Raw genomic sequence first — 115,343 nt, forward strand, 5'->3', positions numbered from 1 at the left:
CTGGTTGACCGCTTCATGGTAGGCCGCGTAGACCTTGAACGGGTCGTGACCACCGCGGTTGAGCTTCCAGATGTCTTCATCAGACAGGTCATTGACCATCGCTTCGGTTTCGGGGTACTTACCGAAGAAGTGCTCACGGGTGTACGAACCGCCGTTGGCCTTGTAGTTCTGGTACTCACCGTCGACTGCTTCATCCATGCGTTTTTGCAGGATGCCTTTCTTGTCCTTCTCGAACAGCGGATCCCAGTGACGCCCCCAGACGACCTTGATGACGTTCCAGCACACGAAACGCCTTCGAACTCGTCCATGACGCGGGAGTTGCCGCGTACCGGACCGTCCAAGCGCTGCAGGTTGCAGTTGATGACGAAGATCAGGTTATCGAGGTTTTCACGCCCCGCCAGGGAAATCGCGCCCAGTGACTCCGGCTCATCACACTCGCCGTCGCCCATAAAGCACCAGATCTTGCGGTCGTACATGTCTTTCAGCTCACGGTGATGCAGGTACTTCATCACGTGGCTGATAATGCCTGAATCGGGCCAAGCCCCATCGACACCGTGGGGAACTGCCAGTAATCCGGCATCAGCCAAGGGTGCGGGTAGGAAGACAGACCATCGCCGTCGACTTCGCGACGGAATTTGTCCATCTGCTCTTCAGACAGACGGCCTTCCAGATAAGAACGCGCGTAAATCCCCGGGGCAACGTGGCCCTGAATGTAGATCAGGTCGCCTTCAAAATCACCTTTGGGGGCGCGGAAGAAGTGGTTAAAGCCGACATCGTACAGCGTGGCTGACGACATAAAGCTGGCAATGTGGCCGCCCAGCCCGGGGTTGGCGCGGTTATTACGGATGACCTGAGCAATGGCGTTATAACGGTCAACGACCGAATGCGGCGCTCCATAAACAGATCGCCGGGCATCGGTGCTTCGCGATGCACAGGGATCGTATTCCGGTGCGGGGTTGTCACCGAGAAGGGCACCTTCATCCCGTCCCGGCGCAGGCGATCCGCCAAGCGGGTCATCAGGTAGCGGGCACGATCTTCGCCCTCACGATCCAGTACTGATTCCAGGGATTCTAGCCACTCCGTGGTTTCGAGCGGATCGAGATCTTCTCTTGTCTCCAGACTCATAGAGGTCTCTCCGAATGACGATAAAAGGTAAGCCTCACAGCCTGAAGGGCCGAGCACCACAGGTCAGGCTGAAAGGAAAATACAAGCGCTAAGCGCGTGAGAATTACGCTGACTCGGCCGCACGCATGTGAAGGCGGAAGCGCGCTATCTGGATGATTTGCTCAATAGCGGTTTGACGCTCGGTAGCGGCGTCGTTTTCAAGACGCTTTTCGAACGCATAAAGGATGGCGTGTCGATCAAGCCCTTTAACAGCAATCACAAAGGGGAAGCCGAACGTATCTTGATAGGCCTGATTCAGGCGTTGAAAGCGCTCAAACTCTTCGGTTGAACACTGATCTAGCCCCGCACCTGCCTGCTCACGGGTGGAATCCTGGGTTAGCTCACCCGCCAGCGCTGCTTTCCCGGCAAGGTCTGGGTGAGCGCGGATGACAGCAATTTGCTGATCAATATCAGCACCCTTAAGCACATTGCCCATGCAGTCAGCTAGCACATCTGGGTCATCGTGTTGGTCGGTAAACCCCTGTTTCCAGGCGGTTTCGGCTACCCAGGGTGAATGTTCAAAAACGTCCCCGTAATGCTCAAGAAAGGCGTCTAAGCCAAGGCGGCTGGGGCGAGCTGCTTTTAAAATATGCGGCATTGTATTCTCCTCTTGTATTTGTTTATCAGTTTTATTGTATACAATAAATATTGCTAAATGTACTCTAAGAGGTGCCGTTTCCGCAAAAAAATCGCTATCGCATCCGCGGGAAGCGGGCATAACGGCGTTAGAAAGGCCTTTATAGAAAGGTCTTTATAGCAAGATCTCTATAGGAGGGCCTTTACAGAGGGGCTCTTAGAAAGATGTCTAAAAACAAAATCAAACAACAAAGGGTTTTGCATGTTGAAGAGCAAACGAGCAGTGACAGCGTATCTGGCGATAGGCGTTTCTCTTGGCGCTATCTCGGTAAGTGCCCAAGCGGCGACATGGAGTGATACGTTTGTGGGCTATCGCTATGGAACGCAGTTTACCGAGCCGAATAACCCAGAGAACATAGAGAAGCATATTCTTCAGTTTACCCATGTTAGTGGTTACTCACTGGGCCAAAACTTTTTAAATCTGGACGTGCTTCAGTCCAGCAGCCAAGACCCCGCCAATAACAGTGATTCAGGGGCGACTGAAGCCTATTTAGCATATCGGCATCAACTCCATGGGGGCGGAGTGTTCAATGAGCCCATCGCTTTCGGACCCGTCAAAGACATGGCGCTGACGTTTGGGTTTGACCTAAACACCAAAAATACTGGCTTTGCACCACGTAAACGTCAGCTAGTAGTGGGGCCAACGTTTAAATTTGATGTGCCGAGAGGCTTTGTGGATCTAAGTCTCTTCTATAGCCGTGAATGGAACCACTGCGGCTTGCCACCTTGTGGACTGCCAGAAAATCAGAACAGCATTTCGTTTGATCCCTATTACCAAATTAACTTGGCCTGGGGGCTGCCGTTTGAAGCTGCGGCGTTACCGCTAAAATTCCAAGGGTTCTATAACTACAACAGCGAAAAAGGAGACGATTACTTTGGGGAAGCGACCAAGCCTGAGCAGTTAATGCGCACCTCGTTGATGCTAGACGTCGGGCAAGTTGCCTGGGGCACGGAAAATTCCTTATGGATGGGCGTCGGTTATGAGTATTGGCGCAACAAATTCGGAAACCACAGCCAACCGGGTGTCGATACCGATGCCATGACCTTTAATCTGGAATGGCACTTCTAAAACCAACCACTGCTACTGGCTTAACCGATACCCCTTGGCCCGAAAGTGCCAAGGGGTATTTTTTTATGTCTCAGGTGCACTTTGGCTAAGTGTGCTTGAAGAGGGACGCCATTATTTTTTGTGAAGCAGTGGTTTTTAATCGAGTGATTGTTTGTTGGAATTTTACATTATTATTGGGTGGTGCACAGAGGTGTTAATACTTATTAATATTATAAGTGGTTAATTTTTTACTATATGTCATTTTTTAAATATAGTTATATATATGTATTGTGACAGTTTGGTTGTTATTAACTATTGTTTTCAGTATTGGTATGTCTCTTGGTTTTTGTGTTGGAGAAATATGTTGTATATTGGCTAAGATAGGTTTGGTTGATTTTTTATAGCGTTAAATTTTATTAAAGCATCTGCTGTTGTTAAATGCTTTCTGGGCGTTTGTTAAAATCAGTAAAAATTTATTTTTATTAATAGAGTGTAAGAAAGAATAAGTGATGCATTAGTGTTTCAGTATCTGGAAAAGGAGTTCCTTGATATGTCTGTTAGGGATAGATTAATTATAACTAAAATTAAGATAAAAGTAGTTTTCAAGGCTGCTGATGCTTGGTTTTACGATAGGGATATCTCTGTTAAAAATAATTATCAAAAATTGAGTTTTTGCTGGCCTGTGTCCTTAGGAAGGGCTTGTTTGTGCCTGTTTTTGATGTGTATTGCGAGTAATGCCGTCGCACAGAGTTCAGTGGATCTTGACAACGAGTCCCTGCGCCAATTTCGGCAGGAGCAAGAGAGACTAAGGCAGCAGCGCGAGCAGCTTCAGCCTCAGAGCGATGTACGACTATCTCCCCTGCATGATCCCAAAGTTCCGCTTGTTTTTCCCGCGACAGAGACGCCTTGTTTTGAAATCAGCAGTATCTATCTAAACGTTATTAACAGGGGGAGTCAGGACTGGAATTGGCTATATGACTATGTTAACGACCCTCAAGATAGTCAGCCGGCGCTTAGTCGTTGCTTAGGAGCTCAGGGAGTGAGCGTCATTATGGCTCGCCTGCAGCAAGCGTTGGTTCAGAAGGGCTGGACAACCACACGCATTCTTGCGCCCCCGCAAGATTTGTCGTCTGGAGAGTTGCGCCTAGATATCTTAGAAGGCGTGATTAGTGATATTCGCTTTGCGGAGGAATATGGTCAGCGCGCGACTCTTTTCAACACCATTCCAACCCATGCTGGTCGGGTTCTCAATTTGCGCGATATTGAACAGGGACTTGAAAATTTCAGACGTGTGCCAACAGTTGAAGCTGATATCTCGATTGAGCCTGGTGAAGAACCAGGTCAAAGCGAACTGATAATCCGCCACAAGCAGGCTTTTCCTTTCAGAGTACATGCATCGGTTGATGATTCAGGCAATGAAAGCACAGGAAAATACCAAGGGGCTTTTACACTCAGCTACGATAACCTTTTGACACTAAGCGACCTGTTCTACATTACTCTGCAGTCTGAATTAGGAGGTAAAGATCCTGGAGACCGAGGCAACTCTGGGCATGCTTTACATTACTCCGTCCCCTGGGGGTACAGTCTCCTATCATTCAATAGTTCTAGCACTCGATATCATCAAACTATTGCTGGTGCTTTTCAGGACTATGTTTATTCGGGTACAAGCGATCAATACGATGCACAGCTTTCACGTGTCCTTCAGCGTGACCAGGCAGGTAAAACCACAGGCGTTATACGTGCATTTCACCGGCGCTCAAACAACTACATAGATGATACGGAAATTGAGGTGCAGCGTCGTGCTGTATCTGGGGTGGATATCAGTCTTGGTCATCGTCGTAGCGTTGGTTCGGGGGTGTGGGAAGCAGTCCTCACTCATCGTAGGGGCATCGGTGCATGGGGGGCATTGCCCGCCCCCGAAGAAGCATTCGGTGAAGGCACGTCACGTATGCGAATGTGGTTACTGAATGCCAGTGTGAGTATTCCTTTTGATTTTGTCCATCAGCGTTGGAACTACCACGGTAGCTTTCGTGGACAGTGGCATGAAACCCCTCTAACTCCCCAAGATCGATTTTCTATCGGTGGACGTTATTCCGTGCGCGGCTTTGATGGTGTGAGCATGCTCAGTGGTGACAGTGGCCTTTTATTGCGTAACGAAGTTTCCATGCAGCTTGGTCAAAGCCCCTACAGCGTGTACTCAGGGTTAGATTGGGGACGGGTCAGCGGACCCTCTAATCAAATGCAACTGGGTAACGAAATGGCTGGGGCGGTAGTGGGTCTGCGTACGCGATGGAACACAGGGCCAGTGCAAAGCAATATCGATCTTTTCTTAGGTCAGCCACTTCATAAACCTGAGGGGTTCAGAACCGCCAGTCAGGATTACGGATTTAGTTTTCATATTCAATTTTGATACGAGAAAACAATGAATAAAAAACTCTACCGACTCGTCTTTAATGCCTCGCGCGGTTGTCTTGTCGCGGTATCAGAAAGTGCTCTGCGAAAAAACAAGAGCTCTGGACGGAGGCAGGGCGCCGGTATGGGGAGTTCCGCAATTGTGGTGCTGCGTCTGGCCGCTACTTTCGCCTTGGGGTTAAGTACTTTGAGTAGCGCTTTGGCTCAGGCGCAAATCATGCCTGATCCTGCAGCACCGGGCAACCAACGCCCTACGGTGCTAAGCACCTCTAATGAGGTGCCGTTGGTCAATATTCAAACCCCAAGTGCTGCTGGTGTAAGTCGTAATACATATGAACAATTTGATGTGGGTGCGCCAGGAGCCGTACTCAATAACAGCCGCACTGATGTGCAGACCCAACTTGGGGGGTGGGTGCAGGGAAATCCGTGGCTGGCCAAAGGTGAAGCGCACATCATTCTCAACGAAGTTAACAGCAATAACCCTAGCCAACTCCAAGGGTTTATTGAAATTGGGGGGCAGCGCGCCGAAATTATTATTGCCAATCCTGCCGGTATTGAGGTGGATGGCGCAGGTTTTATAAACGCCAGCCGCGCTACTCTCACGACAGGCAGCCCTTTAATGAACGGGGGAAGTCTTGAAGGTTATCGTGTGCAGCGCGGCACCATTAGTATCGGTGGCAAAGGGCTTGATGCCAGTCTGGTTGACTATACAGGCATCTTAGCGCGGGCCATCGAAGTTAATGCGAATATTCACGCCCAAGAGCTGGACTTGATTACGGGTGAAAATACGGTTGATGCAAACTCCAGCAACATTCAGCAAATTTCTGGCGCAGACAATGCTCCTGCCTTTGCGTTGGATGTAAGTGAGCTGGGCGGCATGTACGCTGGGCAAATTCGCTTGGTAGGAACTGAAGTGGGAGTAGGTGTCCGTCATCACGGGACGATGGCTGCTAGCGCAGGCGATATTCATATCGACACCAACGGTCAACTGAGTTCAACAGGTGCTATCCAAGCAAATCAAGGTGATATTGCTATCCGTACCGCGCAAGACCAAAGCTACAGTGGAAGCGTGCTAGCCGGAGAAAACCTGACGCTGCATAGTGGCGGCAATCACCAGAATGAATACAGTGATAGCAAACTCGGTACCATTAAAAACAGCGGGGTTCTACGTGCTGGCCAAGAAGCTAATTTGCGTGCGGGCGATTTAAATAATAGCGGCCGGGTAGACGCTCAGCGGTTAGATATTGAAGTAGACAACCTCAGCAATAGTGGTGATTTATGGCAAAGCGGTGCACAAAATCTCAATGTTCAAGCTAATCACATTAGCAACGAGCAAGATGGGTTCCTAGGGCGTGCAGTCACCACCCCGGCACAAGACGCTCTTAGCAGCTCACAGCCTTCAGAGCCCTCTGTACAAATACCCGGTAGGGATATAAAAAGTAGCCCTCAAGACCCCGATAGCCAATCACCATCGCAGCCCGATGTGGGCACGGAGCCACCTCCAGCCTCATTAGAATCAGGGGTTGTGAATGTTAGTGGTCGTCTGGAAAATCATGCAGAGGGCACTTTGGCCGCCGAGGGTGACCTTTATGTAAGTGCCGAGCAATCGCTTAGTAATGCTGGTCACGTGCGCGCCAAAAATGTGCAATCCAGCGGTGACTGGTTTGAAAACACCTCTGGTACATTGCAGTCGGATCGGCTCAATGTAAAAGTAAATACAGTAAAACTAACGGGTGGGTCGGTATCGGCTGACACCGTTACGCTCAATAGTATAGAGCATATTCAAGGTTCGGCAGCGCAACTCTATGCCAAGGATGAGCTTCACTTGAATGCTGAGTATTTGAGCAATGCTGGTGAAATTCAATCCGGTGATAAATCCCAAATTTCAGTCGCTACTAGCCTCACTAACACTGGTACGATAGCGGCAGCTGATGACTTGAATATTGAGGCAGCTAGCGTCGATAGCAGCGGCACCCTGGCTGCAGGTTTAAACGAAGATGGCAGCCTAAACGCGTTTGATGCTAATGGTGCTGCACTTCGCATTACCACGTCTAATGACCTGGTCGCCACCGGTACTAATTTGGCTGCAGGCACGCTGACCCTTAACGGTGACAATGTCGATCTGAGTGAGAGCCAGACCAGTGCTTTTGATACGCATATCACTGCCCGTGGTGACATTGACACCTGGCAAGCCAATGTTGTCACCCAGGAAAACTTATTGCTCCGTACTGACGGGGCGCTCGACAATACCAAGGGCCCCCTGGCCAGCCAGCAAGGCGACCTGAGTATCCAGGCACTTAGCCTGAGTAACGCGCAGGGTGAGTTATTGGCTGGTAAGAACCTGTCGATTGCTCTCAACGAAACCCTAAGCAACACTGATGGCACCGTCTACGCTGGCAAAAACGCCACTCTAGACATCACTACGTTGACCAACACCGGCACCATCGCGGCAGCTGATGATTTGACTATTGATGTCGCCAGCATCGATAGCAGCGGCACCCTGGCCGCGGGTCTGAATAGCGACGGCAGTCTCAAACCGTTTGATGCTAACGGTGCTGAGCTGCGCGTCACCGCCACTGGAGAGCTGAGCACCTCCGGCACTAACTTGGTTGCAGGCGCGTTGACTCTTAATGGTGACCATGTTGACCTCAGCGATAGCCAGACCAGCGCTTATCGCGCTGATATTGCGGCGCGTGGTGATCTGGCGACTTGGCAGGCCAGCATTGTTGCTCAAGAGAGTTTATCGCTCCAGTCGGGCGGTGCTCTGGATAACACTGATGGCACCTTGTCCAGTGAGCAAGGTGATCTAAGTGTCCAGGTGTTGAGCCTTAACAACACCGACGGCACCGTCTACGCGGGTGGAAACGTCACCCTAGATACCGGCACACTCACCAACTCTGGCACTATTGCTGCAGCCGATGACGTGACAATTAGTGCTGCCAATGTGCACAGCAGTGGCACTCTAGCAGCTGGCCTGAACCAAGATGGCACCCTGAAGGCATTCACCTTCGGCGGCGAGGTTCTCGACGTAACGACCGCCGGCGATCTAACCGCTACCGGTACCAACCTAGCGTCGGGTAATTTGACGCTGGACGGTGGCAATGTCGATCTGAGTGAGAGCCAGACCAGTGCTTTTGATACGCATATCACTGCCCGTGGTGACATCGACACCTGGAAAGCCAATGTCGTTACCAAGGAAAACTTATCGCTCCAGGCCGGTGGCGGTCTGGATAACACAGAGGGCTCCTTATCTAGCCAGCAAGGCGACCTGAGTATCCAGGCACTTAGCCTGAGTAACGCGCAGGGTGAGTTATTGGCTGGTAAGAACCTGTCGATTGCTCTCAACGAAACCCTAAGCAACACTGATGGCACCGTCTACGCTGGCAAAAACGCCACTTTAGGCACTGGTGCGCTGACCAATACTGGTTCCATCGCCGCCGCTGATAATCTAGCTATCGACGCCGCCAGCATCGATAGCAGCGGCACTCTGGCGGCGGGCCTGAAACGCGATGGCAGTCTCAAGCCGTTTGATGCTAATGGAGCTGTACTGCGCGTTACCACGACTGATGACCTAGTCGCCACCGGCACTAACTTGGCTGCAGGCACGCTTACTCTGGACGGTGAGAGTGTCGATCTGAGTGAGAGCCAGACCAGCGCCTATCGCTCTGGTATTCTGGCGCGTGGTGATCTGGCGAGTGGGAAAGCCAATGTGGTTGCCCAGAACGACCTATCGCTACAGTCTGGCGGTACACTGGATAACACTGAGGGTACTTTGTCCAGTGAAGACGGTGATCTAAGAGTGCAGGCGCTGAGTCTGAACAACGATCAGGGTGAGCTGTTAGCAGGCAACAGTCTTGAGGCCACTCTTAGCGACACGCTTAACAACACCGATGGTAGCGTCTATGCAGGTGGAAGCGTCACCCTAGATATCGGCACACTCGCCAGCTCGGGGACTGTTGCTGCAGCCGATGACGTGACGATTAGTGCTGTCAATGTGCTCAGCAGCGGCACTCTAGCGGCTGGCCTGAACCAAGATGGCACCCTGAAGGCATTCGCCAACGACGGCGGGGTTCTCGACGTAACGCCCGCCGGCGATCTAACCGCTACCGGTACCAACCTAGCGTCGGGGAATTTGACGCTGGATGGTGGCAATGTCGATCTGAGTGAGAGCCAGACCAGCGCTCACAGTTCTGACATTGTCGCCCAGGGAAAACTCGACACCTGGAAAGCCAATGTTGTGACTCAGGAAAACTTAACCCTGCAGGCTGAAGGCGCGATTGATAACACTGAGGGGATCCTGTCCAGTCAGCAAGGCGACCTGAGCGTACAAGCGTTGAGTCTGAACAACGAACAGGGCGAACTGCTAGCAGGTGATGCCCTAGAGGTGGCTCTTAGCGAAGCCCTAAGCAACACCGACGGCACTGTCTACGCCGATGGTAACGCTATTCTCAATACTGGTGCGCTGACGAACACTGGTGCTATCGCGGCGGCCGATAACCTGACTATTGATGCTGCCAGCGTTACTAGCAGCGGCACTCTGGCGGCAGGCCTGAAACGCGATGGAAGTCTCAACACGTTTGACGCGGATGGTGCTTCAGTGCGTGTCACCACCAGCGGTGACCTGAGCGCTACTGGCACTAACTTGGCAGCGGGTTCGCTGACCCTAAAGGGTGGCAATGTCGATCTGAGCGAGAGTCAGACCAGCGCTTTTGATGCTCATGTCACCGCAAAAGGTGATCTGGCGAGCGGGCAAGCCAACATCGTCACTCAAGAGAGCTTATCACTCCAGTCAGGCGGTGCCCTGGATAACACTGAGGGTACCTTGTCCAGTGAACACGGTGATCTAAGTGTGCAGGTGTTGAGCCTCAACAACACTGATGGCACTGTCTATGCGGGTGGCAATACCACCCTCGAAGCAGCGGAGGCCATTGATAACCGCCGAGGCACGCTATACAGCGAACAGGGCGATTTGAGTCTGCAGGCGATCAGCCTGGCTAATACAGAAGGCACTGTCTACGCAGGTGGCAACGCCGCCTTGGATACTGAAGCACTGACCAATACTGGCACCATTGCCGCCGCTGATAATCTAGCTATCGACGCCGCCAGCGTCGATAGCAGCGGCACCTTGGCCGCGGGTCTGAATAGCGATGGCAGCCTCAACACGTTTGACGCGAATGGTGCCGCACTGCGTGTCACCACCAGCGGTGACCTGAGCGCGACCGGCACTAACTTGGCTGCAGGCACGCTTACTCTGGACGGTGAGAATGTCGATCTGAGTGAGAGCCAGACCAGTGCCTTTGATACGCGTATCACCGCCCGTGGTGATATCGACACCTGGCAAGCCAATGTTGTGACTCAGGAAAACTTAACCCTTCAGGCTGAAGGCGCGATTGATAACACGGCAGGGACTTTGTCCAGTCAGCAAGGCGACCTGAGCGTACAAGCGGTGAGTCTGAACAACGACCAGGGCGAGCTGCTGGCAAGTGATGCCTTAGAGGTGGCTCTTAGCGAATCCCTCAACAACACCGACGGCACCGTCTATGCAGGCGGCAATGCCTCCCTCGATGTCGGTGAGCTTACCAACACCGGTACTGTTGCTGCTGCTGATAATGTGACCATTAACGCCACCATCGTTACTAGCAGCGGCACCCTAGCGGCAGGTCTGAATAGCGATGGCAGCCTCAACACGTTTGACGAAAATGGTGCCGCACTGCGTGTCACCACCAGTGGTGATTTGAGTGCTACCGGCACTAACTTGGCTGCAGGTACGCTTACCCTGGACGGTGAGAATGTCGATCTGAGTGAGAGCCAGACCAGTGCCTTTGATACGCGTATCACCGCTCGTGGTGATATCGACACCTGGCAAGCCAATGTTGTGACTCAGAAAAACTTAACCCTGCAGGCTGAAGGGGCGATTGATAACACTGAGGGGACCCTGTCCAGTCAGCAAGGCGACCTGAGCGTACAAGCGGTGAGTCTGAACAACGAACAGGGCGAATTGCTGGCAGGTGATACCCTAGAGGTGGCTCTTAGCGAAGCCCTCAGCAACACCGACGGCACCGTCTATGCAGGCGGCAATGCCTCCCTCGATGTCGGTGGGCTTACCAACACTGGTACTGTTGCCGCTGCTGATAATGTGACCATTAACGCCACCAGCGTTACTAGCAGCGGCACCCTAGCGGCAGGTCTGAGTAGCGATGGCAGCCTCAACACGTTTGACGAAAATGGTGCCGCACTGCGTGTCACCACCAGTGGTGATTTGAGTGCTACCGGCACTAACTTGGCTGCAGGTACGCTTACCCTGGACGGTGAGAATGTCGATCTGAGTAAGAGCCAGACCAGCGCTTACAGTTCTGATGTCAGTGCCCGTGGTGATCTCGACACCTGGCAAGCCAATGTTGTGACTCAGAAAAACTTAACCCTGCAGGCTGAAGGGGCGATTGATAACACTGAGGGGACCCTGTCCAGTCAGCAAGGCGACCTGAGCGTACAAGCGGTGAGTCTGAACAACGAACAGAGCGAACTGCTGGCAGGTGATACCCTAGAGGTGACTCTTAGCGAATCCCTCAACAACACCGACGGCACCGTCTATGCAGGCGGCAATGCCTCCCTCGATGTCGGTGTGCTTACTAATACTGGTACCGTTGCCGCAGCGGATGACCTGACTATTGATGCTGCCAGCGTTACTAGCAGCGGCACTCTAGCGGCGGGCCTGAAACGCGATGGCAGTCTCAACACGTTTGACGAAAATGGTGCCGCACTGCGTGTCACCACCAGTGGTGATTTGAGTGCTACCGGCACTAACTTGGCTGCAGGTACGCTTACTCTGGACGGTGAGAATGTCGATCTGAGTGAGAGCCAGACCAGTGCCTACCGCGCTGATATTACGGCTCGAGGTGATTTGGCGAGCGGGCAAGCCAACATCGTCACTCAAGAGAGCTTATCACTCCAGTCAGGCGGTGCCCTGGATAACACTGAGGGTACCTTGTCCAGTGAACACGGTGATCTAAGTGTGCAGGTGTTTAGCCTCAACAACACTGATGGCACTGTCTATGCGGGTGGCAATACCACCCTCGAAGCAGCGGAGGCCATTGATAACCGCCGAGGCACGCTATACAGCGAACAGGGCGATTTGAGTCTGCAGGCGATCAGCCTGGCTAATACAGAAGGCACTGTCTACGCAGGTGGCAACGCCGCCTTGGATACTGAAGCACTGACCAATACTGGCACCATTGCCGCCGCTGATAATCTAGCTATCGACGCCGCCAGCGTCGATAGCAGCGGCACCTTGGCCGCGGGTCTGAATAGCGATGGCAGCCTCAACACGTTTGACGCGAATGGTGCCGCACTGCGTGTCACCACCAGTGGTGATTTGAGTGCTACCGGCACTAACTTGGCGGCAGGCAGCCTTGCGTTTGACGGCGATAATATTGACCTGAGTAAGAGCCAAACGAGCGCCTACAATGCTGATATTATCGCCCGTGGCGACCAGGCGAGCAGGCAAGCCAATGTGGTTATCCAGGAGAAGCTAACCCTTCAGGCAGAGGGGGGGGTTGATAACACCGGTGGCATCCTATCAAGTCAGCAAGGCGACCTGAGCGTACAAGCGGTGAGTCTGAACAACGAACAGGGCGAATTGCTGGCAGGTGATACCCTAGAGGTGGCTCTTAGCGAAGCCCTCAGCAACACCGACGGCACCGTCTATGCAGGCGGCAATGCCTCCCTCGATGTCGGTGAGCTTACCAATACTGGTACTGTTGCCGCTGCTGGTAATGTGACCATTAACGCCGCCAGCATCGATAGCACGGGCACGTTGGCAGCTGGCTTGAACAGCGAAGACGGCACCTTAAAAGCATTTGCCGAAGACGGTAGCGCCCTTAGCATCATCACTGATGGTGATCTCAGCGCCACTGGTACGAATATTGCATCAGGTAACCTGACCTTAGACGGCGACCATGTCGATCTGAGTAAGAGCCAGACTAGCGCCTACCGGGTTGATATTACGGCTCAAGGTGATTTGACGAGCGGGCAAGCCAATGTCGTCACCCAGGAAAACTTAACGCTGCAAGTTAAGGGGGCGTTCAACAATGCCGAGGGTACCCTTTCTAGCCAGAAAGGCAACCTGAGTGTTCAGGCACTTAGCCTGAGTAACGAGCAGGGTGAGTTATTGGCTGGGAAGAACCTGTCGATTGCTCTCAACGAAACCCTAAGCAACACTGATGGCACCGTCTACGCTGGCAAAAACGTCACTTTAGACACTGATGCACTGACCAATACTGGCACCATTGCCGCCGCTGATAATCTAGCTATCGACGCCGCCAGCGTCGATAGCAGCGGCAACTTGGCCGCGGGTCTGAATAGCGATGGCAGCCTCAACACGTTTGACGAAAATGGTGCCGCACTGCGTGTCACCACCAGTGGTGATTTGAGTGCTACCGGCACTAACTTGGCTGCAGGTACGCTTACTCTGGACGGTGAGAATGTCGATCTGAGTGAGAGCCAGACCAGTGCCTACCGCGCTGATATTACGGCTCGAGGTGATTTGGCGAGCGGGCAAGCCAACATAGTTATCCAGGAAGATTTGTCGCTACAAGCTAGTGGTGCGCTGGATAACACAGCAGGTACCTTGTCTAGCCAAGTGGGCAACCTAAGTGTTCAGGCACTTAGCCTGAGTAACGAGCAGGGTGAGTTATTGGCTGGGAAGAACCTGTCGATTGCTCTCAACGAACCCCTAAGCAACACCGACGGCACCGTCTATGCAGGCGGCAATGCCTCCCTCGATGTCGGTGGGCTTACCAACACTGGTACTGTTGCCGCTGCTGATAATGTGACCATTAACGCCACCAGCGTTACTAGCAGCGGCACCCTAGCGGCAGGTCTGAGTAGCGATGGCAGCCTCAACACGTTTGACGAAAATGGTGCCGCACTGCGTGTCACCACCAGTGGTGATTTGAGTGCTACCGGCACTAACTTGGCTGCAGGTACGCTTACCCTGGACGGTGAGAATGTCGATCTGAGTGAGAGCCAGACCAGTGCCTTTGATACGCGTATCACCGCCCGTGGTGATATCGACACCTGGCAAGCCAATGTTGTGACTCAGAAAAACTTAACCCTGCAGGCTGAAGGGGCGATTGATAACACTGAGGGGACCCTGTCCAGTCAGCAAGGCGACCTGAGCGTACAAGCGGTGAGTCTGAACAACGAACAGAGCGAACTGCTGGCAGGTGATACCCTAGAGGTGACTCTTAGCGAATCCCTAAGCAACACTGATGGCACCGTCTACGCTGGCAAAAACGTCACTTTAGACACTGCTGCGCTGACCAATACTGGCACCATTGCCGCCGCTGATAATCTAGCTATCGACGCCGCCAGCGTCGATAGCAGCGGCACCTTGGCCGCTGGTCTGAATAGCGATGGCAGCCTCAACACGTTTGACGAAAATGGTGCCGCACTGCGTGTCACCACCAGTGGTGATTTGAGTGCTACCGGCACTAACTTGGCTGCAGGTACGCTTACTCTGGACGGTGAGAATGTCGATCTGAGTGAGAGCCAGACCAGTGCCTACCGCGCTGATATTACGGCTCGAGGTGATTTGGCGAGCGGGCAAGCCAACATCGTCACTCAAGAGAGCTTATCACTCCAGTCAGGCGGTGCCCTGGATAACACTGAGGGTACCTTGTCCAGTGAACACGGTGATCTAAGTGTGCAGGTGTTTAGCCTCAACAACACTGATGGCACTGTCTATGCGGGTGGCAATACCACCCTCGAAGCAGCGGAGGCCATTGATAACCGCCGAGGCACGCTATACAGCGAACAGGGCGATTTGAGTCTGCAGGCGATCAGCCTGGCTAATACAGAAGGCACTGTCTACGCAGGTGGCAACGCCGCCTTGGATACTGAAGCACTGACCAATACTGGCACCATTGCCGCCGCTGATAATCTAGCTATCGACGCCGCCAGCGTCGATAGCAGCGGCACCTTGGCCGCGGGTCTGAATAGCGATGGCAGCCTCAACACGTTTGACGCGAATGGTGCCGCACTGCGTGTCACCACCAGTGGTGATTTGAGTGCTACCGGCACTAACTTGGCTGCAGGCACGCTTACTCTGGACGGTGAGAATGTCGATCTGAGTGAGAGCCAGACCAGTGCCTTTGATACGCGTATCACCGCCCGTGGTGATATCGACACCTGGCAAGCCAATGTTGTGACTCAGGAAAACTTAACCCTGCAGGCTGAAGGCGCGATTGATAACACGGCAGGGACTTTGTCCAGTCAAGTGGGCGACCTAAGTGTTCAAGCACTTAGCCTGAGCAACGACCAGGGTGAGTTGTTAGCAGGCAACGCCCTTGATATCACGCTTCACGAATCTCTCACCAACAACGATGGCACTGTCTATGCAGGCGGCAATGCCACCCTCGATACCGCTACGCTGATCAACACGGGCACCGTTGCAGCAGCAGACAACCTAACCATTAACGCTAGCGGCGTTAACAGCAGTGGCACGCTCGCTGCAGGGCTGAATAGCGATGGCAAGCTCAATGAGTTTGCTGAAGACGGCAGTGCCCTTAGCGTCACTACCACTGGTGACTTGGTCGCTACTGGGACCAATCTGGCGGCAGGCAGCCTTGCGTTTGACGGCGATAATATTGACCTGAGTAAGAGCCAAACGAGCGCCTACAATGCTGATATTATCGCCCGTGGCGACCAGGCGAGCAGGCAAGCCAATGTGGTTATCCAGGAGAAGCTAACCCTTCAGGCAGAGGGGGGGCTTGATAACACCGGTGGCATCCTATCAAGTCAGCAAGGCGACCTGACGGTACAGGCGCTCAGCCTAAACAACAATCAGGGTGAGCTGATAGCGGGCAACGCCCTTGATATCACGCTTCACGAATCTCTCACCAACACCGGTGGCACTGTTTACGCGGGTGGCAACGCCACTCTCGACACAGGATCACTGACGAACACTGGCACGATTGCAGCAGCGGATGATCTGACCATTGACGCTGTCAGCGTTGCGAGCACGGGGACGTTGGCCGCGGGCTTAAACGAAGATGGCAGCCTTAACGCGTTTGATGCTGATGGTGCTGCACTGCGTGTTACCACCAGCGGTGACCTGAGCGCTACCGGCACCAACTTAGCTGCGGGATCGCTGACCCTGGAGGGTGGTAATGTCGATCTGAGTAAGAGCCAGACCAGCGCTTACAGTTCTGATGTCAGTGCCCGTGGTGATCTCGACACCTGGCAAGCCAATGTTGTGACTCAGAAAAACTTAACCCTGCAGGCTGAAGGGGCGATTGATAACACTGAGGGGACCCTGTCCAGTCAGCAAGGCGACCTGAGCGTACAAGCGGTGAGTCTGAACAACGAACAGAGCGAACTGCTGGCAGGTGATACCCTAGAGGTGACTCTTAGCGAATCCCTCAACAACACCGACGGCACCGTCTATGCAGGCGGCAATGCCTCCCTCGATGTCGGTGTGCTTACTAATACTGGTACCGTTGCCGCAGCGGATGACCTGACTATTGATGCTGCCAGCGTTACTAGCAGCGGCACTCTAGCGGCGGGCCTGAAACGCGATGGCAGTCTCAACACGTTTGACGAAAATGGTGCCGCACTGCGTGTCACCACCAGCGGTGATTTGAGTGCTACCGGCACTAACTTGGCTGCAGGTACGCTTACTCTGGACGGTGAGAATGTCGATCTGAGTGAGAGCCAGACCAGTGCCTACCGCGCTGATATTACGGCTCGAGGTGATTTGGCGAGCGGGCAAGCCAACATAGTTATCCAGGAAGATTTGTCGCTACAAGCTAGTGGTGCGCTGGATAACACAGCAGGTACCTTGTCTAACCAAGTGGGCAACCTAAGTGTTCAGGCACTTAGCCTGAGTAACGAGCAGGGTGAGTTATTGGCTGGTAAGAACCTGTCGATTGCTCTCAACGAAACCCTAAGCAACACTGATGGCACCGTCTACGCCGGCAAAAACGTCACTTTAGACACTGATGCACTGACCAATACTGGCACCATTGCCGCCGCTGATAATCTAGCTATCGACGCCGCCAGCGTCGATAGCAGCGGCACCTTGGCCGCTGGTCTGAATAGCGATGGCAGCCTCAACACGTTTGACGAAAATGGTGCCGCACTGCGTGTCACCACCAGTGGTGATTTGAGTGCTACCGGCACCAACTTAGCTGCGGGATCGCTGACCCTGGAGGGTGGTAATGTCGATCTGAGTGAGAGCCAGACCAGTGCCTTTGATACGCGTATCACCGCCCGTGGTGATATCGACACCTGGCAGGCCAATGTCGTCACTCAAGAAAACTTAACCCTGCAAGCTGAAGGTGCGATTGATAACACTGAGGGGACCCTGTCCAGTCAGCAAGGCGACCTGAGCGTACAAGCGTTGAGTCTGAACAACGAACAGGGCGAACTGCTGGCAGGTGATGCCCTAGAGCTGGCTCTTAGCGAATCCCTCAGCAACACCGACGGCACCGTCTATGCAGGCGGCAATGCCATCTTCGATACCGGTACGTTGATCAACACGGGCACCGTTGCGGCAGCAGACAACCTAACCATTAACGCTGGCGGCGTTGAGAGTACAGGGACGCTGGCTGCGGGCCTCAACGCAGATGGCACTCTCAAGGGATTCGCCCAAGATGGTAGCGCGCTAAACGTCAGCACCCGTAACGACCTAAGTGCCACCGGCACTAACTTGGCTGCAGGCACGCTTACTCTGGACGGTGAGAATCTCGATCTGAGTGAGAGCCAGACCAGCGCTTACAGTGCTGATGTAATTGTCCGTGGTGATCTCGACACTTGGCAAGCCAATGTTGTCACTCAGGAAAGCCTAACGCTGCAAATCGACGGGGGGCTAGATAACACCGGTGGCATCCTATCAAGCCAGCAGGGCGATCTAAGTGTGAGCACTCTCGGTTTGACTAACGAACAGGGCACCCTGTTGGCGGGCAACAGCTTGGCAGTCTCCGTCATTGACGCCTTGAGCAACACCGATGGCACCATCTATGCAGGCGGCAATGTCACTCTCGACACAGGGTCACTGGCGAACACCGGCACCGTTGCGGCAGCGGGTGATCTAACCATTAACGCTGGCGGCGTTAACAGCAGTGGCACGCTCGCTGCAGGGCTGAATAGCGATGGCAAGCTCAATGAGTTTGCTGAAGACGGCAGTGCCCTTAGCGTCACTGCCACTGGTTACTTGGTCGCTACTGGGACCAATCTGGCGGCAGGCAGCCTTGCGTTTGACGGCGATAATATTGACCTGAGTGAGAGCCAAACGAGCGCCTACAATGCTGATATTACCGCCCGTGGTGATATGGCGAGCAGGCAGGCCAATGTCGTTACCCAGGAGAAGCTAACCCTTCAGGCAGAGGGGGGGCTTGATAACACCGAGAGTACCCTGTCTAGCCAGCAAGGCGACCTGACGGTACAGGCACTCAGCCTGGACAACAATCAGGGTGAGTTGTTAGCAGGCAATGCCCTTGATATCACGCTTCACGAATCTCTCACCAACCCCGATGGCACTGTCTATGCAGGCGGCAATGCCACCCTCGATACTGGGACGCTGGTCAACACGGGCACCGTTGCGGCAGCAGACAACCTAACCATTAACGCTGGTGGCGTTAACAGCAGTGGCACGCTCGCTGCAGGGCTGAATAGCGATGGCAGCCTCAATGAGTTTGCTGAAGACGGCAGTGCCCTTAGCGTCACTGCCGCTGGTGACTTGGTCGCTACCGGGACCAACCTGGCGTCAGGCAGCCTTGCTTTTGACGGCGGTAATATTGACCTGAGTGGGAGCCAAACGAGCGCCTACAATGCTGATATTACCGCCCGTGGTGATATGGCGAGCAGGCAGGCCAATGTCGTTACCCAGGAGAAGCTAACCCTTCAGGCAGAGGGGGGGCTTGATAACACCGAGGGTACTCTGGCTAGCCAGCAAGGCGACCTGACGGTACAGGCGCTCAGCCTGAACAACGAGCAGGGTGAGTTGTTAGCAGGCAACGCCCTTGATATCACGCTTCACGAATCTCTCACCAACACCGATGGCACTGTTTACGCAGGCGGCAATGTCACTCTCGACACAGGGTCACTGGCGAACACCGGCACCGTTGCGGCAGCGGATGATCTAACCATTAACGCTGGCGGCGTTAACAGCAGTGGCACGCTCGCTGCAGGGCTGAATAGCGATGGCAAGCTCAATGAGTTTGCTGAAGACGGCAGTGCCCTTAGCGTCACTGCCACAGATGAGCTAACCGCCACTGGCAACAATCTGGCCGTAGGCAGACTGATGTTAGACGGAGACAATATTGATCTAAGCGATAGCCAGACCAGTGCTTACCGCGCAGCACTTGCCGCCCGAGGTGATCTTGATCCTCAAGCAGCCACCATTGTCACTCGGGATAGCCTATCGCTGAGTAGCGACGGCGCGTTGGATAACACCCAGGGCATGCTATCCAGCCAGGTAGGTGACCTGAGCATACAAGCGCAGAGCCTAACGAGTGGGCAGGGATCCGTGTTAGCGGGCAACGATCTTGAGGTCAGCCTCAACGAGGTCTTCGCTAACACCGACGGCACTTTTTACGCGGGAGGAAATGCCACCCTCTATACCGGCGCGCTCACCAACACCGGCACGATTGCCGCGGCAGGTGGCCTAACCATCGATGCCACCAGCGTCGACAGCGAGGGTGCCCTTGTCGCTGGCTTGAGTAGCAACGGAAGTCTCGCTACGTTTGCTGCTGACGGTGCTGCATTGCGAGTGACTGCCAGCAACGGCCTAAGAGCCACCGGCAACAATTTTGCAGCGGGCAGCTTGACGCTCGAAGGTGATAGCGTTGACCTGAATAATAGCCAGAGTAGCGCTTACGATGCTGATGTTGCGGCGAAAGGTGCGTTAAGCACGGTCAGTGCAAATCTCATTACCCAAAACAATATCCTTATTGATGCGCAGAGCCTGAATAACATGGGCGGTACTGTTTACGCAGGCAAAGACGCTTTCCTTAGGACTGGTGCATTAACCAGCACGGGCACCCTTGCGGCGGCCGATAATCTGACCATTGATGCTACCAGTGTTGACAGCGGGGGCACCCTTGCCGCTGGCCTCAATAAAGATGGCAGCTTGAAGGCATTGGGTGAAGATGGCGGTGCGCTCAGCATTACTGCTACCAGCGATCTAAGGGCCATTGGCAACAATCTGGCGGCGGGTAGCTTGACGGTAGCAGGTGGTCATGTCGATCTACGCAACAGCCAGACCAGTGCTTACAATGCCGACATTAATGCGCAGGGCAATCTTGACACTTGGCAAGCCAATGTTGTCACCCAGGCGGGGTTATCGCTTCAGGCCGAAGATACGCTTAACAATACCGACGGTGTTCTGGCCTCCAGAGCGGGTAATCTGCTGGTGGATGCTGACAGTGTGAGCAACACGGACGGCCTGATGGTGGCGGCCACGGAACTCGATATCAATGCCCGAAAAGACATCAACAATACCCATGGAGAGATACTGGCCCAAGACAATGTGAGTTTGTCTACCGATGCCGATATCCTCAACTCGGGTGGCATTGTGCAGTCCAATGCGCTGGTCAGCCTAATCGCTGACACTGTTGACAATAGCCAGACCAGTGAGAGCACCCAAGGCATTGTCGGCAAGCACGTACAGATCACCGCCAGCAACGTCGACAATGCCGCTGGTCAAGTGTTGGCTGGTCTCGACCTCATCATCACCGCTGATACATCAATTATCAACGATAGCGGCACGCTCAACGCTCAGCGTGCCCTGACGCTACAAGATAGCGCTACCACTCCCGCCGAGCGCAATCTGGAGATCAGCAATAAAGAGGGTGAGATTGTCGCCAATAATGACAACGCCACTGAAGCCGCTTCCATTACGGTAGTTGCCAACACCGTAGATCTAAGCGGAAAGCTAGAAAGTGGCAGCGATATGGCGCTGGACCTGGTAGGAGACCTCAATACCGCCAGTGATCAGCAGGTGATCTCAGAAGGAAGTTTGAGTTTACGTTTGCATGGTGCCCCCGGGGGTAACACCTTTACCAATGCCGGAAAGTGGCAGGGGGGGCGCAGCCTCACTGTGCATGCCGATGAGATTCGCAACCAGCCCAGTGGTGAGCTGCGGAGTCTGGGCACCACCATGCTGGACACCACACAAGCGCATAATGGCAGCGTTATCAACCGAGGCTTGATCGATGGAGCGGATACGCAAATCAACGGCCACGCGTTGGATAACGTAGGTACTGGGCGACTCTATGGTGACCGTATCGCCATAGCCGTTAGTCACCTTGGTAATCGTGAAGAAACGGCGGGAGGACAGACGAAATCCGCCACGATTGCTGCCCGAGAGCGGCTGGATGTTGGCGCCCAGCATATTACCAACCGTGAGGGTGCGCTGATTTTTAGCGGCGGCGATATGGCCATCGGTGGCTCACTCTTCTCTAACTATCAGGCCGTGGCAGACGGCACTGGCAATGCAGCAACACTCAACAACAACAGCGCCACCATTGAAAGCTTAGGAGACATGGCGTTGGCGGCAGACACATTGCGCAATACCAACGAGCACTTTGTAATGGAGGAAGAATACCTTGGCGAAACCAAGGTAACCATGATCCAGCCCCAAGGCTGGGAGAATAAACTGACCATTCACGAAAATGGCTGGGTAGACTTGTTTCCTAATGGCTGGAGTAAGCAATTTGACAACGGGACGAGGCTTACTTGGGAACGGAATGAAAAAACTTGGAAGGAGAAAAATACTACGGGTTCCACTTGGAATCCTTACCTTAATTATGAGGGACGCTACACTTTTTATCATGGGTCTGCTTCTACGACCATTTCAAACTGGACGCAGTACCGTCTTAAGCGTAATGAGTATGTAAGCAAAGTCGTGTCCAGCGCTCCCAGCTTGATCAGGGCGGGAGGAAACCTGACCCTGATAGGGAATGACCTACTCAATGATAAAAGTCGCATTATCGTTGGCCGAACGCTGCAAGGGGATATTGCTAACCTGGAAAACCGAGAGGCAATAGGCGAACGCCGCGTAATTACAGAATGGGATGAGGCAACAGCTATAGTACGCAGGGTCTCAAGTACAAAGGGGACCGACGCAGGTGTTGCTGATTGGCTAGATCGTGCATGGATAGACAAAAAACATATCGGCCCACTCGAAGAAGTCTTCACAGACAACCAGCTTGGCGTTGGCGAGGTAAGGCAAAACACGGCCATCACGGGTAGTGGCACCAGCATTGGTGGCAAAGCTGGCCCTGGAACAGCCAGTGGCACTAGCTCTGGTAGCTCAGATGTCGCAGGCGCGACGCTTGCCAATCAAAGCATCAGCACTACCGCACAGGAGGTTGCTGGTGCCGGTGATAGTGCCAGCGCAGTCAACACTGAGACCACCGAAGTGACTCAGTCAGTGGTAGATGCTGACGTCATCGGCCAAGCCAACAGCCCAGGCAGTGGGACGAATAGTGCCAATGCCGTGAACACCGACTCCCATGGGACCACTGATACATCGTTCAGTGCTCACCAGGGAAGTGTGACCACTAGCGGCAATGCCGTGAACACGGTGTCCCAGGGTGCTACTGACACATCATTCAGTGCCAACAAGAGCGATGTATTTAATAGCGCCGCGGCCATCAATACGCAGACCCATGGTGCTGACGGCGCCTCGGTCAATGTCGCTGGCTCAGACAGCGCCACCAAAAGCACACACGCGGTTAATACGGATACCCAGGGGGCTAACAGCGCATCATTCAGTGCCAACAAGCCAGGCAATGCCACCAACAGTGCCAACGGCGTCAATACGGAAATGCATGTAGCAGATGGCGCATCGTTTGATTTGGACGGCTCCAGCAGTGCCACCAACAGTACCAATGGTGTGAACACAGAGACTCTAGGGGCCGTTGAGGCATCCTTTAATGCCAACCAGGGCAGCGTGACCAGCAGCGCCAATGGCGTTAATACCGACACCCATGGGGTGAACAGTGCCTCGGTTAAGGTGGCTCACTCAGGTAATGCTACTAATACCACCAACAGTGTTAACACAGCGTCCCAGGGTGCCACTGACACATCCTTTAGTGCCAACCAGGGCAGCGCGACCAGCAGCGCCAACGGCGTTAATACCAATACCCGTGGGGCGAACAGTGCCTCGGTTAATGTGGCTCACTCAGGCAATGCTACTAATACCACCAACAGTGTGAACGCACATACTCAGGGCGCTACTCAGGCATCCTTCAGTGCCAGCCAGGGCAGCGCAACCAGCAGCGCCAATGGCGTCAATACTGACACCCCAGGGGCTAACAGCGCCTCGTTGAATACCACTACCCCAAGTAGCACCCAATCCACCGCCGCGTTCTCCACCGATACTTGGCTGCTTGACCATGCCAACCCCAGCCAGGGTGCCCAGGCGACAACAGATTTAGGCACGCAAACAGCCCCACCGTTGTTGTTGCCCACCAGCAGCCTCTTCACCATTGATCCTGGTAGTAACGCGCGTTACCTGGTGGCGACGGACCCCGACTTTACTGATCACCGCCAGTGGCTTTCCAGTGACTATCTACTTTCAGCGTTGGCCTACGATCCGGCTCATGCTCAAAAACGCCTGGGTGACGGCTTTTACGAGCAAAAGCTCATTCGTGACCAAGTCGCTGCGCTCACCGGCTACCGCTTCCTGGGCGATTACCGCACGGATGATGCGCAATACGCGGCGCTGATGAACGCGGGGGCGACCTTTGCGCATGAACACAAGCTGCGCCCCGGCATTGCGTTGTCAGCGTCGCAAACCGCCCAGCTCACCAACGATATCGTCTGGCTAGTCACACAAACCGTACAGCTACCCGATGGCTCTACCACCACCGCCCTGATGCCAAAGGTCTATTTGGCCCCCCGCGAAGGCGATTTGGCCACCAATGGCGAGCTGTTGGGTGGCCATAATGGCACCCTGATCAGCGCCCGTGATATCGACCTGGCCCTGAGTGGCGACCTCAACAACAGCGGCACCATTGCCGGGCGCAACATGGTGGATATCAGCGCCCAGAACCTCAACAACAGCGGCCGCATCCAAGGCGATATCGCGTTAATTGATGCCCGTCAGGACATCAATATCGACGGTGGCAGCATTGCCGCCACGACCGGCATGGCGCTGCAAGCGGGCGGGGATATCAACATCGCCAGTACGCTCCACAGCGCCACCAACGAGGTTGATGGTAATACCTTCAGCCTGCAAGGCATTGACCGGATGGCCGGGCTTTATGTCAACGGCGAGGCGGGCAACCTGCTGGCCAGCGCGGGCGGTGCGATTAACCTCTCCGCTGCCGAACTACACAACATTGGCAGTGGCGTGACTCAGCTCATTGCAGGTAGCGATATCAACCTGGATACATTGGAAGTTGGCCAAAGCCACGCCCTTAACTGGGATGCCAACAACTACCATCACCAGAGCCACAGCGAAGAGATCGGCAGCGTGATCACCGGCGGCGGGGCGGTGAGCCTCACCGCTGGGCAAGACATTAACCTGCGTGCCGCCACCGTAGACGCCCAGGGTGCCCTGGCCCTGAACGCCATTGACGGTGATATCACCCTGGAAGCCGGGCAGCGTACTGATAGCCTGGCCGAAGGCCGCCAAACCCGCAGCAGTGGCCTGTTCTCCAGCCGCACCCGCACCACCCGCACGAGCAGCATCAACACTCAGGCACTAGCCAGCGAGCTAGGCGGCCAGACGGTCACTATGACCAGCGGTCAAGATATCCACCTCAGCGGTGCCAACGTCCTGGCCGACCAGGATCTAGGGATTCATGCTGGGAGCAACCTCACCCTGGATGCCGCCCAACACACCCTCAGCGACAGCCATTTCAGCCGCAGCAAAAAAAGTGGCCTGTTCAGTGGTGGGTTTGGCATTAACATCGGCAGCCAACGGCAGATGACCGATGCCACCAATCCTGCCACTTTCGTTGCCCCCGCCACCGTGGGCAGCATTGGCGGCAACGTCACCTTGAGCGCTGGCGACACCTACACCCAGATCGGTTCTGACGTGCTGGCCCCCAGCGGCGATATCCTGATTGGTGCCAACACGGTCAACATCCTCGAAGGCCGAGAGACCCGTAGCAGCCAGACCGAACAGCGTTTCAAACAAAGCGGCCTGAGCCTCTCCCTCAGCGGCCCCGTGATAGACACCGCACAACGCCTCGAGGGCCAGTTCCAAGCGGCTGGCGACACCCAGAGCCCGCGTATGCAAGCCCTGGCGGCCGCCAACAGCGCCCTCGCGGTGACGGATATTCAGCAACAGTTGCAAGGCGGGCAGGGCACGGATCTCAGCCTCAACATCAGCCTGGGCTCCAGCCAAAGCCGCAGTGACAGCACGGTTGAAAGTAACACCGCCCGCGGCTCCACCCTGGCAGCCGGTGGCGACCTCGTCATTCACGCGCTCGGCCAGGGAGATGGCGAAGGCACCCTCACCGTACAAGGCAGCCAACTAGAGGCTGGTGATCAGCTACTGCTCAATGCTACCCAGGATATCAACCTGCTGGCCAGCGCCGATGCCGTCTCCCAGCGCGACCGCCACAACAGCAGCAGTGGCAGGATTGGGCTGGGGGTCGGCACGAATGGCATTGCCCTCAACCTGGACGCCAGCCGTGCCAAGGGCCACGGCAACGGTGACAGCACCTTCTTCAACAACACCCAGCTCAGCGCCGGTAATCAGGTCATCCTCAACAGCGGCGGTGACACCGCCCTCAAAAGTGCCGTGGTCAGCGCCCCGCAAATCAGCACCCACATCGGCGGCGATCTGACCATTGAAAGCCTGCAAGACACCGCCACCCACAACGAACGCCACCAAAGCAGCGGCGGAAGTCTCAGCGTACCGCTGATCGGCGTAGGGCAGCCCACCGCCAGCCTCAACGCCAGCCGCACCAAGCTCAACAGCGACTTCCAAAGCGTCAATGAGCAAAGCGGCCTGCGCGCTGGCGACGGCGGCTTCCAGGTCAACGTCGGCGGCACCACCAATCTTACCGGCGGTGCTATCACCAGCACCCAAACCGCGATAGATGAAGACCGCAACCGCTTCACCACCGCCGGGCAAAGCGCCAGTGAGGCAATAGAAAGTGGCGCGCTCACCGTTAGCGATATCGCCAACAACGCCACCTATGAGGCCGAAAGCACCAGCGTTGGCCTCAGCAGTGGTGGAAATGATAGCGGCGAAAGCAGCACCGGCCTCTCCGGCATCGGCACCGGCCGCGACGATGGCAGTGCCAGCAGCACCACCGAATCCGCCATCAGCGGCCTGGCAGGTAATCAGGACGCCCGCACCGGCGATGCAGACACCGGCATTGCGCCGATCTTCGATGCAGAAAGCGTCAGAAAAGACGTGCAGGCCCAAGCCACGATTACCCAAGAGTTTGGGTCGCGGGCGAGCCAAGAAGGGGGGATTACGCCAGCCAGCAGGAAGCCCAGTTATGGCGTGAGGCACAAAACGCCAATGATCCTGAAACACGTGCTGCATTGCTGAAAGAAGCGGCACGTTGGGCGGAAGGCGGCGCTTACCGCACCTCGGGCCATACGCTGCTCGGCCTGGCCGGTGGCGGTGTGGACGGAGCGACGGGGGCACTGACCAGTTCAGTGCTTATGGCAGAAGTGGAACGTCTCACGGATGAGCTGAATCTACCGGACGAGGCGCGCCAAGGGCTTGAATCGCTCACTGCCACCCTGGCCGGTGCGGCGACAGGCGGCGCCCAAGGTGGTGCAATGGCGTTCAATCTTGATGTCAATAATCGCCAGTTGCATAGCTTCGAGCAATCCTTGGCGGAACAGCTGGCCGAAGGCAGCGAGTACACGCCAGAACAGATCGCCGATGCCCTCAGAGCCATGTACAACGACGAGTTGGAGGAAAGCCCAGGTTCCAACATCATCGTCGACTTACAGGATGTGACCGCCGTTGATGACACCTATTTTGACTATGGCGGGGACTGGATGGCAACCCCCGGAGAGGACGGCACGACGCGCTATCTGATCCAGCAAATACCGAAGAACACGCCACCTGAGCTGATCAGCTACATCATCGAGCAGACGGGTGGGGAAGGCTCGCCCTATCGGGCGCTTGTCTATCAGCTACCACCAGAAGAGGCAGCCCCTGGTCAGCCGCGAGACCGTCTGACGGGTCGACCGCTGGATGAAGAAGGCCGTTACACGGTCAGCTATGTGGTGGATGGCAAGATTTACCACGTACCGCATTTTTCATGTGGAGATGCAGAATGCGTCAGACGGAACGCTAACATTGACCATAGCGACCCTGCCGCACAGGAATGGGAAAGGGCTGTAGATGCCAAGGCGTTGGATGATGCCAGCAAGGCTATGACAGCTGGGGTAGTAATGACGCCGGTTGGTGCTTTAGGGCAAGGGCTTGCTATCTCGGGGAGTGTGGCAGGGTTGTTATCTGGCTACTTAAAAGACGAATTTGTTACATCAGCAACGAAGGAGGTGGCGAGTGCAGGGTTCGAAAGATACGCAATAGCTCGAGGTGTACCTGCCCCATTGGCTGCAAGAATTACTGCGGCGTTGGATTTGGCGGGAGTATGGGGTGAGGTGTCGGACAATGCAACTAACATTATCGATTGATATAAGTGCCTTTAAACTGGGGGAAGGCTTATGAGTTCAAAGGGCACATGGTTAGAGGTGATAAAAAAATATCGCGTCTATATACTTTGGTTTATGGCTTTCCTTTCTTTTTTAAACGCTGCTTTACGTTTTTGGGGAGAGTGGGAGTATTTTGTTGGTGTATTGGTTGGGCAGCTTTTTTTTGGGCAGGCGGCACAATCTTATTTTTACGATAAATATATTTCGTTTGGTGGCGGTGGGGTGAGAGTGGAGGATGGGAGTATGCCAAGATTGATAGCGTTTGTTTTGGCACTGACGGGTTATTTTGCGTTATTCCTGTTCAATGGATACCCATGGGGGTAGGTTGCCAACGACGCGATTTTCACCGACCTCGCCAACTACGATGCACACTAAGCACCGGCAAAGGCCTCTCCGGCATCGGCCGGCGACGCCAGTAGCATCACGGTTGCCGCCATCAGCGGCCTGGCGGGCAATCAAGACGCCCGCACCGGCGATGCAGACACCGGCATTGCGCCGATCTTCGATGCAGAAAGCGTCAGAAAAGACGTGCAGGCCCAAGCCACGATTACCCAGGAATTTGGGTCGCGGGCGAGCAAGTTAGTCGGCGACACTGCCCAAGCCAAGCTCGAGGAAGCGCAACTCAAACGCCTGCAAGCCGACGCAGCTCAGGCCGCGGGCGACACAGAGCGCGCCAACCAACTCAACGCCCAGGCCGATCAGCTACAAAGCGACTGGGGCGACAACGGCACCAAACGCCTGGCCGCCCACACCGCCATCGGCGCACTGACAGGTGGTACGCAAGGTGCCACGGGGGCCGCCGTGGGTACCCTCAGCGCCCCGGCCATCGCGAGTGCCCTGAAAAACGCCGGCCTCGACGACACCCTCACCGACGGCCTCACGGCACTGGCCAGCACCGCTGCCGGTGCAGCCACGGGTGGCACCCAAGGCGGCGCGGCGGCGTTTAATGAGGTGGTGAATAATTATCTGAGTCATCAGGAATCGCAGCGGTTGCAAGAGATTGATCAACTGCTCGAGGACGATGAGCAAGCGCTATCAGAGACTCAGCGCCAAGCCCTGGAGGAAGAACGGTTAGCGATTCGTCAGTTGGACCGCTCGCGAGATGACGCACTGGAAACCGCTTGTGGCCAAGGTGGTAGCGCGGCTGCGTGTAGCTACGAACGCTCATTGCTAGAGGCCGCCTTCAGTAGTTGGCAACCCGGTGATGTTGACCGAGAGACCTATTCTGACTACCAGCACACCGCCACCTTGTGGGGAGAACACCAGCAACAACGCATGGAGCATATTGGCGCTGAAGCGCTGACGGATATGGTGGTCGATTCAGCCACCGCCCCGTTGATCCTCGGCCAGTTAGCCGGTCAAGCCGCGTTGGGAGACGAAGAATCCCGAGCGATCCTGCGCGAGATGGGCAACGAGATCAAAGCGTTTGCGGCCAACCCCGCAGAACACATCAGCGAGAACAACCGAGAGCAACTCGCCCACGCCGATGCCCTAGAGCAAGCCGGGCAACGAGACGAAGCCGACAGGCTGCGCATGCGCGTCGCACTGGAAAACCAGACGATGATTATGGGCGCAGGCGGCCTAGCGGCGAGTTTGCCGAAGGTGGCGAGTAGTATTGCGAGCAGGCCTGGGAGAGTGGGGCTGGATGGGAGTGGTGTGACGCAAGATGTGCCCAACCACGGAGTAAGACCCGGTGCAACAGATGCAGAGGCGAGCGGCGCTTCATATTATGATCAATATAGAAAGGCTGATGGCAGTGGCTGGGATTGGCCTGAAAATATGGGCTTTTCTGAAAAGCCAACTGAATCAACTTTACCTGTCGGAACCCGCATTGATCGATATGGCTCGCCTAATGGTGCATTTATGTCACCGGAGGGAACTCCAATTGATCATAGGGCTATGGCACCTGGAAGCTTGGCAGAGCCGCATCATATATATGAGGTTCAAAAGCCCTTACCTGTTATACAGGGTGAAATTGCACCGGCCTTCGGTCAGCCCGGCGGAGGAACGCAGATGTTGCCCAACCTTCCTGACAGGGTGAATGTACAGTGGCTGATAAACGAGGGCTATTTGAGGAAGGGGAACTAGTATGACTAGCCAAATCAATGATATTAAAAATAAAGTTTTCACATTGGGTCAGAGAATTAATGCTCCCAATTCACTTGTTGTGATCTCGAATATTTCTCCTCAAAATGGCAAGCCGCATGTTGAGATAACTAATGGTGAATATCGATACGTGACGGAAGAGCGGGGAGTGGTTTTTGATGAAAAAAGAACTGCATGTTTGGATGAGTTGTTTTATTGGATATTTAGAGATGTGACAGCTCAAATGGCTCAAGATTACGAGTGTGAAAACAGGAAGAATGATCAAGATTTTCGGCGCATTATGTTTGACAAGCAACTTGAACTTCTAGGGGGATTGTCAGCTAAATGGCGGCTTTGGAGAAAACAAGAAATAGAAGAAACCTTAGCTAGAAACCCATTTGTTGATATATCTGCAGATTATCCTTCTAAAGGTTGATTTTGAAGTCCTGCGCCACAGCGAAGAGATCGGCAGCGTGATCACTGGCGGCGGGGCGATTAACCTCACCGCCGGGCAGGCTATCAACCTGCGCGCCGCCACCGTTGACGCTCAAAGCGCGTTGGCCCTGAACGCCATTGGCGGCGATATCCCCCTGGAAGCCGGGCAGCGTACCGAGAGCCTGGCCGAAGGGCATAGCTCAAGCGGCGGTGGCCTGTTCTCCAGCAAAACCAAGGTCACCCGCACCCACAATGCCAGCACTCAGGCACTGGCCAGCGAGCTGGGCGGCCAGACGGTCAGCCTTATCAGTGGGGAAGACATCCGCGTCAGTGGTGCCAACATCGTCGCCGACCAGGATCTGGGTATGCATGCCGGGGGCAACCTCACCCTCGATGCCGAACAGAACACCCTGAGCAACAGCCATTTCAGCCGCAGCAAAAAAAGTGGCCTGTTCAGCGGTGGATTTGGCATTAACCTCGGTAGCCAGCGGCAGATGACCGATGCCACCAATCCCGCCCCCTTCGTTGCCCCCACCACCGTGGGCAGCATCGGCGGCAACGTCACCCTCACGGCGGGTGACACCTACACCCAGATCGGTTCTGACGTGCTGGCCCCCAGCGGCGATATCCTGATCGGGGCCAACACGGTCAACATCCTCGAAGGCCGTGAGACCAGTAACAGCCGAACCGAACAGCGCTTCAAACAGAGCGGGCTGAGCCTCTCCCTCAGCAACCCCGTGATGGACAGCGCCCAAGGCATCAAGGGCCAGATTGACGCGGCTGGCAATACCGATAGCCCGCGGATGCAAGCCCTGGCAGCGGCCAACACCGCCCTGGCAGTGAAGGATATTCAGCAGCAGATAACAAACGGCAACGCCACCGACCTCAGCCTCAACATCAGCCTGGGCTCCAGCCAAAGCCGCAGCAACAGTGAAGCGAGCAGCAACACTGCCCGCGGCTCGACGATCACCGCCGGTGGCGACCTCGCCATTCACGCCCTCGGCCAAGGAGACGGCCAAGGCAACATCACCGTACAAGGCAGCCAGCTGGACGCGGGCCAACAGCTCCAGCTCAACGCCGTTCAGGATATCCACCTGCTGGCCAGCGCCGATGCCGTCTCCCAGCGCGACAGCCACAACAGCAGCAGTGGCAGGATTGGGCTGGGCATCGGCACGAATGGCATTGCCCTCAACCTGGACGCCAGCCGTGCCAAGGGCCACGGCAACGGTGACAGCACCTTCTTCAACAACACCCAGGTTAGCGCAGGCAATCAGGTCATTCTCAGCAGTGGCGGCGACACCGCCCTCAAAGGGGCCGTGGTCAGCGCCCCGCAAATCGCCACCAACATCGGCGGCGACCTGACCATTGAAAGCCTGCAGGACACTGCCGTCCACGATGAACGCCACTCAAGCAGCGGCTTCGGTGCCAGCATCCCGCTGACCGGCGGTACGCCCTCGCTCGATCTTGACCTCAGCCGCACCAAGCTCAACAGCGACTTCCAAAGCGTCAATGAGCAAAGCGGCCTGCGCGCTGGCGACGGCGGCTTCCAGGTCAACGTGGGCGGTACCACCAATCTTACGGGCGGGGCTATCACCAGCACCCAAACCGCGATAGATGAAGACCGCAACCGCTTCACCACCGCCGGGCAAACCGCCAGCGAGGCACTCGAAAGTGGTGCGCTCACCGTTAGCGATATCGCCAACAACGCCACCTATGACGCGGAAAGTATCAGTGTTAGCTTAAGCAGTGGTGGAAATGATAGCGGCGAAAGTAGCACCGGTCTCTCCGGCATCGGCACCGGCCGCGACGATGGCAGTGCCAGCAGGACCACCGAATCCGCCATCAGCGGCCTGGCAGGTAATCAGGACGCCCGCACCGGCGATGCAGACACCGGCATTGCGCCGATCTTCGATGCAGAAAGCGTCAGAAAAGACGTGCAGGCCCAAGCCACGATTACCCAGGAATTTGGGTCGCGGGCGAGCAAGTTAGTCGGCGACACTGCCCAAGCCAAGCTCGAGGAAGCGCAACTCAAACGCCTGCAAGCCGACGCAGCTCAGGCCGCGGGTGACACAGAACGCGCCAACCAACTCAACGCCCAGGCCGATCAGCTACAAAGCGACTGGGGTGACAACGGCACCAAACGCCTGGCCGCCCACACCGCCATCGGCGCACTGACCGGCGGAACGCAAGGTGCCACGGGGGCCGCCGTGGGTACCCTCAGCGCCCCGGCCATCGCGAGTGCCCTGAAAAACGCCGGCCTCGACGACACCCTCACCGACGGCCTCACGGCACTGGCCAGCACCGCTGCCGGTGCAGCCACGGGTGGCACCCAAGGCGGCGCGGCGGCGTTTAATGAGGTGGTGAATAATTATCTGCGGCATGATCAAGTCGATGCGTATATCGATGAGCTTGAAGGCTGTGTAGCACGTGGTGATTGTGACGAAGTTCAAGAAAAATTCCGGGCACTCAGTATCGCCCAGCAAGATGAACTGATTGCGCTATGTGCTACTGATGCAGAGGCTTGTACGGCAAACTATCAGAGCCTAGTCGAGGATGGGGAACAGTTCCGTGATGCACTGGATGGCTTTAGCGGCCGAGATATTCCCTGGCAGTTAGGATTAGATGCTGGGCCGCTCCTTAGCCAATATATGGAAGCTGAAGCCATTGTCTCGCAGGAAGGCTTTGCGCAGTACCTTCAGGAACGGCATGGGCTGGATGTTGAGCAGGCATCAGTTTTGTCTGCTGTGGCGGCGGGAGCGTTACCGTTAGGCAGTAAGCGCCTCCAGTTGAATCAGCCCAAAAATCCTTCTTACCAACCTGTTCGAAATGAATCGACAAACATTGGTGGACGTGAATACTCTGGTCATGCTCTTGATCGTATGCAGGATCGAGGTATCCTCCCGTCAGTAGTGGAAAATACGATCCGGAATGGGCAGTCCTACCCCAGCAGAGGAGGAACCACAGTTTTTCATAGCTCTGAGAATAATATAAGTGTTGTAATTAATCGTCAGGGTGATGTTGTGACAACTAGGTATGGTCGATGATATGAGTAGAAAGTACATTGAAGCTAATTCTGAAACTGCTCTGAATAGCATCTTTAACTTTGCTGATTTTGTCGCAGAGACAGAGTTTTTTGCCGATAAGGTGGATGTGAAATTACAAGAACAGTACGACCGCGCTTGGTTTGAGATGGAGTTGGTAAATTCATTGGCTTTGGCAGAGTGGGAGCAAAATGGCAGACCTAAGGAGTGGGGTGTGGTCTGGAAGGAAAAATATAAAAATGATGCTAGAGAAACACTTTGCGAGTTTTTAGCAGTGGTGAAAAAAATGACTTGATTAAGAGAAAAACTTATGGGAATAGGGCCCAGGTCAGCGCAGGCAGCCAAGTCATCCTCACCAGCGGTGGCGACACCACCCTGCAAGGTGCCGTGGTCAGCGCCCCGCAAATCACCACCAACATCGGCGGCGACCTGACCATTGAAAGCCTGCAAGACACCGCCACTCACAGCGAACGCCACCAAAGCAGTGGCGGAAGTCTCAGCGTACCGCTGATCGGCGTAGGGCAGCCCCCCGCCAGCCTCAACGCCAGCCGCACCAAGCTCAATAGCGACTTCCAAAGCGTCAATGAGCAAAGCGGCCTGCGCGCCGGCGACGGCGGCTTCCAGGTCAATGTCGGCGGTAACGGGCGGGGCTATCACCAGCACCCAAACCGCGATAGATGAAGACCGCAACCGCTTCACCACCGCCGGGCAAACCGCCAGTGAGGCAATAGAAAGTGGTGCGCTCACCGTTAGCGATATCGCCAACAACGCCACGTTTGATGCTGAAAGCACCAGCGTTGGCCTCAGAAGTGGCGAAGGTAGCACCGGTCTCTCCGGCATCGGCACCGGCCGCGACGACGGCGACGCCAGCAGCACCACGGTTGCCGCCATCAGCGGCCTGGCAGGTAATCAGGACGCCCGCACCGGCGACGCAGACACCGGCATTGCCCCGATCTTCGATGCAGAAAGCGTCAGAAAAGACGTTGAGGCTCAAACCACGATTACCCAAGAGTTTGGGTCGCGGTCGAGCCAAGAATGGGGGGATTACGCCAGCCAGCAGGAAGCCCAGTTATGGCGTGAGGCACAAAACGCCAATGATCCTGAAACACGTGCTGCATTGCTGAAAGAAGCGGCACGTTGGGCGGAAGGTGGCGCTTACCGCACCTCGGGCCATACGTTGCTCGGCCTGGCCGGTGGCGGTGTGGACGGAGCGACGGGAGCACTGACCAGTTCAGTGCTCATGGCAGAAGTGGAACGTCTCACGGATGAGCTGAATCTACCGGACGAGGCGCGCCAAGGGCTTGAATCGCTCACTGCCACCCTGGCCGGTGCGGCGACAGGCGGCGCCCAAGGTGGTGCAATGGCGTTCAATCTTGATGTCAATAATCGCCAGTTGCATAGCTTCGAGCAATCCTTGGCGGAACAGCTGGCCGAAGGCAGCGAGTACACGCCAGAACAGATCGCCGATGCCCTCAGAGCCATGTACAACGACGAGTTGGAGGAAAGCCCAGGTTCCAACATCATCGTCGACTTACAGGATGTGACCGCCGTTGATGACACCTATTTTGACTATGGCGGTGACTGCGACGTCACCCCATCTTCAGTAGCACCCGGGTTTAGAGTCTGACGTTACTTTATCGTGTTTTAAAACCAGTTGCTCGGCATAGGCGGAAGGCGTTAATCCTCCCAGTCCTTTCTTCGGTCTTTCCTCGTTGTATTCCCGTCGCCACGCCTCGATGATGACTCTCGCGTGATGCAGGCTGGTGAACCAGTGCTCATTTAGACATTCGTCTCTAAAACGCCCGTTGAACGATTCGATGTAGGCGTTTTGATTGGGCTTTCCAGGTTCGATTAAAAACAGGGCAACACCACGTTGATGAGCCCACGTCAGCATGGCGCGTCCGCAGAACTCCTTCCCATTATCCGTACGAAGGGCACTTGGAAGGCCACGTTGTAGCACTAGATGATCCAGAATCCGTGTTAACGACAGCCCGTCAATGGCACGGTCAGGCACGATAGCCACGGCTTCATGGGTGGCGTCATCGACAATAGTGAGGTTCTTGATCACTCTCCCTTCCGCCGTGCGGTCAAACACAAAATCCATTGACCAGACCTGATTGGCAGCGCCAGGGCGGCCCAGGGGCTTGCGTTCAGACAGGGGAATCTTCTTACGCTTGCGTCGCTTTACCTGCAACCGAGCCGCCGCGTAGAGGCGTTCGACGCGCTTGTGATTGACCTGTTCACCGGCTTGACGCAGCTTCAGGTAGATCATGCCCGCGCCGTAACGACGATGTCGGTGTGCCAAGGCAACAATGCGTTCACGTAATGTCTCATTGCGGTCAGGAGCCGGTTGGTAGCGCAATGCACTGGCACTCATACGCATGACACGGAGCGCTCGGCGCTCACTCAGGCCACGTGACACCATAAAACGCACCACGTCTCGACGTGCCGGGGCGCTCACCACTTTTTTCTCAGCGCCTCGCGAGTGACCTCCATCTCCAATAGCGACTCCGCGAGCAGCTTTTTCAGGCGTCCATTTTCGGCTTCAAGCTCTTTCAGTCGCTTGGCATCGGGGACGCTCATGCCGCCAAACTTGCTGCGCCAAAGGTAATAACTTGCTTCCGAGAAACCGTGCCGACGACATAGCTCCTTGATGGGGAGTCCCGCCTCCGCTTCGCCCAAGAAGCCAATGATCTGTTCTTCGCTGAAACGCTTCTTCATGTCCAATCTCCTTAGCATAGGATCGGACTCTAAAGTGTAGCGCTACTCAATCTGGGGGTGACGTCGACTGGATGGCAACCCCCGGAGAGGACGGCACGACGCGCTATCTGATCCAGCAAATACCGAAGAACACGCCACCTGAGCTGATCAGCTACATCATCGAGCAGACGGGTGGGGAAGGCTCGCCCTATCGGGCGCTTGTCTATCAGCTACCACCAGAAGAGGCAGCCCCTGGTCAGCCGCGAGACCGTCTGACGGGTCGACCGCTGGATGAAGAAGGCCGTTACACGGTCAGCTATGTGGTGGATGGCAAGATTTACCACGTACCGCATTTTTCATGTGGAGATGCAGAATGCGTCAGACGGAACGCTAACATTGACCATAGCGACCCTGCAGCGCAGGCATGGGAGAGGGCCGTGGATGCCAAGGCGTTGGGTGATTTAGGTACGGTGGCTACTGTCGGGGTGGTAATGAACCCTGCTGGAGCTGTAGGTGCTGGGGTTGCGACAATGGGTATGGGGGCAAGTTTGTTATCAGGGTACTTAAAAGGAGAAATTACTGATGCAGTTTCGAAAGAAGCTTTGATGTTTGGTTTTGAAGCGTATGCAAAGGCTGGGGGGGTATCAAAGGTGGAGGCCAGCAGGTTGAATGCAACCTTTGATTTGATTGGGGTTTGGAATACGGTTTTAAATAATGGAAAAGACATGCTGGGGCTGGAAGATGAGTAACCCAGACAGTAACTCAGCATGGGGTCAGTGGCGTAATCGCTACCGCTTATATATTTCAATTACCTTGGCTATAGTGGCTATGATAAATGCTGTCATTAAGTTTTGGGGGGTTGGGGGGAGTGGGAGCTTTTCTCTGGCGTTTGTATTGGGCATGGATTGTTTTGGCAGTTAATCGTGGCGTTTTTATACGATAAAAATATGAATGTTGGAGGAGGTGGTGCTGATTTATCGGATGGGCCTGTGGCAAGAGGAATAGTAATCACCTTTGCTATTATTGGTTACGGCGTTATGTTTCTGTTTAATGGATATCCATGGCAGTAGACTGTCAGTGGTACCGTATTGCGTTGTCAGCATCGCAAACCGCCCAGCTCACCAACGATATCGTCTGGCTAGTCACACAAACCGTACAGCTCCCCGATGGCTCTACCACCGATGTCACCCCCTGAGTGGTGTGTTAAGGGGTAGCGCCGCCACGCTGGCTCAAGCGACATTTGTACCGGTTGGGCACAGAGGTCAAACTGGATCGGCTTGACAGCCTGATGGAGGATAAAGACATGTTGGCAGAGAACTTAGAAAACTTGGTCAAGAAAGAACGCTTGGAAGGGCGTCAAGAAGGTCGGCAAGAAGGGCGCTTAGCTGAAGCACGTGAAACTATGCGGTTGCTTACCTTACAGTTTGGTGAGGTGCCTGACTGGGTAAAAGCGCAACTTGTGAAAGCCGATCATGACCAGTTGAAAGGCTGAATGCGTGATGTGCTGTTCGCCAATCGCCTGGACGATATGTTCAAGCCTAGCATTCTTCAGCCGGCAAGCCATCGACCGGGTAGTAGGTCTGTGCGTCGAACTGAAAAACGAGGCGATGTTGCTGACGTAACTGGTACCCCTTGGCCCGAAAGTGCCAAGGGGGATTTTTTTATGTCTCAGGTGCACTTTGGCTAAGTGTGCTTGAAGAGAGGTCACTGTTTTAAGTGAAATAGTGGTGGTAAATAACTAGGATAATATCGTCAGCCGCCGTTATTCATCATGTGGCGTTTATATCGATGTAAGTCACAGGGAGTGTGAACATATTCTATGAAAGCTTTCTCTATTATCTTGTTACGCATTTTAGCGCTGTATATTGCGCTTAATCCGCTACTTGCCCTAGCGCCGATGCTGTTTGGCCCAGGCTCGACAGAATCCTATGACGAGTGGTTAGCCACCCTGATAGCAATGATGGTTATGCCTCTTATTGTCGGCGCTGTACTTTGGCTAGTGGCAGAACCGCTGGCTAATAAAATTCATCCAGCTAATAACGCTGACTCTCAGTTATCACTGCACGAACTAGGCCTAGTCCGTGCAGGTAGTTTTCTGATAGGTGTTTATCTCACTTTGCAACATATTGGCGCAGCGATTAGTCAGTGGATCTGGTCAGGTAGTATTGCCTATGGTTCTCTCGTCGTCATTGTACTTGGTGTGGGCTTGATAGTGGGAGTCAAACTTATCGGTGAACTATATAAGAAGATAAAGTATGCGGGCAGTGGTTTTTGAGTGCTAATAAAAGCACTCAAAAGCACAGCTAAGCATGCCACGAACAAACGGATTAAGATTATTGCTTATGAACACTGGTTCTGCACTACGATCCTCTTCTACTAAAACCATTGCTTGGGGTACGGTTGCCCTGAAATAAACCGGTGAAACACGTATCCGAATCCCACAATCAGAAGGGCTCCAGACGCTACGGGAGTGATCAAAAAATGCCAGTGCTCTCCCGCTAGCATAATCAGTAGGGGATTAGCACCTGCAGGCGGGTGGATGGTGTGGGTAAGCATCATAGCGACTATCGATAAACCGACTGCTAAGCCCAGTGTCCATTCATACACACCAAAGAAATGAGCCACCATCAGTCCTAACGCCGCTGTTATTAAGTGACCCGCAATCACGTTGCGTGGTTGGGCTAATGGGCTGGCGGGTAATCCAAACAGTATCACCATGGTGGCGCCAAAGGGGGCCATTAGCCATAACGCGTCACTGTGTGAACTTAGAAAGCTGAGCGCTGTTATGCACCCGGTCGCTCCAATGCCAGCGAGCAGGGCTGCTTTCTGTTGAACAGGTAAATACTGGGAAATTTTCATGGATGCACCCTAGGGCTAAAAATTGAAACAAAGGAGACCGATCTGTCTACCTGGGTATGGTAGACAGATCGGTCTCTGCGCGTCAATATGTTGCACTAAAATGAAAGAGAGGTTTTGCCGTGGAAAGAAGAGAGCAGTTAGTCTCGGTCGCCTTTGGCCTATTTTATCGCTATGGGGTGCATGCCATTGGTATCAACCGGATCATTGCTGAATCTGGTGTGGCAAAAAAAACGCTATATCATCATTTCTCCAGTAAAGAAGCCCTTATCGCTGCAACGGTTGACTATCGTGACCGACAATTTTCTTCCTGGATTAAAGGGCGCACGCAGGGCGCACCTGATGGACAAAGCGCAATTTTTGCTTTGTTCGATGCGTTAGATGATTGGTTTAATGAGAGAGAGAAGCTAGTTTATCCTTTTCATGGTTGTTATTTCATCAATGTCAGTGCTGAATTCAGTGACTTAAGTCATCCCGTGCATCAACAGTGCGCTAGCCATAAAAGAGCCATGCTTGGCTTGATAAGCGGGTATATTTCACAAATATTCGTTGATGAAAAAACGGTGACTACGTTGTCGGAAGCGGTAGCTACTTTAAAAGAAGGGGCGACTGTTCAGGCCCACGTGATGGGGGATTTAAAAGCTGCCGTAAAAGCCAAAGCAATCGCTAAGGAGTTGCTGAGGACAAGATTGGAGTCTTAATGTTTTCGTTTTTTCAGGGCAGTGAGTGAATAGCTTACTCGTAAACACCCTTGTGGTTTCCGACTCGAAGTACAAAACAATTAGCTTGTCATATTTTCAATCTTGCAGCTCATGCGATAGTAGCTTTGCCTTGGGTTTTAAACGCTCTATTTCTAGGAGGTCTTGTGGCACTTCGCGCAATTTTGCTAGATCACGATGGGACGATCGTCAGTTCTGAACACATCCATTTTCAAATGTGGGTACACATTCTGAGCCAATATGGCTTTGAATTGTCCGAGCTGCAGTACAAAACCTACTATGCAGGCCTGCCAACGCGTGCCAATGCCCTGGATATGGTGCAGAGGTTTGGGATTGATGCGTCCCCTGATCAACTTATAGAAGCGAAGAACGCCGCGACGCAGGACTACCTTGCTAACCAAGCATTCCCGCTAATGCCTGGCGTACGAGAGGCTATTGTTTACTTCCACAGTAAAGGTTTGAAGCTGGCAGTGGTGACAGGCGCTAGTGCAAATGGTGTTCAAAAAACGCTGCAGGCCAATGGGTTTGAAGATAAGTTCTCTACGATTGTTTCTAGCGATGATGTCCGAGACAGCAAGCCCGCACCTGAATGCTATCTTCTGGCTCTTCAACGGCTTGGCGTTGCTGCGGATGAATGTCTCGCCATTGAAGATACACAACATGGTCTTGAAGCCGCCTTTCGAGCTGGCATAAGCTGCTTGGCACTACCCACGGAAATGTCTAAACAGCAAAACTTTCATTCAGCGACAGCGGTTCTTAATGGCATGGCTGAAGCCGTTGAGTATATTCGCCATGCCTATGGCGTAGAGAGCGATTCTGCTCCTGTTTAAATCGAACGCCTAAGGGTAAAGAGGGCTTTAGGCTTTCTAACCAGAGCTGGCTAGCCATTCGTTAAAGCGCTGTTTGTAAGGAGAGCATAAATGCATTTTCAGGCCATTCCGATTATACGAATTTTTGATGAATCTAAAGCCAAGGCGTTCTATCTTGAGTTTTTGGGGATGTCGCTTGATTGGGAGCATCGCTTCGAAGCAGACTTTCCTGTCTATATGCAGGTATCCCGAGGTGATCTGGTTTTTCATCTCAGTGAACACTCTGGGGATTGCTCCCCTGGCGCTAAAACGTTTGTGAATACTGATGATCTTGAAGGCTTGTACCGCGAGATTTTAGCCCGTGGTTAGAAGTTTAGCCGACCGGAAATAACCACAGCTCCGTGGGGCGATAGGGTGTTTGAAGTGGTAGATCCGTTTTCCAACAGAATATTGTTCAATGAGCCTACAGCAGCTTAGCTCTCGTCGGCATCACAAGAGCAACTGTAATGGGGGGCTAACGGTAAGGGAGTTTGCAATGAAAGGCACATGTCTTTGCGGTTCCATCGAAGTGACTGCGCCTAACCACGAGCAGGTCAGTGTTTGTCATTGCTCTCTATGTCGGCGTTGGTCGGGTGGGCCTATGTTCGCTGTGCATTGCGGTGGTTCGGTGGAATTCTCTGGTGCTGAGCCTGCCGCTTACCGTTCGTCTGATTGGGCGGAGCGGGGCTTCTGCGCAACCTGCGGGACGCATCTGTTCTATCACCTGCTACCCAGCAATGAGTATATTCTTCCGGCAGGCCTGTTCCAGGATCAGGCGTTCCAGCTTATCAGCGAAATATTCATTGATGAGAAGCCCGGTTATTACGAGTTTAATAACCAAACAGAAAAAATGACCGGACAGCAGGTCTTTGAGCAATTCACGCCGGATTAATTTAGGCGGCTAGGGGCTTCTGATTGCCTCCAGCCAGTGTCGATACTGGCATCAAAGATCAAACCAAAAACGCCTTGGCTGAAAAGCCAAGGCGTTTTTTATCTAACGTTTACCCAACCCTCCGCTTAACGCTTCTTCCTGGCTGGCTTTTTATCAGCACTGGCTGGCGCGCTTTCCTTTGCGCTATCGCCACTGGGAAAGTGGGCGCGTACCAGTTCCAACAAACCTTGGGTAGAGGTATCGAAGTCCGCGGCATTAGTGTCGATACGCTCGCTGATTTCACCGGCAATGCGTTTGCCAAGCTGCACACCCCACTGATCAAACGAGTTGATGTTCCAGATAACGCCTTGCACAAACACCTTGTGCTCGTAGAGGGCAATTAGCGCGCCGAGGTTTTTCGGCGTTAGCTCGTCCAGCAGTAGCGTGCTGGAAGGGCGGTTACCGGGGCAGCTGTAGGGGTCGTGCTGGCTAAGTTCTTTGCTGTCCCCTTGGCTGCCTTCCATAAAGGCGTTGGCTTGGGCGAGCATATTGGTAAGCAAGGCGAAGTGGTGGTCTTCCACGCCGGGCTCGGGTTTTAGCGAGGCAATAAAATCAATCGGCACATAGCGGGTGCCCTGGTGTAGTAGCTGGAAGAAAGCGTGCTGACCGTTGGAGCCTGTTTGCCCCCAAACAATCGGGCCGGTTTTGTAGTTAACCGGGTGGCCAAAAATATCGACTGATTTGCCGTTAGACTCCATATCCAACTGCTGCAGAAACGAAGGTAGTTGGTTGAGGGCTTGATCGTAGGGCACGATGGCCTGGGTTTCGGCGCCAATAAAGTTGATGTACCAGATACCAATCAGCGCCATCAGTACTGGCATATTCTGCGCGAAGGGCGCTTCTATAAAGTGGCGATCCATCTCATGAGCGCCTTCCAGCAGCTCGATAAACCCTTCAAAACCAACCGAAAGCGCAATCGGCAGGCCGATTGATGACCACATGGAGTAGCGGCCGCCTACCCAGGCCCAAAACTCGAACACGTTCTCTTCACGAATGCCGAACTCCATCGCCGCTTTGCGGTTAGTGGAAGCGGCAATAAAGTGGGCGCCTACGTCGGCATCTTCACCGGCATTTTCCACGAACCAGCGCCGTGCGGTTTTTGCGTTAAGCAGGGTTTCCTGGGTAGAGAAGGTTTTGGTGGAAACGATAAACAGCGTGGTCGCCGGGTCTAGCCGTGAAAGCACCTTCTGAATATGGGTGCCATCGACGTTGGAGACGAAGTGGAAGTGCAGTTCCGGGTGGCGGTATTTGAGTAGCGCGCGTACGGCCATGTTGGGGCCAAGGTCTGAGCCACCAATGCCAATATTGACCACGTCTTTGATGCGTTGGCCGTTATAGCCTTTCCACTCACCGCTTCTAACCGCTTCTGAGAACTGCTTGATTTGTTCCCGGGTGCGATTGATTTCCGGCATCACATCGTTGCCGTCTACATGTACCGGTTCATCGCTTAAATTGCGCAGTGCGGTATGCAGTACCGGGCGATTTTCGGTGACGTTGATAATGTCGCCAGAGAACATCTGCGCACGACGCTGAACCAAGGCAGAGTGGTCAGCCAATTCCAACAGTTTGGCGAGTACCTCATCAGAGACGTGATGCTTGGAGTAATCCAGGAACAGGCCGCCCACCCGTAGGCTCATTTTTTCAAAGCGCTGCGGGTCATTGGTGAAGTAATCACGAATGCGGTCGTTGGCGGTTTTGTCACGCAGGCGTTCAAGTGCCTGCCAGGTAACGCTGCGGGTGAGTTGAAACATAGAAGGCGGTCCTGTTGTTTTAGATCATTATTAAGTGACGAACACTGTGTTCTGGCTCGTGCCTTGTTCTATTTATGAGACTATTTGTGTAAAAATACTACATAAAACCCCAGTTTAAGCAAATAATAAGCGATTAATAGCTTAAAAATAAGTAATAAACCGTTGCTATTGGGTGCTGAAGGACATGTGTGGAGAAAAAAACGCTGAGCAGGCAGAAACCTACCCAGCGTTTGTGATTGATGGTTAAGCATTTACCCCGCGCTGATGTTTGCGAGTTTAGCTTGCAACGGCAACTTGAGCGGCGCCGCGTTTAATAAAGGCATAGCCTAAGCCGGTTACCAGCGAGCCGATGATAATCGCGCCAAGGTAGAGTAGTGCAGGGGTAATGGCGTTGGGAATCAGCAGAACAAAGATACCACCGTGAGGTGCCATTAGTTTCGCGCCTACCAGCATGGAAAGCGCGCCGGTAATCGCACCGCCCACTATGCACGCTGGGATAACCCGCAACGGGTCTTTCGCCGCAAAGGGAATGGCCCCTTCACTGATAAAGCACATGCCCAGTACAAATGATGCCTTGCCTGCTTCGCGCTCTGGTGCAGAGAACTTATTGCGTGCAACGAAACTGGCAATGCCCATGCCAATTGCTGGCACCATGCCTGCCGCCATGATCGCTGCCATTGGGCCGTAGGTTTCCGAAGCTAACAGGCCCACGCCAAAGGTATAAGCTGCTTTATTGACGGGGCCGCCCAAATCGAAGCACATCATTGCGCCCAATAGAATGCCCAGCAGTACCGCGTTAGTAGAGCCCATAGAGGCCAGGAAGCTGGTCAGCGCATTCAGCAATGCAGCGACAGGTTCGCCAATCACATAGATCATCGTCAGGCCGGTGACCAGACTGGCCACCAGCGGGATAATCAGAATAGGCTTGAGCGATTCAACGCTGGAGGGCAGCTTAACGTAGCGGGTAACCGCGAGGGCTACGTAGCCTGCCAGAAAGCCTGCCAAAATACCGCCAATAAACCCGGAGCCAATGTTGGCCGCCAACATCCCGCCAATCATGCCTGGGGCGATGCCGGGGCGGTCAGCGATGGAGTAGGCAATGTAGCCTGCCAGCACAGGAATCATTAGCGCGAAGGCGGTACCACCGCCAATTTGCATAAGCGCAGCGGCCAGTGTGCCTTCCTGTTCAAAGGCTTCAATACCGAAGACAAACGAGAGCGCAATCAGCAAGCCACCCGCTACCACCATAGGCAGCATGAACGACACGCCAGTGAGTAGGTGCTTATAAACGCCTTTCTCTTTAACGCTCTTATTGGCGTTGCCCGAACCGCTGCTGGCGTTTTCTACGCTAGCATCAACAAGGGCGGCTTCCAGAGTGGGACGTGGCTTTTTTAGTGCATTGCCGGTTGAGGTGCGGTAAATACGCTTGCCTGCAAACCGCGCTGGGTCAACGTCGATATCGCAGGCCAGTACGACCACGTCGGCGTCGGCGATCTCTTGTTCGGTTAAATGATCCTGAGCGCCCACTGAGCCTTGGGTTTCCACGCGAATGGCATGCCCCATGGCTTTGCCTGCTTCGGCTAGCGCTTCAGCGGCCATAAAGGTATGGGCAACGCCGGTGGGGCAAGCGGTAACAGCGACAATCTTCTTGCCACCCGTGTTGCTCGCCGGAGTAGCAGCAGCTGTAGGGGTTGCAGGAGCAGTGTAAATCGGTGCTTCACGCTTGGCTTGAGCTAAAAAGGCGCTGGGGTCGGGCAGGGCGCTGGCAATCGGGGCCTGGAAAAGTCGTTTGCCTTCAAAACGCTCCGGGGCGGGAACGTGATCGGCGGCCACCACAATTAAATCGGCATTAGCAATTTGCTCGGCGGTGGCAGCCTGCAGCGGCGCAATCTCGCCGTGCATTTCCACATGAGCGCTCCAGCCCATCCGTGTGGCCGCTTGTTCAAGGCGCTTGGCGGCCAAAAAGGTGGTCGCCATGCCGCTGGGGCAGGCGGTAATCAGAATCAGGTTCATCGCGTGGCTCCCTCGGTGATGGTGTCGTCAAGACGCCGTACCAAAGTCTGTTGTTGGAGTAAGTCAAAGTCGTCGGCGGGGGGGGGGCCCACGCCGACGTGGCGAACCGCTTCGGCAGAGAGTGCCGTTGCGAAGCGAAGGGTGTCTTGTGGGGCGAAGTCGCTGAGCAGCCCATGAAGCATGCCAGCCAAAAAGGTATCGCCCGCACAAACGGTATTGGTGGCGTTGACGCTAGGTGGGGTAGATTGCCAAGTGCCCTGTGAACTAACCCATAAAACGCCCTCTGAACCTGCGGAAATCAGCGCTTGCTCGATGCCGCTGGCGTGCAGGCGTTTAGCGGCGGCTTGGCGTTGCGCATCAGTTTCAAGATTGCCACCAGCCCAGTCAGCGAGTTCCGTTTCGTTAGGTTTTACAGCCGCAGGCTGAGCGGCAATGGCGGGTAGCAGTGCCGGGCCACTGGTGTCTATCCAAAGTGGTACGCCATAGCTTTTTAGGGTGGTCAGTAGTTCAGCAAACAGCGGCTGATCAATACCCGGTGGAAGGCTACCGGCAACGACGACCGCCTGGGGCGGAGCGAGGCGCTGAAACAAATCGTCTAGGGTAGTTTGTAAAGCATTTAAGTGGGCAGCCTCAATCGGCATGCCGGGGCCGTTAATATCAGTGACGCGGCCACTCTGTTCCGCCAGCTTGGCGTTAATGCGCGTGCTGCCGGGTACTCGTACAAAGGCATCTTCCACGCCGTAGTGGGGGAATGCCAAGCTGAACGGCGCGTCGTTATCCTGGCCGAGAAAGCCGCTAACAATCACTTGATGGCCTAAACTGGCCAGCACTCGTGCTACGTTAACGCCTTTGCCCGCGGCTTCTAACTGGGCGCTGTGGGGGCGGTTCACATGACCGAGTGTCAGCGTTTCAAGGTTGAACGCTAAATCCAGCGCGGGGTTGAGTGTAATGCACACTACCTGGGCCATTAGCGGGCCTCCAGGGCGTCACGCACCTCATCGCTGGTGGCTTTACTCAGTGCTAATTGGGCAGTGGCTTTTGCATCGGCAAGATCAAATTCACGCAGGCGCGCTTTGACTAGCGGAATTTGTCGCGCACTGACGGAAAGCTCATCAACGCCTAACCCTACCAGTACTGGCACGGCCATGGCGTCCGAGGCTAGCTCGCCGCATACGCCGACCCACTTGCCGTGGGCATGAGCGGCATCGACGGTCATTTGAATCAAACGCAGCACGGCGGGGTGCAAGCCATCGGCTTGGGCAGAAAGCTCTGGGTGGCCGCGGTCGATGGCCAGGGTGTACTGAGTTAAATCGTTAGTGCCGACGGAGAAGAAGTCCACCTCGGCCGCCAGCGTAGGTGCTAGCAGTGCGCTGGAGGGCACTTCGATCATCACGCCCAGTTGCACATCAGTGGCGCGCTGCTGTGGTGGGATTTCGCTAAGCAGGCGGTCATAGATGACTTTGGCGGCGCGGAATTCAGCGACATCCTTAACCATCGGCAGCATGATGCGTAGCGGACGGCCGACAGCTGCCATCAGCAGCGCGCGGATTTGTGTTTCCAGCACTTCCGGCTGGGTCAGCGCTAAGCGAATGCCGCGTAGGCCCAGGAAGGGGTTGTCTTCCTGGGGAACAGGCCAGTAGGGCAGCGGCTTGTCGCCACCTACATCCAGAGTACGCGCGACCAGTGGGCGGCCTTCCAAGGCGTCGGTGGCTTCGCGGTACTCGGCAATTTGGGTGGCTAGGTCCGGTGCGCTTGAGTAGGCCATAAACAGGAACTCGGTGCGCAGCAGGCCAACGCCTTCGGCACCCCGTTCTACTGCATCGGCGGCGTGGGCGGTGTTCCCCAGATTGGCTGCCACTTCTACCCGATGCCCATCGCGGGTTTGGGCTTGCTCAAAACGTAGCTCCCAGGCATCGGCTTCGCGCTGCTGCTGGTCGAGAAGCTGTTGTTCCGCGCGCTGCAGGCGCTCTTCGGAAGGCTGGGAGGTAACCCGCCCACGTTCACCATCCAGAATCATCATACTGCCGTTATGCAACGCCATGACGGCTTCACCGGCGCCGACAACAGCGGGAATGCCCAGCGCACGAGCCAGAATGGCACTGTGAGCGGTAGCACCGCCACGCACGGTTAAAAGTCCGCGTACGCGTGAGGTATCCAAGCGGGCAACGTCGGAAGGGCCGATGTCATCCATCACCAGAATGTATGGGTGGTCAGGTGGCTCGGGCAGTTGAACATCGCACAATACGCCCAGCACGCGGCGGCCTACGTCGCGCAGGTCGGCGGCGCGCTCGGCCAGCAGGCGGTCGGCGAGCATTTCCTGAGCGTGGGCGGCGGTTTCAATGGCATTCCACCAACCGGCTTCTGCTGAACGACCTTCACGAATCGCATCAATGGCAGCGTGGTGCAACTCGGGGTCGTCTAGCATCTCTTCGTGCATTGAGAGAATGTCGGCCACTTCACCGCCAGGGGCGTTGTGCACCAGTGCCTGTAATTGAGCGGCGCCTTCTTTGAGTGCCACTTTCAGGCGACTAATTTCTTGTTCGGGGTCGCTGGCGTGTTCAGCATAGTCGAACTGCATTGGACGAATCACAAACACCGGTGCAATGGCTAAGCCCGGCGAGGCGGCAACGCCGGTGTGGGGCGCATCGGCGACTAACGGCTCAACGGCCTTGCTCGTGTTAGTAACCGACTTGGCATCAAAGCCGCCGTCGAACTGCGTTACTTTCTCGCCCAAGCCTTCTTCGACCGCAGCGGAAACGGCGTCCAGTGCAGCCCTTGCCTGCTCACCTTCGGCAGAAAGAATCAGCCACTGGCCACGCCGTGCTCCCAAGCCAATCACTTTGGTGAGGCTGGCGGCAGAAACCGTGGAGGCACTGCCTTCTTCAAGGCGTACGTTAATCGGCATTGATTGCGCGCGGGCGACTTGTACCAGCTGTTTCGCTGGACGAGCGTGCAGGCCGTGGGGGTTCAAGACGCGCACGCGCCGAGTCTGAGTGCTGGCGGTTTCACCCGCCAACGTGGCCAGCAGCTGTGCGCTGCTTTTGCCCACCAAGCTATCACTTTCGCCGTTCTCCAACACGGCTAATAGCTGTTCCAGCAGTGGACGGTGGGCATCGCCGCTGGCCGCTAAACAGAACAGTGCATGGACTGGGTGACCGCCATGCTCAAGTTTAGGATCGGCTGGCGTGGCAACGCCTAGAGCGGGTTGTGTCACCCCTTGGACGTGGCTTGCCAACCAAAATCCTTTGCCCAGCCATTGGGGGGAAGCACTGGCGATGGCACTAATAAAAGCGTTATCAACACAGCCACTTTGGCGAAGCCGTGCGGCAGCGGCCAGGGCGAGTTCTTGAGGGTCACGAGCGGGGAAATTAATGCATAGCGTATCGGCATCCAGGCGCGGTTCAAGCGCAGGCTTAGACAGCAAGCGCGATACCTCGACAGCTGAGCTAGCGTTGGCGAGCTGGTTGGCGACGCCATCACGGTCCAGCACATGGGTCAGCTGGCGCAGAATATCCAGGTGCTCGTCATTTTGCGCCGCAATAGTTACCAGAACATAGACCGTCTGGCCGTCATGCCACTGAACGCCTTTGGGGAACTGCAGCACTCGTACGCCGGTGCTTTTTACATGCTGGCGACTTTCCGGTGTACCGTGTGGAATAGCAATCGCGTTACCAAGGTATGTTGACGACTGCGCTTCACGAGCATGGAGGCCATCACGGTACTCGGCCTCAACTAAGCCCGCATCCGTTAGCGCCTTAGCGGCGATGTCGAGTGCAGCTTGCCAGTCGTCCGCATGGCGGTCGAGCAAGATGTCATCTGGGCCGAGTGTTAACATAAGGTTCTCCTGTAAACGCTGTCAGGCAACGGTAATATCTGCAATGAGCGGCGTGATCGTGCTTAAACGTTAGTCTTAGGGCGTTAAGCTTAGCTGGATGAATCGAGTCATCTATGATTAGTTGTATGCTGAATCGATTCACTTAAAGACACAAGGGTTGTCTTTCTAGACTTTAGTCGGGGTGGGGCGAAACGGCTGATAAACTACACCGGCAACCAGAGGGAGAATTGCATGACACTTGCCGACATTGCCCGGCTTGCGGGCGTATCGCGCACCACGGCGAGCTATGTAATTAATGGCCAGGCCGAGCAGCGGCGCATTAGCAATGCCACCATCGAGAAAGTCATGGCGGTGGTGCGTCAGTATCGCTACCACATTGATCCGCAGGCAGCGGCGCTGCGTCGTGGGGCAAGTCGGCTGATTGGTTTGATCGTGCCCGATCTTGAAAATATCAGCTATGCACGGCTGGCTAAACGCTTAGAGCGTGGCGCGCGGGAGAGAGGCTATCAACTGTTGGTGGTTAGCTCAGATGACTGCGTCGATAGCGAGCGCACCTTGGCATTGGCGCTGCGCGCGCAACGCTGTGAGGTGCTTATTACCGCCAGTTGCTTAGCCGAAGATGACGCCTTCTATTCTGAGTTGGTAGATGAGGGCTGGTGTGTTGTGGGAATGGACCGCGGGCTTGCTCCGAAACGTTTTGCCAGTGTCGTCAGCAACGATCAGGACGCGGCTTATGCGCTAACGCGATCGGTCATTACTGATAGTACGCGGCGAGTGGCGTGGCTGGGGGCGATGCCAAGTTTGTCGATCAGCCGCGAGCGGCGGACGGGCTTTCAGACGGCCCTGCAAAGCAGCCCTATTGAGCCAATTTTGCTTAGCGGCACGCACTATGAGCGTAGCGAAGGCGCTCGTCTTGCTGCCCAATTGCTGGATGAAGAGGGTGGAGCTGATGCGCTGGTTACTGCGTCTTATGTACTGATGGAAGGGGTCTTTGATGTGTTTCTGGAACGCGGCGGGCTACCGGAAGAGATGCGGTTAGCCACCTTTGGCGACCACCGCTTGTTGGATTTTCTGCCGCAACCGGTAAATTCAGCCCTGCAGGATTATGATCGCATTGCTGAACTCACCCTAAACTGCGCCCTGAATGCCATGAGCGGTGACTATCAGTGCGGGCAGCAGGTCGTGGCGCGCCACCTGCGTACCCGGTAAAACCATATGGTCGGGCGGCCTTAGACCGTGCGGGCCTGAGCCCAGGCTTCTGCATCCGGAATAGACATATCGTAGCGTTCACTAAGGTAGGGCGAAGACAGTAAAAAGTCGGCGCTCGCCGCATTGCACGCCACCGGCACGTTCCATAATGCGGCTAAGCGCAGCAGCGCTTTGACGTCAGGATCGTGGGGCTGAGGGGCAAACGGATCCCAGAAGAAAATCAGCACGTCCAACTGCTGCTCAGCAATACGCGCGCCAATTTGCTGATCGCCACCTAGTGGCCCGCTCATCAATCCTTCAACTTCCAGCCCTAAGGCGCTCTTCAGCTTGCTAGAGGTTGTGCCCGTGCCAATTAGGGTGTGCTGGCTGAGCGTTTCCTGCCAGCGCGTTGCCCACTCCAGCATTTCGGTTTTTTTGCCGTCGTGAGCAATCAGTGCAATGCGCTTACGCGGTTGCAGCGTACGAACGGCTTGGCGGGGTGGGCGTGCGTCGGTCATGGCATGGCTCTCCAGGTCACAGTCACATTTCAGGTTTCTGCCAGTTTTACGATTCTTCAACGGCAAGCACTTTCATGGTATTGGTACCGCCATGGGCATTCATGTGGTCGCCGCGGGTAAGAATGACATGATCACCAGGGCGTGCCAATCCATGAGCTTGCAGTAGTTTGACGGCCTCTTGATTGAGCTCTTTAGGGTCCATATGGGTTGTGTCGAAGGGGATCGACACGACGCCGCGATAAAGCGCCATGCGCCGTTGGGCAATCGGGCTGTGTGCAAGGCCAACAATCGGCAGGCCAGAGCGAATGCGTGAAGCAATTAACGGCGTATAACCTGTCGAGGTCATACAGGCTATGGCGCGTACCCCCGTCAGGTGGTTAGCGGCATACATGGCAGAGAGGGCAATGGTTTCATCAATGCGCTCGAAGCCTTCGTGAATACGGTGGCCTGATGACTGAGCAATACGTTCGCGCTCAGCGCCTAGGCATACCCGATCCATCGCTTGAATAGTTTCTACTGGATAGTCGCCTGCGGCGGTTTCCGCAGAAAGCATGACGGCGTCGGTGGCATCAAGCACTGCGTTAGCCACGTCGAAGACTTCCGCGCGGGTGGGCAGTGGCGACTCAATCATCGACTCCATCATTTGTGTGGCGGTAATAACCGCGCGGTTAAGCGTGCGAGCATGCTTGATGATGCGTTTTTGAGTGCCGATCAGTGCAGCATCGCCAATTTCTACGCCTAAGTCGCCTCGGGCGACCATCACGGCTTCAGAGGCCTCGATAATGCCATCCAGTGTCTCATCATCGGCAACCGCTTCGGCGCGCTCAAGCTTGGCAACCAGACCTATTTCCTTGCCTGCTTCGCCAAGCAGTTCGCGAGCTTCCTGCATATCGGCAGCGCTACGCGGGAACGAGACCGCCAGATAGTCCACGCCGATATCGATCGCGGTTTTTAGATCTTCTTTATCTTTTTCAGTAAGCGCTGTGGCAGACAGCCCGCCGCCTTGCTTGTTGATGCCCTTATTATTGGAAAGCTTGCCACCTACGTGAACGCGGGTGTGCACTTCTTGTCCACTAATTGAGATGACATCCAGCACGACACGCCCGTCATCCAGCAGTAGCCGGTCACCCGGCGCAACATCTTCAATCAGCGACTTGTAATCACAGCCGACGCGCTCGGCGGTGCCGCTGTTGGCATCTAACGCCATGTCGAGCACAAAGGCTTGGCCAATATCCAGATGAATGGCACCTTCGGCAAAGCGTGAAATACGAATTTTCGGCCCTTGCAAATCGCCTAGTGCGGCAACACTGCGGTTAAGTCGCTGGGCGATCTCTCGTACTTCCTTTAAGCGGCGGCGATGGTCGTCTGCCGCACCATGGGAGAAATTTAGCCGCACGACATCAACGCCCGCTTTTAGCATAGCTTCCAGCACACCAGGACGGTCGCTTGCTGGACCAAGCGTCGCAACAATCTTTGTGCGGCGAAGGGGGGTGGGAGATGTTGAGCGAGTCATAAAAGTTACTCCTATTGACCGTCTTGGCGGTGATTAATTATTGGACTACGATAGCGTTTATATAGTAATTTTACTACATATTGGAGCGTTATTAGCCTTTAAGGGCGGTTGAAACAGGTATAAATTGACCTAAAGGTGAATAAATACGTATTTTTAGTAATTTTTTTACTGGATACGCCATCTACTACCACTGCTTGATTGAGGTGCCATCATGACAATAAGAGTTGCCATTAACGGATTTGGACGGATTGGCCGCAATGTACTGCGTGCGCTGTACGAAAATAGCTACCGAGATCGCGTCCAAGTCGTTGCGATTAACGATCTGGGCGATCCTTCCCTTAATTCGCACCTGCTACGCCACGATACGGTTCACGGCCATTTCCCGTTTGCGGTTGAACACGATGCCGAAAGTATCAGTGTAGATGGCGATCGCATTGCAATTTCTTCTGAGCGTGATCCCAGTCAACTTCCTTGGGCATCCATGAACATTGACCTCGTCATGGAGTGTACAGGCCTGTTTACCAAGCGTGAGGCTGCTGCCAAGCATATTGAGGCGGGTGCTAAGCGTGTGTTGATCTCTGCGCCCAGCCCTGATGCTGACGCCACCATCGTATATGGTGTCAATGACGACATTCTGACAGCCGAGCACACGGTGGTTTCCAATGCGTCGTGCACGACTAACTGCCTGGCGCCGGTCGCCAAAGCGTTAAACGATGCCGTAGGCATTGAAAATGGTTTGATGACTACGGTTCATGCTTACACCAACGATCAGAACCTATCGGATGTTTATCACTCCGACCCTTACCGCGCGCGTAGTGCGACGCACTCGATGATTCCGACCAAAACAGGCGCGGCAGCGGCCGTTGGTTTGGTATTGCCGGAGCTGGCGGGTAAGTTCGATGGTTTGGCAGTGCGTGTACCGGTAATCAACGTTTCCTTGGTAGATTTAACGTTTACGGCAAGCCGCGATACCACCAAAGAAGAGATCAACGCGATTGTTGAGAAAGCGGCGGCGAACTCGACTGTGCTAGCGGTTAACGCACAGCCGCTGGTGTCTACTGATTTTAACCACGATGCGCACTCATCTACCTTTGATGCCAATCACACTCGGGTGAATGGCCGTCTGGTGAAAATTATGGCGTGGTACGACAATGAGTGGGGCTTCTCTAACCGGATGCTAGATACCGCCATTGCCATGCAGAAAACGGTCAAATAATACCTGGCCGACTTTTATGGGCAAGTGTCACCCAGCAGCAACTCTGTTTTGAGTAGCTGCTGGGTTTTTGGTATCCGACCTAGAATCATTTTTGCCGCCACGCGGCCTTTACCCGCACTGTCCTGGCGCACGGTCGTTAAACGCGGTGCTCTATATTGCCCTTCAGCAATGCCATCAAAGCCTGTAATTCTTAGCTCCCCAGGTACGTGAATGCCGCGCTGTTCGGCTAGCGTAAGCGCGGTAAGCGCAATACGGTCTGACATACACAGCAACAGATCCGGGCGCTGCTTGGCAGGCAAGTCAAGGATTTCTGTGATTACCGGTGAGCACACATCAAACACGTTCTCTTCGATATTCCACAGTGGTATCTGTTCAGCATCAAAGCCATGTTCGGTGAGTGCGGCATGAAATCCGGCCAGGCGCGCACGGCTGATGGTGCTACTGTCCGGAAGTAGGGTGTGCGCTTTGGTGACTCGGCCGTTGCAATGCTCTTTTGTCAGGCGAAGATTGATCACCGCAGGCCGCTGTGGCCGCGTTTTTAATGCGTGTTGGGCAAGGTGGTAGCTCGCGTCTTGGTCATCGATATAAACAGTCGGGCTGCCGTCAATGTCGAAATCCACAGACACCAGTGGCCGCTGCGAAGGCAGCTCGCTTAGAAGCTTGTTATTAGGCATCAGGCCGTAAACGATAAAGCCATCGGCAATGTTTGCGGACCCTGGCGGCTGTGAGGCATGGCCGCGCCCGGGGAGTAGCAGCATGGTATGGCCATGGGCATCGAGTACTTCAGCGACACCTGATAAAAATTCACTGGCGACAGCATCATTGAGGCTGTAAGTCAGGCTTTCGGCAAGAATAACCGCAACAATGCTGGAGCGCCCAGTGCGCAGACTCCGGGCCTTGGCATCTGGGCCGTTATACCCCAGTCGTTTTGCCTCACTTAAAATACGATCGCGCAGAAGTGGCGAAAGCTGGTCAGGGCGGTTGAAGGCATTTGATATTGTCGCGGTGGAAACGCCGAGTTCTGTGGCAAGATCCTTGAGAGTCATTCTACGATGGGCTGTCACGGGCTTCCTATCCTGTTTAATTATTTGAGTGTTATTTTACATCGCAGGCTAATGAATTGAATCTGGCGCACAAAAATACGGCCTTGACGTTGTTTCCACTACCTTTGCATAAAGAGGTAGCAGCATCAAAGGCCGTTGTTCGCTCAGCAACAGCGCAGTCGATAGTGTTCGTTAAGCCGCAGAGCGTGTCTCTGAAAGCATCAATGCTGCTCCGTTTTCATCAAATAGGTGCACATGCTCAATGTCAGGCACCAGGGATACTTTCTGGCCTGCTTTCCACTGGCTAGGGGCTTCGCTGCGGTGAATAAGCAGTGTATCGCCCTCTTTTGGTTCTAGGTAGACATAGACCTCATTACCCAGATACTCGACATTGAAAATTTCAAAGCAGTTATCGCCACTGGGTGCCTCTAAACGTAGGTGCTCTGGGCGTATGCCTAACGTAAGCGAGCTGCCCGTGGGATAGGCATCTGCGGCTTGGGGGAGCGCGACTTCTCCTAAGCCTTTCGCAGTCACCCGGCAGCCATCTTTTGAACCGCTGGCAAGCTCAGCGGGCATAAAATTCATCGTAGGTGAACCGATAAAACCTGCGACAAACTTGGTGGCTGGGCGTTGATAAAGCTCATGTGGACTGCCAACTTGCTCGATATGGCCGCCTTTAAGCACAACGATTTTATCTGCCAGGGTCATTGCTTCGACTTGGTCGTGGGTCACATAAATCATCGTAGAGCCTAGGCGATTGTGCAGCCTGGCGATCTCGTTGCGCATTTGTACTCGCAGCGACGCATCCAGGTTAGAAAGCGGCTCATCAAAAAGCAGAATGCGAGGTTCCCGAGCCATCGCGCGGCCCATTGCAACACGTTGGCGCTGACCGCCCGACAGTGCTTTCGGCTTGCGGTGTAATAGATCCTCAAGCTGCAAAATTTTAGCGGTACTCATTACCCGTTCATGAACCGTCTCTTTGTCCGTTTTGGCAAGCTTCAAACCAAAAGCCATGTTGTCATAAACGGTCATGTGCGGGTAAAGAGCATACGACTGGAACACCATGCCCACACCACGCTCACGTGGGGGAAGGTCATTAACTAACGTATCACCAATGTTTAAGTCACCGTCGGTGATTGACTCAAGACCTGCGATAAGGCGCAGCAGTGTGGATTTGCCACAGCCGGATGGGCCAACAAAGACGACAAATTCACCATCGCCAATGGTCAGGTCAACGTCTTTAATAATGTGATCGCGACCAAATACTTTGTTGATCTTTTCAAGCGTAACACTTGCCATGGTTAGCTCCTTGTCGGCCTCAATGCAGCATTCCTCGTATCGGGCCGACTATCGTTATTGAATGTTGTTATTAGTGTGACTAAGCAACGCGCATAAAGGCGGCTTGATAAGCGGGTAGCGTCAGCACATTGTTTTTACGTGCCGCATTGAAACCGTGTCCTTCCAGGTCACTGATGACGTCTGCGGGGAGCGCTGTTTGCTGCTCATTGCCCGTCAGGTTAAAGACACACAGCACTTTCTCCTGGTCATTTTGACGAATAAAGCCCAACAGCTCCTCACCGACGTCAATGAGCTGTAAATCACCGTCAAACAGCGCTGAATGAGCGTGACGGAAGGCGAGCATCCGACGCACACCGTTAAGCGTTGAGTCCGGGTCTGTTTGCTGTCGGCTAACCGCCAATGGCAGGTGGCGTTTTTCTACGGGTAGCCATGGTTCAATGACCGAGAAACCTGCCTGGGTGCCATCTGTCCATGGCATTGGCGTGCGGCACCCGTCTCGGCCTTTAAACTCTGGCCAGAGCACTTTTCCGTAAGGGTCTTGAATGCGCTCGAAGGGCACGTCAGCTTCCGGAAGCCCTAACTCTTCCCCTTGATAAAGGCAGACGCTGCCGCGTAGGGAAAACAGCATGGCGAGCATCACTTTAGGATAAGCAATGGGATCTTCTTCAGTGCCCCAGCGCGATGCGCTGCGTTCAACATCATGGTTAGACGTTGCCCAGCAGGGCCAGGCGTCGCCCGCTAAGCGCTGAAAGCGCTCAATAACATGACGAATATAGCTAGCGGACCGTGGCTTATTGAGCAAGTCAAAGGTGTAAGCCATATGCAGTTTGTCACCGCCTGCGGTGTACTCAGCCATTCGCTCAAGTGGGTTGTCATCGCCGATTTCACCCACGGTCGTAGTGCCGGGATACTCATCCATCAACGCGCGTAAGTCTTTCAAGAAATCTACGTTTTCAGGGCGACTAATATCGTAGACATGGCGCTGCCACGTGTATGGGTTAGCCTCTGGAGCGCCTAGAGTCTTAGATTCGCCTTTTGGCACTGGTGGATTGTCGCGCAGTTCGGCGTCGTGGAAATAGAAGTTGACCGTATCCAAACGGAAACCATCAACGCCAAGGTCTAGCCAGAAGCGCATGTTGTCCAGCTGTGCCTGACGGGCTTCCGGATTATGGAAGTTGACATCTGGTTGGCTGGTCAAAAAGTTGTGCAGATAATACTGCTGGCGGCGTGAATCAAAGGTCCAGGCAGGGCCGCCAAAAATAGATAGCCAGTTATTAGGTGGCGTGCCATCGGGCTTTGGGTCCGCCCACACAAACCAATCGGCTTTGGGGTTGGTGCGATTCTGGCGGCTCTCTTTAAACCAAGCGTGCTGTTCAGAGGTATGGCTGATGACTTGGTCAATCATTACTTTCAGGCCTAGCGAATGGGCCTTGTCGAGCAGCGCCTTGAAATCATCCAGGGTGCCGAACATCGGATCAACGTCGCGGTAATCGCTGACGTCATAACCGAAATCGAGCATGGGTGAGGTAAAAAAGGGCGAAAGCCAGACACCGTCAACGTTCAAAGAGGCCACGTAGTCGAGCTTTTCGGTAATACCTTTCAAATCACCAATGCCATCACCACGGCTGTCTAAAAAGCTGCGCGGGTAAATTTGATAGATAACACCGCCGCGCCACCAGGTCAGATTGTCTTGCATGAATAAATCCTTAATAAAACGTAAATAACACCCACGCTTAGCCTTTAACTGCACCTGCAGTTAAGCCTGAAACAATGCGACGTTGGAAAATGATGACCAGGATAACCAGTGGCACGGTGACGACGACCGACGCGGCCATAATTGGCCCCCAGGGCAGCTCGTAGGCGCTACCACCTGACAGCAGTGCAATGGCAACAGGCACGGTGCGTTGGGCATCAGTGAGTGTGAAGGTTAAGGCGAACAGGAACTCATTCCACGCAGCAATAAAGGCAAGCAGGCCAGTCGTGGCCATGGCAGGCCACATAAGCGGTAGGAAGACTTTGGTAATCGTAATCCAGGGCGTAGCGCCATCCATGATGGCGGCTTCTTCCAACTCCATGGGCAGTTCTTTCATGAAGGTGGTAAGTACCCACACTGTGAAGGGCAGCGTGAAAATGGTGTAGCTCAGAATGAGGCCCGCGGGATTGTTGTAGAGATTTAGTGCGCGAATCACTTCAAACAAGCCTGAGAGCACCGCGACTTGAGGAAACATGGAAACCCCAAGAATGACCAGCATGACGGTCGAGCGACCACGAAAGCGAACCCGGCCCAGCGCGTAGGAGGCGGTGATACCCAATAGAAGCGCGATGAAAACAACGCTAAATGCTACGACTACCGAGTTAAAAATCGCACGTATAAAGCTCGACTGGCTAAAAATCTGCGCATAGTTATCCAGGTTCCAATTTGAGGGCCAAAGCTCAACCTGGAATAAGTCACTAGAAGGTTTGAGTGAGGTAATGACCGCGTAATAAAACGGGAAAACGGCATATACCATAATCAGCGCAATTAAGGCCCAAAAGCCGACGCGCTTGGCAATTTTGGCTAACTGACGTTGGTTCATCAGTCACCTCCTAGTTGTATTTTGTTACGGCCTAAATAAAGGTAAGCAACGGTGGCAAGTGCAATGATTAAGAACAGCAGCGTAGAGGCGGCACTGCCGTAACCAACATCCTGGAACTCAACCAATTGCTGACGTGCATAGACTGACATCGACATTGTGCTGGTCGAGTTAGAGGTCAGTACGTAGATCACGTCGAACACCCGCAGCGCATCCAGCAGGCGGAAAATAACCGCCACCATCAAAGCGGGCGTAATTAGCGGCAGGGTCACCTTGAAGAACACGCGCACGGGGTGAATACCGTCTACTTCTGCGGCTTCGTAACAATCTTTTGGCAGCATTTGTAGGGCGGCTAGCACCAATAGAGCGACAAACGGAATCGTTTTCCAGACATCGACCATGATGACTGCCCACATGGAGTAAGTAGCGCTGGCGGTCCAGGCAATAGGATTGTCGATTATCCCAACCGTCATTAGCAGGTGGTTGATGATGCCGAACTGATCGTTGAGCATCCACGCCCACATTTGGGCGGAAACGATGGTGGGGATTGCCCACGGAATTAGCACCGCTGCGCGAACAATCGTCCGACCCTTAAACTCCGCATTTAGAATCAGCGCCACAATGACACCGAAAATGACTTCTAAAGAGACAGATACCACCGAAAAGTAAACGGTGTTCCAAACAGATTGCCACCAGACTGGGTCGGCAAGAACTCCGAACCAACGGCCATTTTCGTAGACCAGATAGTTTTCAAATCCGATTAGATTGGCTGCCCCTAGATCAGACAGTGAGGCATCAGTAAAACTTAAGAAAAAAGTACGCATTAACGGCCAGCCAGCAACCAGCGTTAATGCAATGAGCATGGGGGCCAGGAACAGCCAAGCCGCTTTGACCCGCTGACGGCGTACTTTAGTGCCGCGATGCCGACGCGCTGGCGCTGCGGCTGAGCGCGCCTCCAGGGGCGCGCTGTTGTTAGAAGAGGTCGACATAGGTGTCTCCGCGGTTACCAGTTGCGACGCTTCAGGCGGAGTAGATCGCCTTCGAGGTCAGCGACGGCTTCGGCGCCAGTTTTAGTGCCTGAAAGCACATCATGTGAGGTGCTGAAGAAGGCGTTACTGACACGGCCATAGGCATCACCGGTAGGTGCTGACGGACGGGCGACTGCGTTAGTGAAGGTGTCGTAAAGAGTGCCGAAGAAGGGCACGGCTTCAAGTACCTCTTCATCTTGGTAAAGCGCATCGATGGTGGGGTTATAGGAAGATTGGATGGCACGACGCTTTTGCTCTTCTTCGCCGGCTAAGAAAGCGACCAGATCAGCGGCAAGCTCGGGATGTTCGCTGTAGCGGGATACCGCTAAGTTCCAACCGCCTAAACCGGCTGCACTTTGGCCGTCCTCTCCACCTGCTGGTAATTGGGTGACGCCGACGTTGCCACGTACATCACTATCCTCACTTTGAGCCAGTGACCATGCGTATGGCCAGTTACGCATAAACACGGCATTCCCACCCTGGAAGACGCCACGGGCTTCTTCTTCGGTGTAGTTCAGCACGCCCTCTGGAGAGATATCGCCAATCCATGAAGCTGCTAAATCTAGCGCTTCAGCAGCTTTCTCGTTATTAATGGTTACTTCGCCATTCTGATCTACCACGGTACCGCCACCGAAGCTTGAAACCCACTCCAGTGCATTGACGGTAAGTCCTTCATAAGCACGACCCTGGAAGACAAAACCCTGCATACGATTATTGCCTTCCGCACGCTCGGCATTTTTGATATCACGCGCGATGTCGGTCAGTTCTTGCCACGTAGTAGGTACGTCATGGCCATGTTTTTCCAGCAAGTCTTCGCGGTAATACAGAACACCTGCGTCGGTAAACCAGGGCATCGCAACTAGGCGGCCATCGATAGTGTTGTTCGTGACAATGGTGTCGAAGTGGCCTGCCGCGGCGTCTTCACCAAGCACTTCGCTTAGATCGAGCAGGTGATTAGCCAGTAGGCCAGGCCAGACAACATCGATCTGCATAACATCAATGTCGCTAGAATTGGCGGACAAAATTTGTTGGTAGAGTGACAAGCGTTCAGTAGATGAGTTTGGCGTTGAAACCACATCGACACTGTGCCCAGTCTTCTCTTCCCAGGCGCTTACACCTTCTTGGCAAAGGGTAAGCTCCGCACCAACAGCTCCACAAGAAATGGTTAACTCAGCCGCTTGAGCAGAGCCTGTGGCGCTAGCGATACTAGCTAAAGCAATGGCAGAAGTGAGTAATGTCTTTTTCATAGGGCGTTCCTCGGCATTTATTGTTGTGGGTGATGAGTGTTCAAAGCGCTCGTAGCGCCTACTTAAACGATTAAGTAAGGTGCCAGTTAGCCGTCTCCTCGTGACAAGTTCAATAGCGACTTTTGTCTAATGCCGCTGTATTACTTTCTCCTAACCTAAGGATCAGTTTAGACATTGGTCGATAATTTGTTATTTCTTGTTGGTTTACTAGCTCTTAATCGATTAAGTTCTGTCTTCCGTTATTTTACGGAGTGAAACGTAGTTGCTTTGCAACATAGTTTTCTCTATCTGGCTTGGCTGTACAGCGTTTAGCGCCATTTTTTGGCACCCACGCTCAGCACCACTTAGTGGGAGTGAATGCTATCAGCGCAGTAAGGCATCAGATGGGGGCTTTGGAAAATCTCAAAAATAAAAGATTTAAAGCCAAGTTTTTAAAGCGATTTTTAAAACGGTTTTTAAAGCACAGCTTTTAAGAATATGACTTTTAAAGATACAGCTTTTAAAAACAAGGGTTTAATAAATTAGGGTTTAAAACAATGCACAAAATGACATTCAAAACACCTCTCGCCATTGCCATCGCCGCTGCCAGTTTTGGGCTGTGTGGTACTGCTAACGCCAACACAACACTAGAAGAGCGGTTTGCGCAATTAGAAGCACGTATTGCGGCTGCCGAGCAGCGTGCCGAGGCCGCAGAGCGCCGTGCTGAGTTAGCGGAGCAGGGACATGCCACGCCCTCGTCAAGTGCACCTGCCACCGTTACTGACGCTGACATTGAAGAACGCCTTGCCCGTGTAGAGCGTCAATCCAATGGTGAAGAAGGGTTCTCTTTTAATGTCTATGCTCGTTCTGGCCTGCTAATTGGCGAAGACGGTAAAAGCGCGCCAGGAGGCCCTTACTTGACACCCGCAGGTGGAAATGGCGGCGCCGTTGGTCGTTTGGGCAACGAACCGGATACTTATTCCGAAGCCATTCTTAACTACCGCATGCAGTTTGATAACGGTGCAAAAGCCCGTTACACCACCATGCTGGCCGCCGGTACTAATTCCAGCAATGATTGGGTAGGTGATGATACCAACCTGAACGTACGCCAGGTATATGCTGAGTTTAGCGACTTGCCAAGCTTTACCGGTGCGTTTGAAAACGCCTCTATCTGGGCCGGTAAGCGTTTTGACCGTGATAACTTTGATATCCATTGGCTCGATAGCGATGTCGTATTCCTGGCCGGTACCGGTGGCGGTATTTACGACATGCAGCTAGCCGATAACTGGAAGAGTAACCTTTCAGTATATGGCCGCAGCTTTAGCGACTACCCGATCGTCAACCGTGAGAATCCCGGTTTAGATGGAGAAAATAGCGATACAGATAACCTTGTATTGACCTCCAATAATTACTTTGGCAATTGGCAGGTCATGGTTAACGGTATGTCTGCTGCGGATAACGATGAACGTGATATCGGCGTTGGCCAAACCGCGGCCGACAGCGGTTGGCACACCATGGTGGCTTACCATGGCGACAGCTTCTTCGGTATGGGCGAAGGTAACTTCAAGGCCGCAGTACTGCACGGCCAGGGCTTAGGAGCCGAAGTAAAAGGATTGGGTAGCAACGGCGACCTGACGGATGATGCGACCTCAACGCGCCTAGCGTTATATGGCACGACCTACATTGCACCGAAGTGGCGTATTGCACCGTCTATACTGGCTGAAACCAGTGAAGATCGTTTCGCCAATGGCGATAGCTATGACTGGGCAACGCTAAACGTGCGGCTAGCGAATGAAATTAATCAGAATTTCGAAATGCAGTACGAAGCTAGCTACCAGTGGATGGATTTAGATCCACAAGGTTACAGTGACCGTAACGCGGTTGATGGTGACTATATGAAGTTCACTATCGCACCGACTTTCAAGCCCGAAGTAGGTGGTTTCTGGAAGCGTCCTGAGATCCGTCTGTTCACTACTTACAGCGATTGGGACGATAGCCTTAATAGCTACGGTGCAAGCTCTCTAGGTAGCGATGGATTTACTGGCGGTGAGTTTACCTTTGGCGTACAAACCGAGGTATGGTTCTAAGCGCAAGCCGCTGCTCTCTAGCGAAAACTGTTTCGCCAATGCTGATTGCCCGCGCCGTGTCGCGGGCTTTTTGTTATTAAAAAGCACTGATATCGGGAGGCGCTGATGTCGTTACTCCAAGAAAAGCTAAAGGCACCGCCGTTGCCGCTGAGTGTGGTGGCCCGGCCACGCCTTAATGACCATTTCGCCTTAAACGAGCGTACCCGCCTGCTAGTGCTGGCAGCGCCCTCGGGTTATGGCAAAACGACACTGCTGGCCGAGCGGTTGCCCGCGCTGGAGCAGGAGGCCGCTTGGCTACGATTGGATCAGCGTGACAACCAGCCGGTACGGGTTTTAACCTACTGGCGGGCAGCGTTGAATACACTGCTCGATGAAACCGGTGTGCTCTCACCGATGGCAGACAATGCTGACTGTGTAGAGCAGCTTGAGTGCTGGCTGGGTGAGTTGCCCGAGCAGCGTTCGCCGTGCCGTTTCGTTGTAGATGAGTTTGAACACCTGAGCCATCCCGACATTTTGGCTGGCATCGCTCATTGGCTCCGTCATCAGCCGCCCTGGCTGACCTTGACGCTAGCGAGCCGCTCGCGCCCCGCGCTTGGCTTGGCGAGCCTGCGGTTGAGAGGGGAGCTTGAAGAGATAGACCTTCACGACTTGGCCTTTGATAGCGAAGAAGCACACACTCTGTGTGCTGAACAGCTAAGTTTTCCGCCCACTCGAGTAAGCCTTGAACGTGCTTTGCGTAGAAGCGGTGGTTGGATCGTGGCGCTTAACTGGCTGGTTGAGCGAACCACTACGCGTGCGGGTTTCGACGCGCTGGTAGAGCGCTTAAGCGGTGCGCACCCTGATTTTGTCGCTTGGTTTGATGAACTGCTCGCCGCCGCACTTCCCCCTGAAGAGCGCGAGCTGATGCTTCAGTTGGGAGTGTTAGAACGCTTTTCACCTGAGTTAATGGCGCGCCTTTTGGAAGGGGAGCGACTAACTCAGCGTTTGGAAGCGTTTGAGCAAGCTGGGCTCTTTATTGAGCGACCAGACCCGCATACCCAGTGGTTTCGCTTTCAACGGCTGTTTGGCGAGTATCTTCGCCACCGCCGACACGAGCTTAATTTATCCACTCAGCGAAGGTTGCATCAGCGGGCAAGCCAGGCGTGGTTAGCACTAAATGATCCGGTGATGGCGTTACGGCAAGCAATCTTAGCCGAGGAGCAAGAGGACGTTGCCAGTTTGTTGACCGCCCAGGGGCCTGCGCTATTAGCCAGCGGAGCTTATGCGTTATTAGCGCAAGGTTTTGCGCTGTTAGGTGAGCCGCGGATCTCAACAAGCCCTGAGCATACGTTGCTCTATGGCTGGGTATCCCACGGGCAATTTCAGTTCGATGTGACGGCGCGAGTGATCGGATGGATAGAAGCGCAGTTAGGTGCGCGCGAGTGGCAGGCTTTGAATGCTGAGTTTGCAACGCTGCGTGCCCAGTTGGCGATTAACCACGGTAATGCCGAACGCGCTGCGCCACTCGCTGAGCAGGCACTAGCGGTGCCTGCTCGCTACTTAGCGTCAACACCATTGACGGCGACGGCCATTCTAAGCGAATCGCGCTTCGTACAAGGCTATTTAGAGGAGTCGCTGCAGCGGGTGCGAGAAGTGGAGCGCCAAGCTCGTCAGCGCAACGATCATCAGCTGCTGCTGTGGTCATACTGTCATCAGTCTGAAAACCTGGTGGCTCAGGGACGCTTGCAGGCCGCCTACGATATTCAAGAGCGTGCCTTTGCTCATCTAGAACGCGCCGAACTTGAACATTTGCCGGTCGCGGAGTTTTTGTACCGCATTCGTAGCCAAGTGCTGTGGGAGTGGCATCGCTTAGACGAAGCCGAGCAGGCTGCGTTGAAAGGTATTGCGGTGTTAGACAATCAAGGCGAGCGCTGGACGCTTCAGTGCCATATTCAGCTCGCTAAAGTCGCCCAGAGCCGGGGCGACCAAGCCCAGTGTGCCGACCATATTAGAAGGTTGCGTAAAATTCTCGCAGAAGGTGACTATCACATTGATTGGGTAGCGAATGCCCATGCAACGCTGTTGGCGTGGTGGCAATCGACGCACGATATGGATGCGGTTGAGCGTTGGCGCCAAGAAGCGCCAGAACCCCTTACCGAGCATGCCACCAATCACTTTTCCCAGTGCAACGTGCGTAACCATGCCCGTGCATTAACACTATTGGGACGCTACGAAGAGGCCCGCGAACTGCTGGATGCCCTTGAAGCCCACACCCGGCGGCTGGGACTAGTGACTGACGCGAACCGCAATCAACTTTGCTTAGCTGCGGTGGCTTGGCATCAGGGACAAACTGCTCAGGCAAGCAGCCATATGCAGCAGGCGCTCAGTTTGGCTTCCCGCACCGCGTTGGTAGGCAGCTTTTTACGCTTAGGCAAGCCGCTGGGGGAGCTGTTGTCGACCCTGTTGGCAAGTAACACTTTAGCTTCCCTTGAGCAGGCTCGCGCGGAGCGGCTGCTAACCTTGGCAGGCCGCCAAAAAGACTTTGGCAGTGCCCGGCGTTTGATGCTGGATGAGACGGTGATTGCCGACATTGTGGCACGGCCCGATGTGCCTGAACTGATACGTACATCGCCACTGACCCGCCGAGAGTGGCAAATTCTGGGGTTGATTCATGCTGGGCTCTCTAATGAGCAGATCGCCGAACAGCTGTCGGTGGCGCCCACCACGATCAAAACTCATATCCGTAGTCTTTATCAAAAACAGAATATTCGACGGCGCGACGAAGCCATTGCGCTGGCGGGGCAATTGCTGGCGCATATTCAAGGGGAATAACTAACTCGGGGAGCTACTCCTAACGCCTACGCCCATCGCTACCTCTAGGGGAGGATTTTATCTAGCGATCAACGCTGCATCATGCCAATCAACAGGCAACGACAAGGACAATATAATGATGCAGGCATCTTCTACCCCTCACTACGTTGGCAGCCAAGGCGCCGACTGGTGGCGTGGGGCCGTGATCTACCAAATTTATCCGCGCAGCTTTCTAGACAGCCGTGGCGATGGTATTGGTGACTTAAAAGGAGTGATCGACAAGCTTGATTACATCGCCTCGTTAAACGTCGATGCCATATGGCTGTCGCCGTTTTTCACCTCTCCCATGAAAGACTTCGGCTACGATATCAGCAACTATCGCGCCGTCGATCCGATGTTTGGCACCTTGGAAGATTTTGATCGACTGGTAGAAGCCGCTCATGCGCGAGGGTTGAAGGTAACCATCGACCAGGTGATGTCGCATACCTCTGACCAGCACGCTTGGTTTGAAGAGAGCCGACAAAGCCGTGATAACCCCAAAGCGGACTGGTACGTCTGGGCCGATCCCAAGCCTGATGGTGCGCCGCCGACTAATTGGCAGTCGGTGTTTGGCGGCAGCGCTTGGCAGTGGGATACGCGCCGTTGCCAGTATTATCTGCATAACTTCCTGGCCAGTCAGCCGGATCTCAATTTCCGCACTCCCGCCGTGGTGGACGCCATGTTGGAAGAAGTACGCTTTTGGCTGGAGCGGGGCGTAGACGGTTTCCGTCTTGATGCGGTGAACTTCTGCACTCACGGTGAACTTAACGATAATCCCCCGCGCGAAGAAGTCATTGAAAGCTTTTTAGGCGTTCGCCCAGACAATCCCTATGGCTAACAGTTACACCAGTACGATAAAACTCAGCCGGAAAACGTGGTGTTTTTAGAGCGCCTGCGCAGCTTGCTGGAAGAGTATCCTGGCTCGACGAGCGTTGGTGAAGTTGGTGATGACGACGCCCTGGGCGTGATGGCTGAATACTCCCAAGGCGGTAATCGCCTGCACATGTGTTACTCCTTTAATCTGTTGACCGATAAAGCCGACCCTGGTTATTTGCATGAAACGCTCACCGAAATGGAGGCTAGAATTGGCGATGGCTGGCCCTGTTGGGCGCTGGGAAATCACGATGTTACTCGCCTTGCCACCCGCTGGCAGGCCGAAGGGCAGCTGGATAAGCTGCGGCTTTATATGGTGTTCCTGCTTACCCAGCGTGGCAGCGTGTGTCTCTATCAAGGTGAAGAATTGGGCTTGCCAGAGGCCGAACTGACGTTTGAACAGTTGGTAGACCCTGCAGGCATTACCTTCTGGCCTGCCTATAAAGGCCGCGACGGCTGGCGAACGCCACATCCTTGGCAAGCCGACGTGCGACACGCTGGCTTTAGCGATGTTGCGCCCTGGCTGCCAGTGCCCGATTCTCACGCCAGCCTCGCCGTTGACCAGCAAGATAACGATGCCGGTTCGTTGCTCAATGCTTATCGCGAGTTTTTGGCGTTCCGCCGTACCCTGCCTGCGCTAGTAAAAGGCAATGTGCGCTATCACTGCGTGCGTGACGATGTACTCTGTTTAGAGCGCACTTATCAACAAACACGCTTGCTGATTGCGCTGAACTTTAGCAATCAAACTGTCACTCGCTCAGCCCCAGAAAATGCGGAGTCGCTCAACGCCGCCCCAGCATGGCTAAACGGTGAGTGGCAGGGTGGCCAGTTAATGCTACCACCTTACGGCGTGGCGATTGCCCATTGCTCACAAACCGAGGAGGACGCACCATGGGACGTTTAACGCTTAGCGGCATCGGTAAGTCCTTTGACGGCGTTGAAATCTCTCGGGATATCGATCTCACCATTGAAGATGGCGAGTTTGTGGTCTTCGTTGGCCCCTCTGGCTGCGGAAAATCCACCTTGCTGCGAATGATTGCCGGCCTGGAAGACATCACCGAAGGCGATATGCAGCTTGATGGTCAGCGGATCAATGAGATCCCGCCCCAAGAGCGGGATATCGGTATGGTGTTCCAATCCTATGCACTTTACCCGCACATGAGCGTGGCGGAAAATATGGCCTTTGGCTTAAAGCTGGCGCGTACTGATAAAGCCGAGATTCGTCACCGTGTACAGCATGCCGCTGAAATGCTGCACTTAACTGAGCTGCTTGAACGCAAACCTAAAGATCTTTCCGGTGGCCAGCGTCAGAGGGTGGCTATTGGCCGAACCTTGGTAAAAGAGCCAGCGGTGTTTCTGTTCGATGAGCCGCTCTCTAATCTGGATGCCGCGCTGCGGGTGGATATGCGGGTGCAGATTGCGGCACTGCATAAGCGCTTGAATGCCACCATGATCTACGTGACCCACGACCAAGTGGAAGCGATGACTCTGGCTGACCGTATTGTGCTGCTTTCACGTGGCCGTATCGCCCAGGTCGGCGCGCCGCTCTCGCTCTACCACTTCCCTAAAACCCTTGAAGTAGCTGAGTTCATCGGCTCGCCGCGGATTAATACTTTCACCGTCACGGTGGTAGACCCAGGCGAGCGTCAAACAGTAGTGCGTCTGCATAGCGGTGACGCGCTGACAGTGGCGGTCAATGGCAAGCACCTTCAGCCAGGGGATAGCGCAACGCTTGGGCTACGGGCGGAAGATTTTGTCGCAGCCGAGGAGGCAGAAGCCACGCTGAGTGCGACCTTAATGGTGGCGGAAAAGTTGGGTTACGAAACGCTGGCGCATTGGCAGGTAGCAGGTATCGACGCTCCGCTAACTCAGCGTTTAGATGGTTTGACTCACCTAGAAGAGGGCCAAACGGCGAGGCTGGGGCTAGCGGGTCAGCACTGCCACCTATTTGATCAGCGCGGCAATGCTTGCCCCCGGCAGGTTGAAGTAGACGGCGTTAGCCAATAATTAATAAGCTGATTTATATGGAAATAAAGCGCATCAAATTTTTTTGGGGCGCTTTTTTTTAATTTTTTTAAATAAGAGTGCATCCAAAACGTCTCCTCGTGTGTATCCCCTATACAGCCACACTTTGCAGTGGTTGATACAAAACCCAAGGAGACTGAAATGACCATCCAACCTCTTACGCGTGCAGCACTCGCCGCTACTTTGATTGCATCCTTCAGTCACGTTGCGCTGGCCGATATGGCGCCTGCCGACGTTCAAGTGCCAGACGGCAATACTATCGCTCTGGAAACCGTCGGCGTTGGCGCAATTACCTACATGTGTGAAGCCAAAGACGACGGGGCTATGGGCTGGGTATTTAAAGGCCCGCATGCGGCGCTTAATGATAGCGAAGGCATGCAGGTTGGCAGCTATTATGGCCCGCCCGCTACCTGGGAAGCACTGGATGGCTCTAAAATAACCGGCACTCAGCTGGCAACTGCCGCGAATGGTGATGGCAATATTCCGTTGCAGCTCGTTGAAGCGAATCCTGCTGAAGGTGAGGGAGCGATGACTGGCGTTAGCTATATCCAACGCCTGAATACTCAAGGTGGTGTCGCACCGGATGTGGCCTGCGATGACGCCCACGACGGTGCCACCGCAGTTGTAACCTATCAAGCAGACTATATTTTCTGGACAGCTAACTAAGTTCTCTAATTGCTTAGTTGTTAGTAACACCTTTGTTAAGCAAAACTTTTCTCAAGAAACATATCTAAGTAAGGCTAGAGGCTCGTCTCGCGAGTCTCTAGCCGCTATGCTAGCCAAAAGAGCGACAATGACCGTATCGGCGATATATTGGTGGATAATATCGGCGCGTCACCAGGGAGCTAGCATGTGTCTGATATAGGCGTATCTACGATAGCCAACGACTTCGATTATGCCGATGCACTCGCCCGCTGCGCACGCGGTGAGCAAACGGCGCTAAAGCAGCTTTATCGTCAAGAGGGTGCCCGACTGCTTGGCGTTGTCATGCGTATCGTGAAAGACCGCGGTATGGCTGAAGACATTGTTCACGATGCTTGTCTGAACATCTGGCAACGTGCCGATAGTTTCGACCCTGAGCGGGGCTCTGCCCGCACCTGGATATTCAGTATTGCCCGCCACTTAGCATTAAATGCTATTCGCCAGCGCGGCCGAGAAATCAGGGTGGATATCAACGACCCAGGCGAGCTAGCCGATGATGACACCTACCAACAGTCATTATCGACGACGGCGGAGGCCTTTGACTGGCAGACTGGCCAGCAGATGGATGAGTGCTTGCAGCAGTTGGAAACCGAGCGTCGAAACTGTGTGTTACATGCTTACGTGGATGGGTTAAGTCATGCCGAAATTTCTGCACACACTGGCGCGCCGCTAGGCACTGTCAAAGCCTGGATTAAGCGAAGCTTGCTTCGCCTGCGGGAGTGTATGTCATGACACGTTCAAACGAAAACGATGACCTTCATACGCTTGCAGGGGAGTACGTGTTGGGGGTGTTACCCATCGCTGAGCGAGAAGCCTTTGAAGCACGTTTAGCCAATGATTCCAAATTACAAGCCATCGTGGCTGCCTGGGAAGAGCAGTTTTTCCCCTACACCGCGATCGTTGATCCTGTTACCCCATCAGATTATTTATGGCCGCGCATAGAGCGCAGCATGCAAACTGCATCGAAAAGACCGGCGCGCGTTCCCAGGTCGGTACCAACGTCTCGACGCTTGGTGCATAGCCTGCCATTTTGGCGCGCCGCCACCGGCCTTGGTTTGGCTGCTGCGGTGACGATGGGGGTGATGTTGACCAATGTCACTAGCGCACCAACAACGCCGGAATATATGGTGGTGCTGTTAGCGCCGCAAACTCAATCAGCAGGGTGGGTCGTGCAGGCCGCCAACCGCCAGGAAATTCAACTGATCCCGTTGGGCACTTTTGAAGTGCCCGAAGGAAAAGCACTGGAGTTCTGGACCAAGGCGGATGACTGGCAAGCGCCGGTTTCACTTGGCCTAGTAGAGCCAGGGCAACCGCTGCGTTTGCGTTTAGACCAGTTACCGCCGCTTGAAGATAACCAACTCTTTGAACTCACGCTAGAAGATGACACCGGTTCGCCCACCGGTTTACCGACGGGCCCCATTGAGTTTATTGGCCGCGCGGTGGAGATTTAACGCATAGCGTTATTAACGACGGTAACGATATCAAAGGCTAGTTCCGAGTGGCTTAAAAGAACGTTAAACCGACTTGGAATAGCCGCTCCACGTCACGAATGCGCCGCTTGTCGATCACAAACAGAATGACGTGGTCGCCGCTTTCGACCATCACATCCCCATGACCAATGATGACCTCTTTTCCCCGCACAATGGCACCGATGGTGGTGCCTTCAGGCAGGTTGATCTCTGCAATGGTGCGTCCCACGACCTTGGAAGACTGCTTGTCGCCGTGGGCGATAGCCTCAATGGCTTTTGCAGCGCCACGGCGTAGCGAGTGTACATTGACGATATCGCCCCGGCGGACGTGAGTAAGCAGGCTACCGATGGTCGCTTGCTGGGGTGAAATGGCGATATCGATTTCGCCCCCCTGAACCAAGTCCACGTAGGCAGCGTTGTTAATCAGCGTTAGTACTTTCTTGGCTCCCAGGCGTTTGGCCAGCAGCGACGACATAATATTCACCTCGTCGTCGTTGGTCAGAGCACAAAAGATATCGCAGTCTTCAATGTTCTCTTCTTCCAGCAGCCGCTTACTGGTGGCGCTGCCGTGGAGCACTACTGTGCGGTCAAGCCGCTCGGAAAGCGCGGTACAGCGCTCTAAACTGTGCTCGATAATTTTAACTTGATGGCTGTGCTCGAGGTGCTCGGCCAAGCGTTCACCGATATTGCCACCACCGGCAATGACCACCCGGCGAAAATCCCGTTCAACGCGGCGTAGCTCGCTCATTACCGCGCGGATATCGCGCCGTGCCGCCAGGAAAAACACCTCGTCATCAGCTTCAATCACCGTATCGCCACGGGGAATAATCGGCCGGTTGCGGCGGGAAATCGCCGCCACGCGTGTTTCCACATTGGGCATGTGCTTGGCTAAAAAGGCTAAATCCTGTCCAACCAGTGGGCCACCGTAAAATGCTTTTACCGCCACCAGCTGTACCACGCCACCGGCAAACTCCAACACCTGCAGTGCGCCGGGATGCTCAATCAGGCGACGCACATGATCTGTGACCACCTGTTCGGGGCTAATCAATACATCAATCGGAATTGCTTCGTTGGCAAATAAGCCTTTACGGGTGAGGTAGGCGGTTGAGCGTACGCGGGCAATTTTGGTAGGGGTACGAAACAGCGTATGCGCCACTTGACAGGCGATCATATTGACTTCGTCGGTATTGGTTACCGCAATCAACATATCGGCGTCTTCGCAGCCCGCCTGACGTAGCACAATGGGATACGAAGCGGCGCCCGTCACGGTGCGAATATCCAGTTTGGTGTGCAGTTCGCGCAGTTTCGCACCATCGGTATCGACAACGGTGATGTCATTTTCTTCGCGGGCAAGGTGCTCTGCCAGGGTGGCACCGACTTGGCCGGCACCCAAAATAATAATCTTCATCGGTGATTAGATCACTCTGGCGACATGTCACCAAAGATAGTCACCTATCTATAGGGAAGCTGTCGAGTGAAGCAGTGGTAGGAAACGCTATTAATGAGCCAAAAGCTCATTTTTTTACACCTTTTTGACGGCTAACGCCTTAAACGCCATCGATTTTTTACGCAGGCAATCTCTAAGCTCAAGGTGCCAATCAAAGGAGGCACATCGATGAATATTGCACTGTTGATAATCGCGACCGGCACTGCGGCGTACTTGTTTTACGCGCTAGTTTGCCCCGAGCGTTTTTAGGAGATTGCCATGAACGACATGATCGCCATTTATGCCATCGTGGCATTACTTGGTGTGCCACTAGGGATATACATTGCCCGCGCGCTAAGTACTCAGCCCAGTCGAATCGACACGCTATTCAGAGTGATAGAGACGCCTATTTATCGATTAGCAGGCGTTAACAGTCAAAGCGTGATGACGTGGCAAGTCTATGCACTCGCCATTCTGAAGCTGCATGTAGGCTTGATACTACTGGCATGGTTGGTGTTTATGTGTCAGGGCTTGCTGCCCCTGAACCCTGATGGCATACCCGGCATGAAGTGGGATACAGCGCTCCATACGGCGGTATCGTTTGCCACCAATACCAACCAGCAGCACTACTCAGGCCAGGCGCAGCTTTCCCACCTAAGCCAAACCTTTGCCATTGTAACGCTGCAGTTTTTAACCCCTGCCACGGGGCTTGCCGTACTGGTCGCCATAGCACGTACCTTACTAGTGGCTCCGCCAGCAGGAACGTTAAAAGGAGTTGGCAATTATTATCATGACCTGACCCGCACGGTAGTGCGCGTCATGTTGCCGCTGGCAGCAGTGGTGGCGTTGTTGCTGACGTCCCAAGGAGTGCCTTCTAGCTACCAAGCGGCGCATCAGGTGGAAATGCTGGATTCGCAAGTGGAAGAGGTGCAGTCGATACCCTTAGGGCCGGTTGCGTCCATGGTCGCGATCAAGCAGCTGGGAACCAATGGTGGTGGCTGGGATGGGCCAAATTCTAGCGTTCCGCTTGAAAACCCAACGCCGTTGGCCAATGTGATTGAAACTGCTTCCTTGACGATCATTCCCTTCGCATTACTGATTGCCATTGCACTTATTAGTGGCCGACGCCGATTAATGATGGGTATTGGTGCTGTGATGCTGACGTTTTCGCTGATTTCCACCTCTGTGGTGGTTTCTTCGGAACGGATGCCGAATGCTGCTCTTGTCGAGCTTTCTCAACCCGGCGCTAATCTGGAAGGCAAAGAACTGCGTTTTGGCACCGATCTTTCCGCTTTGTGGGGCAGTTGGACGACACAAACATCGAACGGCTCAGTTAACGCCATGCACGACAGCTTCAATCCCATGGGCGGCATGATGGTGTTGATGGATATGTTTGTGAACGTCACCTTTGGCGGCGTAGGTGTTGGGCTTATCGGTTTCTTTCTCTATCTGATGTTGGCGGCTTTTGTTGGCTCATTGATGGTCGGTCGAGCGCCAGAACTGTTTGGTAAGCCGCTAGAAACCCGTGAAATGCGCTGGATCTCGCTAGCAATCCTGGCGCAGCCGTTAGTCATTCTTGGTCTTTCTGCACTTACCGTAGCGATGCCTAACGCTGCTGGAACCTCAAACCCTGGTTTCCACGGCCTATCCCAAGTGCTTTACGAATTTACCTCTGCATTTGCCAATAACGGCTCTGGTTTTGAAGGGCTTGGCGATGATACGCCCTGGTGGAATCTCGCCTGTGTTATTGCACTGATGGTCGGCCGATTCCTGCCCATGCTGGTGCCATTAGCGGTGGCCGGATGGTTGGCAGCGAAGCGCACTGCACCCGCAGGACGCGGCACCTTGCCGATGGATAGCCCGGCATTTATGGGATTGACCGCCGGTGTAATTGTGATTGTTAACCTGCTGGGCTTCTTACCGGCGTTAGTGCTTGGCCCGATTGCTGAAGCCGTGACGCAAGGCTTCTAGGAGAAACGAGATGTCACATACTGAGCTTGCTAAACAGCCGCGTCGTCCGCTACCCGTTGGCCAGGTCGTCGCTGGGGCTGTGAAAGGACTTGCGCCTCAACAACTTGCGCGAAACCCGGTGATGGCCGTGGTCGCCATTGGTACCGTCGTGTGCTTTGGGCTGACGCCCATGGCTTTTGCCCAGGGAGAAAACGGCGGCTTTGCATTGGCCATAGCGTTGTTGTTGCTGGCCACCGTTCTGTTCGCCACGGGTGCCGAGTCGCTGGCAGAGTCACGTGGTAAAGCCCACGCTGGGGCGCTGCGTAAAACCAAGGGAGAGCTGAAGGCGGTTAAGCTGAACGCTGATGGTACGACTAGCAATGTAACGGCCGACTCCCTCCGCAAAGGCGATCGTGTGAAGGTTGTGGCGGGGCAGCTGATTCCCGCCGATGGCGATATCGTTGAAGGAGCTGCCTCGATCAATGAGTCGGCTGTCACCGGTGAATCTGCGCCCGTACTGCGTGAAGCGGGCACTGATAACAGCGGTGTCAGTGCCGGGACCAAAGTACTGTCGGATCATCTGATTATTGAAGTCAGCGCTAACCCTGGCGAATCGTTGTTAGATCGCATGATTGCCTTGGTAGAAGGCGCCAACCGTCAGAAGACACCTTCCGAGCTGGCGCTATCGGTACTCTTGGCCATGCTAACGCTGGTGTTTTTGATCGTGGTCGTCACGTTGGTACCCATGGCGGCTTTCGTGGGCGTTGAAACCTCCACGGTTATGCTTGTGGCATTGCTGGTCTGTTTAATTCCCACCACTATTGGCGGCCTCTTGCCTGCTATCGGTATTGCGGGTATGGAGCGCGCTATGCGGGCTAACTTGGTGGCTAAATCAGGTAAAGCCGTCGAGATTGCTGGCAGCATCGACACCTTGCTACTGGACAAAACCGGCACGATAACGCTTGGCGATCGCCGTGCGACGGAGTTTGCTCCTTGCCAACAGGTTCCGCGCCAGCGAGTCCGTGACGTGGCGTTTTTAACGTCACTGGAAGACCCTACGCCGGAAGGGCGCTCAATTGTTGAGCTAGCCACTGAACAAGGCGTCGATGTCCAGCTTAGTAAAGAAGCCGATGGTGCAACTTTTGAAGCGTTCAGTGCTGAAACACGTCTGTCAGGCGTTGACCTGACCAGTGGTAAAAAGCTGCGCAAGGGGGCACCGAATGCTATCGCTGAATGGGTAAAAGCCCAGGGCGGTGACATACCCAGCGATTACGAGCAGGTCATTGCACGTATCTCACGGGATGGCGCAACCCCCATTGCGGTGGCAGAAGGCAAACAGATTTTGGGCGTGGTGGCGCTGTCTGATGTGATTAAAAGCGGTATCGCGGAGAAGTTTGCTGAACTGCGTGCCATGGGTATCAAAACCGTAATGATCACGGGTGACAACCCGATTACGGCGTCGGCTATTGCCGCGACGGCAGGCGTGGACGACTACATTGCTGAAGCCACGCCAGAGCGCAAGCTAGCGTTGATTCGCGAAGAGCAGGCCAGTGGTCGCTTGGTTGCCATGGTGGGTGACGGTACTAACGATGCTCCCGCTCTTGCTCAAGCTGATCTAGGGTTGGCAATGAACTCAGGCACCCAGGCAGCCCGTGAAGCGGCCAATATGGTGGATCTGGACTCTGACCCCGGCAAGCTGATTAGTGCGGTGGAAATTGGCAAGCAGTTGCTGGTTACCCGTGGCGCGCTGACGACTTTCTCGCTGGCGAATGATGTGGCTAAATACTTTGTTATTTTGCCAGCGCTGTTTGCCGCCAGCTTCCCTGCGCTTGGCGTGCTCGACGTTATGAATTTGCACTCGCCGACCACGGCGGTGCTAGCAGCGGTGCTATTCAACGCGTTAATCATTCCGGCATTGATTCCCTTTGCCTTGCGCGGTGTGTCTGTGAAGGCGGCATCGGCGACGGAGTTGTTGCGTCGAAATCTGCTGATTTATGGCCTGGGTGGGCTGCTACTGCCATTCCCCGCCATCAAGCTTCTCGACATGCTGATTGCGTTATTTATCTAGGAGAAACGTGATGAATGTAGATATGAAACGCCAGATCGCTGCGAATGACGATGTGCTGCAGGCAAAGGCTTCCTGGGGCAATGCACTTCGCTTTATGGTGGTAATGGCAGTTCTGCTGGGGCTGATTTACCCGTTGGTTACCACAACACTGGGCGGCTGGTTATTCCCCGAGCAGGCGCAAGGTAGTTTAGTTCGAGACGTCTCAGGTCGGGTGGTCGGGTCAAGCCTGGTGTCCCAAACGTTTGTCAGCGATGAGTATTTTATTGGCCGCCCATCAGCGGCGGGCAATGACGCAGGTGATGTCTCAGGATCTAACTTGGCGCCGAGCAACGTATCGCTGCGCGAGCGTGCCCAGGCAGATGCAAATGCCATTGCTCAACGTGAAAACGTAAGTGTCGATCAAATTCCAGTTGATCTGATTACCGCGTCTGGGTCAGGTATCGACCCGCATATCTCACTAGAGGCGGCTGAGCTACAGGTTGCCAGAGTAGCGCAAGCACGCGGCATCGACGAAGCTACTGTGACGGCGCTAATTGATCAAGCACTTGAAAACACAGGCTGGCTGGGCTCACCGGTGGTGAATGTGTTGCGGCTGAATGTCAGTTTGGATGATCGTTTTCCAGTATCATCAACCACCGCAGCGCCATTAACCCCAGCACCCGTCACCCCGACGGCTTCAGACACCATGGAGTAAACCAATGTATTCAGCGGATCAGCGACCCGATCCCAATACATTGCTAAAAGCCGCGCGCCGAGAGGCGCGCGGCTGTTTGCGTGTATTTCTGGGAGCCGCGCCCGGTGTCGGTAAAACATACACCATGCTTCGCACCGCCCGTGAACGGGCAGAGGAAGGTGACGATATTGTAATTGGCGTGGTGGAGTCACACGGACGCGCTGATACCGAAGCCTTGTGTGATGGGGTGGCACGGCTTCCGTTAGCGCCTTTAAAGCACCATGGCCGAACCTTCTATGAATTTGATATTGACGCGGCCCTGGCGCGGCGCCCCACTATTTTGCTGGTGGACGAACTTGCCCACCGTAATATCCCCGGCAGTCGGCACCCGCGTCGTTACCAGGATATTGAAGAGCTGCTAGATGCAGGTATTGACGTGTGGACAACCGTTAACGTCCAGCATCTCGAAAGTTTGAATGATGATGTCGCGCGGATTACTGGGATTCGCATGCGTGAAACGGTGCCCGATGCGCTGTTAGAGCGCGCCCGAGATGTATCGCTTGTTGACTTAACGCCTGACGAGCTCCTTGAGCGCTTAAGGCGCGGCAAAGTCTATATACCCGAGCAAGCCCGTGCCGCCATGGAAGGCTACTTTAATGAATCCAATCTCAACGCGCTGCGTGAGCTGGCGATTCAAACTATGGCCGAGCGCGTAGATGCCGATGTGAAGGTGGCAATGGATGCTGGCGGCAGGGCAGGCCCCTGGCCGGTGAGACCGCATCTGTTGGTGGTCATTAATGGAAGTGAAGACGACGTATCGCTGGTTCGCGCGGCTCATCGGATGGCAGAGCGGCGCTTAGCGGTATGGCGAGCGGTTTATGTTGATAAAGGAATTGTTTCTCCACAGCAGCAACTGGCCGTTGAACAAGTCTTCAGCCTGGTCGCTCGGCTGGGTGGCGATTCAATACGTTTACAGGGGCATAGCCAGCTAAGTGAGATTCTCAACTATGCACGTTCAATTAATGCGACCACTATTGTGGTGGGTCGCGAAGCGAAGCGTCGCTGGTGGAAATGGTCACGGCCATTGGCCCAACGCTTGATGGCGCATGCCGAGGCATTCGATATTGTTGTAGTGGCTAAAGGGGCTTTGAAACAACGCGCCAATCAATGGCAACATGGTTGGAAGCTGCATCCTCCCCAGTTACTGGCCGCTAGCTTGGCGGTTATGGCATCCCTAGGGGTGGCTGTCATGCTGGAGCCCTGGCTTGAGCTAGCTAACTTATCATTAGTGTTTTTAGTGGCCGTACTGTTCAGTGCGGTATGGGCGGGTACCGCGATGGCAATGTTCAGCGCCATCGCGAGCTTTTTAGCATTTAACTTCTTCTTTCCCGAGCCGCGTCTCACCTTTGCCATGGTGGAGCGTGGGCAGTTGCTAACGGCAGGATTTTTCTTGCTCGTTGCCGTGGTGGTTGGGCAGCTTGCAGGCAGGGGACGTCGGCGTTTAATTGCACTGCGTGCTAGCCGCGATCAGACTCAGCTTTTGTTGCGTTATGCCGAACAGCTATCAACCGCGACAGACAGCGCCAGTGCAGCAAAAATTGGCGTTGATACATTGGTGCAGTGCTTTGCGGTGCCCACGGTATTTATTGAAAGCGCCGAAAGCGCGAATGAAGTGCGGGTTGTTCATGCGCTGCCGGATTCGGTGCGCTTAGACATGGCCGCTAAGCAAGCTGCGGTGTGGAGTTGGCAGCATCAAAAGCCCAGTGGTCAAGGCACAGACACCCTGAGTCAACAGGCTTGGCGCTTAATACCCCTGGCAGTGCAGGGAGAAAAAGTAGGGATGCTGGCGCTTAAACTATCGGAAAGCCAAAAGGCGCTCACCTACGAACGAGAGTCGTTAATGGATACGCTGGTGCGTCAGCTTAGTATGGCGCTAGAGCGCACTCGGCTAGTGGCAGAGCTGAACACAACCCGTGTCTCCGAGGAGAACGAACGTCTGCGTTCTGCGTTACTCTCATCGGTGTCTCATGATCTACGTACACCACTTTCCTCTATTATTGGCTCAGCCAGTTCGCTGATCGAGCTCAAACCGCAGCTAAGCGATAGCGACCAGCGTGAGCTGCTTGATGGCATCCTGTCTGAAAGCGAGCGCCTTAATCGATACATACAAAACTTGTTGGATATGACCCGACTAGGGCACGGCACGTTAAAAATTGAGCGAGACTGGGTAGCGTTTGACGACGTTATTAACTCAGCGCTCAAGCGCTTGGGTCAGTCACTTAAGCATGTCGTTGTCCGCAAGTCTTGGCCTCCTTCGTTACCGCTACTTTATGTCCACCCTGCGCTGGTAGAACAAGCGTTGGTGAATGTCTTGGATAACGCCCAACGTTTTTCACCACCAGGCGGAGAATTGAGCATAAAGGCGCACCTTAACGAAGGTGATCCCGCAACGCTGGTGATTACTGTTGAAGATCAAGGCCCGGGCATTTCTCCAGAGTTGCGCGAGCAGGTATTCGATATGTTTTACAGTGGTGGCGACGGTGATAGAAGTGCCCACGGCAGCGGCCTTGGTTTAGCCATATGTCGTGGCATGATTGGTGCCCATGGCGGCACTATTATGGCTGAAACCGGCGAAAGAGGACGAGGTACCGCGATTATTATAACGCTGCCACTGTTAGGTGCAGATATCAGGAGGGGTGATGAAGAGTGAAGGCAGCGGTCGCATTCTAATTGTTGATGATGAGCAGCAGATTCGACGTTTTCTGCGTATCAGTTTAGCTTCTCAGGGCTACGGAGTATTGGAAGCAGAGAATGGCGAGCAAGCGTTAGCCATGGTGTATACCCAAGCCCCTGACGTCGTGCTGCTCGATTTAGGCTTGCCTGATATGGACGGCCACGAAGTACTGCAGGGGATACGTGAACACAGTACCGTGCCGGTCATTGTGGTATCTGTTCGTGATCGGGAAGAAGAGAAAGTCTTTTCGTTGGATAACGGTGCCAACGATTACGTTACTAAGCCCTTTGGCATTCAAGAGTTACTAGCGCGTATAAGGGCGGTATTGCGCTTGGCCCAGAAAGCTAGGGGAGAGCAAACATCAAGCTACTATGTCAGTCAGGGGTTAGTGATTGATCTGGAACTAAGGCGTGTCACACTACAACAAGAAGATGTGCATTTAACGCGAAAAGAGTTCGCTGTGTTAGCGCGCCTGTGCCGCTACGCCGGGCGAGTCGTTACACAGACTCAGTTGTTAAAAGAAATTTGGGGGCCAACGCATGTTGATGATACGCACTATCTGCGCATCGTGATCAGCCGGTTAAGGCAGAAACTGGGGGATGACCCACAAACCCCCACCCTGCTTCAAACAGAAGCAGGCGTCGGGTATCGATTATTGGTAGAAGCCGCACTGCGCCCTGGAACGTAGCGCCGCTCTAACAAGGTTAGCGTCGCCAGAACATCGGCGTGAGCAGTACCACGACCGTTAAAATTTCCAGGCGACCCATTAACATACCGATGCACAATAGCCATTTAGCGGCATCGGGTAGTGTTGCAAAGTTACCTGCCGGATCAATGGTATCACCGAGACCAGGCCCTACATTCGCTACCGCAGTGGCCGCTCCGGAAAGGGCAGTGACTAAGTCCAAACCTAATGCTGAAAGGCCCAATGCAAGCACTGCAATCGTAATAAAGAAGAAGAAAGAGAAGGCCACTACGCTGCGGGAAATATCGCTGGTCACTGGCTGGTGATTATAGCGCGTTGTGAAAACACCATTGGCGTGAATCAGATAGCGCAACTGATTACGCAACATCAGCATAGCGATTTGGAACCGGAAAATTTTCATCCCACCGCTGGTAGAGCCGCTACAGCCACCCATAAACGTAAGATAGAAAAACGCTGCAATGGGTAATGAACCCCATAGGGTATAGTCGTCGGATGCATAGCCCGTAGTGGTCACGACTGAAATGACGTTAAACGTGACATGAGTGAGCGAGACAAACCAGTCATCGCCTTGGTAAAAACGCCACGCGCTGAGAATCAAGATCGCTGTTAGCAGCAGTTTTAACAAACCACGGACCTGTTGGTCTTTCCACAGTGCGCTGCGAGAAGTGCGAATAAAGCGAATATACAAGACAAAGGGAAGTGCTCCACTGAGCATGAAAAAGCTACCCATCCATAGCAGCCACGGCTGCTCAGCGTAGGCACCAAACGAGGCGTCAGAGTTAGCAAAGCCACCGGTCGCCAGTGATGTCATTCCGTGAACCACTGCATCTAGTGGCAGCATTCCACCGACCCAGTAGCTCAGCATGGCCAGTAGTGTCAGCCCCACATAGATACTTAGCGTCGCTTTAGCAATGCCGCCCGTGCGGGGCATTACTTTATCGGACCAATCCGATGATTCGGTGTGGAATAGCCGCATGCCGCCTACTTTAAGAAACGGAAGAATGGCGATGCCCATGACGATAATGCCGATCCCGCCCATCCACTGCATTAAGCCTCGCCACAGCTTTAGGCCGTCGGATAAATCTTCGATCCCAGATAATATGGTTGACCCGGTGGTGGTAATCGCGGAGACCGACTCAAAGACTGCATTAGTGACGCTGAGTTGGGGCGCACCTAAAATAAGCGGAAGGCTGGCAAAACAGCTAATGCTGGTCCAACTGCCCGCCGTCAATATAAACATTTGCCAGGGCTTCAGCTCCAGTGATACTCGGCGGGTTAGCAACCAAGTAATAAGCGTGGCACTGAGAATAATGAGAAGCGACATTCCGAACGCAGGAGCGTCAGGATCTTTTTCAATAACGAGAACAATCCAAGGCAGTGCCATAAACATGGCAAGCACTAACCATAATACTGCCATGATTTTAAAGATTTGTGCCCAATTGCGGTAAGCGTCTCGATAGTAAATTCCGCTGGGAAAGATGGTCATAGATCCGCTCTTAAATTGCCCTAATGTTTATCGCGATATAACACCATGGCAACCACAAAAAGTCCGTAAAATTTCCCTAAAAAAACACCCAAGTAGTGAAGGAAGTAATGAAAAAAAACCGGCCCTATCAATAGGGCCGGTAAGGAGCAAGTTGCTCAAGCGAGGAATTAGTGTGCCAATTAGGACTAACCTTTGACGCCCCCTGCGGTTAACCCGCCAATAATCCAGCGTTGGCAGATCAAGAACGCAACGGTAATGGGCAGGCCGGAAAGCACGGCGGCGGCGGCAAAGTTGCCCCAGCGTTGGTTGTGGTCGGCAAGGTATTGTTGGGCACCTACCGCTAGAGTGAGTTTGTGCTCATCCACCAGCAGTACTGAGGCCATGGGGTATTCCATGATACTCATCACAAAAGCCAGAATGAAAACCACCATCAAAATGGGAATCGACAGCGGCAGCAGAATGTAGCGGAACGCCTGCCAGGTGCTGGCGCCGTCGACCATAGCCGCTTCTTCCAGCGAGCCATCAATCGACTCAAAGTAGCCTTTAATGGTCCAGATATGCAGCGCGACCGCGCCCAGTGATGCCACGATCAGCGCGCCGTGGGTGTTGATGCCTAACCAGCCAACAAACTGCCCCAGTCGATCAAACAGGGCGTAGAGCGCCACGAGTGACAGTACGGCTGGGAACATCTGGAAAATCAGCATGCCTTTCAAAAGCGGTTCTTTGCCTTTAAAGCGCATGCGTGCGAAGGCGTAAGCGCTCGTCGTCGCTAACATTAGAATCAGCACCGAAGAAACTACCGCCACTTTTATCGAGTTCCAAAGCCACAACAGCACGGGAAAGGGCGGTTGAACAATGCTGCCATCCGGGCGTTCCCAGGGAATTCCCAGTGCTAGTGACCAGTGTTCCAACGAGAAATTCTTGGGAATTAAGCTGCCAGAGGCAAAGTTACCCTCGCGAAATGAGATTGAAATCACCAACAACAGCGGGAAGACAATCAGCGAAACAAAGCAGATCAGTGCAAGGTGTGCGCCCAAGCGGCGCGCGCCCACAGAACGGGGTTGAACCATGGCCATGAGTAACCTCCTAAACCTTAACCTTGGAAAGGCGCAAATTAAGCAACGACATACCCGCAACCAAGAGGAAAATGAGCGTTGCGATGGCGGCTGCCAGCCCAAAGTTCTGTCCGGCATCCTGGAAGGCAATGCGGTAGGGGTAGCTGACCAATAGATCGGTGGTGCCTGCTGGGGTGCTGGCGCCCAAAATGTCAGGGTTGCCGCCGGTTAATAGCGCAATTAGCACAAAGTTATTGAAGTTAAATGCAAAGGCGGCAATTAACAGTGGTGTTAGCGGTTTAATGATCAGCGGCAGGGGAATCTTGAACAGGTTAGTAATTGGGCCGCCACCATCTACCGCTGAGGCTTCGTAAAGATCTTGAGGAATTGCCTGGATTAGCCCCATGCACAGCAGCAACATATAGGGGTAGCCCAACCACGTATTGACAATCAGTAGCATGGAACGCGCTAGCCACGGGTCGGTAAACCACTCCGGCCGAACACCAAACAGCGTGTCCAGAATCATGTTTACTTCACCGAAGTGTTGGTTAAACATGCCTTTAAAAATCAGGATGGAGATAAAGGCGGGCACGGCGTAGGGCAGAATTAACAGCGTGCGATAAACGGCTTTGCCCTTAAGTTGGTCCCACTGCAGCAATGACGCCAACACAAAGCCAACGGCCAGGGTAAAGACCACCGTCAGTGATGCAAACACAAAGGTCCACACAAAAATTTGCATGAACGGGCCGCGAATGTCTGGATCGGTGAATATCTTCGTATAGTTGGTAAACCCTACATTGACTGGCCATCCCGGCGTGATTCTTTCGCCGTTATCAGCGACAAAAAATCCGATAGCGGGGTCGGGTGTAATAATGCGGTCATCGCGGCGATCATAAAGCGAGCCGTCTTCACGAGCTTCATAGCGATCTACCATAGGGGCAAACTGGCGTAACCCTGCCATACGCAGCTCCGCGCCATCCGGTGTCAGCAGCCTAAGCCCTTGCAGAGAATCACGTGCCTGGATGATAGCGCGCATTCCCAGTGGTTCTTGGGCAGGCGAAGCGTCTACTGCCTGAATACCTATTTGGCGGGTTTCATGGTTGGCGAAGTTGAGCGGTGAAGAAACGAAACGCTGGGTCGTGTCTGCCTCACTGTTTTCCAGGTATAAGCGGATAAGCTCACCTTCCTGGTACAGCGTTAGGTCAAACGCGTTGCCTTCCTGTTGATAGGTTTGGCTCATTAGCTGGCCACGAACGCGCTCTTCCGATAGCAGGTTGCTTGAGCTGTAATTACTAAAGCTAATGCCGATGGTGTAAAGCAGCGGGAAAATAACAAACACGCCAAGTCCCGCCACGGCAGGAAAAATATAGCGGTGGCTCATTAACGTACGTTTAGTAAACACCACCCCCAGCGAGGCACCCAGCAATAAAAAGAGTAAGGCAAACATCCACTGGCCGTTAAGGTGGAATGCCAGTACTAGCCATAACAGCACGATTACCAAGGTGGCAATAACGCAGCGAAGTGCCCAGCGGGAGTAACGTTCGGTGAGATGGCGAGAGCGGTGGCGGGGAAGGCCACGAGAGGCGTTAGTGGTATACATAGTGACATCCTGAAAGCTGCCCGGTGGCATTGGCTAACGGGCAGAAGGGCAGAAAAAGCTTACTGGCGCATACGCCGCGCAGCCGCATCCAGCGCTTCTTTGGGCGATTGGCGGCCACTGCCGATGTTTTGCAGTGCGGGCTCCATGGCTGCCCAGAAAGCACCCATTTCAGGAATGTTCGGCATGGGCATACCGACTTCCGCATTTTCAAGCGTCGCGGCAATGTTGGGGTTATCAGCAAGTTTAGCCTGATAATCGATATGGGCTACCGCCCCCAGTGAGCCGTCGCTGTTAAATGTGTGCATGCCCTCTTCGCTAAGCAGATAGTTTTCTAAAAACTCTACGGCGAGAAAATCATTGGGTGTGGCGGAGTTAATCATTGCCGTCATCACACCAAACATGGGTTTAGCACGCTCATCACCCACTTTCGGTAGCAGCGCGACGCCGTAGTCAATTCCGCTACGCTCTAGGTTTGGCCAGGCCCATGGGCCGCTAATCATGGTAGCTACTTCGCCCTGGTTAAAGCGGGTATCCATCAAGTTGTAATCAGTGCCGCGGGGTAGCACATCACTTTCGATTAGCTCAACCAACAGTTCTGCCCCTTGTAGGGCACCTTGGTTGTTAACGCCTATATCGCTGACGTCATAGCCGCTGTCGGTCTGCTTGAAAGGGTAGCCGCCGTTGGCCGCTAGCAAGGCCCAGCCGTAATACGGCTCGCTGTAATCAAATAAGATGGCCTTTTTGCCGACTTGAGAGAGCGTTTCGTCAAGCTCCATCAGCTCGGCAAAACTTTCTGGCGGTGTTTCTATCAGGGTTTTGTTGTAAATGAGGCCCAGTGACTCTACCGATATCGGGTAGCCGTAGGTTTCACCATTCCACAGCGCAGCTTCCCAGGTGAAGTCGTAAAACGCCTCACGGAAGCTGTCACTTGGGGCGACTTGTTTCAATAAACCACTTTGTGCCCACTCACCCATGCGGTCGTGAGCCCAAATGACGATGTCCGGCCCCTGGCCACTCCCCGCCGCTTGCTGAAAGCGGTCAGTAAGGTTATCGGGGAAGACCACCTCAACTTCGATTCCTGTGTCTTCAAGAAACTGCTCGGCAACCACGCGAATGCCTTCCTGGCCTTTATTATCACCCATCCAGATAGTGAGGCGATCATCCTCAAACGCAAAGGCGGGCAGGGTGACACTGGCAGGCAGCGTGGCGGCTAGCAGTGGCATCATGATTGGACGATACGTTGCCATAATGTGAATACCTCATTGTTGTTGTCATAGAGTGCTGCGAGCGTTTTGATGAGCAGCGCTTTAGTCAGTGCCAGCGTCGCCAATTCCAGGCAATGTCACCTCATCCTCAGAGGGCGTAGCGATGGCGTATCCAAGGGGCGTAGAGTGGAATAAAAGGTAACAATAAAGAGCTATAACGGTTGGTGCCGGGATCGGTGCTACGCAGAGACGGCACTTTGCAGAGAAAGAAGTAAATGACAGTAAAAGGCGTAAATGGGGAGGCAACGCTATTTTTTTGTAGTAAAATTACATGAAATGTTGCGTATAATGCCCCGTATCAGATAGATTTTAGGTAATCTAACTACATTAGATCATCTAATTATAAATAGGAGCTGAGATGAGCCAGTCACATTCCCCGCTGGGCGATAAGAATCACGCTATTGATTTAGCGCTGTTTGGGGCGCTTGGCGATCTTGCGATGCGCAAGCTGTTTCCTGCGCTTTATCACCTTGACCGTGAGGGCTTAATGCCCAAAAGCACGCGGATTATGGGGCTGGCGCGTCAAGCGCATGACACCGCGGCATTTCGCCAGTTAGTCAGCGGCGCACTGCAAAAGCGGCTGAAAAAAGATGAGCAGGATAAAGAGAGCCTTGAGCGTTTTCTAAACCGGCTTGACTATTTGCAGCTGGATTTCAAAAAAGCCGAGGGGTTTGAGCAGGTACGTGAATGGCGCGAAGGCTCCGATCAACCTATGGTCGTCTATCTATCTGTTGCCGCAATGATCTACGGCGATATTTGCCGCAACCTTGAGGCGAGTGGCAGCCTGGATGAGCAAACGCGGGTCATTGTTGAGAAGCCCATTGGCTACGATTTGGTGTCATCAGAAGAAGTTAACGACGCTATTGGGGCCGTTTTTCCTGAGTCGCGTATTTACCGTATTGACCACTATTTAGGTAAAGAAACGGTACAGAACCTGATTGCGCTGCGCTTTGCTAACCCGCTTTTTGGGACGCAATGGAACCAGAACCACATTTCTCACGTAGAAATTACCGTTGCAGAAAAGGTCGGTATTGAAGGGCGCTGGGGCTACTTCGATGATGCCGGACAGCTTCGCGATATGGTGCAAAACCACCTGCTCCAGCTATTGTGTTTGATTGCCATGGACCCGCCTTCCAATCTGGATGCTGACGCCATTCGTGATGAGAAAGTAAAAGTGTTGAAAGCGCTTAAGCCTTTTAGCGGTGAGGCGCTGGGGCGCGACGTGGTGCGCGGCCAATATACAGCGGGCACCAACGACGGCCAGCCAGTACCTGGCTATCTGGAAGAAGAAGGGGCGAATACTGAAAGCCAGACCGAAACCTTTGTGGCAATGAAAACCGAGGTTTCTAACTGGCGCTGGGCGGGGGTGCCGTTTTACCTGCGTACCGGTAAGCGCATGCCTGAAAAGCTATCCCAAATCGTGATCCACTTCCGCCAGCAGCCACACTATATTTTTGACCCTGACCAGCGGGGGATTGCGTCTAACAAGCTGATCATTCGCCTGCAGCCGGATGAAGGTATCGCGCTTCAGGTGCTCACCAAAGACAGCGGTTTGGATAAAGGTATGCGTCTGCGGCCTGGCCCGCTGCACCTGGATTTTAATAGCGCGTTCCCCAAATCGCGTATCCCCGATGCCTACGAGCGCCTGCTGCTGGAAGTCATGAAAGGACAACAGTATTTGTTCGTACGTCGTGATGAAGTCGAGCACGCCTGGCGCTGGTGCGATCAGCTCATCGACGGTTGGAAAGCACGCGAAACACCGCCGCGCCGTTACCCGGCAGGCTCTTGGGGGCCGGTTGCCTCCATCGCCATGATTACCCAAGATGGCCGCAGTTGGTACGAGGATTATTGATATGAGCGAAGCACGTCAAGCGCTAGCGGAGCAGTTAGCAGAAGCGGTCTTTCAGGCATTAGCTGAAGACTTAAGCCGCCAGGATCGCGCGTTATTAGTCGTATCGGGGGGTTCTACACCAGTGCCATTTTTTAAATCCCTGGCAGCCAAACCGCTACCTTGGGAGCGCATTGACATTACCCTGGCCGACGAGCGCTGGGTGGATGAACAAAGTAGCGATAGCAATGCCAAGTTGGTGCGAGAAAATCTGCTTCAAGGGGCTGCCGCAAAGGCTAACTTTGTACCGCTAACCTCAGATGACTCAACGCCGGAAGAGGGTGTTGAAGAGGTTGCTAAACGCACGGCATCTCTGCCTTGGCCCGCCAGCGTTGTGATTTTGGGAATGGGAGGCGATGGCCATACGGCATCGCTATTCCCCGACAGCCTGGAGCTTGGCTTAGCACTTTCCACCGATGAGCCGCTTGTCGCGGTACGCACGCCTAGTCAGCCGCAGCCGCGTATTACTTTCTCGGCAGATCGCCTGCATCAGGCGCATCGACATATTTTACATATTACTGGCGATGATAAGCGCAGCGTATTGGCAAACGCCATGAATGGTGATGATGTCCGTAAGCTGCCGATTCGCGCGTTTTTATCTTGCCCGTTAGCGATCTATTGGGCGCCGTAACGCCTGGGCTTTCGCCAATAAAACGTTTGCCAGTAAAAATTGCTTGGAGACTCACTGATGACAATCGATAAACAGCTACCCTCAACGCGCACCGCCGAGCTTGATAGCATTTGCTTAAAAGCTGAGGTCATTCCGGTGATTACCATTGACCGTCTTGAAGATGCGGTACCGTTGGGCCGCGCCTTGGTGGAAGGTGGCTTAAGCGTGCTTGAAATTACCTTGCGTACTGACTGCGCGCTGGAAGCAATTAAACGCATGAAAGAAGCGCTGCCGGGAGCCAGCATCGGTGTAGGTACCGTGTTAACGCCCGCGCAATACCGCCAAGCTGAACAGGTAGGTGCGGATTTTGTAGTGACACCGGGCGCGACAGAGGCCCTTTATCGCTATGGCGTAGAGAGCCCTGTGCCGATGCTGCCCGGCGTATCAACGATCTCTGAATTGATGACCGGCTGGCAGTACGGCTATCGCCGCTTCAAGTTTTTCCCGGCTGAGTCCAGCGGTGGTGCCAAAGCCATTAAAGCCTTTGGCGCGCCGATTCCCGAAGCACGCTTTTGCCCAACCGGCGGTATCACGGTTGATAACGCTGAAACCTACCTTTCACTACCCAATGTTATGTGTGTAGGTGGTTCTTGGCTAACGCCGAAAGCCATGGTTGAAGCAGAAGATTGGGACGGCATTCGCGAGCTGGCCCGTCAGGCCGCTGAGCGTTTTCACCACTAAAGAATACGATGTAAATCGACACGAGCACTCTCGTTACTTGCCTCACTGATATCGGGTCGTGTGGGTAAGTCATTTGCCCGAGCATATTGCCATGCTCGGGCTTTTTTGTGCGCTCCATCTAACGGCGTAAGGCAGAGAAGAAAAAAGCGTGTTAGCCTCAACTTAATCGATTAAGTAAGGGTTTTTAACATTGAATCTCGTCAAATTTACTCCTCTCAGGCCAACGCTGCATTTTACGCCGCCTACCGGCTGGATGAATGATCCCAACGGGCTCGTGTATTTCGAAGGAGAGTATCATCTCTTTTATCAATACCATCCCCATGACACGGTATGGGGGCCAATGCACTGGGGTCATGCAGTGAGCACCGATCTCTGCCATTGGGAACACTTGCCTATTGCGCTGGCGCCAGATGCCCAAGGCGCGTGTTTTTCAGGTAGTGCCATCGTGGATGAGCATGATGTGACGGGGCTGTTTGACGGCCAGCCGGGGCTGCTGGCGTTTTATACCTGTCACCGAGTGCTTTCCGATGACCCTGAAAATTATGAGCAGTCACAGTGTTTGGCTTATAGCCGCGACAAGGGGCGCACTTGGCATCAATACGCCAATAACCCATTGCTGCCCGCACCAGGGTTTAAAGATTTTCGCGACCCAAAAGTGTTCTGGCATGCCGCTACCCAGCGTTGGGTAATGGCGCTGGCTTGTGGTCAGGGAATTCATTTTTACACCTCGGAAAACCTATTGCACTGGCAATTTGCCAGTGCGTTTGGCGAGGGCCATGGGGCGCATACTCAACACCCCTGGGAATGCCCCGATTTGTTCGAACTACCTGTGGATGGCGCTGAAAATTGCCAGGCGACTAGCCGTTGGGTATTAATCGTAGGCATTGGTGCTACGCCAGATAATGCTTTTGGCTCGTTCACACAATATTTTGTGGGCGAGTTTGACGGGCAGCGTTTTACTAACGACCACTCGCCAGATGACGTCATGATGATGGACGAAGGGCGTGATTTTTACGCCGTGCAGAGCTGGTCGAATATTCCGGGGCGCCGTTTAGCCGTGGCTTGGCTGAATAATTGGCAGTATGCCAATCATGCGCCTGAAGCTGGCTGGCGGGGAATGATGAGCCTGCCCAGAGAGTTAACCCTGCGTGCGACATCGAGCGGCATTCAGCTTTGCCAGCGTATCGCCAGCGAGTGCCATGAGGCGCTGACAGCCGTACCGCATACTATCTCGCCACAGGCAATGCTGGGTGTTGGGCAATATAGCGTTTTAACCTCTTTGCCATCGGTAAGCCGTGGTTTGCTTGAACTGACCTTAACGGCTGGGAGCCGAGTAGCGTTGTCGCTCCAGCAGGGAGATCATCAACAACTTACTCTTGAAGCGGGAGAGGAGGACGTTGCACTTCGCTACACGCGTAATGGGGTGAACGGACAAGCAGCTTTCGATGACCATTTCGCCTGTGACCATGCAGCGGGCAGCGTTGATGGTTTAACGATCACGGTAGAGTGGTGGTGTGATCATGGCTCGCTGGAGATCCTGGTTAACGGCGATACGCAACAGCGAGCGATTACTCAGGTTAGCTATACAGGCCTAACGACAGGCTCGATTGATGTGCGCGTCTTGGAAGGCAGCGCTGAGTTGCTTGGCGGCAGTGTGGTATCGAGTAAAGGTGCGGTAGCGCATTAGTGGGATTTAGCGTGTACGTAGGATGCGTGATTAAGGGCGTGCTGTTGCACGCCCTTTTCACTACAGGCGTTACGTATTTCTTAGCGCTTCAATATCGCTATGGGTCGGCAGTGCGGCGTAGGCACCTGGGCGTGTCACTGCGTGAGCGCCACAGCGGCAGGCAATATCTACTGCGCGGATTAGAAAGGCACTGTCTTGGTGCCAGTTATCATCAATGCCGTGCCGTGAAAGCTCAGCGAGTAGGCCGCCAATAAACGCATCACCGCCAGCAGTGGTATCGACAGCGGCCACCGGAGGGGGTGTGATGGTGTGGTCAAGGCCAACGCCTTTCAACGCCACGTTGTTAGGGCCGTCGGTGATTAAAATCACTTTTACCCCGGCGGCTAGTCGCTGAGATAGCCACGCTTCCTGTGAATGGTCGCCACGAAGATAATCAAGCTCATCTAGTGAGACTTTAACGAGATCGGCGTTATCCAATAGCTCAGTTACCAGCCAGAGGTCGGCTGACCCTTCGGTCCACAGGTTGTGGCGGAGGTTGGCATCCACGCTGACTAAACAGCCTGCGCGCTTCGCCATAGCGGCAATCGCTAAGGTGGTGTCGGCAATCTCGGGGTCAGTCAAACTGTTGCTGCACAAGTGAACAATCGCCGGTTGTTCAAACACGCCGTGTGGCAGATGCTCTAGGCGATAAAGCAGGTCGGCTGCCGGTGGGCGATAAAAATCAAATGTGCGCTCGCCGCTACTGTCTCTGGAGACAAACGCCAGCGCAGTGCGTGCTTCTTTAGTCAGCACCACGCCCTGAGTATCCACGCCATGGCTTTTCAGCTCACGAATCAGGAAGTGGCCAAACGTATCGTCACCCACCATGCCTAAAAACTGGCTGGGTACGTTAAGTCGGGCACAGGCAACCGCAACGTTAGCAGGCGCGCCACCCGCGTAAGGCGTGAAGGTTTCTTGGCCAGTGTCATCGCCTAAGCGGCTGGACAGCATATCAACCAAGGCTTCACCGAAAGCAATCACCGGCGTCATAAGTCATTCCTTATCATTATATTATTAATGTTGATGAAGGGGTTACGCGACGCAGTAGCCTCGCGCGGCCTCTAAAAGCTCGTACCATGTCTCTCTTGAAAGCGTCTCTGGCCCGTCGAGCATGTCAGCAATACGCTCAGGCTTTACACTGCCTACTACGGGAATCGGCCGGCTAGGCAATGACCGCAACCAAGCCAGCGCTAACGCATTAGGGGTGTAGTTTTGCTCTTGGGCTACGCGGTTAAGAACGTTGCCGACATCGCCTTGCATTAGTGTGCCGCCCGCTAGCGGTGACCAGGCCATTGGCGCATGGCCGTCGGCGCAAAGATCATCAAAGCTGCCATCAAACAGGGGGGCGTTATGGCTAATGGAAAGCTCGATTTGGTTGGCTCGTAAAGGGTGATGCATGGCGTTTTGCAGTCTACGCCACTGACTTGGCAAGTGGTTAGAAATGCCCGCAGCGCCAATTTTGCCTGCATTGATAGCGTCATCAAGAGTACGGCCAGTCGCTTCTGCGTTCATTAATAAGTCAGGGCGATGAATTAAAAAGTGATCTAGTCGTTCGACGCCAAGGCGGTTAAGTGCATTGTCAATGGCGCGGCTTAGATAATCCGGGCTGGCGTTGTAGTGTTTCACCTTGCCAGAGCCGTGGGCTGGGTTATCGTTGGCAATGCTGGCTTTGGTCACAACGTGAAGCCGCTTGGCCAGGTTAGGGCGGGTGCGCAGCGCTTGGCCAAACAGTGTCTCACACGCACCGTTCCCGTAAATGTCGGCATGGTCGAACCAGTGCAACCCCTGCTCGATGCGGGCTTCGATCCAGTCGGCAAGGTGATTCGCTTGGTGCATCTCAGGTGCTTCATGCAGGCGCATCATGCCGAGAACAAAGGGCACATCGAAAGTGTGAGCAGGCATGGATATTCCTAATAAGTTAAAAGACTTCTTCGTTATGCAGCGCTTCGGCGGCTCCGAGCAGCCCTGTCCACGGGTGAGTAACAATCCACACGGGAATATCGGCGTTATAAGCGCCCATCCGGCCTTTGTTCACAAAGCTATCGCGTAGCTCGGTTTTGGTTAGCCACTCCAGCAGGCGCGGTAAAATTCCGCCGCATAGATAAACGCCGCCCCTGGCTCCCATTGTTAGGGTCGCGTCGCCGCATACATCGCCGAGGATTTTTAAAAAGCGCAACAAGGTGGCGGTGGCGGTAGGGTCACCCTGGTTGGCGGCTTGGGTAACCTCTGCTGGCGTCGTGTAGCTAGGCGCTTGCTCGTTCAGCGCACAATGGGCTTGATACAGCTCCAGTAGGCCCTGGCCGCATAAAATGCGTTCCACGCTGACTCGTTGGTAATGTTGTAGAAACACATCCAGCAGTGCACGCTCGGTGCTGTCAGTGGGGGCAAACGTGACGTGACCGCCTTCAGTGGGGAGAGGTATCCAAGCATGCTGGCCGGGGAAAACGCCAGCAACACCCAAGCCTGTACCGGGGCCTATCACTAGGCGGGTAGAGTGAGACTGAGCCACACCCGCTTGCACTTCTACCAAATTGTCGGTGTCCACATGGGGGACGCCTAGCGCCTGGGCGGTAAAGTCGTTAATCACTTTGAATAGCGACAGATTCAGCGTTTGCTGAACATCGCTTTTCATAAAATCCCAGTGATTATTGGTCATCTTGACTCGCTCGGCGTGAACCGGGCAGGCAAACGCCAGACAGGCTTCCACCGGTGCATTTTCCCCGGTGGCTCCCACGCGCTCCAGGTAGTCCTGAATCGCGTCGATAACACCAGGGTAGTCAGCACAGGGAAGATTAATAATATCGTGGGGCGTCACCTCACCTGGCGTGACGAGCGCCAGGCGTGCATTGGTACCACCAATATCACCAATTAATGCCGGTCGCATCAGGCATCCTCTTGAAGAATCTGGTCCTGTTGGCGGGCAAGGTCGTCGGCTTCAAAGCCGCCCAACGAGCCTGCGCCTTCTTCACCACGCATGGCTAAGTGGCGGAAGCCGCTAAACAGTTCGCGGCCCAGGCCTACGTGATAGTGGTCCAGATTAGCCACCACGCGTTCGCGATCTGCCCAGGTAGCCGCCTCTACTTTGGCTTCCAGCGTACCGGCGTTGGCGTCCAGGCGCACAATGTCGCCGTCGCGCAGTTTCGATAGCGGGCCGCCGTCCAGTGCTTCTGGACTAATATGGATCGCAGCAGGCACTTTACCCGACGCGCCGGACATACGCCCATCGGTCACCAGTGCCACTTTGAAACCACGGTCCTGCAGTACGCCCAGGAACGGCGTCAGTTTGTGAAGTTCCGGCATGCCATTGGCTTTTGGCCCCTGGAAGCGCACCACAACGATGACATCGCGATCTAAGTCGCCAGACTCAAACGCAGCCTTCATTTCGTTCTGGTCGGCGAAGATTTTCACCGGTGCTTCTACTACACGATGTTCGTCGGCAACGGCGGATACTTTGATCACGCCGCGTCCCAGGTTGCCTTTCATTACCGTTAGGCCGCCAGTCGCTGCGAAGGGGGTAGCGACTGGGCGTAAAACGTTTTCATCTAAGCTGCTTTCTGGACCTTCGCGCCAAACCACTTTGCCATTTTCCAGGAAGGGCTCTTGTGTGTAGGCCGTCAGGTCGGTGCCGAACACCGTCGGGATATCGCCGTGCAGTAAGCCAGCACCCAGCAGTTCGCGGAACAGGTAACTCATGCCGCCTGCCGCCTGGAAGTGGTTAATGTCTGCTTGGCCGTTAGGGTATACCTGCATCAGGCTGGGCGTTACGGCGGAGAGATCTGTGAAGTCGTCCCAGTTCAGCGTAATACCCGACGCAGCGGCCATGGCAATCAAATGCATCGTATGGTTGGTTGAACCGCCAGATGCCAATAAACCTACCACCGCGTTGACGATGGCGCGTTCATCGATCTGCTTATAGAAAGGGCGGTAGTCGCCGCCAGGTTCAGTGTTGCGAATAGCCTGTTCGGTCGCGTAGCGGGTCAAGGCTTCGCGCATTTCCGTGCCTGGGTTCACAAACGAGGTGCCGGGCAGGTGAAGACCCATCACTTCCATCATCAGCTGGTTTGAGTTGGCTGTGCCGTAGAAGGTGCAGGTGCCAGGGCTGTGATAGGAGTCAGACTCCGCTTGCAGCAGCTCTTCGCGGCCCACTTTGCCTTCTGCGTATAGCTGACGGATGCGCGCTTTCTCTTTGTTCGGTAGGCCGCTGGGCATTGGGCCGGCGGGTACGAACATGGCAGGCAGGTGACCAAAGCGTGCCGCTGCGATAAACAGACCAGGGATAATCTTGTCGCACACGCCCAGATAAAGGGCAGCATCAAACATGTTGTGTGAAAGCCCAACCGCAGCAGCCATCGCAATCACGTCGCGGGAAAACAGCGACAGTTCCATGCCCGGTTGCCCTTGGGTAACCCCATCACACATGGCAGGAACACCACCGGCAAACTGGGCGGTTGAGCCCATGGCGCTAGCAGCGGCTTTGATGGTTTCCGGAAAGGTTTCAAACGGCTGGTGGGCCGACAGCATATCGTTGTAAGAAGAAATGATCCCCAAGTTGGCGCTGTTCATTAGCTTCAGGGAGTCTTTCTCTTGGGGGCTACACGCGGCAAAGCCGTGGGCCAGGTTACCGCAGGATAGCTCTGCACGGTGCACACCACGCTTATGCTGGTCCGCCATGCGTTGCTCATAGAGAGCACGCCGCTCAGCAGAGCGCTCACGAATGCGTTGGGTAACCTCAGCAACGGTAGGATTTAAAGTAGCGGGTGTTGAGCTCGGCATAGAGACCTCTGCATGGTAGAGACGGTGAGTCAAGTTTGTAGTTATTTTACATCTTTTTGAGTCGATATAAGAGACTTTACGGCAATAAAAACCATATTTGTAGTTTTATTACCCCTGGTTAATAGCAACTATCGTCGTAAATGATGATGCTTTTATGAACATTACAGCTAACAGGGCAATCCATCCCCGGAAGGGGTTGTTGCGTGTTGAAGCAGCTTAAAGCGCAAGTATAGCAGCCGCGCTTTTGCTACCATCTGGCGCAAAATGAATTCGATTGCTGCCCTGGAGCTGCTATGCATCCCATCGTTAACCAAGTCACGCCACTTGATAGCCACACTGGCGCATTAACGCTTCGCTATATTGATACGCTCACTAAGCCGCCGGGCAGCCTCGGCCAGTTAGAGGCATTGGCCGTTACGCTTAGTGAGATCACTGGTGAATGTCAGCCAAGCATCACGCCACCGGCGATCATTGTCTTTGCTGCTGATCACGGGGTTGCTGAAGAGGGCGTTTCGGCCTTTCCACAAGAAGTGACGGCGCAAATGGTGGCTAACTTTGCCCATGGCGGGGCGGCGATCAACGTCTTTGCCAGACAAATTGGTGCCCAGGTTGAGGTTGTGGATGTTGGTGTTGCGTCACCGCTGGCAATGCCTGGCGTGATTGATGCCAAAGTGCGCGCGGGCACCGCCAATATGGTGCTTGAAGATGCCATGAGCCGTGACGAAGCGCTGGCTGCGTTACAGGTAGGCTGCGAAGCGGTTGAGGGAGCCGTTCAGGCGGGCGCGAAATGCATTATTGTTGGTGAAATGGGCATTGCTAATACCACGTCAAGCAGCGCCATGCTGGCGGCACTGACAGGTAAACCAGTGGCCCAGTTAGTGGGCGCTGGCACCGGTATTAGTAGCGACCAGCAGGCTCATAAAGTAGCGGTGATCGAGCGGGCGCTAAGCGCACGCCAAGCTAATGCCGAAGACCCCATGGAGGTGTTAAGCAAGCTAGGCGGGTTAGAGATCCCCGCCATGACAGGTGCTTATTTAGCCACGGCGGCCAATCGCTTGCCGGCCATTGTGGATGGCTTTATTGCTACGGTTGCTGCCCTGACGGCCTGCCGTTTATGTCCGGCGGTGCGCGGTTATTTGATTTTTGGACATCGTTCTGAAGAGCCTGGCCATACCACGGCCCTTGAGGCGCTTGATGCGTCGCCGCTGCTAGCCCTGGGAATGCGCCTGGGAGAAGGCAGTGGCGCGGCGTTGGCATTTCCTTTATTGCGAGCCGCCGCCGCGATGCTCAGTGAAATGGCCACCTTTGCTGATGCGGGCATTAGTGATAATGCTGCCCCATGAGCGAGATTGATACGCTTTCATTTAGCCAGCCGCTAATGTGGTCGCAAAGCGAACACTGCTTGGTGGTGTCTGCTGCTGAGCCACTGTATACCCTGAGTAGCGCGCTTGTGGGGGGCGGGTTTGGTCATCGCCAACACTTCGCAAATTTCCACGTCGATAAAGACTACGACGGCCATCACCCAAAAGACGACCTGCTACGTTGGCTGGCAAATCAGCGGCTACCGCTATCCGCTGTTGCGATGATGACTGCAGTGCGTCTGCACAGCGTTTGTGCCGTCAGCGTACCGTTGGCTGAAACACCCAATGGCGTGCTCGCGGTGGTTACGGCAGGCGTTGGCAACGCGGTGGATATTAGCGTTTCAAGCGATTCAGACCCTCGTTTAGAGCTGCGAAGCACACCAAAGGTGGGCACTATTAATACGTTTCTTTTTTTAGATGCTTATTTAACTGAGGGTGCGCTGGTTAATGCCTCTCTCTCGGCAACGGAAGCGAAAGTTCAGGCGCTGAGAAAAGTAGGCGTTATCGACCCATTCAGCGGAACGCCCGCCACCGGCACATCAACCGATAGCCTGTCTATCGCCGCTACGCAGCGTGGCGATCCAACACCTTATGCAGGCTCTGGCACTGCTATTGGGCGGGCGATTGGCCAAGCAGTTTATCAGGCGACGTTGGGGTCGCTGACGAAATCGCAGCAGGCTTCACCATGCTAGGGTTAGCGTCTGTCGTTTTAGTAGCGATTGCGATTGTCATTGATTTAGTCGTTGGCGACCCCCGCTCGCTACCGCACCCCGTGGTAATAATAGGACGTGCCATCAGCGCACTTGAGCAGCGCTGGAACCAGGGAAGTGATAAGCGCCGTCGGCTCCTGGGCTTTTTACTCACTGCAACCATTGTGCTGGGCACGTTTAGCCTTGCTTGGCTGAGTTTGGTGGTACTGACTTGGGTGCATCCTTGGCTTGGGCTAGCTGCCGAGCTATGGCTGCTGGCGACAACGCTGGCCATAAAAGGCTTGGCTGAAGCGGGGCGCGCCATTGCCGTGCCGCTGGCTAACGGTGATTTTGCATCGGCGCGAAATGCACTTGCCATGGTGGTGGGGCGTGATACCGAGCAACTGGATGAAGCGGAAATTACCCGCGGTGCGGTGGAAACCATTGCAGAAAATACGGTGGACGGCATCACCTCGCCGCTTTTCTTCGCTCTTATCGGCGGTGCGCCGCTGGCGCTGGCTTATAAAGCAATCAACACGCTGGACTCCATGGTGGGCTACCAAAACAAACGTTACAGCGACTTCGGTTATGCCTCGGCGAAGCTCGATGATATGGCTAACTGGCTGCCCGCAAGGCTGACCGCGCTCTGTTTGTGGGCTGCCGGGGTGCTGATCAGCTGGCACTCGTCGGCGCTATATTGGCGTCGAGCCATTACGGCTACCTGCCGCGAAGCGCCCCGTCCCCCAAGCCCTAAGGCGGGGTGGCAAGAAGCCATGGTCGCGAATCTGTTGGGTGTGCAACTGGGCGGCACCAATGTTTATCAGGGCGCGGTTTCCCATCGAGCAACCCTTGGCTCCCCGCTGGAAACACTGACGTTTTCGCATATCAACGTCACGATTAAATTGATGCACGGTGCTTGGCTGCTGTTTTTCTTGTTAATGGCCGTGTTGATGAGTGTATTAGCGGGCGTATTAATGGGGTCGGCAGGCGCGAGGGGCGTATGGTTATGAGTCGTCAAACCACTGTTTACGAGGCGGCTGATTGGCCAAGCCATGGTGGCCAGGCTGCGTCGCTGCTGAAGCGTTTTGGATTACCTGCCGACCATATGGTTGACGATGTGAGCGCTAACCTTAACCCGCTTGGGCCGCCCGAGTGGGTAGCAAGCTGGCTGGTAGCGCGGTTTGGTGGGCTTAGCCGCTACCCCTCGCCAGACTACGCTGCAGCCCGGCAGGCCATTGCGGCGCACAACGGTGTTCAGCCAGCACAAGTACTGCTGACCAATGGTGGGGCGGAAGCCATTTTTCTTGCCGCGGCGCTGCATGCCGGTGGCCGAGCCTTATTACTGGCTCCCAGCTTTGGTGAATACGCCAGAGCCTGTTCTGCCCACCGCCTTGAAACAACCGAGCACGTGTTGCCCGCGCCGCATTTTGCTTGTGAGGTGGCTGACCTGCTAGAGAAAGCGGCAAGCGCCGACGTGGTGTTTCTGTGCCGCCCGAATAACCCGACTGGCACGCTGATACCCATTGACGCAGTAGAGACGCTACTAGCGCATACGCAGACAACCGGTACCCAGGTGGTGGTTGATGAAGCGTTTATCGACCTATCGATAGACGTTGAGTTGTTGACGCCGCTGCTTAAGCGTTACTGTCATTTAGTGCTGCTACGCTCAATGACTAAGTTTTATACCTTGCCTGGATTGCGCCTAGGCTACGTGCTGGCTTCGGAAAACATAGTAGCCACCATGAGCCACCACCAGCCGCCCTGGAGTGTGAACCACCTTGCCGCCGAACTGGTGGCGCCGCTGTTAGCGGATAGTGAATTTTCACGGCTCCCCCAGCAGTGGTTGGCCAGTGAGCAGCCACGTATGGGCAAGGCGTTGCAAACGCTAGGGCTTGAGGTGGTGCCTAGTCATAGCTGCTTTTTTCTTGTGCGGCCTGGTGTTTTACAGCGTGAACACGGCGTGACCAGCGCAGACCTTTTTGAACGCATGCTTTATAAAGGACTATTGGCGAGACATACCCATAGTTTTAAGGGGCTTGAGGGCAGTTGGTTACGCTTGGCACTGCGTGATGAGTCGGCAAATAACCGATTGCTAAAGGTGTTGCATGATTGTCTTTGTTAGTGGGGGGGCTCGCTCTGGAAAAAGCCAAGTAGCGGAGCAGCGTGTGCTCAGTGCGGCGGGTGACGCCAACTGCTATTACATTGCCACCGCCCGTGTTTACGACGCAGAAATGGCCGACCGAGTATCTCGCCATCAGGCACGCCGGGAAGGCCAATGGGTAACGCTAGAGACGCCACTTGCGATTGACCAAGCCATTGCCCAAGTACCCGATCACCACGCGGTGCTGCTCGATTGTTTAACTCTCTGGGCAGGACAAGTGCTGTTTGGCGCTGAGCCAAATGAAGAATTCAGTGATGAGCAAGGCCTGGCGCTGCTGGCTCGCTGCCTACGTGATGCACAAGCACGGGGGCTGACATTAGTAATTGTGTCGAACGATCTCAACGAAGAGCTGATTCCTGATCAGCCGGCTACTTGGCGCTACGTTGAGTTTATCCAGTGCCTGCACCGTTGGTTAGCGGCGGAAGCTGACTCAGTGCTTGAAGTCATTGCGGGCTGTGCCATGGAGTGGAAACGATGAAAGATGCGCTGTTCGGCCTGATGCTCGCGCTACAATTTCTAACCCGAATTCCGATTCCTGTTGCCTGCCCATGGACACCTGCCACCCGTCGGTGGGCAATCCGCGCCTATCCGTTGGTAGGTTTATTAATTGGCAGCGTGCTGGCGTTAAGCGCGCTGCTATTAAGTTTTATAGCGTCGCCTGTTCCCATCACTGCGTTGTTACTACTTAGTTTATGGGTAGCGCTTTCTGGTGGTTTGCATCTCGATGGTGTAATGGACCTTGCCGACGCGTTAGGTAGTAACCAACCCCTTGAGAGGCGTTGGGAAATCATGAAGGACGCTCAGATAGGCAGTTTCGGTATCCTGGCATTGCTGTTTTTGCTGGCTTGGAAGGGCGTTTTGCTGTGGGCACTGTTGGCTTATCAAGCACCGCTGTGGTGGCTGGTGGCGGTGCCTGCATTAGGCCGGTTTGCTGGGGTCGCGCTACTGATTTTTACCCCCTGCGCTCACTCGAAAGGTCTCGCATGGAGCTGGCAGCAGTCGCTTAGCCCCCGTGATGCTGGCTATGCTTTGCTACCGTTGGTGCTGCTTGGCGCGGCGTCCCCTGCATTGTTTGCCTGGGGGGTAGCCATCGTCGTGTGGGTGGTAATCGCCAGAAGGTTACTGCTGTGTCTATTTAACGGCATCAATGGCGATATGGTTGGTGCCACCATTGAAGGAGGAGAGCTTTGGCTACTGGTCTTAATGTGGAGCTGGTGGCAGTTCGCCACGGTATCACCGCCTGGAATTTAGAGCGCCGTTACCAAGGGCAGCGCGATATTCCGCTGCTGTTTCCTGATGCGGAAGAGGGGTTGCTGGCACTGCGTGACGCACTGGCAGAAGAGCGCTTTGACGCTATTTATTCAAGCGATTTAAACCGCTGTCAGCAAACCCTCGGATGGTCGCAGGCGGCAAAGCCGGGTGTGCCGCTCTATCTAGAGCCACGGCTACGGGAGCTAGATTTTGGTGACTATGAAGGTAAAGTTTATGATGAGTTAAAAGACTTGCCCCATTATCGCGCTTGGATTGACAGTGTGGGTGAGCTGCAAATTCCAGGCGGCGAATCTTCCGGCCAGCTACGTGATCGATTAAATGCTTGGCTTGAACAGGTGGCCGCCCATGCGCGTGAACATCATTATCAGAAAGTGCTGGTCGTAACTCACGGCGGGGTAATCCGTGAGTTACGGCGTCGTTTCGAAACCATTGGTTTTTGGGAAGGCATCGTTCACCAAGCGCAGGGGCGGCGTTGGCAACTGACGTATCAAGAACGTGAAGATGGCAAAGGAGAGTGGCAATGCAGCTGTTCATCGGCGGTGCCTGTGCAGGTAAGCGCGACGCTGTAAAAGCACGCTTTCCCAGTGCTGTTTGGTGGCGGCTCTCCCCAGGGCAGCGTTTACACGAAGCGACCCACATCATGCAGCCCAATGTGCCTCTTGTGCTTCACGGTGTATTTGAGTGGTTAGCGGCAGTGCATAGCTCGGATAGGGGCAGCGATGCGTGGCGGGCCCAATGGCGGAAAGATCTGGCCAGCCTGGAGACTGCAGCACAAACCCATGGCGTAACGCTGGTCATCATCATGAACGAGTTAGGGCGGGGTATCGTACCCATGGCCCGAGACCAGCGTCGCCTGCGCGATTTAAGCGGCTGGTTTAGCCAAGATACCGCCGCCCAATCCGAGCAGGTCTGGCATGTACGGCATGGGTTAGTGCAGGCGGTTAAGTAGTGGGCTAGGCTTGGCTCCTCCAACGCTGCCAGCCAATCATCAGCAGATGCACTGGCAGGTAAACTATGACGGGCCAGAGCAGCGTGAGTAGCAACAGATAGAGCAACGGGTCGAGGCTATCCTGGGGGTGGCCGAAGGGGCCATGGACCCAATTGATATTGCGCTCGGCTTCGGTTAGCAGATAGGTCAATGGCACCACAACCCAAGTTAGCAGGGTCTGCAACATCAGGGCGCGGCGGGCATAGCCAAGCTTGGTGATACCGATACCCGCCACCAGCGGAAGCACCACGTGGTAGAGCGACATAGCTCGTGCCATGGGAGGATGCTCTGGGTCAAACATATACTCGGTGCCGCCGATAGGATGTATGCCAGTGAGTGCCGCCGTGGCGACGTCCAGGCTCCATAAACTGCCGACCAGTGCCACTGCTAGCCATTGCATCGACATCAGAGTGCGCTGCTCTGTCCACAGTGCCACCAGCAGCAGAAAACTCGCCACGTTACACAGCCAAAAGAAGTTCTGCGCTCCCAGCAGCACTACGTAGCTTGGTGCCCAGACCAGGATCCACAGTGTAAAAGCCAGCTTTAACCAGCGGGGTACACCGGCTGCCGAGGACTCGATCATGACCGTCTCCTGTTCCGTGCAGTGCCTTTACTCTAGCAGCTCATCATGAATTGACCTCCACACGGCAAGTTGCTAGTTTACGCGCACTCTCAGGTGCTGGTGGCCATTATCGCCATCAGTTAAACGGGAAGTTGGTGAACACTTACGTGAATCCAACGCTGCCCCCGCAACGGTGATCGAGATAAGAACGGCTAAAGACGCCACTGTGCTAATGCATGGGAAGGTGGTCGTTCGGAAAGGCATGGTTTCTGTTACCCGCCTTTCGCTCGTCAGCCCGGAGACCGGCCTAAGAGGAATGGTTCTAAAGGACCACAACATACCGAGACGCGGAGGGCGTGCTCAGGGTGATATAGGTAGCTGCTTGGTTACCAATCTCCCTTAAGTTCCCTTTGCCCGGTCAAAAAAACACGCTGTGCGGGTGAGCACAGTGAGCAAGGGACCTCCTCATGCCTTACCGTTTTCATTCCACCGCCACGCTGGCGGCGTTTGCGATGGCTGCACTGCCTATGGCCGTTCAAGCCCAATCGAACGCACAGCCTGCTGCGAATATGTTAAACCCCGTTGTTGTTACCGCCGCACTTGCTCCGCGTACTGCCAACGAAAGCCTGTCCTCGGTGACTGTGCTGGATGAGGCAACGTTACGCCGCCAAGATCCGGTAAGTATTACCGACTTGTTGCGCGGCCAGCCTGGGGTGGATGTTTCCACGAACGGCAGCTTTGGCAAAAACAGCAGCGTTTTTATTCGTGGTAGTGGTAGCGGCCAAAATGTACTGTTGATTGACGGGATTCGTCTTCGCTCTGCCACCAGTGGTGGGGCAGCCTGGCAGCATTTGGAACCGCGCATGTTTGATCGTGCCGAAATTGTGCGTGGTCCGCGTGGCAGCCTATACGGTGCCGACGCGATTGGCGGCGTTATTCAGCTGTTTACCCCTCAAGGTGAAGAAGACGGCCCGCAGCCGCGTGTTTCCGTTGGTGGTGGATCATTTAATACCCAGCGCTTAAGTGCGAGTATTAGCGGTAAAGAAGGCGGCACCCGCTATAGCTTTGCAGGTGGTCACTTCACCACTGAGGGTCAGCCGGTTCGACGCGACGGAGACGATAAGGGCTATGACAACACCACGGCTTTAGCACGGGTGTCTCACACCTTTGAAAGCGGTGCAGAAGCGGGCGTGTTGGCGCTTCGTGCCCGTGGTCACAACGAATACGATGGCGGTGAAAACGATTTCGTTCAGCAGGTGGCGGGTGTCTACGGTGAGCTGCCGATAACCGATAACTGGCGCAGCCGTTTAACACTCAGCGAATCTCGTGATGAAAGCGATAACATCGATAACTTTGGTGACTCAGTGTTTAACACCAAGGTGAGGACTGCGCGCTGGGAAAATACCTTTACGGCGGGCGTCCACGAGCTGATTGCGGGCGGTGAATACAGCGAAGACCGAGTCAATAGCACCACGGCGTACGATGAAACCAGCCGTAGCAACGCGGCGGTATTTACCCAAGCCTTACTCGATTTTGCACCGTTTACTCTGCAAGCCAGCTTGCGCTTTGATGACAATGAAGCTTACGGCGAAGAAGTCACTGGCAGCGTAGGCGTGGGCTATGATCTAGACGGTCATCACACCTTGCGTGCCAACTACGGTACAGCCTTTAACGCACCCACTTACAACCAGCTCTATTTCCCAGGCTTTGGTAATCCCGACCTGGAGTCTGAAACGTCGGACAGCATTGAGGTAGGCGTGCGCGGTCAGTATGCCCATTGGTTCTGGGATGCGGCGCTTTATCAAACCGATATCGATAACTTGATTACTGGCCAGGGATTGCTGTCTAACGTACCCGAAACCCGTATTCGTGGGGCTGAGCTGGCTGCTGGCGTTGAACTTGACGATTGGACGTTAGCCGCAGCGCTGACCTACACCGACCCTGAAAACCGCCTAACAGGTAAGCGCCTGCAAAACCGCGCCTCACAAAGCCTGCGCTTAGACGTAGACCGTGAGCTTGGCGACTGGTCGGTGGGTGGGTCCTGGATTGCTCAAAACCACCGTTACCGTGATGCACAGAATCAAGACCGTCTAAGCGGTTACGGGCTGGTTAACCTGCGTGCAGGTTGGCAGTTTGCCCCGTTGTGGAGCGCTCGAGTAACGTTGGAAAACGCGTTGGATCAAGATTACATTACAACGCGCTCTTTTGATGGTGCCGACTATATTAACGCAGGCCGTGCAGGATTTTTAAGCGTTCACTATGGCCAATAAAAAAGCGAATCAGAGATTTTTTAAACATTGCGGGGCCACTGGCCCCGCAATGTTATCAAGTCGATTCATACTAAGCTTATCAATGCTCAGTGGTGTGATTTCCAGCTCCGTATTGGCAGATGACCACAGCCGCTGCGCGGTAGATGATCGTGACCGTGAGGTGTGTCTGCACACTGCTGCTCGACGGATTGCCACGCTCTCACCTGGGGCGACTGAGCTGACCTACGCTGCGGGCGCAGGAGAACAAGTGGTCGCCGTGGTGAGCTACAGTGACTATCCACCAGAGGCCAAAGACGTTGCGTCCGTTGGCAGTCACACGCGCATTGATTTAGAGACGTTAGTGGGGCTGGCGCCTGATTTAGTGATCGGCTGGGTAACCGGAAATCCTGCCGAGCAAATGGAAACCCTTGAAGCGCTGGGGATGCCGGTGTTCTATATTGAGCCGCGAACGGTTGACGACGTCGCTCATACCATCGAACGGCTGGCGCGATTAGCGGGAACGGAGCCTGCAGGCCAGCAGGTGGCTGATGATTTTAGAGAGGGCATGGCTGACCTGGCAGCTCGCTATCATAATCGTGACCCCGTGCGCACTTTCTACCAAGTGTGGGATCAACCACTGATGAGTGTGAATGATGAGCACCTCATCGGCCAAGTGGTGCAACTTTGCAGTGGTGAAAACGTGTTTGGCGATCAGCCGCGCTTGGTGCCAAGGTTGGATGACGAAGCCGTGCTGGTGGCCAATCCTGAAGCCATCATCGCCGGTGGTATGGGGGAAGAGAACCGCCACTGGCTGACCCACTGGGAGCAATACCCTCATCTTTCCGCCGTGGCGGATGATAGCCTCTATTTTGTGCCCCCATCGCTTATTCAACGGCCCACGCCACGCCTGTTAGAGGGTGCTCGGTTGCTGTGTGAAAAACTAGAGCAAACCCGCCAAAAGCGCACGGCAGCACAAGCGATGAGCAGGAGCTCTTAATGACAGCGCGCCTGTGGCAATCCCTTAGCCTGCTGGCGCTCATTGCTATTGCCGCCATGCTGTTCTCTCTGGCAGTGGGCAGTGCTCAGCTTTCCGCCGCACAGCTTTGGGCGGTGGTACAAGGGCAAGGCGATGCGCTGGCGCGGACCATGGTGATTGATTTACGCCTTCCCCGTGCGCTCTCAGCTTTTGCTGTTGGCGGTTTGTTGGCGGTAGCTGGCGCTCTGATGCAAGTGCTGCTGCGTAATCCTCTTGCAGACCCTTATGTACTTGGGCTTTCAGGTGGTGCTTCTATCGGTGCATTGGCGGCCATGCTGGCAGGCGTGGGCGGCGTGTTTATATCAGGCTCGGCGTTTTTAGGCGCGCTGCTCTCCACGTTTCTGGTGTTTGGCCTCGCTCATGGTAGCGGCGGCTGGACGCCCTCACGCCTGTTGCTTACGGGCGTAGTCGTGGCGGCAGGCTGGGGCGCAGTGATTACCCTGATGTTGGCATTAAGCCCTGCTGACCGGCTGCCGGGTATGCTGTATTGGCTGATGGGAGATCTCTCCTACGCGCGTACTCCCTGGCCGCCGCTGCTGCTGTTATTACTCACCTGTATTGTCTTGATTCCCTTGGGCCGTAGCTTAAATGTGCTGGCCAGAGGCCCACAGCAAGCGGCGGCATTGGGCGTTGACGTGCGACCGCTGGAGTGGGGGGTTTACATCGCGGCCAGCCTGTTAACCGCCGCAGCCGTTACCACAGCGGGCAGCATTGGCTTTGTCGGCTTTGTGGTGCCGCACATGCTGCGCCTGTTGCTGGGCAACGATCAGAGGTTGATATTGCCGGCCTGCGCCCTGGCTGGGGGTACCCTGTTGGTGCTGGCCGATACGCTGGCCCGTACGATAATTGCCCCGGAACAGTTGCCAGTGGGGGTGATTACCGCGCTGTTGGGTGTACCTACGTTCCTCTTTCTGCTTTACCGGAGCCGCTGATGAGCCGCCTGGTTACGCAAGACCTCATCATCAACGTGCCAGAAAGACGCGATGGCACGGCGATGAATATTGCCATCGAACCTGGGCAGATATGGGGCGTGCTTGGCCCCAACGGTGCAGGTAAAACCACGCTGCTGCATACCCTGGCAGGGCTATATGCGCCGCGTGCTGGGCAAGTGTTACTAGGGGAGCAACCCCTTGAAACGCTGTGTAGGCGGCAAATTGCACAAATGCTGGGAATGGTATTCCAGGAGCGCCTTGACGGCTTTCCCGCGACCGTGTTGGAAACCGCGCTGATTGGCCGCCATCCCTATCTTTCTTTATGGCAGATGGAAGGCGCAGACGACTATGCTCGGGCCGAGGCAGCGCTTGAGCAGTTGGACGTTGCGCACCTGCGCCACCGGCTTTTCAGTACGCTTTCGGGCGGCGAGCGCCAGCGAGTGGCGATGGCCACGGTACTGACTCAGGCACCCAGCATCTGGCTGGCCGACGAACCCACCAATCATCTTGATCTACACCACCAAAGTGCGGTGATGGCGTTGATGGCTCAGCAAGCTGCCCAGGGCAGTGCGGTGATGATGTGCCTACACGATTTAAATCTAGCCGCCCGCTGGTGTGACCACATTCTGTTGCTGTACCCAAGCGGTGAGGCCTGCTGGGGTCCGCGAGACACCATGCTAGTGCCCAGTGCGTTGGAAAGCCTTTACCGGCAGCGGCTGACGGTGGTTGAGGTTGAAGGCGCACCGGTGTTTGTGCCAATAAAGGAGTGATGTCGAGGTTGATTTATCTTAATCTTGATTAGGTATGTGGATCCGCAGTAAATTAGCGTTAAGCTCGCTAGTTGAGGGGCAGGGGGGCTTTGAAGTCAGTATCCATGAACAACCTTGCTCTCATCGACACATTAACCTGGCGGATGCAGACTCTGAGTGCAACACACTCATTGGATGGTTGATGGGCTTTCATGGTACTTGGCCATCAGCTCGCTCATCACTTCTATCGGACATTTAAATCCAAAGCGTTTTCGAGGTCGCATATTCAGCTCAAAGGCAATGGCGTCCAGCTCTTCCTGGCTATGTACTGAAAGGTCCGTTCCTTTCGGTAAATATTGACGGATAAGGCCATTGATATTCTCATTGGCCCCACGTTGCCAGGGGCTATGGGGATCGCAAAAGTAAATCGCAACGCCGGTTTCTTGAGTGATTTTTGCATGTTGTGCCATTTCACGCCCCTGATCATAGGTCATGCTTTTTCGAGCGGTGGTCGGCATTCGATTCAGAGCAGCACTAAAGCCTGCTACGGCGGAGGTGGCGGTGGCGTCGTCCATTTTTGCGAGGATCAGATAGCCACTACTAAGCTCTACCAAGGTGCCTACCGCGGACGCGTTATTCTTACCTTTGATCAGATCGCCTTCCCAGTGGCCGGGCATTTCACGCTTACTGACCTCGGGCGGACGTAAGTGAATGCTGACCATGTCAGGGATCTGGCCACGTCGATCCACTTCGCCACGGCGAGGCTTGCGTGTGGTTTTACCTTGTCGCAAGCAGTGAATCAGTTCCTTGCGAAGGTGGCCAACAGGCAAGGCATAAATGGCCGTGTAGATGGTCTCTCGGCAGACGTAGGCATCGCGCAAATCAGGTAGTTTCATCGTCTTGAGCTTGCCGCTAATTTGTTCGGGAGACAAGCGTCGCCGCAACATATGCACGATGAGATCAAACCGCTCGGTGCCTGGCAAAAGCTTACGCGCAGGACGACAGACCTCTCGACGCTTTTCTCGCTGACGTTGGGCGTACCGGGCGCAGTAACCGTTCTGGGCCATTTGGTTACGGCGTATTTCACGAGAGATGGTTGAAGGAGCTCGCCCCAGGAGCTGGGCAATATGCCGAAGGCTCATCCCTTGGGCTTGACCCACTTGGATGCTGGCACGTTCTTCAATACTGAGTTCGAGGTAAGACATGGGACAACACCTTAGCGAAATGCTCAGGTGTTGCACTCAGTTTCTGCGGCCAAGCCTTATTTACTTAGCTAGCAGGTGTCTGTATGCCCATCGTAACTATCCAACAGTCGCCACGTTCTGTTGAAATGAAGCGTGAACTGGCCAATAAGATTACGGAAGCGTTTGTTCAAGCCTATGAGGTACCGCCTGAAGCGGTGCAGATTTTCTTTTCTGAAACTAACCATGAGAATTGGGCAAAAGGTGGTGAGCTAGCCATTGACCGGAAGTAATAGTCAGAACTGTGGCTTCTGGCTGTGCTTCTTATTGATTTTAGCTAAACAGCATTGCGAAAACGCATGACCTGCTTGCCATCGACAGGGTCATCGATCACATGGGCATGCACACCAAAGGTCTGTTGTAGCCTGTTGGCAGTGAGCACGTCGTGGGGTGGGCCACTATCGATTAGGCGGCCGCTATCCATAACGCCGATGCGGTCGCACTCCATGGCTTGGTTAAGATCGTGCAGGGAAATAATCACGGTGATTGGCAGTTGCCTGACCAGCTCAAGAATCGAAAGCTGGTGGCGAATATCCAGGTGGTTGGTGGGTTCATCCAGTAGCAGGATATTAGGATGTTGAGCTAATGCCCTGGCAATATGCACGCGCTGGCGCTCACCGCCAGAAAGTGTATGCCAAAGCCTGTCTGCCATATGCGCCATATCGACATCTATCAGCGCTTTAGCCACGATGGCATCATCTTCAACTGACCAGGCGCGTAATGCGGAAAGGAAAGGTGTGCGGCCCAGCGCGACCACTTGGCGTACGGTAATTCTATCGGTGGTATCAGCCTGTTGCTCAACTAAGGCAATAGATTGAGCGATAGTCCGTTGTTTGAGGGCGTGTAAAGGCTGGCTATCAATCCGCACTTGGCCTGTCTTAGGTTTGTTCAAACCGGCCAGCAGACGCAGCAGGGACGTTTTCCCCGAGCCATTGGGGCCCACCAGACCAAAGGTCTGACCGGGCTCGACGGTGAGATTGACGTCAATGACCAGTGGCGTGCCATGTACCGCCCAAGTGAGTTGTTCTGCGGATAATTGCATTAATGCCTCTTGCCACGGACAAGAATAAGCGCAAAAGCGGGCGCGCCGATCAGAGATGTAATCACCCCGATGGGAAGCACCTGACCAGATACTAGAGTGCGCGAAAGAATATCTGAACCGATTAAAAATACCGCGCCAGCAAGCGCCGTGGCGGGTACCAACCGCGTGTGTTGGCTGCCGACAATAAAGCGCATCGCATGGGGGATGACCAAGCCAACAAAGCCAATCGCTCCTACGATGGAAACCATTACCGCAGTGACCAGCGCCATCGCGATAATCAACATGCCTCGTACCGGGCGCACTGCAATGCCCATAGACGCGGCGCTATCGGCTCCGAAGGTAAACGCATCAAGGGAACGGCGGTGCCATAGGCAAACCAGTAGCCCGAACAGCGCGGCAGGCACCGCTAGGGTAGCATCAGCCCAGCGCACCCCAGAGAGATTGCCCATCAGCCAAAACATAATGCCCCGTGCCTGTTCAGCACTTGCCGATTTGGTAATGATAAAAGCAGTCAGTGCATTAAACAGCTGTGAGCCAGCAATCCCCGCCAGAATAATCGCTCCTGCTGCCTGAACACCACGTCCACCACCGACACCGCTGTTGGCCGCATGGGCGAGCATTACGACGATGCCAAAGGCGAGTAGAGCACCAGCGAAGGCACCCAACGATAACGACAGCATGCCAGCGCCTAACCCAGCAACCGCCACTGCAACCGCACCCGTAGAAGCTCCAGCAGAAATGCCCATTAAATAGGGGTCAGCCAGAGGGTTACGCAGCAGGGCCTGCAATACCACTCCCGCCAGCGCCATGCTGGTACCGCAACAGGCGGCGACAACGGCACGGCTGAGGCGGTAGTTCCAGATAATACCCTCGTCGATTCTGTCAACCGGGTAATCGGCGCCAAGCAGTTGATTGGCAAGCACTTTGAGAATCGTATCAACGGGAATTGGTGTCTCGCCGATAGCGGTGCCCGCGATGAGCGCGGCCACCAGTACAAGAGGCGTCACCCAAAGCCAGCGCAACCCGAAGCGCCTAGTTGTTGGCCGTGATAGCGCTATGCTCATTCGTTAAAAGCCATATCAGTTGAAAGACATCGTCGATAGCGCCTCGGCTAATGACTCAAGGCCGTAAATACTGCGCATGGTGGCACTCATCGCATGGGCATCCATCTCTACGATGCGGTTATTTCTAACCGCCGTCATTTCGCTAGTGACGGGGTCACTGTGCAGAAACTCACGTTTTGCTTCGATGTCGTCAGCAGGAAAACGACGACGATCCATGGAGGCGATAACAATCACATCAGGGTCAGCCTTGGCGATGCTTTCCCAGCCAACGGTGGGCCACTCTTCATCAGACTCAATGACATTGCGAATGCCCAGTTTTTCCATCATATAGCCCGGTGCGCCAAGTTGGCCGGCAACGAAAGGGCTAACCCCGAGATCCGTTGATGAAAACCAAAATGCTGCCGAGAGGTCTTCTGGTAAATCAAGGCGACTTGCTAGGTTAATAGCGTGCTCTTCACGGGCGTTAAGATCGGCCACCAGGGCTTCACCAGCGTCTTGAACGTCATAAATTTTCGCCAGTTCAGTGATTCCTTTATAAATCGACTCCGTCGAGAAGGCGGCAGTGCGAGTACCATCGCCACCGGTAGAGTTATCCTTGGTGTCGCAATCGGCGGGCATGATGTAAGTGGCGATGCCTAGTTCATGGAACTGATTCCGGCTGGCCACGCTACCGGTGGGGCCCACGTGCCACTCGTACTGTACCGCAACTAAGTCAGGGCGCTTATTGACCACGGCTTCAAAGCTTGGGTCATCGTTGGCGATTCGCTCGATCTGTTCGTTGACCTCAGCAAATTGTGGTAAGACCGGATTAAACCAAACCGAGGTGCCATCCACTCGGTCAGCGAGACCAAGGGAGTAGAGGATCTCCGTGGCCGACTGGCCGATAGTCACCGTTCGCTGCGGGGCTGACGGCACACTTATTTCTGTGCCGCAATTGGATAGTGTGACAGGGTAAATGGTGTCATTGGCCATCGCGTATGAGGCAGGTAGCAGCGATGCGGCTATCAGTGAGTAACATACATGCTTCATTTCGGGTTCCTACAGAAGATGATTTTTAGATCATTTGTTATGTTATAACATTGTTTTTGCCTGAGCGAAAAACACTAGCATGTCTCAGCTGTTTGCAGACAAAATATCTAAAAATCGTTGCCGTGCGGCAGGCGGTAGGTTACCGGGTAGGTTGCTCTCAGAAGCAGAGGGATCACACATCTGGGTTCGCATGACCAATCCCATGGTGTCGCTTGGTGAGCACTGAATGCCCCAGATGCTTTCTTCATGTCCTGTTACCTCAATCATGTACACTCCCGTGCATGATGAGCGGCGTGCTCGACCAGATAAAATAGCTGGCCGAGCCGTCGCGCTCGATTAATTAACATGGTCGGCAGGTCTCCTGACTGACGGGTCATGGCTAGCTCGCCTTCCCAGACAATGCGTCCAGTGGCTCATTGAGCATCGCTCGCCGCCTACAGTTGCGGGGGCAGTTCCGTTTCGCGGGCAAGCCGCGGCGGATTCTCTATTAAGTTCCGAGGGGAACACCGACGTGGCTATTCTAGGTGGCGGGTGAAGGGCGAACAACAGAAAGCATGATCTTTCGGCTATCTTCATCTATTGACTTTGATAATTAATCCAATGCGGTTCTGATCATGTGCTAGTGAGGGCTGCCTCATAGAGGCGCTGGCCGCTAAGCTGGCTTCGACGCTGTTCCTTCCTCTATACTGCAACACTTTATTTCATCGTTTCCTTATGAATGGTTTTATCATTACTTGTCAGTTTTTCATGAATCAAGTTCAAGTTCCGAGCATGCTCTGCACGGGAGGTGCGGGTGAGTGAGTTTCCCTTCGTAGGTGTTGTCGGCCAGGAGGCGCTGAAAACCGCCTTGCTGCTGAATGCGATTAATCCGCGCATTGGTGGTGTGCTGATCAGCGGCCCACGGGGTAGTGCGAAATCCACTCTGGCGCGGGCGCTGGCGGCGGTTTTGCCAAAAGATACCAATGGCAAAAAGCCACCCTTTGTCACCTTACCTCTCGGCGCCAGCGAAGACCGGCTAGTGGGAAGTCTAGATTTGCAAAAGGTGCTAGCCGAGCGTGAAGCCTCCTTTCATGAAGGGCTACTCGCTAAAGCCCATGGCGGGGTGATGTATGTGGACGAAGTCAATCTGCTGCCGGATATGCTGGTTGACCTGCTGCTGGATGTGGCCGCTAGCGGGGTCAATATCGTTGAGCGCGATGGCATCAGTCACTCCCACCCGGCGCGCTTTAGCTTGATTGGCACCATGAACCCAGACGAGGGCGAGCTGCGCCCGCAGCTGCTTGACCGTTTTGGCCTCTGCATCGAACAGGCTGACCGTGTCAGCGTTAAACAGCGTATTGCTATTGTTCAGCAGCGCGAAGCCTTTGACCGCGACCCTGAGGCTTACATAAAACAGTTTGCGGTAGAGCAGGCAGCGCTGACTCAGCAGATTCACCATGCCCAGCAGGCACTAGCGTCAGTGACCAGCGATAGCTGGGTTTACGAGACGATTGCGACGCGCTGCGAAGCCGCCGGCGTTGAAGGCCTGCGGGCCGATGTTACCTGGCACCGAGCAGCCCAGGCTCATGCAGCCTGGCGGGGGGCGAACAGCGTCAGCCAAGAAGATATCGATACGGTAGCGCCCTGGGTACTTGCCCATCGCTGTACGCTTTCAGACCCTAAACCGCCTTCCCGTGAGCATCCTCCCAGTGGTGGGGATGGTAGTGGTGGTGAAGAAAGTAGCGGGAAGAGTGGTGAGGAAAGTGGTGAGGAAAGTGGTGAGGAAAGTGGTGAGGCAACCGGCACAGAGGACAGATCAGGCGGACAAGGCTCTTCACGACACGGCTCTTCAGGACAAGGCTCTTCAGGACAGTGGGGCGCTATGCCGCCCATGGCACAGGCGTCTATTCACCAGCCAGCGGTTAACCTGCCTGAGAGCGATATCTTTTCCCCGCGTGCGCAACGTGCCGATACAGCGGCTAGCATAGGCAAAGGAAGTGTCTCCGGTCGAGGGCGTTCTCAGGCGGAAACCTCGCAGCTAGACGGGTTCGCGACGCTAATCGCCAATCGTGGCCAGTGGCCTTGGCGGCAGTTAAAAATGCGCAAATCTCGCGCAGGGCAGGCGATAGCCCATCTGGTGCTACTGGATACCTCTGGTTCCACCTTGGGGCAGCGTTTGTTAGGCCAAGCCAAAGGGCTGGTTGAGTCACTGGTCACCCAAGCCTACGCTGCGCGGGAGCAGGTCGCAGTGCTGGGGTTTGGTAATGGTGGCGTGGTGTCGATACTCTCACGTCGCCGTGCTCCCAAAAACGCGCGGGGCACGCTTGACAGTGCCAAGGGCGGCGGGGGCACCCCGCTGCGGGAAGCGATTATTGAAGCCAAACGGCTAATTCAACAGTGGCAACGCCGCGAGCCTGGCTTACAAGTACGTACTTATTTGATTACCGATGGCCGCACACGGGAATCTGTTGACGACCTCGCCCCGCTAGGTGACTGCCTGCTAATCGATACCGAGCAATCGAGAGTTAAACGCGGGCAGGGCGCACGCATCGCTCAGCAACTGGGCGCCCGTTATTGGCCAGCCTCGTTTGGCAAACCATCTTTGGCACATTCTGTTTTTGCACCTTCTGTTTTTGCACATCAACCTGGGGAAAGCCCATGAGTGACGCTAGCCATTTAAACCGCATGCAGCGCAAAAAAGACGTGGTCGATGAGCGTATTAGCCGCGCCACTGAAGAGCGTGGCGTGCTGATTCTGCTTAAAGGCAACGGCAAGGGCAAAAGCAGCTCGGCCTTTGGCACCATGGCGCGTTCACTAGGGCACGGTCAGCAGTGCGCGGTCATTCAGTTTATTAAAGGCCGCCGTGAAACTGGCGAATACCTGTTCTTTCGCAATCATCCCAAGCTTGATTGGCACATCATGGGCCACGGCTTTACCTGGGAAACCCAGAACCGCGAGCGAGACATCGAAGCCGCAGAGGCCGCCTGGGCAGTCGCCAAAGGACTGCTGGAGAACCCCGCTTATCATATGATCGTGCTGGACGAGATGAGCTATATGTTCAAGTACGGTTATCTCGACCCCGAGCCAGTGGTGGAAGCGCTCAAACGTCGCCCGACGCACCAGAACGTCATCATTACTGGGCGCACTATGGCCACGCCGCTGCAGGAAATCGCCGATACCATTAGCGTTGTTCAAGATGAGCGCCACGCTTTCCGCGGCGGCGTCAAAGCTCAGGCGGGGATCGAATACTAATGAGCATGCCAACCGCTAGCTGCCCCGCGCTATTTATCGCTGCTCCGGCTTCCGGCCAGGGCAAAACCACCGTCACGGCGGGCCTAGCGCGGCTGCTGCGCAATCAGGGCAAGGTGGTGCGGGTGTTCAAGACCGGCCCGGACTACCTGGATCCGCAGATACTCGCCCAGGCCTCCGGCCAGCCGGTGGATCAGTTGGATCTATGGATGGCAGGTGAAGCTTACTGCCGCCAGCGTTTTTATGACGCCGCCTGTGAAGCGGATTTGATTTTGGTCGAAGGTGCCATGGGGCTGTTTGACGGCGAGCCTTCTAGCGCCGATCTGGCG

Annotated in this window: 85 protein-coding genes, 3 pseudogenes and 2 riboswitches (2 of these 90 only partly in view); of the genes and pseudogenes, 54 read left to right on the plus strand and 34 right to left on the minus strand. The window is 54.5% G+C overall.

Annotation, left to right across the window (positions count from 1 at the left end; translation table 11 throughout):
- The 5 genes and pseudogenes from REH51_RS15985 to uraD form a co-directional block, all read right to left on the minus strand.
- A protein-coding gene (locus tag REH51_RS15985) for a hypothetical protein (RefSeq protein WP_498937775.1) crosses the window boundary here: on the minus strand, positions 1-285 show its 5' portion. The gene continues 381 nt to the left of window position 1, outside the view; the window shows 285 of its 666 coding nt (coding positions 1-285); it begins with the start codon at positions 283-285; the stop codon falls past the left edge of the window.
- A 95-nt stretch (positions 286-380) separates the two neighbouring features.
- Positions 381-509, minus strand: a pseudogene (locus REH51_RS15990) (hypothetical protein); the annotation flags it as partial.
- Positions 509-796 (minus strand): hypothetical protein, encoded by a 288-nt coding sequence (locus REH51_RS15995; protein WP_498936308.1) that lies wholly within the window; start codon positions 794-796, stop codon positions 509-511. The gene REH51_RS15995 and the pseudogene REH51_RS15990, both read right to left, overlap by 1 nt.
- On the minus strand, positions 718-1,125 hold the full coding sequence (locus REH51_RS16000; protein WP_498936310.1) for a pyruvate dehydrogenase E1 component-related protein: 408 nt from the start codon (positions 1,123-1,125) through the stop codon (positions 718-720). Before REH51_RS16000 ends, REH51_RS15995 begins: the two co-directional genes overlap by 79 nt.
- 103 nt (positions 1,126-1,228) lie before the next feature.
- Positions 1,229-1,762: a 2-oxo-4-hydroxy-4-carboxy-5-ureidoimidazoline decarboxylase gene (gene uraD, locus REH51_RS16005; RefSeq protein WP_009725052.1), complete on the minus strand. Its 534-nt coding sequence runs from the start codon at positions 1,760-1,762 to the stop codon at positions 1,229-1,231.
- Positions 1,763-2,002: 240 nt separating this feature from the next.
- Here uraD and REH51_RS16010 point away from each other — a divergent pair, with 240 nt between their 5' ends.
- The 11 genes from REH51_RS16010 to REH51_RS16060 all read left to right on the plus strand — a co-directional run bounded on the left by REH51_RS16010 (position 2,003) and on the right by REH51_RS16060 (position 35,095).
- A complete protein-coding gene (locus REH51_RS16010; protein ID WP_039869991.1) occupies positions 2,003-2,869 on the plus strand; it encodes a hypothetical protein in 867 nt (288 codons plus the stop codon).
- Positions 2,870-3,398: 529 nt separating this feature from the next.
- A complete protein-coding gene (locus REH51_RS16015) occupies positions 3,399-5,258 on the plus strand; it encodes a ShlB/FhaC/HecB family hemolysin secretion/activation protein (RefSeq protein ID WP_143759812.1) in 1,860 nt (619 codons plus the stop codon).
- Positions 5,259-5,270: 12 nt separating this feature from the next.
- Positions 5,271-26,783 (plus strand): two-partner secretion domain-containing protein, encoded by a 21,513-nt coding sequence (locus REH51_RS16020; RefSeq protein WP_498936311.1) that lies wholly within the window; start codon positions 5,271-5,273, stop codon positions 26,781-26,783.
- A complete protein-coding gene (locus REH51_RS16025; RefSeq protein ID WP_498936312.1) occupies positions 26,777-27,889 on the plus strand; it encodes a hypothetical protein in 1,113 nt (370 codons plus the stop codon). Before REH51_RS16020 ends, REH51_RS16025 begins: the two co-directional genes overlap by 7 nt.
- Positions 27,890-27,919: 30 nt before the next feature.
- The gene (locus REH51_RS16030) at positions 27,920-28,231 is read left to right on the plus strand and encodes a hypothetical protein (protein ID WP_009723706.1); all 312 of its coding nucleotides are present in this window, start codon (positions 27,920-27,922) and stop codon (positions 28,229-28,231) included.
- Between the two features lie 204 nt (positions 28,232-28,435).
- Positions 28,436-29,995 carry a TNT domain-containing protein gene (locus tag REH51_RS16035; protein ID WP_498936314.1) on the plus strand — a complete coding sequence of 520 codons (1,560 nt, stop codon included), beginning with the start codon at positions 28,436-28,438 and terminating at the stop codon, positions 29,993-29,995.
- 1 nt (position 29,996) lies between these two features.
- Positions 29,997-30,428, plus strand: coding sequence for an Imm63 family immunity protein (locus REH51_RS16040; RefSeq protein WP_009723704.1), 432 nt, complete (start codon positions 29,997-29,999; stop codon positions 30,426-30,428).
- On the plus strand, positions 30,391-33,471 hold the full coding sequence (locus tag REH51_RS16045; RefSeq protein ID WP_498936316.1) for a hemagglutinin repeat-containing protein: 3,081 nt from the start codon (positions 30,391-30,393) through the stop codon (positions 33,469-33,471). The genes REH51_RS16040 and REH51_RS16045 overlap by 38 nt, the downstream gene beginning before the upstream one ends.
- The gene (locus REH51_RS16050) at positions 33,461-33,763 is read left to right on the plus strand and encodes a hypothetical protein (protein WP_009723702.1); all 303 of its coding nucleotides are present in this window, start codon (positions 33,461-33,463) and stop codon (positions 33,761-33,763) included. Before REH51_RS16045 ends, REH51_RS16050 begins: the two co-directional genes overlap by 11 nt.
- Complete coding sequence (locus REH51_RS16055; RefSeq protein WP_498936318.1) at positions 33,760-34,149, plus strand: hemagglutinin repeat-containing protein; 390 nt, start codon at positions 33,760-33,762, stop codon at positions 34,147-34,149. The genes REH51_RS16050 and REH51_RS16055 overlap by 4 nt, the downstream gene beginning before the upstream one ends.
- Positions 34,097-35,095 (plus strand): hypothetical protein, encoded by a 999-nt coding sequence (locus REH51_RS16060; protein WP_234667818.1) that lies wholly within the window; start codon positions 34,097-34,099, stop codon positions 35,093-35,095. Before REH51_RS16055 ends, REH51_RS16060 begins: the two co-directional genes overlap by 53 nt.
- On the opposite strand, the gene REH51_RS16065 is transcribed toward REH51_RS16060, so the two are convergent.
- Positions 35,069-36,189, minus strand: a protein-coding gene (locus REH51_RS16065; RefSeq protein WP_409559424.1) for an IS3 family transposase whose coding sequence is annotated in 2 segments (ribosomal slippage) — positions 35,069-35,931 and positions 35,931-36,189 — 1,122 coding nt in all. Because the reading frame shifts where the segments join, the coding sequence is not laid out codon by codon here. The genes REH51_RS16060 and REH51_RS16065 overlap by 27 nt on opposite strands.
- A 71-nt stretch (positions 36,190-36,260) precedes the next feature.
- Here REH51_RS16065 and REH51_RS16070 point away from each other — a divergent pair.
- The 4 genes from REH51_RS16070 (at position 36,261) to REH51_RS16085 (ending at position 38,443) form a co-directional block, all read left to right on the plus strand.
- Entirely contained in the window at positions 36,261-36,917 is a 657-nt protein-coding gene (locus REH51_RS16070) for a hypothetical protein (RefSeq protein WP_498936320.1), read from the plus strand.
- 311 nt (positions 36,918-37,228) lie between these two features.
- Positions 37,229-37,363 carry a hypothetical protein gene (locus tag REH51_RS16075; protein WP_009723698.1) on the plus strand — a complete coding sequence of 45 codons (135 nt, stop codon included), beginning with the start codon at positions 37,229-37,231 and terminating at the stop codon, positions 37,361-37,363.
- Positions 37,364-37,471: 108 nt separating this feature from the next.
- On the plus strand, positions 37,472-37,660 hold the full coding sequence (locus tag REH51_RS16080) for a hypothetical protein (RefSeq protein WP_498936322.1): 189 nt from the start codon (positions 37,472-37,474) through the stop codon (positions 37,658-37,660).
- A 327-nt stretch (positions 37,661-37,987) separates the two neighbouring features.
- Entirely contained in the window at positions 37,988-38,443 is a 456-nt protein-coding gene (locus REH51_RS16085) for a hypothetical protein (RefSeq protein WP_009723695.1), read from the plus strand.
- A 101-nt stretch (positions 38,444-38,544) separates the two neighbouring features.
- Here REH51_RS16085 and REH51_RS16090 read toward each other — a convergent pair whose 3' ends face one another.
- Positions 38,545-39,027, minus strand: coding sequence for an HPP family protein (locus REH51_RS16090; RefSeq protein WP_009723694.1), 483 nt, complete (start codon positions 39,025-39,027; stop codon positions 38,545-38,547).
- 119 nt (positions 39,028-39,146) lie between these two features.
- On the opposite strand from REH51_RS16090, the gene REH51_RS16095 reads away from it, so the two are divergent.
- From REH51_RS16095 to REH51_RS16110, 4 genes and pseudogenes are all read left to right on the plus strand, one after another.
- Entirely contained in the window at positions 39,147-39,725 is a 579-nt protein-coding gene (locus REH51_RS16095; protein ID WP_009723693.1) for a TetR/AcrR family transcriptional regulator, read from the plus strand.
- Between the two features lie 164 nt (positions 39,726-39,889).
- A complete protein-coding gene (locus REH51_RS16100) occupies positions 39,890-40,573 on the plus strand; it encodes an HAD family hydrolase (RefSeq protein ID WP_009723692.1) in 684 nt (227 codons plus the stop codon).
- A 90-nt stretch (positions 40,574-40,663) separates the two neighbouring features.
- Positions 40,664-41,029: pseudogene (locus tag REH51_RS16105) on the plus strand (glyoxalase superfamily protein).
- A 58-nt stretch (positions 41,030-41,087) separates the two neighbouring features.
- On the plus strand, positions 41,088-41,483 hold the full coding sequence (locus REH51_RS16110) for a GFA family protein (RefSeq protein WP_039869181.1): 396 nt from the start codon (positions 41,088-41,090) through the stop codon (positions 41,481-41,483).
- 125 nt (positions 41,484-41,608) lie between these two features.
- On the opposite strand, the gene pgi is transcribed toward REH51_RS16110, so the two are convergent.
- The 4 genes from pgi to ptsP form a co-directional block, all read right to left on the minus strand.
- Positions 41,609-43,273, minus strand: a complete 1,665-nt coding sequence (gene pgi / locus REH51_RS16115) for a glucose-6-phosphate isomerase (RefSeq protein WP_009723689.1) — start codon at positions 43,271-43,273, stop codon at positions 41,609-41,611.
- A gap of 276 nt (positions 43,274-43,549) precedes the next feature.
- Positions 43,550-45,286, minus strand: coding sequence for a PTS fructose-like transporter subunit IIB (locus REH51_RS16120; protein ID WP_009723688.1), 1,737 nt, complete (start codon positions 45,284-45,286; stop codon positions 43,550-43,552).
- Positions 45,283-46,254, minus strand: a complete 972-nt coding sequence (pfkB, locus tag REH51_RS16125) for a 1-phosphofructokinase (RefSeq protein WP_498936323.1) — start codon at positions 46,252-46,254, stop codon at positions 45,283-45,285. Before pfkB ends, REH51_RS16120 begins: the two co-directional genes overlap by 4 nt.
- Positions 46,254-49,121 carry a phosphoenolpyruvate--protein phosphotransferase gene (gene ptsP / locus REH51_RS16130; RefSeq protein ID WP_009723686.1) on the minus strand — a complete coding sequence of 956 codons (2,868 nt, stop codon included), beginning with the start codon at positions 49,119-49,121 and terminating at the stop codon, positions 46,254-46,256. Before ptsP ends, pfkB begins: the two co-directional genes overlap by 1 nt.
- A gap of 231 nt (positions 49,122-49,352) precedes the next feature.
- On the opposite strand from ptsP, the gene cra reads away from it, so the two are divergent.
- Positions 49,353-50,330 carry a catabolite repressor/activator gene (cra, locus tag REH51_RS16135; RefSeq protein WP_498936325.1) on the plus strand — a complete coding sequence of 326 codons (978 nt, stop codon included), beginning with the start codon at positions 49,353-49,355 and terminating at the stop codon, positions 50,328-50,330.
- Between the two features lie 20 nt (positions 50,331-50,350).
- Here cra and REH51_RS16140 read toward each other — a convergent pair whose 3' ends face one another.
- Positions 50,351-50,827: a methylglyoxal synthase gene (locus REH51_RS16140; RefSeq protein ID WP_009723684.1), complete on the minus strand. Its 477-nt coding sequence runs from the start codon at positions 50,825-50,827 to the stop codon at positions 50,351-50,353.
- A gap of 46 nt (positions 50,828-50,873) precedes the next feature.
- The gene (gene pyk / locus REH51_RS16145) at positions 50,874-52,340 is read right to left on the minus strand and encodes a pyruvate kinase (protein WP_009723683.1); all 1,467 of its coding nucleotides are present in this window, start codon (positions 52,338-52,340) and stop codon (positions 50,874-50,876) included.
- Between the two features lie 211 nt (positions 52,341-52,551).
- Between pyk and gap the strand changes: the two genes are divergently transcribed.
- Positions 52,552-53,556, plus strand: a complete 1,005-nt coding sequence (gap, locus tag REH51_RS16150) for a type I glyceraldehyde-3-phosphate dehydrogenase (protein ID WP_009723682.1) — start codon at positions 52,552-52,554, stop codon at positions 53,554-53,556.
- A 14-nt stretch (positions 53,557-53,570) separates the two neighbouring features.
- On the opposite strand, the gene REH51_RS16155 is transcribed toward gap, so the two are convergent.
- From REH51_RS16155 to REH51_RS16180, 6 genes are all read right to left on the minus strand, one after another.
- Complete coding sequence (locus REH51_RS16155; protein WP_498937764.1) at positions 53,571-54,602, minus strand: LacI family DNA-binding transcriptional regulator; 1,032 nt, start codon at positions 54,600-54,602, stop codon at positions 53,571-53,573.
- Positions 54,603-54,791: 189 nt separating this feature from the next.
- The gene (locus REH51_RS16160; protein WP_009723680.1) at positions 54,792-55,898 is read right to left on the minus strand and encodes an ABC transporter ATP-binding protein; all 1,107 of its coding nucleotides are present in this window, start codon (positions 55,896-55,898) and stop codon (positions 54,792-54,794) included.
- A 79-nt stretch (positions 55,899-55,977) separates the two neighbouring features.
- Entirely contained in the window at positions 55,978-57,594 is a 1,617-nt protein-coding gene (locus tag REH51_RS16165; RefSeq protein ID WP_234667812.1) for an alpha-glucosidase family protein, read from the minus strand.
- Positions 57,595-57,631: 37 nt separating this feature from the next.
- Positions 57,632-58,474: a carbohydrate ABC transporter permease gene (locus REH51_RS16170; RefSeq protein ID WP_009723678.1), complete on the minus strand. Its 843-nt coding sequence runs from the start codon at positions 58,472-58,474 to the stop codon at positions 57,632-57,634.
- Positions 58,474-59,460, minus strand: a complete 987-nt coding sequence (locus REH51_RS16175) for a carbohydrate ABC transporter permease (RefSeq protein WP_009723677.1) — start codon at positions 59,458-59,460, stop codon at positions 58,474-58,476. Before REH51_RS16175 ends, REH51_RS16170 begins: the two co-directional genes overlap by 1 nt.
- A 14-nt stretch (positions 59,461-59,474) precedes the next feature.
- Entirely contained in the window at positions 59,475-60,746 is a 1,272-nt protein-coding gene (locus tag REH51_RS16180) for an ABC transporter substrate-binding protein (protein WP_009723676.1), read from the minus strand.
- A 536-nt stretch (positions 60,747-61,282) separates the two neighbouring features.
- Between REH51_RS16180 and REH51_RS16185 the strand changes: the two genes are divergently transcribed.
- From REH51_RS16185 to REH51_RS16215, 7 genes and pseudogenes are all read left to right on the plus strand, one after another.
- Positions 61,283-62,812 (plus strand): carbohydrate porin, encoded by a 1,530-nt coding sequence (locus tag REH51_RS16185; RefSeq protein ID WP_009723675.1) that lies wholly within the window; start codon positions 61,283-61,285, stop codon positions 62,810-62,812.
- Positions 62,813-62,917: 105 nt separating this feature from the next.
- On the plus strand, positions 62,918-65,623 hold the full coding sequence (gene malT / locus REH51_RS16190; protein WP_498936327.1) for an HTH-type transcriptional regulator MalT: 2,706 nt from the start codon (positions 62,918-62,920) through the stop codon (positions 65,621-65,623).
- Positions 65,624-65,738: 115 nt separating this feature from the next.
- A pseudogene (locus tag REH51_RS16195) lies at positions 65,739-67,418 on the plus strand (alpha-amylase family glycosyl hydrolase).
- Positions 67,406-68,521, plus strand: a complete 1,116-nt coding sequence (ugpC, locus tag REH51_RS16200; protein WP_009723672.1) for a sn-glycerol-3-phosphate ABC transporter ATP-binding protein UgpC — start codon at positions 67,406-67,408, stop codon at positions 68,519-68,521. The pseudogene REH51_RS16195 and the gene ugpC overlap by 13 nt, the downstream one beginning before the upstream one ends.
- Before the next feature lie 159 nt (positions 68,522-68,680).
- Positions 68,681-69,205 carry a DUF3455 domain-containing protein gene (locus tag REH51_RS16205; protein WP_009723671.1) on the plus strand — a complete coding sequence of 175 codons (525 nt, stop codon included), beginning with the start codon at positions 68,681-68,683 and terminating at the stop codon, positions 69,203-69,205.
- A gap of 186 nt (positions 69,206-69,391) precedes the next feature.
- On the plus strand, positions 69,392-69,973 hold the full coding sequence (locus tag REH51_RS16210) for a sigma-70 family RNA polymerase sigma factor (protein ID WP_009723670.1): 582 nt from the start codon (positions 69,392-69,394) through the stop codon (positions 69,971-69,973).
- Entirely contained in the window at positions 69,970-70,692 is a 723-nt protein-coding gene (locus REH51_RS16215; protein ID WP_009723669.1) for an anti-sigma factor, read from the plus strand. The genes REH51_RS16210 and REH51_RS16215 overlap by 4 nt, the downstream gene beginning before the upstream one ends.
- 52 nt (positions 70,693-70,744) lie before the next feature.
- On the opposite strand, the gene trkA is transcribed toward REH51_RS16215, so the two are convergent.
- A complete protein-coding gene (gene trkA / locus REH51_RS16220; RefSeq protein ID WP_498936329.1) occupies positions 70,745-72,118 on the minus strand; it encodes a Trk system potassium transporter TrkA in 1,374 nt (457 codons plus the stop codon).
- Between the two features lie 207 nt (positions 72,119-72,325).
- Here trkA and kdpF point away from each other — a divergent pair, with 207 nt between their 5' ends.
- The 6 genes from kdpF to REH51_RS16250 are packed head-to-tail and all read left to right on the plus strand — an operon-like array spanning position 72,326 to position 80,249.
- On the plus strand, positions 72,326-72,406 hold the full coding sequence (gene kdpF / locus REH51_RS16225) for a K(+)-transporting ATPase subunit F (protein WP_083003017.1): 81 nt from the start codon (positions 72,326-72,328) through the stop codon (positions 72,404-72,406).
- 9 nt (positions 72,407-72,415) lie between these two features.
- Positions 72,416-74,107 carry a potassium-transporting ATPase subunit KdpA gene (gene kdpA, locus REH51_RS16230; protein ID WP_498936331.1) on the plus strand — a complete coding sequence of 564 codons (1,692 nt, stop codon included), beginning with the start codon at positions 72,416-72,418 and terminating at the stop codon, positions 74,105-74,107.
- A 10-nt stretch (positions 74,108-74,117) separates the two neighbouring features.
- A complete protein-coding gene (kdpB, locus tag REH51_RS16235) occupies positions 74,118-76,154 on the plus strand; it encodes a potassium-transporting ATPase subunit KdpB (RefSeq protein ID WP_009723666.1) in 2,037 nt (678 codons plus the stop codon).
- A 10-nt stretch (positions 76,155-76,164) separates the two neighbouring features.
- Positions 76,165-76,848: a potassium-transporting ATPase subunit KdpC gene (kdpC, locus tag REH51_RS16240; protein WP_009723665.1), complete on the plus strand. Its 684-nt coding sequence runs from the start codon at positions 76,165-76,167 to the stop codon at positions 76,846-76,848.
- Between the two features lie 4 nt (positions 76,849-76,852).
- The gene (locus REH51_RS16245; RefSeq protein WP_498936333.1) at positions 76,853-79,537 is read left to right on the plus strand and encodes an ATP-binding protein; all 2,685 of its coding nucleotides are present in this window, start codon (positions 76,853-76,855) and stop codon (positions 79,535-79,537) included.
- A complete protein-coding gene (locus tag REH51_RS16250; RefSeq protein WP_009723663.1) occupies positions 79,527-80,249 on the plus strand; it encodes a response regulator in 723 nt (240 codons plus the stop codon). Before REH51_RS16245 ends, REH51_RS16250 begins: the two co-directional genes overlap by 11 nt.
- A 16-nt stretch (positions 80,250-80,265) precedes the next feature.
- On the opposite strand, the gene REH51_RS16255 is transcribed toward REH51_RS16250, so the two are convergent.
- The 4 genes from REH51_RS16255 to malE all read right to left on the minus strand — a co-directional run bounded on the left by REH51_RS16255 (position 80,266) and on the right by malE (position 85,655).
- Positions 80,266-81,753, minus strand: coding sequence for a TrkH family potassium uptake protein (locus REH51_RS16255; RefSeq protein WP_498936335.1), 1,488 nt, complete (start codon positions 81,751-81,753; stop codon positions 80,266-80,268).
- Between the two features lie 185 nt (positions 81,754-81,938).
- Entirely contained in the window at positions 81,939-82,829 is an 891-nt protein-coding gene (malG, locus tag REH51_RS16260) for a maltose ABC transporter permease MalG (protein WP_009723661.1), read from the minus strand.
- A 10-nt stretch (positions 82,830-82,839) separates the two neighbouring features.
- Positions 82,840-84,408, minus strand: a complete 1,569-nt coding sequence (gene malF / locus REH51_RS16265; RefSeq protein ID WP_498936336.1) for a maltose ABC transporter permease MalF — start codon at positions 84,406-84,408, stop codon at positions 82,840-82,842.
- Between the two features lie 59 nt (positions 84,409-84,467).
- The gene (gene malE, locus REH51_RS16270) at positions 84,468-85,655 is read right to left on the minus strand and encodes a maltose/maltodextrin ABC transporter substrate-binding protein MalE (RefSeq protein ID WP_498936338.1); all 1,188 of its coding nucleotides are present in this window, start codon (positions 85,653-85,655) and stop codon (positions 84,468-84,470) included.
- 376 nt (positions 85,656-86,031) lie between these two features.
- On the opposite strand from malE, the gene zwf reads away from it, so the two are divergent.
- The 4 genes from zwf to REH51_RS16290 all read left to right on the plus strand — a co-directional run bounded on the left by zwf (position 86,032) and on the right by REH51_RS16290 (position 90,599).
- Positions 86,032-87,525 (plus strand): glucose-6-phosphate dehydrogenase, encoded by a 1,494-nt coding sequence (zwf, locus tag REH51_RS16275; RefSeq protein WP_009723658.1) that lies wholly within the window; start codon positions 86,032-86,034, stop codon positions 87,523-87,525.
- Between the two features lies 1 nt (position 87,526).
- Positions 87,527-88,192: a 6-phosphogluconolactonase gene (pgl, locus tag REH51_RS16280; protein WP_009723657.1), complete on the plus strand. Its 666-nt coding sequence runs from the start codon at positions 87,527-87,529 to the stop codon at positions 88,190-88,192.
- A 57-nt stretch (positions 88,193-88,249) separates the two neighbouring features.
- Positions 88,250-88,912: a bifunctional 4-hydroxy-2-oxoglutarate aldolase/2-dehydro-3-deoxy-phosphogluconate aldolase gene (locus REH51_RS16285; protein ID WP_009723656.1), complete on the plus strand. Its 663-nt coding sequence runs from the start codon at positions 88,250-88,252 to the stop codon at positions 88,910-88,912.
- A gap of 190 nt (positions 88,913-89,102) precedes the next feature.
- A complete protein-coding gene (locus REH51_RS16290) occupies positions 89,103-90,599 on the plus strand; it encodes a glycoside hydrolase family 32 protein (protein ID WP_498936340.1) in 1,497 nt (498 codons plus the stop codon).
- 69 nt (positions 90,600-90,668) lie between these two features.
- Here REH51_RS16290 and REH51_RS16295 read toward each other — a convergent pair whose 3' ends face one another.
- Genes REH51_RS16295 through edd form a run of 4 tightly spaced genes read right to left on the minus strand, consistent with a single transcriptional unit; the run spans position 90,669 to position 95,411 of the window.
- Positions 90,669-91,628 carry a carbohydrate kinase family protein gene (locus REH51_RS16295; protein WP_009723654.1) on the minus strand — a complete coding sequence of 320 codons (960 nt, stop codon included), beginning with the start codon at positions 91,626-91,628 and terminating at the stop codon, positions 90,669-90,671.
- A 42-nt stretch (positions 91,629-91,670) separates the two neighbouring features.
- Positions 91,671-92,540: an aldo/keto reductase gene (locus tag REH51_RS16300; RefSeq protein WP_009723653.1), complete on the minus strand. Its 870-nt coding sequence runs from the start codon at positions 92,538-92,540 to the stop codon at positions 91,671-91,673.
- Positions 92,541-92,556: 16 nt separating this feature from the next.
- Positions 92,557-93,522, minus strand: coding sequence for a glucokinase (glk, locus tag REH51_RS16305; RefSeq protein WP_498936342.1), 966 nt, complete (start codon positions 93,520-93,522; stop codon positions 92,557-92,559).
- On the minus strand, positions 93,522-95,411 hold the full coding sequence (gene edd, locus REH51_RS16310) for a phosphogluconate dehydratase (protein WP_009723651.1): 1,890 nt from the start codon (positions 95,409-95,411) through the stop codon (positions 93,522-93,524). The genes glk and edd overlap by 1 nt, the downstream gene beginning before the upstream one ends.
- A 293-nt stretch (positions 95,412-95,704) precedes the next feature.
- Between edd and cobT the strand changes: the two genes are divergently transcribed.
- From cobT to REH51_RS16350, 8 genes are read left to right on the plus strand one after another with little or no spacing between them, the layout of a single operon-like run.
- Positions 95,705-96,754: a nicotinate-nucleotide--dimethylbenzimidazole phosphoribosyltransferase gene (cobT, locus tag REH51_RS16315; protein WP_498936344.1), complete on the plus strand. Its 1,050-nt coding sequence runs from the start codon at positions 95,705-95,707 to the stop codon at positions 96,752-96,754.
- Positions 96,751-97,464, plus strand: a complete 714-nt coding sequence (locus tag REH51_RS16320; protein ID WP_009723649.1) for an adenosylcobinamide amidohydrolase — start codon at positions 96,751-96,753, stop codon at positions 97,462-97,464. Before cobT ends, REH51_RS16320 begins: the two co-directional genes overlap by 4 nt.
- A complete protein-coding gene (gene cbiB, locus REH51_RS16325) occupies positions 97,458-98,471 on the plus strand; it encodes an adenosylcobinamide-phosphate synthase CbiB (RefSeq protein ID WP_498936346.1) in 1,014 nt (337 codons plus the stop codon). Before REH51_RS16320 ends, cbiB begins: the two co-directional genes overlap by 7 nt.
- Positions 98,468-99,583, plus strand: a complete 1,116-nt coding sequence (gene cobD / locus REH51_RS16330; protein ID WP_498936348.1) for a threonine-phosphate decarboxylase CobD — start codon at positions 98,468-98,470, stop codon at positions 99,581-99,583. The genes cbiB and cobD overlap by 4 nt, the downstream gene beginning before the upstream one ends.
- Positions 99,567-100,100 (plus strand): bifunctional adenosylcobinamide kinase/adenosylcobinamide-phosphate guanylyltransferase, encoded by a 534-nt coding sequence (locus REH51_RS16335; RefSeq protein WP_009723646.1) that lies wholly within the window; start codon positions 99,567-99,569, stop codon positions 100,098-100,100. The genes cobD and REH51_RS16335 overlap by 17 nt, the downstream gene beginning before the upstream one ends.
- A complete protein-coding gene (gene cobS, locus REH51_RS16340) occupies positions 100,097-100,873 on the plus strand; it encodes an adenosylcobinamide-GDP ribazoletransferase (protein ID WP_009723645.1) in 777 nt (258 codons plus the stop codon). Before REH51_RS16335 ends, cobS begins: the two co-directional genes overlap by 4 nt.
- Positions 100,810-101,463 (plus strand): histidine phosphatase family protein, encoded by a 654-nt coding sequence (locus tag REH51_RS16345; RefSeq protein WP_009723644.1) that lies wholly within the window; start codon positions 100,810-100,812, stop codon positions 101,461-101,463. Before cobS ends, REH51_RS16345 begins: the two co-directional genes overlap by 64 nt.
- Complete coding sequence (locus REH51_RS16350) at positions 101,415-101,843, plus strand: bifunctional adenosylcobinamide kinase/adenosylcobinamide-phosphate guanylyltransferase (RefSeq protein ID WP_009723643.1); 429 nt, start codon at positions 101,415-101,417, stop codon at positions 101,841-101,843. Before REH51_RS16345 ends, REH51_RS16350 begins: the two co-directional genes overlap by 49 nt.
- Before the next feature lie 4 nt (positions 101,844-101,847).
- Here REH51_RS16350 and REH51_RS16355 read toward each other — a convergent pair whose 3' ends face one another.
- On the minus strand, positions 101,848-102,465 hold the full coding sequence (locus REH51_RS16355) for a hypothetical protein (RefSeq protein WP_009723642.1): 618 nt from the start codon (positions 102,463-102,465) through the stop codon (positions 101,848-101,850).
- 74 nt (positions 102,466-102,539) lie between these two features.
- Positions 102,540-102,769, plus strand: a riboswitch (cobalamin riboswitch).
- Between the two features lie 142 nt (positions 102,770-102,911).
- Here REH51_RS16355 and REH51_RS16360 point away from each other — a divergent pair.
- The 4 genes from REH51_RS16360 (at position 102,912) to REH51_RS16375 (ending at position 107,431) form a co-directional block, all read left to right on the plus strand.
- Positions 102,912-104,714 carry a TonB-dependent receptor domain-containing protein gene (locus REH51_RS16360; RefSeq protein WP_009723641.1) on the plus strand — a complete coding sequence of 601 codons (1,803 nt, stop codon included), beginning with the start codon at positions 102,912-102,914 and terminating at the stop codon, positions 104,712-104,714.
- An 82-nt stretch (positions 104,715-104,796) separates the two neighbouring features.
- On the plus strand, positions 104,797-105,690 hold the full coding sequence (locus tag REH51_RS16365; RefSeq protein ID WP_143759752.1) for a cobalamin-binding protein: 894 nt from the start codon (positions 104,797-104,799) through the stop codon (positions 105,688-105,690).
- The gene (locus tag REH51_RS16370; RefSeq protein WP_498936350.1) at positions 105,690-106,661 is read left to right on the plus strand and encodes a FecCD family ABC transporter permease; all 972 of its coding nucleotides are present in this window, start codon (positions 105,690-105,692) and stop codon (positions 106,659-106,661) included. The genes REH51_RS16365 and REH51_RS16370 overlap by 1 nt, the downstream gene beginning before the upstream one ends.
- On the plus strand, positions 106,661-107,431 hold the full coding sequence (locus tag REH51_RS16375; RefSeq protein ID WP_498936352.1) for an ABC transporter ATP-binding protein: 771 nt from the start codon (positions 106,661-106,663) through the stop codon (positions 107,429-107,431). The genes REH51_RS16370 and REH51_RS16375 overlap by 1 nt, the downstream gene beginning before the upstream one ends.
- 167 nt (positions 107,432-107,598) lie before the next feature.
- Here REH51_RS16375 and REH51_RS16380 read toward each other — a convergent pair whose 3' ends face one another.
- Complete coding sequence (locus tag REH51_RS16380) at positions 107,599-108,615, minus strand: IS30 family transposase (RefSeq protein ID WP_234667734.1); 1,017 nt, start codon at positions 108,613-108,615, stop codon at positions 107,599-107,601.
- 83 nt (positions 108,616-108,698) lie between these two features.
- Between REH51_RS16380 and REH51_RS16385 the strand changes: the two genes are divergently transcribed.
- Positions 108,699-108,884 carry a tautomerase family protein gene (locus REH51_RS16385; protein ID WP_009723636.1) on the plus strand — a complete coding sequence of 62 codons (186 nt, stop codon included), beginning with the start codon at positions 108,699-108,701 and terminating at the stop codon, positions 108,882-108,884.
- Between the two features lie 44 nt (positions 108,885-108,928).
- Here REH51_RS16385 and REH51_RS16390 read toward each other — a convergent pair whose 3' ends face one another.
- The 4 genes from REH51_RS16390 to REH51_RS16405 all read right to left on the minus strand — a co-directional run bounded on the left by REH51_RS16390 (position 108,929) and on the right by REH51_RS16405 (position 112,053).
- On the minus strand, positions 108,929-109,693 hold the full coding sequence (locus REH51_RS16390) for an ABC transporter ATP-binding protein (RefSeq protein WP_009723635.1): 765 nt from the start codon (positions 109,691-109,693) through the stop codon (positions 108,929-108,931).
- The gene (locus REH51_RS16395) at positions 109,693-110,757 is read right to left on the minus strand and encodes a FecCD family ABC transporter permease (RefSeq protein ID WP_039869166.1); all 1,065 of its coding nucleotides are present in this window, start codon (positions 110,755-110,757) and stop codon (positions 109,693-109,695) included. The genes REH51_RS16390 and REH51_RS16395 overlap by 1 nt, the downstream gene beginning before the upstream one ends.
- A gap of 15 nt (positions 110,758-110,772) precedes the next feature.
- Entirely contained in the window at positions 110,773-111,786 is a 1,014-nt protein-coding gene (locus REH51_RS16400; protein ID WP_009723633.1) for an ABC transporter substrate-binding protein, read from the minus strand.
- A gap of 84 nt (positions 111,787-111,870) precedes the next feature.
- Complete coding sequence (locus tag REH51_RS16405) at positions 111,871-112,053, minus strand: cupredoxin domain-containing protein (protein WP_050801099.1); 183 nt, start codon at positions 112,051-112,053, stop codon at positions 111,871-111,873.
- Between the two features lie 67 nt (positions 112,054-112,120).
- Positions 112,121-112,312: riboswitch (cobalamin riboswitch) on the minus strand.
- A 267-nt stretch (positions 112,313-112,579) separates the two neighbouring features.
- On the opposite strand from REH51_RS16405, the gene REH51_RS16410 reads away from it, so the two are divergent.
- The 3 genes in view from REH51_RS16410 to REH51_RS16420 are tightly spaced (each overlapping or abutting the next) and all read left to right on the plus strand, a layout consistent with a single transcriptional unit that may run on beyond the window.
- Positions 112,580-114,427: an AAA family ATPase gene (locus REH51_RS16410; protein WP_009723632.1), complete on the plus strand. Its 1,848-nt coding sequence runs from the start codon at positions 112,580-112,582 to the stop codon at positions 114,425-114,427.
- A complete protein-coding gene (gene cobO, locus REH51_RS16415) occupies positions 114,424-115,017 on the plus strand; it encodes a cob(I)yrinic acid a,c-diamide adenosyltransferase (protein WP_009723631.1) in 594 nt (197 codons plus the stop codon). Before REH51_RS16410 ends, cobO begins: the two co-directional genes overlap by 4 nt.
- On the plus strand, positions 115,017-115,343 hold the 5' portion of the coding sequence (locus REH51_RS16420; RefSeq protein WP_498936354.1) for a cobyrinic acid a,c-diamide synthase CobB. It continues 1,044 nt past the right edge of the window; 327 of the gene's 1,371 nt are visible here — the first part of the coding sequence; the start codon lies at positions 115,017-115,019; its stop codon lies beyond the right edge, outside the window. The genes cobO and REH51_RS16420 overlap by 1 nt, the downstream gene beginning before the upstream one ends.

This window comes from Halomonas bluephagenesis (genome assembly GCF_054790765.1).

Coding starts and splice junctions, on each gene's coding strand:
- cobS (WP_009723645.1), top strand. CDS start 100,097: ATGAAAGATGCGCTGTTCGGCCTGATGCTCGCGCTACAATTTCTAACC.
- REH51_RS16175 (WP_009723677.1), bottom strand. CDS start 59,460: ATGTCGACCTCTTCTAACAACAGCGCGCCCCTGGAGGCGCGCTCAGCC.
- REH51_RS16010 (WP_039869991.1), top strand. CDS start 2,003: ATGTTGAAGAGCAAACGAGCAGTGACAGCGTATCTGGCGATAGGCGTT.
- REH51_RS16185 (WP_009723675.1), top strand. CDS start 61,283: ATGCACAAAATGACATTCAAAACACCTCTCGCCATTGCCATCGCCGCT.
- REH51_RS16245 (WP_498936333.1), top strand. CDS start 76,853: ATGTATTCAGCGGATCAGCGACCCGATCCCAATACATTGCTAAAAGCC.
- kdpF (WP_083003017.1), top strand. CDS start 72,326: ATGAATATTGCACTGTTGATAATCGCGACCGGCACTGCGGCGTACTTG.
- REH51_RS16110 (WP_039869181.1), top strand. CDS start 41,088: ATGAAAGGCACATGTCTTTGCGGTTCCATCGAAGTGACTGCGCCTAAC.
- REH51_RS16215 (WP_009723669.1), top strand. CDS start 69,970: ATGACACGTTCAAACGAAAACGATGACCTTCATACGCTTGCAGGGGAG.
- REH51_RS16255 (WP_498936335.1), bottom strand. CDS start 81,753: ATGACCATCTTTCCCAGCGGAATTTACTATCGAGACGCTTACCGCAAT.
- REH51_RS16390 (WP_009723635.1), bottom strand. CDS start 109,693: ATGCAATTATCCGCAGAACAACTCACTTGGGCGGTACATGGCACGCCA.
- REH51_RS16070 (WP_498936320.1), top strand. CDS start 36,261: ATGGCAACCCCCGGAGAGGACGGCACGACGCGCTATCTGATCCAGCAA.
- REH51_RS16040 (WP_009723704.1), top strand. CDS start 29,997: ATGACTAGCCAAATCAATGATATTAAAAATAAAGTTTTCACATTGGGT.
- REH51_RS16295 (WP_009723654.1), bottom strand. CDS start 91,628: ATGACGCCGGTGATTGCTTTCGGTGAAGCCTTGGTTGATATGCTGTCC.
- REH51_RS16360 (WP_009723641.1), top strand. CDS start 102,912: ATGCCTTACCGTTTTCATTCCACCGCCACGCTGGCGGCGTTTGCGATG.
- REH51_RS16375 (WP_498936352.1), top strand. CDS start 106,661: ATGAGCCGCCTGGTTACGCAAGACCTCATCATCAACGTGCCAGAAAGA.
- REH51_RS16165 (WP_234667812.1), bottom strand. CDS start 57,594: ATGCAAGACAATCTGACCTGGTGGCGCGGCGGTGTTATCTATCAAATT.
- gap (WP_009723682.1), top strand. CDS start 52,552: ATGACAATAAGAGTTGCCATTAACGGATTTGGACGGATTGGCCGCAAT.
- malF (WP_498936336.1), bottom strand. CDS start 84,408: ATGTATACCACTAACGCCTCTCGTGGCCTTCCCCGCCACCGCTCTCGC.
- cobT (WP_498936344.1), top strand. CDS start 95,705: ATGCATCCCATCGTTAACCAAGTCACGCCACTTGATAGCCACACTGGC.
- pfkB (WP_498936323.1), bottom strand. CDS start 46,254: ATGGCCCAGGTAGTGTGCATTACACTCAACCCCGCGCTGGATTTAGCG.
- kdpB (WP_009723666.1), top strand. CDS start 74,118: ATGTCACATACTGAGCTTGCTAAACAGCCGCGTCGTCCGCTACCCGTT.
- glk (WP_498936342.1), bottom strand. CDS start 93,522: ATGCGACCGGCATTAATTGGTGATATTGGTGGTACCAATGCACGCCTG.
- REH51_RS16020 (WP_498936311.1), top strand. CDS start 5,271: ATGAATAAAAAACTCTACCGACTCGTCTTTAATGCCTCGCGCGGTTGT.
- ptsP (WP_009723686.1), bottom strand. CDS start 49,121: ATGTTAACACTCGGCCCAGATGACATCTTGCTCGACCGCCATGCGGAC.
- cobD (WP_498936348.1), top strand. CDS start 98,468: ATGAGTCGTCAAACCACTGTTTACGAGGCGGCTGATTGGCCAAGCCAT.
- REH51_RS16385 (WP_009723636.1), top strand. CDS start 108,699: ATGCCCATCGTAACTATCCAACAGTCGCCACGTTCTGTTGAAATGAAG.
- edd (WP_009723651.1), bottom strand. CDS start 95,411: ATGCCGAGCTCAACACCCGCTACTTTAAATCCTACCGTTGCTGAGGTT.
- REH51_RS16300 (WP_009723653.1), bottom strand. CDS start 92,540: ATGCCTGCTCACACTTTCGATGTGCCCTTTGTTCTCGGCATGATGCGC.
- REH51_RS16370 (WP_498936350.1), top strand. CDS start 105,690: ATGACAGCGCGCCTGTGGCAATCCCTTAGCCTGCTGGCGCTCATTGCT.
- REH51_RS16155 (WP_498937764.1), bottom strand. CDS start 54,602: ATGACTCTCAAGGATCTTGCCACAGAACTCGGCGTTTCCACCGCGACA.
- REH51_RS16335 (WP_009723646.1), top strand. CDS start 99,567: ATGATTGTCTTTGTTAGTGGGGGGGCTCGCTCTGGAAAAAGCCAAGTA.
- REH51_RS16090 (WP_009723694.1), bottom strand. CDS start 39,027: ATGAAAATTTCCCAGTATTTACCTGTTCAACAGAAAGCAGCCCTGCTC.
- pgi (WP_009723689.1), bottom strand. CDS start 43,273: ATGTTTCAACTCACCCGCAGCGTTACCTGGCAGGCACTTGAACGCCTG.
- zwf (WP_009723658.1), top strand. CDS start 86,032: ATGAGCCAGTCACATTCCCCGCTGGGCGATAAGAATCACGCTATTGAT.
- REH51_RS16365 (WP_143759752.1), top strand. CDS start 104,797: ATGCTCAGTGGTGTGATTTCCAGCTCCGTATTGGCAGATGACCACAGC.
- REH51_RS16350 (WP_009723643.1), top strand. CDS start 101,415: ATGCAGCTGTTCATCGGCGGTGCCTGTGCAGGTAAGCGCGACGCTGTA.
- REH51_RS16400 (WP_009723633.1), bottom strand. CDS start 111,786: ATGAAGCATGTATGTTACTCACTGATAGCCGCATCGCTGCTACCTGCC.
- REH51_RS16030 (WP_009723706.1), top strand. CDS start 27,920: ATGAGTTCAAAGGGCACATGGTTAGAGGTGATAAAAAAATATCGCGTC.
- REH51_RS16250 (WP_009723663.1), top strand. CDS start 79,527: ATGAAGAGTGAAGGCAGCGGTCGCATTCTAATTGTTGATGATGAGCAG.
- malG (WP_009723661.1), bottom strand. CDS start 82,829: ATGGCCATGGTTCAACCCCGTTCTGTGGGCGCGCGCCGCTTGGGCGCA.
- REH51_RS16170 (WP_009723678.1), bottom strand. CDS start 58,474: ATGAACCAACGTCAGTTAGCCAAAATTGCCAAGCGCGTCGGCTTTTGG.
- REH51_RS15995 (WP_498936308.1), bottom strand. CDS start 796: ATGTCGTCAGCCACGCTGTACGATGTCGGCTTTAACCACTTCTTCCGC.
- REH51_RS16355 (WP_009723642.1), bottom strand. CDS start 102,465: ATGATCGAGTCCTCGGCAGCCGGTGTACCCCGCTGGTTAAAGCTGGCT.
- cbiB (WP_498936346.1), top strand. CDS start 97,458: ATGCTAGGGTTAGCGTCTGTCGTTTTAGTAGCGATTGCGATTGTCATT.
- pgl (WP_009723657.1), top strand. CDS start 87,527: ATGAGCGAAGCACGTCAAGCGCTAGCGGAGCAGTTAGCAGAAGCGGTC.
- REH51_RS16160 (WP_009723680.1), bottom strand. CDS start 55,898: ATGGCAAGTGTTACGCTTGAAAAGATCAACAAAGTATTTGGTCGCGAT.
- kdpC (WP_009723665.1), top strand. CDS start 76,165: ATGAATGTAGATATGAAACGCCAGATCGCTGCGAATGACGATGTGCTG.
- REH51_RS16140 (WP_009723684.1), bottom strand. CDS start 50,827: ATGACCGACGCACGCCCACCCCGCCAAGCCGTTCGTACGCTGCAACCG.
- REH51_RS16380 (WP_234667734.1), bottom strand. CDS start 108,615: ATGTCTTACCTCGAACTCAGTATTGAAGAACGTGCCAGCATCCAAGTG.
- REH51_RS16060 (WP_234667818.1), top strand. CDS start 34,097: ATGTCGGCGGTAACGGGCGGGGCTATCACCAGCACCCAAACCGCGATA.
- REH51_RS16285 (WP_009723656.1), top strand. CDS start 88,250: ATGACAATCGATAAACAGCTACCCTCAACGCGCACCGCCGAGCTTGAT.
- REH51_RS16085 (WP_009723695.1), top strand. CDS start 37,988: ATGAAAGCTTTCTCTATTATCTTGTTACGCATTTTAGCGCTGTATATT.
- malT (WP_498936327.1), top strand. CDS start 62,918: ATGTCGTTACTCCAAGAAAAGCTAAAGGCACCGCCGTTGCCGCTGAGT.
- cobO (WP_009723631.1), top strand. CDS start 114,424: ATGAGTGACGCTAGCCATTTAAACCGCATGCAGCGCAAAAAAGACGTG.
- ugpC (WP_009723672.1), top strand. CDS start 67,406: ATGGGACGTTTAACGCTTAGCGGCATCGGTAAGTCCTTTGACGGCGTT.
- REH51_RS16205 (WP_009723671.1), top strand. CDS start 68,681: ATGACCATCCAACCTCTTACGCGTGCAGCACTCGCCGCTACTTTGATT.
- REH51_RS16075 (WP_009723698.1), top strand. CDS start 37,229: ATGGCAGTAGACTGTCAGTGGTACCGTATTGCGTTGTCAGCATCGCAA.
- REH51_RS16180 (WP_009723676.1), bottom strand. CDS start 60,746: ATGAAAAAGACATTACTCACTTCTGCCATTGCTTTAGCTAGTATCGCT.
- REH51_RS16405 (WP_050801099.1), bottom strand. CDS start 112,053: ATGATTGAGGTAACAGGACATGAAGAAAGCATCTGGGGCATTCAGTGC.
- kdpA (WP_498936331.1), top strand. CDS start 72,416: ATGAACGACATGATCGCCATTTATGCCATCGTGGCATTACTTGGTGTG.
- trkA (WP_498936329.1), bottom strand. CDS start 72,118: ATGAAGATTATTATTTTGGGTGCCGGCCAAGTCGGTGCCACCCTGGCA.
- uraD (WP_009725052.1), bottom strand. CDS start 1,762: ATGCCGCATATTTTAAAAGCAGCTCGCCCCAGCCGCCTTGGCTTAGAC.
- REH51_RS16015 (WP_143759812.1), top strand. CDS start 3,399: ATGTCTGTTAGGGATAGATTAATTATAACTAAAATTAAGATAAAAGTA.
- malE (WP_498936338.1), bottom strand. CDS start 85,655: ATGGCAACGTATCGTCCAATCATGATGCCACTGCTAGCCGCCACGCTG.
- cra (WP_498936325.1), top strand. CDS start 49,353: ATGACACTTGCCGACATTGCCCGGCTTGCGGGCGTATCGCGCACCACG.
- REH51_RS16000 (WP_498936310.1), bottom strand. CDS start 1,125: ATGAGTCTGGAGACAAGAGAAGATCTCGATCCGCTCGAAACCACGGAG.
- REH51_RS16080 (WP_498936322.1), top strand. CDS start 37,472: ATGTTGGCAGAGAACTTAGAAAACTTGGTCAAGAAAGAACGCTTGGAA.
- pyk (WP_009723683.1), bottom strand. CDS start 52,340: ATGACTCGCTCAACATCTCCCACCCCCCTTCGCCGCACAAAGATTGTT.
- REH51_RS16320 (WP_009723649.1), top strand. CDS start 96,751: ATGAGCGAGATTGATACGCTTTCATTTAGCCAGCCGCTAATGTGGTCG.
- REH51_RS16395 (WP_039869166.1), bottom strand. CDS start 110,757: ATGAGCATAGCGCTATCACGGCCAACAACTAGGCGCTTCGGGTTGCGC.
- REH51_RS16120 (WP_009723688.1), bottom strand. CDS start 45,286: ATGAACCTGATTCTGATTACCGCCTGCCCCAGCGGCATGGCGACCACC.
- REH51_RS16050 (WP_009723702.1), top strand. CDS start 33,461: ATGGTCGATGATATGAGTAGAAAGTACATTGAAGCTAATTCTGAAACT.